Origin of the sequence: Haematomicrobium sanguinis DSM 21259, from assembly GCF_000688395.1 — a bacterium.
GTDB lineage: Bacteria > Actinomycetota > Actinomycetes > Actinomycetales > Micrococcaceae > Haematomicrobium > Haematomicrobium sanguinis.
On the sequence record NZ_JIAG01000002.1, the window covers coordinates 1 to 115343 of the forward strand.

94 protein-coding genes (1 of these 94 running past the window's edge) are annotated in these 115343 nt (G+C 62.3%); 34 read left to right on the plus strand and 60 right to left on the minus strand.

Going from position 1 to position 115343, the window contains the following annotated elements; translation table 11 throughout:
• Both O148_RS16855 and O148_RS14165 read right to left on the minus strand, forming a co-directional pair.
• Positions 1-2176, minus strand: a 2176-nt coding sequence (locus tag O148_RS16855; protein ID WP_169737489.1) for an HNH endonuclease signature motif containing protein, incomplete at its 3' end; no start/stop codon positions are given.
• A 329-nt stretch (positions 2177-2505) separates the two neighbouring features.
• On the minus strand, positions 2506-3366 hold the full coding sequence (locus O148_RS14165) for a VanW family protein (RefSeq protein WP_035744442.1): 861 nt from the start codon (positions 3364-3366) through the stop codon (positions 2506-2508).
• Between the two features lie 327 nt (positions 3367-3693).
• Between O148_RS14165 and O148_RS0101700 the strand changes: the two genes are divergently transcribed.
• Genes O148_RS0101700 through O148_RS0101715 form a run of 4 tightly spaced genes read left to right on the plus strand, consistent with a single transcriptional unit; the run spans position 3694 to position 7577 of the window.
• Positions 3694-4989 carry a branched-chain amino acid ABC transporter permease gene (locus O148_RS0101700; RefSeq protein WP_026529543.1) on the plus strand — a complete coding sequence of 432 codons (1296 nt, stop codon included), beginning with the start codon at positions 3694-3696 and terminating at the stop codon, positions 4987-4989.
• Positions 4990-4991: 2 nt separating this feature from the next.
• A complete protein-coding gene (locus O148_RS0101705) occupies positions 4992-5972 on the plus strand; it encodes a branched-chain amino acid ABC transporter permease (RefSeq protein ID WP_026529544.1) in 981 nt (326 codons plus the stop codon).
• Positions 5969-6859: an ABC transporter ATP-binding protein gene (locus O148_RS14170; protein ID WP_084156954.1), complete on the plus strand. Its 891-nt coding sequence runs from the start codon at positions 5969-5971 to the stop codon at positions 6857-6859. The genes O148_RS0101705 and O148_RS14170 overlap by 4 nt, the downstream gene beginning before the upstream one ends.
• Positions 6852-7577, plus strand: coding sequence for an ABC transporter ATP-binding protein (locus tag O148_RS0101715; RefSeq protein ID WP_026529545.1), 726 nt, complete (start codon positions 6852-6854; stop codon positions 7575-7577). Before O148_RS14170 ends, O148_RS0101715 begins: the two co-directional genes overlap by 8 nt.
• A gap of 93 nt (positions 7578-7670) precedes the next feature.
• On the opposite strand, the gene O148_RS0101720 is transcribed toward O148_RS0101715, so the two are convergent.
• The 4 genes from O148_RS0101720 to O148_RS0101735 form a co-directional block, all read right to left on the minus strand.
• Positions 7671-9065, minus strand: coding sequence for an ABC transporter substrate-binding protein (locus O148_RS0101720; RefSeq protein WP_240470760.1), 1395 nt, complete (start codon positions 9063-9065; stop codon positions 7671-7673).
• Positions 9066-9209: 144 nt separating this feature from the next.
• The gene (gene cydC / locus O148_RS0101725; RefSeq protein ID WP_026529547.1) at positions 9210-12503 is read right to left on the minus strand and encodes a thiol reductant ABC exporter subunit CydC; all 3294 of its coding nucleotides are present in this window, start codon (positions 12501-12503) and stop codon (positions 9210-9212) included.
• A 10-nt stretch (positions 12504-12513) separates the two neighbouring features.
• The gene (gene cydB, locus O148_RS0101730; RefSeq protein WP_026529548.1) at positions 12514-13584 is read right to left on the minus strand and encodes a cytochrome d ubiquinol oxidase subunit II; all 1071 of its coding nucleotides are present in this window, start codon (positions 13582-13584) and stop codon (positions 12514-12516) included.
• Positions 13585-13613: 29 nt separating this feature from the next.
• Complete coding sequence (locus tag O148_RS0101735; protein ID WP_026529549.1) at positions 13614-15215, minus strand: cytochrome ubiquinol oxidase subunit I; 1602 nt, start codon at positions 15213-15215, stop codon at positions 13614-13616.
• Between the two features lie 244 nt (positions 15216-15459).
• Here O148_RS0101735 and O148_RS0101740 point away from each other — a divergent pair, with 244 nt between their 5' ends.
• Both O148_RS0101740 and O148_RS0101745 read left to right on the plus strand, forming a co-directional pair.
• On the plus strand, positions 15460-15822 hold the full coding sequence (locus O148_RS0101740) for a BlaI/MecI/CopY family transcriptional regulator (protein ID WP_026529550.1): 363 nt from the start codon (positions 15460-15462) through the stop codon (positions 15820-15822).
• A gap of 4 nt (positions 15823-15826) precedes the next feature.
• The gene (locus O148_RS0101745; protein ID WP_035744443.1) at positions 15827-16762 is read left to right on the plus strand and encodes a M56 family metallopeptidase; all 936 of its coding nucleotides are present in this window, start codon (positions 15827-15829) and stop codon (positions 16760-16762) included.
• 6 nt (positions 16763-16768) lie between these two features.
• On the opposite strand, the gene O148_RS0101750 is transcribed toward O148_RS0101745, so the two are convergent.
• Positions 16769-18868: a DNA gyrase/topoisomerase IV subunit B gene (locus O148_RS0101750; RefSeq protein ID WP_035744535.1), complete on the minus strand. Its 2100-nt coding sequence runs from the start codon at positions 18866-18868 to the stop codon at positions 16769-16771.
• A gap of 247 nt (positions 18869-19115) precedes the next feature.
• Here O148_RS0101750 and O148_RS0101755 point away from each other — a divergent pair, with 247 nt between their 5' ends.
• Complete coding sequence (locus tag O148_RS0101755; protein WP_026529553.1) at positions 19116-19340, plus strand: DUF7455 domain-containing protein; 225 nt, start codon at positions 19116-19118, stop codon at positions 19338-19340.
• Between the two features lie 222 nt (positions 19341-19562).
• On the opposite strand, the gene O148_RS0101760 is transcribed toward O148_RS0101755, so the two are convergent.
• The 4 genes from O148_RS0101760 to gcvT form a co-directional block, all read right to left on the minus strand.
• Positions 19563-21077: an RNA polymerase sigma factor gene (locus O148_RS0101760; RefSeq protein WP_026529554.1), complete on the minus strand. Its 1515-nt coding sequence runs from the start codon at positions 21075-21077 to the stop codon at positions 19563-19565.
• Positions 21078-21364: 287 nt separating this feature from the next.
• Positions 21365-22708 carry a DUF4192 family protein gene (locus O148_RS0101765; protein ID WP_026529555.1) on the minus strand — a complete coding sequence of 448 codons (1344 nt, stop codon included), beginning with the start codon at positions 22706-22708 and terminating at the stop codon, positions 21365-21367.
• A gap of 130 nt (positions 22709-22838) precedes the next feature.
• Positions 22839-23852: a proteasome assembly chaperone family protein gene (locus tag O148_RS14175; protein WP_051619702.1), complete on the minus strand. Its 1014-nt coding sequence runs from the start codon at positions 23850-23852 to the stop codon at positions 22839-22841.
• A 168-nt stretch (positions 23853-24020) separates the two neighbouring features.
• Positions 24021-25130, minus strand: coding sequence for a glycine cleavage system aminomethyltransferase GcvT (gene gcvT / locus O148_RS0101775; RefSeq protein ID WP_026529556.1), 1110 nt, complete (start codon positions 25128-25130; stop codon positions 24021-24023).
• A 110-nt stretch (positions 25131-25240) separates the two neighbouring features.
• Here gcvT and O148_RS0101780 point away from each other — a divergent pair, with 110 nt between their 5' ends.
• The 5 genes from O148_RS0101780 to O148_RS0101800 all read left to right on the plus strand — a co-directional run bounded on the left by O148_RS0101780 (position 25241) and on the right by O148_RS0101800 (position 31462).
• Complete coding sequence (locus O148_RS0101780; RefSeq protein WP_035744444.1) at positions 25241-26779, plus strand: leucyl aminopeptidase; 1539 nt, start codon at positions 25241-25243, stop codon at positions 26777-26779.
• A gap of 349 nt (positions 26780-27128) precedes the next feature.
• Positions 27129-28514: a dihydrolipoyl dehydrogenase gene (gene lpdA / locus O148_RS0101785; RefSeq protein WP_026529558.1), complete on the plus strand. Its 1386-nt coding sequence runs from the start codon at positions 27129-27131 to the stop codon at positions 28512-28514.
• A gap of 117 nt (positions 28515-28631) precedes the next feature.
• A complete protein-coding gene (sucB, locus tag O148_RS0101790) occupies positions 28632-30524 on the plus strand; it encodes a 2-oxoglutarate dehydrogenase, E2 component, dihydrolipoamide succinyltransferase (RefSeq protein WP_026529559.1) in 1893 nt (630 codons plus the stop codon).
• A gap of 102 nt (positions 30525-30626) precedes the next feature.
• Positions 30627-30980 carry a hypothetical protein gene (locus tag O148_RS0101795; RefSeq protein ID WP_026529560.1) on the plus strand — a complete coding sequence of 118 codons (354 nt, stop codon included), beginning with the start codon at positions 30627-30629 and terminating at the stop codon, positions 30978-30980.
• A gap of 53 nt (positions 30981-31033) precedes the next feature.
• Complete coding sequence (locus tag O148_RS0101800) at positions 31034-31462, plus strand: OsmC family protein (protein ID WP_026529561.1); 429 nt, start codon at positions 31034-31036, stop codon at positions 31460-31462.
• A 112-nt stretch (positions 31463-31574) separates the two neighbouring features.
• Here O148_RS0101800 and O148_RS0101805 read toward each other — a convergent pair whose 3' ends face one another.
• The gene (locus tag O148_RS0101805; protein WP_169737490.1) at positions 31575-33512 is read right to left on the minus strand and encodes a protein kinase domain-containing protein; all 1938 of its coding nucleotides are present in this window, start codon (positions 33510-33512) and stop codon (positions 31575-31577) included.
• Between the two features lie 112 nt (positions 33513-33624).
• Between O148_RS0101805 and lipB the strand changes: the two genes are divergently transcribed.
• The 4 genes from lipB (at position 33625) to glnA (O148_RS0101825) (ending at position 37906) form a co-directional block, all read left to right on the plus strand.
• Positions 33625-34320 carry a lipoyl(octanoyl) transferase LipB gene (gene lipB / locus O148_RS0101810; protein ID WP_026529563.1) on the plus strand — a complete coding sequence of 232 codons (696 nt, stop codon included), beginning with the start codon at positions 33625-33627 and terminating at the stop codon, positions 34318-34320.
• Positions 34317-35324 carry a lipoyl synthase gene (gene lipA, locus O148_RS0101815; protein ID WP_026529564.1) on the plus strand — a complete coding sequence of 336 codons (1008 nt, stop codon included), beginning with the start codon at positions 34317-34319 and terminating at the stop codon, positions 35322-35324. The genes lipB and lipA overlap by 4 nt, the downstream gene beginning before the upstream one ends.
• A gap of 83 nt (positions 35325-35407) precedes the next feature.
• Positions 35408-36160, plus strand: a complete 753-nt coding sequence (locus O148_RS0101820) for a DUF4191 domain-containing protein (RefSeq protein ID WP_026529565.1) — start codon at positions 35408-35410, stop codon at positions 36158-36160.
• A gap of 321 nt (positions 36161-36481) precedes the next feature.
• Positions 36482-37906, plus strand: a complete 1425-nt coding sequence (gene glnA / locus O148_RS0101825) for a type I glutamate--ammonia ligase (protein WP_026529566.1) — start codon at positions 36482-36484, stop codon at positions 37904-37906.
• Positions 37907-37995: 89 nt separating this feature from the next.
• Here glnA (O148_RS0101825) and O148_RS0101830 read toward each other — a convergent pair whose 3' ends face one another.
• Entirely contained in the window at positions 37996-41031 is a 3036-nt protein-coding gene (locus O148_RS0101830; protein ID WP_026529567.1) for a bifunctional [glutamine synthetase] adenylyltransferase/[glutamine synthetase]-adenylyl-L-tyrosine phosphorylase, read from the minus strand.
• A gap of 3 nt (positions 41032-41034) precedes the next feature.
• A complete protein-coding gene (glnA, locus tag O148_RS0101835) occupies positions 41035-42375 on the minus strand; it encodes a type I glutamate--ammonia ligase (protein ID WP_026529568.1) in 1341 nt (446 codons plus the stop codon).
• Between the two features lie 123 nt (positions 42376-42498).
• Here glnA (O148_RS0101835) and panB point away from each other — a divergent pair, with 123 nt between their 5' ends.
• Entirely contained in the window at positions 42499-43380 is an 882-nt protein-coding gene (gene panB / locus O148_RS0101840) for a 3-methyl-2-oxobutanoate hydroxymethyltransferase (protein ID WP_026529569.1), read from the plus strand.
• Positions 43381-43480: 100 nt separating this feature from the next.
• Here panB and O148_RS0101845 read toward each other — a convergent pair whose 3' ends face one another.
• The 3 genes from O148_RS0101845 to O148_RS0101855 are packed head-to-tail and all read right to left on the minus strand — an operon-like array spanning position 43481 to position 47305.
• Positions 43481-45022 (minus strand): APC family permease, encoded by a 1542-nt coding sequence (locus tag O148_RS0101845; protein WP_026529570.1) that lies wholly within the window; start codon positions 45020-45022, stop codon positions 43481-43483.
• 15 nt (positions 45023-45037) lie between these two features.
• Positions 45038-45928: a universal stress protein gene (locus O148_RS14180; protein ID WP_051619703.1), complete on the minus strand. Its 891-nt coding sequence runs from the start codon at positions 45926-45928 to the stop codon at positions 45038-45040.
• Between the two features lie 15 nt (positions 45929-45943).
• Positions 45944-47305, minus strand: coding sequence for a flavin monoamine oxidase family protein (locus O148_RS0101855; RefSeq protein WP_035744447.1), 1362 nt, complete (start codon positions 47303-47305; stop codon positions 45944-45946).
• Between the two features lie 133 nt (positions 47306-47438).
• Between O148_RS0101855 and O148_RS0101860 the strand changes: the two genes are divergently transcribed.
• The gene (locus tag O148_RS0101860; RefSeq protein WP_026529572.1) at positions 47439-48104 is read left to right on the plus strand and encodes a TetR/AcrR family transcriptional regulator; all 666 of its coding nucleotides are present in this window, start codon (positions 47439-47441) and stop codon (positions 48102-48104) included.
• Positions 48105-48107: 3 nt separating this feature from the next.
• On the opposite strand, the gene O148_RS17675 is transcribed toward O148_RS0101860, so the two are convergent.
• Positions 48108-48281, minus strand: a complete 174-nt coding sequence (locus O148_RS17675; protein ID WP_157374459.1) for an SPOR domain-containing protein — start codon at positions 48279-48281, stop codon at positions 48108-48110.
• A gap of 73 nt (positions 48282-48354) precedes the next feature.
• Between O148_RS17675 and map the strand changes: the two genes are divergently transcribed.
• Both map and ppgK read left to right on the plus strand, forming a co-directional pair.
• On the plus strand, positions 48355-49233 hold the full coding sequence (gene map / locus O148_RS0101870) for a type I methionyl aminopeptidase (protein ID WP_026529573.1): 879 nt from the start codon (positions 48355-48357) through the stop codon (positions 49231-49233).
• A 35-nt stretch (positions 49234-49268) separates the two neighbouring features.
• Positions 49269-50078: a polyphosphate--glucose phosphotransferase gene (gene ppgK / locus O148_RS0101875; protein ID WP_026529574.1), complete on the plus strand. Its 810-nt coding sequence runs from the start codon at positions 49269-49271 to the stop codon at positions 50076-50078.
• Positions 50079-50218: 140 nt separating this feature from the next.
• On the opposite strand, the gene nrdR is transcribed toward ppgK, so the two are convergent.
• Positions 50219-50716: a transcriptional regulator NrdR gene (gene nrdR / locus O148_RS0101880; RefSeq protein WP_026529575.1), complete on the minus strand. Its 498-nt coding sequence runs from the start codon at positions 50714-50716 to the stop codon at positions 50219-50221.
• Between the two features lie 235 nt (positions 50717-50951).
• Here nrdR and O148_RS0101885 point away from each other — a divergent pair, with 235 nt between their 5' ends.
• Positions 50952-52598 (plus strand): HNH endonuclease signature motif containing protein, encoded by a 1647-nt coding sequence (locus tag O148_RS0101885; RefSeq protein WP_026529576.1) that lies wholly within the window; start codon positions 50952-50954, stop codon positions 52596-52598.
• 97 nt (positions 52599-52695) lie between these two features.
• On the opposite strand, the gene hisD is transcribed toward O148_RS0101885, so the two are convergent.
• From hisD to O148_RS18160, 26 genes are all read right to left on the minus strand, one after another.
• Positions 52696-54048: a histidinol dehydrogenase gene (gene hisD, locus O148_RS0101890; RefSeq protein WP_026529577.1), complete on the minus strand. Its 1353-nt coding sequence runs from the start codon at positions 54046-54048 to the stop codon at positions 52696-52698.
• A 23-nt stretch (positions 54049-54071) separates the two neighbouring features.
• On the minus strand, positions 54072-57545 hold the full coding sequence (gene dnaE / locus O148_RS0101895) for a DNA polymerase III subunit alpha (protein WP_240470773.1): 3474 nt from the start codon (positions 57543-57545) through the stop codon (positions 54072-54074).
• Between the two features lie 106 nt (positions 57546-57651).
• The gene (locus tag O148_RS0101900; protein ID WP_026529579.1) at positions 57652-58182 is read right to left on the minus strand and encodes a hypothetical protein; all 531 of its coding nucleotides are present in this window, start codon (positions 58180-58182) and stop codon (positions 57652-57654) included.
• A 5-nt stretch (positions 58183-58187) separates the two neighbouring features.
• Positions 58188-59087: an RluA family pseudouridine synthase gene (locus O148_RS0101905; protein WP_026529580.1), complete on the minus strand. Its 900-nt coding sequence runs from the start codon at positions 59085-59087 to the stop codon at positions 58188-58190.
• A gap of 29 nt (positions 59088-59116) precedes the next feature.
• Positions 59117-59644: a signal peptidase II gene (gene lspA, locus O148_RS14185; RefSeq protein WP_051619705.1), complete on the minus strand. Its 528-nt coding sequence runs from the start codon at positions 59642-59644 to the stop codon at positions 59117-59119.
• A gap of 88 nt (positions 59645-59732) precedes the next feature.
• Positions 59733-60407, minus strand: a complete 675-nt coding sequence (locus O148_RS0101915; RefSeq protein ID WP_026529581.1) for a DivIVA domain-containing protein — start codon at positions 60405-60407, stop codon at positions 59733-59735.
• Positions 60408-60574: 167 nt separating this feature from the next.
• Positions 60575-60865 (minus strand): YggT family protein, encoded by a 291-nt coding sequence (locus tag O148_RS0101920; protein WP_026529582.1) that lies wholly within the window; start codon positions 60863-60865, stop codon positions 60575-60577.
• A gap of 98 nt (positions 60866-60963) precedes the next feature.
• Positions 60964-61455, minus strand: coding sequence for a cell division protein SepF (locus O148_RS0101925; protein WP_026529583.1), 492 nt, complete (start codon positions 61453-61455; stop codon positions 60964-60966).
• A 49-nt stretch (positions 61456-61504) separates the two neighbouring features.
• The gene (locus O148_RS0101930; RefSeq protein WP_026529584.1) at positions 61505-62269 is read right to left on the minus strand and encodes a YggS family pyridoxal phosphate-dependent enzyme; all 765 of its coding nucleotides are present in this window, start codon (positions 62267-62269) and stop codon (positions 61505-61507) included.
• A complete protein-coding gene (locus O148_RS0101935) occupies positions 62266-62967 on the minus strand; it encodes a purine nucleoside phosphorylase YfiH/LACC1 family protein (RefSeq protein ID WP_026529585.1) in 702 nt (233 codons plus the stop codon). Before O148_RS0101935 ends, O148_RS0101930 begins: the two co-directional genes overlap by 4 nt.
• Positions 62968-62973: 6 nt before the next feature.
• Positions 62974-64212 carry a cell division protein FtsZ gene (gene ftsZ, locus O148_RS0101940; protein ID WP_026529586.1) on the minus strand — a complete coding sequence of 413 codons (1239 nt, stop codon included), beginning with the start codon at positions 64210-64212 and terminating at the stop codon, positions 62974-62976.
• Between the two features lie 254 nt (positions 64213-64466).
• Entirely contained in the window at positions 64467-65216 is a 750-nt protein-coding gene (locus O148_RS14190) for a cell division protein FtsQ/DivIB (protein WP_051619706.1), read from the minus strand.
• Complete coding sequence (gene murC / locus O148_RS14195; RefSeq protein WP_051619707.1) at positions 65213-66658, minus strand: UDP-N-acetylmuramate--L-alanine ligase; 1446 nt, start codon at positions 66656-66658, stop codon at positions 65213-65215. Before murC ends, O148_RS14190 begins: the two co-directional genes overlap by 4 nt.
• A complete protein-coding gene (gene murG, locus O148_RS0101955) occupies positions 66642-67760 on the minus strand; it encodes an undecaprenyldiphospho-muramoylpentapeptide beta-N-acetylglucosaminyltransferase (protein ID WP_026529587.1) in 1119 nt (372 codons plus the stop codon). The genes murC and murG overlap by 17 nt, the downstream gene beginning before the upstream one ends.
• A complete protein-coding gene (gene ftsW, locus O148_RS14200) occupies positions 67757-69067 on the minus strand; it encodes a putative lipid II flippase FtsW (protein ID WP_169737491.1) in 1311 nt (436 codons plus the stop codon). Before ftsW ends, murG begins: the two co-directional genes overlap by 4 nt.
• Positions 69068-69077: 10 nt before the next feature.
• On the minus strand, positions 69078-70604 hold the full coding sequence (gene murD, locus O148_RS0101965; RefSeq protein ID WP_026529588.1) for a UDP-N-acetylmuramoyl-L-alanine--D-glutamate ligase: 1527 nt from the start codon (positions 70602-70604) through the stop codon (positions 69078-69080).
• Positions 70586-71692: a phospho-N-acetylmuramoyl-pentapeptide-transferase gene (mraY, locus tag O148_RS0101970; RefSeq protein WP_026529589.1), complete on the minus strand. Its 1107-nt coding sequence runs from the start codon at positions 71690-71692 to the stop codon at positions 70586-70588. The genes murD and mraY overlap by 19 nt, the downstream gene beginning before the upstream one ends.
• Entirely contained in the window at positions 71689-73143 is a 1455-nt protein-coding gene (locus tag O148_RS0101975; protein ID WP_026529590.1) for a UDP-N-acetylmuramoyl-tripeptide--D-alanyl-D-alanine ligase, read from the minus strand. Before O148_RS0101975 ends, mraY begins: the two co-directional genes overlap by 4 nt.
• 5 nt (positions 73144-73148) lie before the next feature.
• The gene (locus O148_RS0101980) at positions 73149-74729 is read right to left on the minus strand and encodes a UDP-N-acetylmuramoyl-L-alanyl-D-glutamate--2,6-diaminopimelate ligase (RefSeq protein WP_205618158.1); all 1581 of its coding nucleotides are present in this window, start codon (positions 74727-74729) and stop codon (positions 73149-73151) included.
• Between the two features lie 11 nt (positions 74730-74740).
• A complete protein-coding gene (locus O148_RS0101985; RefSeq protein ID WP_026529592.1) occupies positions 74741-76531 on the minus strand; it encodes a peptidoglycan D,D-transpeptidase FtsI family protein in 1791 nt (596 codons plus the stop codon).
• 38 nt (positions 76532-76569) lie between these two features.
• Positions 76570-77190, minus strand: coding sequence for a cell division protein FtsL (ftsL, locus tag O148_RS0101990; RefSeq protein WP_026529593.1), 621 nt, complete (start codon positions 77188-77190; stop codon positions 76570-76572).
• A complete protein-coding gene (rsmH, locus tag O148_RS0101995; RefSeq protein WP_026529594.1) occupies positions 77187-78197 on the minus strand; it encodes a 16S rRNA (cytosine(1402)-N(4))-methyltransferase RsmH in 1011 nt (336 codons plus the stop codon). Before rsmH ends, ftsL begins: the two co-directional genes overlap by 4 nt.
• 144 nt (positions 78198-78341) lie before the next feature.
• The gene (mraZ, locus tag O148_RS0102000) at positions 78342-78773 is read right to left on the minus strand and encodes a division/cell wall cluster transcriptional repressor MraZ (RefSeq protein ID WP_026529595.1); all 432 of its coding nucleotides are present in this window, start codon (positions 78771-78773) and stop codon (positions 78342-78344) included.
• A 335-nt stretch (positions 78774-79108) separates the two neighbouring features.
• On the minus strand, positions 79109-79483 hold the full coding sequence (locus O148_RS0102005; protein WP_026529596.1) for a DUF3040 domain-containing protein: 375 nt from the start codon (positions 79481-79483) through the stop codon (positions 79109-79111).
• A gap of 141 nt (positions 79484-79624) precedes the next feature.
• Positions 79625-80830 carry a DNA polymerase IV gene (dinB, locus tag O148_RS14205; protein ID WP_051619710.1) on the minus strand — a complete coding sequence of 402 codons (1206 nt, stop codon included), beginning with the start codon at positions 80828-80830 and terminating at the stop codon, positions 79625-79627.
• A gap of 57 nt (positions 80831-80887) precedes the next feature.
• Positions 80888-81013 (minus strand): hypothetical protein, encoded by a 126-nt coding sequence (locus O148_RS18160; RefSeq protein WP_276203062.1) that lies wholly within the window; start codon positions 81011-81013, stop codon positions 80888-80890.
• 70 nt (positions 81014-81083) lie between these two features.
• On the opposite strand from O148_RS18160, the gene O148_RS0102015 reads away from it, so the two are divergent.
• Together O148_RS0102015 and O148_RS0102020 are read left to right on the plus strand one after the other, a co-directional pair.
• On the plus strand, positions 81084-81614 hold the full coding sequence (locus tag O148_RS0102015) for a hypothetical protein (protein WP_026529597.1): 531 nt from the start codon (positions 81084-81086) through the stop codon (positions 81612-81614).
• Between the two features lie 129 nt (positions 81615-81743).
• Positions 81744-82727, plus strand: coding sequence for a polyprenyl synthetase family protein (locus O148_RS0102020; RefSeq protein ID WP_240470762.1), 984 nt, complete (start codon positions 81744-81746; stop codon positions 82725-82727).
• A 41-nt stretch (positions 82728-82768) separates the two neighbouring features.
• Here the strand turns inward: O148_RS0102020 and O148_RS0102025 are convergent, their stop codons facing one another.
• The gene (locus O148_RS0102025) at positions 82769-83122 is read right to left on the minus strand and encodes an Rv2175c family DNA-binding protein (protein WP_026529599.1); all 354 of its coding nucleotides are present in this window, start codon (positions 83120-83122) and stop codon (positions 82769-82771) included.
• Between the two features lie 214 nt (positions 83123-83336).
• Here O148_RS0102025 and O148_RS0102030 point away from each other — a divergent pair, with 214 nt between their 5' ends.
• Positions 83337-84485: a lytic transglycosylase gene (locus O148_RS0102030; protein WP_240470763.1), complete on the plus strand. Its 1149-nt coding sequence runs from the start codon at positions 83337-83339 to the stop codon at positions 84483-84485.
• A 72-nt stretch (positions 84486-84557) separates the two neighbouring features.
• The gene (locus tag O148_RS0102035) at positions 84558-86753 is read left to right on the plus strand and encodes a Stk1 family PASTA domain-containing Ser/Thr kinase (protein ID WP_026529601.1); all 2196 of its coding nucleotides are present in this window, start codon (positions 84558-84560) and stop codon (positions 86751-86753) included.
• Here O148_RS0102035 and O148_RS0102040 read toward each other — a convergent pair.
• A complete protein-coding gene (locus O148_RS0102040; RefSeq protein ID WP_420805739.1) occupies positions 86750-88150 on the minus strand; it encodes a class II 3-deoxy-7-phosphoheptulonate synthase in 1401 nt (466 codons plus the stop codon). The genes O148_RS0102035 and O148_RS0102040 overlap by 4 nt on opposite strands.
• Positions 88151-88213: 63 nt before the next feature.
• The gene (locus O148_RS14210; RefSeq protein ID WP_035744450.1) at positions 88214-88918 is read right to left on the minus strand and encodes a lysophospholipid acyltransferase family protein; all 705 of its coding nucleotides are present in this window, start codon (positions 88916-88918) and stop codon (positions 88214-88216) included.
• Between the two features lie 114 nt (positions 88919-89032).
• Between O148_RS14210 and O148_RS14215 the strand changes: the two genes are divergently transcribed.
• Complete coding sequence (locus O148_RS14215; protein WP_075204248.1) at positions 89033-89833, plus strand: alpha/beta hydrolase; 801 nt, start codon at positions 89033-89035, stop codon at positions 89831-89833.
• Positions 89817-90314 (plus strand): hypothetical protein, encoded by a 498-nt coding sequence (locus O148_RS0102055; protein ID WP_026529603.1) that lies wholly within the window; start codon positions 89817-89819, stop codon positions 90312-90314. The genes O148_RS14215 and O148_RS0102055 overlap by 17 nt, the downstream gene beginning before the upstream one ends.
• Before the next feature lie 4 nt (positions 90315-90318).
• On the opposite strand, the gene O148_RS14220 is transcribed toward O148_RS0102055, so the two are convergent.
• Positions 90319-91296, minus strand: a complete 978-nt coding sequence (locus O148_RS14220; protein ID WP_035744452.1) for an ROK family glucokinase — start codon at positions 91294-91296, stop codon at positions 90319-90321.
• Between the two features lie 161 nt (positions 91297-91457).
• On the opposite strand from O148_RS14220, the gene O148_RS0102065 reads away from it, so the two are divergent.
• Positions 91458-93287 (plus strand): AMP-dependent synthetase/ligase, encoded by a 1830-nt coding sequence (locus O148_RS0102065; protein WP_026529604.1) that lies wholly within the window; start codon positions 91458-91460, stop codon positions 93285-93287.
• An 89-nt stretch (positions 93288-93376) separates the two neighbouring features.
• On the opposite strand, the gene O148_RS14225 is transcribed toward O148_RS0102065, so the two are convergent.
• The 3 genes from O148_RS14225 to gcvP form a co-directional block, all read right to left on the minus strand.
• Positions 93377-94726 (minus strand): MinD/ParA family ATP-binding protein, encoded by a 1350-nt coding sequence (locus O148_RS14225; RefSeq protein ID WP_084156960.1) that lies wholly within the window; start codon positions 94724-94726, stop codon positions 93377-93379.
• A 103-nt stretch (positions 94727-94829) separates the two neighbouring features.
• Positions 94830-98306 carry a pyruvate carboxylase gene (locus tag O148_RS0102075; RefSeq protein ID WP_026529605.1) on the minus strand — a complete coding sequence of 1159 codons (3477 nt, stop codon included), beginning with the start codon at positions 98304-98306 and terminating at the stop codon, positions 94830-94832.
• A gap of 101 nt (positions 98307-98407) precedes the next feature.
• Positions 98408-101293 carry an aminomethyl-transferring glycine dehydrogenase gene (gene gcvP, locus O148_RS0102080; RefSeq protein ID WP_051619716.1) on the minus strand — a complete coding sequence of 962 codons (2886 nt, stop codon included), beginning with the start codon at positions 101291-101293 and terminating at the stop codon, positions 98408-98410.
• A gap of 79 nt (positions 101294-101372) precedes the next feature.
• Between gcvP and O148_RS14230 the strand changes: the two genes are divergently transcribed.
• Entirely contained in the window at positions 101373-102260 is an 888-nt protein-coding gene (locus O148_RS14230; RefSeq protein WP_051619717.1) for a ParA family protein, read from the plus strand.
• Positions 102261-102337: 77 nt separating this feature from the next.
• Here the strand turns inward: O148_RS14230 and O148_RS0102090 are convergent, their stop codons facing one another.
• The 5 genes from O148_RS0102090 to gcvH all read right to left on the minus strand — a co-directional run bounded on the left by O148_RS0102090 (position 102338) and on the right by gcvH (position 105306).
• Complete coding sequence (locus O148_RS0102090; protein WP_026529607.1) at positions 102338-102934, minus strand: MerR family transcriptional regulator; 597 nt, start codon at positions 102932-102934, stop codon at positions 102338-102340.
• A 197-nt stretch (positions 102935-103131) separates the two neighbouring features.
• Complete coding sequence (locus O148_RS0102095) at positions 103132-103623, minus strand: bifunctional nuclease family protein (protein WP_026529608.1); 492 nt, start codon at positions 103621-103623, stop codon at positions 103132-103134.
• A 20-nt stretch (positions 103624-103643) separates the two neighbouring features.
• Complete coding sequence (ftsR, locus tag O148_RS0102100) at positions 103644-104327, minus strand: transcriptional regulator FtsR (RefSeq protein ID WP_026529609.1); 684 nt, start codon at positions 104325-104327, stop codon at positions 103644-103646.
• A gap of 70 nt (positions 104328-104397) precedes the next feature.
• Complete coding sequence (locus tag O148_RS0102105; protein WP_026529610.1) at positions 104398-104883, minus strand: FHA domain-containing protein; 486 nt, start codon at positions 104881-104883, stop codon at positions 104398-104400.
• Positions 104884-104919: 36 nt separating this feature from the next.
• A complete protein-coding gene (gene gcvH / locus O148_RS0102110; protein WP_026529611.1) occupies positions 104920-105306 on the minus strand; it encodes a glycine cleavage system protein GcvH in 387 nt (128 codons plus the stop codon).
• Between the two features lie 107 nt (positions 105307-105413).
• Here gcvH and O148_RS0102115 point away from each other — a divergent pair, with 107 nt between their 5' ends.
• A complete protein-coding gene (locus O148_RS0102115; protein WP_026529612.1) occupies positions 105414-106331 on the plus strand; it encodes a hypothetical protein in 918 nt (305 codons plus the stop codon).
• Positions 106332-106337: 6 nt separating this feature from the next.
• Here O148_RS0102115 and rarD read toward each other — a convergent pair whose 3' ends face one another.
• A complete protein-coding gene (gene rarD / locus O148_RS14235; protein ID WP_035744456.1) occupies positions 106338-107258 on the minus strand; it encodes an EamA family transporter RarD in 921 nt (306 codons plus the stop codon).
• Between the two features lie 113 nt (positions 107259-107371).
• Here rarD and O148_RS0102125 point away from each other — a divergent pair, with 113 nt between their 5' ends.
• Entirely contained in the window at positions 107372-108652 is a 1281-nt protein-coding gene (locus O148_RS0102125; RefSeq protein ID WP_026529613.1) for a glutaminase, read from the plus strand.
• Positions 108653-108710: 58 nt separating this feature from the next.
• Here O148_RS0102125 and O148_RS14240 read toward each other — a convergent pair whose 3' ends face one another.
• Both O148_RS14240 and O148_RS0102135 read right to left on the minus strand, forming a co-directional pair.
• Positions 108711-110567 carry a BCCT family transporter gene (locus tag O148_RS14240; protein WP_051619719.1) on the minus strand — a complete coding sequence of 619 codons (1857 nt, stop codon included), beginning with the start codon at positions 110565-110567 and terminating at the stop codon, positions 108711-108713.
• 105 nt (positions 110568-110672) lie between these two features.
• Complete coding sequence (locus O148_RS0102135; protein ID WP_035744458.1) at positions 110673-112145, minus strand: aminotransferase-like domain-containing protein; 1473 nt, start codon at positions 112143-112145, stop codon at positions 110673-110675.
• Here O148_RS0102135 and O148_RS14245 point away from each other — a divergent pair.
• From O148_RS14245 to O148_RS0102150, 3 genes are all read left to right on the plus strand, one after another.
• Positions 112144-113145, plus strand: a complete 1002-nt coding sequence (locus tag O148_RS14245) for a DMT family transporter (RefSeq protein WP_051619720.1) — start codon at positions 112144-112146, stop codon at positions 113143-113145. The two genes, O148_RS0102135 and O148_RS14245, sit on opposite strands and share 2 nt — an antisense overlap.
• Before the next feature lie 182 nt (positions 113146-113327).
• The gene (locus tag O148_RS0102145; protein WP_026529615.1) at positions 113328-114965 is read left to right on the plus strand and encodes an MDR family MFS transporter; all 1638 of its coding nucleotides are present in this window, start codon (positions 113328-113330) and stop codon (positions 114963-114965) included.
• A protein-coding gene (locus O148_RS0102150; protein WP_026529616.1) for a MarR family winged helix-turn-helix transcriptional regulator crosses the window boundary here: on the plus strand, positions 114962-115343 show its 5' portion. The gene runs 77 nt beyond the window's last position; only the first 382 of its 459 coding nucleotides appear in the window; it begins with the start codon at positions 114962-114964; the stop codon falls past the right edge of the window. The genes O148_RS0102145 and O148_RS0102150 overlap by 4 nt, the downstream gene beginning before the upstream one ends.

The following is a 115343-nucleotide window of genomic DNA, read 5'->3' on the forward strand; positions in this document are numbered from 1 at the left end:
CGGTTCCTGTTCCGACGGGTTCGGTGAGGTAGGTGTTGCACAGTGGTGAGGTCCATTGGATCGTGTTGGTTTCTGGGTCCAGGACTTTGGCTTGCCAGCCGTGGTGGGTTTTGAGGTTGTGGTGTTTGCGACACAACAACTGCAGATTCTCCGGGTTGGTTTCGCCGCCGGTGTCCCATTCGGTGATGTGGTCGGCGTCGGTACGACGGGCATTCACCCCACAGCCGGGGAACTGGCAGGTATCCGAACGCAGTTGCAGGAATTCACGCAACTGGGTGTCTACCCGGTAACTTGAGCGACCCAACGCGAGCGGCCTACCCGTGTTCGGGTCGGTAAATATCCGGTACAGGGTGTGCGCGGTTCCGGCGAGTTCGCGGATCGCGTCGGCGGGGATGGGACCGTACCCGGAGAGCATCCCATCCTGCTCATCCAACCCCGCCAGAGTAGTGGCCGGGATCGTCACAAAAATTTTCGCTTCACCGCGCAACCCCGACCGCGACCCCGAGACGGTTTCCGGTTCCGGGCTGGCGTCCGAATGTGAACCATTTCCAGAATCGGGCACACGTGTCCCCTCGCCACTGGTTTCGGGCGCAGTGGTCCCCTCGAACCCGGTTGCGTTCCTGGCGTCGGGCGCAGTGGTCCCCTCGAACCCGGTTGCGTTCCTGGCGTCGGGCGCAGGTGTCCCCTCGAAACCGGTTGCGGTTCTGGCGTCGGGAGTGGTGTTTTGGTCGAACAAGTCATGGACCGCGTCGTAGGAGAGTCGCTCAGTCGGTGCTGAGCCGCCAGGACCAGTGTCCGCTGGGTCGTGGTCGCGTGGTGGCCAAGACCCAGGTTCGGCTACTGATCCAGAATCGGTTTCGGACGCGCTCGTGGCGCTGGCTCCACCGGTGGACGGGCCCGTCGCCGCGGAATCACCGGTTCCCGGTGACGTGGACGGCGCTGCGGGCGCACTCGTCCGCTCAGTCCCGCCAGTGGAGCCAGTGCTCTGGCTCGCGTCTGGGCCCGCGCCACTGGTCTCTGCCGGGTTGGGTGGGGTGTTCGGGTACGAGTGGTTGTAATTATGGGTGATCAGGTCGGTGAAAACATCTGCGATCAGTTGTTTCAATGTACGAGTGTCGTGCTCGGTCTTGGCGGTGATCGCGAAATCCGTGAGGGTGTTCATGAAACGGTGCGCCGCCGTCGCCGGGAGCAACCCCGAGATGGAGCACATGCCGTTCGACTCGTTGCTGATCGACACGTACCGGTGCTTCATCTCCCGCCGCTCCCGCACCGCCAGTGGTTCGGCGTGTAACCGGTTCCGGGTCACCTCGGCGAACTTCGCCACATCATTCGCGGAGCGCACGGGGTATTGGCCGGTCACATCATATTTCACGGGGAACATGAACTCATGCAGGCGAGCGTCATAACTGGCGGCTTGCTCATCGGTCAGCCCGACACAGTGTTTCACCGCGGTTTTCACCAACCGGCTGTTCAGTAACCCTGTAATGAATCGTGCCTCGAGTTTCGGCAGCCGGGACAGGGTCGCGGTGTCGATGAGCATCCCGGTGGTCACGAACTCGCTGCGACCCCACAAGAGCGCCAACTCCGACCCAAGCCCCCAGAGCGCTTCATCCATCGCTTTCACCGACACACCGCACCACACCCGCGGGAACGCCACCTCGGAGTCCTCAACATCCCGGGAATCAAACCCCGGGAAAAACGCCGAACCCCGCGGTGACGCTGACGCAGGATCGGCACTCGTACTCGACGACCCCGCGGCAGTGGAAGTGCTTGCGTTGGTAGGTGGAGTGACGGTGAACGCATCCTGATGTTTCCCTCGCCCCGAACCGCGACGTCCTTTGTTCCGTCCGATCCTCTCATCCAACGGTAAGTCAAGCAGTCGTTCTTGCTCCTCCGCCTCCACGCTCAACGCGACACCCGCAGCCAGATGCATCGCCGCCTCCACCTGCACCTGAGCACGCTCCAACACGCGCACCGCGCCCAGGGCGTCGCGCTTGAACGCATCCGGTTTGTGCGCGTCACTAGCCGCGGTCGAGGTGGATGGTGATGCCGGGACGGTGGGCTCCGCCCCGAGAGGATTCCGAAGATCCTGCTGAAACTCGTGCATGAGCTTTTCCAGACCACAGGCGAGCCGGGCGACCGCACTGGTGCGGACCCCGAGCTCTGTCTGTGCCATAGGAAACGTCATAACACCACGCTATAACCCGGCACCGACATTGAGCACCCCAAAAACCCCAAATGTGGATAACTTCGGAAAAATCTTTAAAAAAATTTCAACTGTGGATAACCTTGCTCGACCTCGGGAACTTTTCGACCAGCTTGCTAAGGAAATTCGGGGGGTCTTCGCCATTGCCGGCGTCATCGGTGGAAAAACGATTTCGCTTCACCGAATAAGTTGCTGCAGTATCTTGTCTTACGAACTCGCGAGCCCCACGAGCTGATGACCAGCCCACCACCGCGCTTGGTGAGGATTCTGCACCAAAGGCGAGCAACGCCGTCGTACCTTTAGGATGCCGTACCCGCTCCCGCGCGCTCGGGGCGAAAATCGAGAATTTCGGTGCCAATCAGCGATTCGTCGTAACATACCAGCGCATCGTTTTCACGAAGTAGCTCCTCTTCGAGGTACCTGCCGGACCGCTTATCCACCACACTTCTGACAATCGTGTTGTGCCGACGCACGGCACTACCATCGCGATAAAAATACGCGTCCTGCTCCCTGATGTGGTACTTAAAATCCACCGGACGTTCTGCACGCAATTCGCCAACCAAATGTTCGTCAGTCACGTGCACACGAATCTGGAAATCCTGGTCGGTGTCATTACGGAATCGATAGTCAATAAAGTTGTGCATAATCGACGTCCCGACCCCAAAAGGAACCTGGCGGTTATAGTCCGGAAAGAGGTCCCACTCATTGTGGTGGTGATGCTCGGTGACGGTCAGTGGAGAATGCAAAATCATCCAATGAATCAAATTCGTAAATTGGCACATTCCGCCGCCACGGCCCGAATCGGCCCTCCCGTGAACAATGATCACACCATCGCGGTATCCCTGCCGCGCCGAAAGCGCGCCAACTAACGACCAGAATGAGAATGTTTCACCGGGGCGGATCACGATTCCGTCCACTTTCGGGGCGGCGAGCGCCAGGTTCACCGCCTTGTTCTCCTGCAATTGCGGATTAGTATTCCCCAGCAGTCGGCGGATTAGCGACTTATGTCGATACACCACCGTCGGCAATGATTCCCCACTGCGGCGCGCTGCCAGCTTACTGCGATTGAGCGCATTGGAAAGGTGCCGGACAGCACGTTGTTTGGCCAAAGAAACCTCATAGGTGAGCGGTGACAGCTCGCTGAACAATTTGCGCGGCATGACTCTCTTCCTTCTCTCCGATCGATCCCCCGAGCTACCTATGAACGTTTCGCCGAAACGACCTCAGGTTACCTCGGAGCAACGCCGAAACCAGACTGTTACCTCGCGCGCACCGTGGGCCCCCAATCACTCATGTAGCATGGTGAAAAGTTCGTGATCTGGATCACACAGCTCACGTGCGCCGTCCGCTAGTCTTGTCGGGGTCAAAGGCGATCTCGGCACCTAACTTCATGAAAAGGTTCGCCCGTGCCAACAGCCGCGCAATGGGGACATCCGTGGAAACGATCCGTCCGCAGGGTCGTCACATTACTCGCCGTCGTCGCCTTTATGGCTCTGTCTTCCATTGGAATGGCGCAGTCCGCAAGCGCCGAAACCACACCGTCTGGGTCACCGACGTCAACGGATGCGGCCTCGGCACCGACTTCCAGCACCGAGCCTGCCTATGACAACACCATCTCCGGTAACTTGCGCAATGCGGGCGTCCCCATTGCCGGAGTCACCATCAAGGTCCAGTCAGAATCCGGCGGCTTTCAGGGCTCTGGCACCACTAATGACCGGGGAATTTGGCGGGTGGGGGTCCCCGATCGCGGCACCTACACCGTGGAGCTAGACGTCTCCACCCTCCCCGAGGGTGTGTCCCTGGCAGAAGGACAAGAAAACCCGCGAACTGTCACCTTTGGCGGCACCTCCAGCGTCTCCACGCTCTTTCTCTTAGGTGAAGGAATCGTCACCCAAACCACCAGTTTCTGGAACCAATTGGCGGACCGCGTGCTCGCCGGACTGAGCTTCGGCCTGCTCCTTGCCCTTGCCGCGGTGGGACTCTCGCTCATCTTCGGCACCACCGGACTCACCAATTTTGCCCACGGAGAAATGGTTACGCTCGGAGCCGTGTCCGCATACGGCTTTTCCGTGGCCGGACTACCCATCTTCTTAGCAATCGTCCTTGCCGTGATCGTGGGCGGAGTGTGGGGCTATGTCCAGGACGCCGGGCTATGGAAACCCTTGCGTAAACGCGGCATGGGCCTCATCCCGATGATGATTGTCAGCATCGGTCTCGCCCTGACCATGCGCTACGTCATCCAGCTACTCTTCGGCACCGACACCAAGCAACTTCCCGGCGCCAATAGCCCGACCCTCGTCTTCGGCCCATTTTCGATCACCCAAAACAACCTGAATTCACTCCTCGTATCGCTGGTGGTCATCGTCCTTCTTGGGTTCCTCCTGCTTCGCACCCGCATCGGCAAAGCCACCCGCGCTGTCTCGGATAATCCCGCACTCGCCGCCGCATCCGGCATCGACGTCGACCGCGTCATCCGCATCGCCTGGGTGATCGGTTCCGCCGTCGCCGCCCTCGCCGGCATCCTGTGGGCGTACTACCGGCCCGGTATTAACTTCAATATGGGCCAGCAGATCCTGCTGCTCATCTTCGCCGGGGTGGTGCTTGGCGGCCTCGGCACCGTGTTCGGTGCGCTCGTCGGCTCCGTGATCGTCGGGCTCTTCGTGGAGGTGTCCACCATCTGGCTCGTCGCCGACCTCAAATACGTCGGCGCGCTCCTCATCATGATCCTGGTGCTTCTCTTCCGACCCCAAGGAATACTCGGCCGTAAGGAAAGGGTGGGTTAGCCATGGACTTCGGAAACGTACTCGCCGGCGCCCTGAGCACGCTGATCGAACCGACCACCGCCGCCTACGGTCTCGCCGCACTGGGGCTTGCCGTCCACTTTGGCTTCGCCGGCCTCTTGAACTTCGGCCAGGCCGGGTTCATGGCCGTTGGCGCCTACGCCTATGCCATCTCCATCCTGACCTTCAACGCTCCTCTCCCCCTCGCCGTTCTGGCCGCCTTGATCGCCTCGGTCATCTTTGCGATCCTCCTTGGCATCCCCACGCTCCGGCTCCGGGCAGACTACCTCGCCATCGTCACCATCGCGGCCGCCGAAATCCTGCGCTACATCGTCACCACCAACCAGTTCAGCGACGTGACCGGCTCGGCCAACGGCCTGGCCCGATTCGAGGGCAGCTTCTACGCCTTGAATCCCTTCCCGCAAGGCACATACTCGCTCGGTCTTTTTAGCCTCAATGAGCGCGAGCTATGGATCCGGGTCGTCGGCTGGGCGCTGGTCATCATCGCCTGCATCCTGGTCTACCTCTTGATGCGCTCGCCCTGGGGCCGCGTCCTTAAGGGCATCCGCGAGGACGAAAACGCGGTCCGCTCCCTGGGTAAAAACGTGTATGCCTTCAAGATGCAGGCCCTCATTATTGGCGGCATCCTCGGATCGCTCGGCGGCATGATCTTTGTGCTGCAACGCGGTTCGGTGCAGCCCGGAAACTTCTCCACCGAACTCACCTTCTTCCTCTACACCTGCCTACTCCTAGGCGGTATGGCCACGGTCTTCGGCCCTATTCTTGGCGCGATGATCTTCTGGGTCGTGCTCTCGCTGACCCAGAGCCTGCTCTACGGCGCCATCGAAGCCGGGTGGATCACCTTCCTCACCACCACCCAGGCCGGACAAATCCGTTACATCTTCGTGGGCATAGCACTCATGCTTCTCATGATCTTCAGGCCACAAGGCATCCTCGGCAACAAGAAGGAGCTGGTCTTCTCATGAGCACCACCATAGATGACATCACCACCCAATCCGCCGGTCCCGGGTGCACCAAAATCGACCCCATCCTGACGGCAGACAACGTGACCCGCACCTTTGGCGGGCTTAACGCCGTCGACGTTCAGCACCTGGAAATCCCGCGCAACAAAATCACCGCGCTCATCGGCCCCAACGGGGCCGGAAAGACCACGCTGTTCAACTTGCTCACCGGTTTCGACACCCCGCAATCGGGTTCCTGGACCTTTGACGGCACCGACTTGGCACACGTACCTAGCTTCAAGGTGGCCCGCATGGGCATGGTTCGCACCTTCCAACTCACCAAAGTCATGGGCAAACTCACCGTCCTGGAAAACATGCGCTTGGGCGCCACCGACCAAGGCGGCGAAAAGCTCCGCAATGCCCTCTTCCGCAGTTCGTGGCGCTCCCGCGAGGCCGAGATCACCGCCCAAGCCGAGGAACTCCTCGCCAAATTCAAGCTCGACGCCAAACGCGATGACTACGCCGCCTCCCTCTCCGGCGGTCAGCGCAAACTCCTGGAAATGGCACGCGCCCTGATGACCAAACCGCGCCTGGTCATGTTGGACGAACCCATGGCCGGCGTCAACCCGGCGCTCACCCAGAGCCTCCTGGACCACATTTTGATGCTCAAGGACGAGGGCATGACCGTCCTCTTCGTCGAACACGATATGCATATGGTTCGCCACATCGCCGACTGGGTCGTCGTCATGGCGGAGGGCAAGGTCGTCGCCGAGGGTCCGCCGGACGAGGTCATGAAGGATCAGGCCGTGGTGGACGCGTACCTTGGCGCGCACCATGACATCGACCTGTCCAAGACCGCCAATTTCCAGAAGCTGGAAGAAGAGCTGGAAGAGGAATTGCCGCATGAGTGATCACGTCGTCGAAGTGAAGGACCTGGTTGCCGGCTACCTCCCCGGCGTCAACATCCTGAACGGCTGCTCCATCCATGCCGACAAGGGCGAACTCATCGGCATTATCGGCCCGAACGGCGCCGGCAAATCGACGCTGCTCAAAGCCATGTTCGGCCTTGTGACGGTCCGCTCCGGAAGCGTCACGGTCCGCGGCGAAGACCTGACCGGGCTACGCGCCAATAAGCTGGTCGCCCGCGGCCTCGGCTTCGTCCCGCAGACCAACAACGTTTTTCCCAGCCTCTCCATTGAGGAGAATTTGCAGATGGGCGCCTTTTTGCGTCCCAAGGATTTCAAAGAGAGGTTCGACGCCGTTGCCTCCATTTTCCCGGACCTCGCCACCCGCAGGGCTCAGCGGGCAGGTTCGCTTTCCGGCGGCGAAAGGCAAATGGTCGCCATGGGCAGAGCCCTCATGATGGATCCCGCAGTGTTGCTACTCGATGAGCCCTCGGCCGGACTCTCCCCCGTGCGTCAAGACGAGGTATTCCTGCGCGTCCACGAAATCAATCGCGCGGGCGTCAGCGTGATCATGGTGGAACAGAACGCGCGCCGCTGCCTGCAAATTTGCGACCGCGCCTACGTTCTCGACTCCGGGAAGGACGCCTACACCGGTACCGGCCGAGAACTCTTGGAAGACCCGAAGGTCATCCAGCTCTACCTCGGCACGCTTGCCGCCTCCTGACCTGCACTCATCTCAAAAGCACTGTGGCTGTGACCCAACCGTTCGGGTCACAGCCACAGTGCTTTTTCGAGTTGATCGCTGAGCTAGCGTCTCTTAGCCGAGCGAACCTTCTTCGGCGCGCGATGGCACGGGCTTATTGTCCGCGTCATAGGTGTAAATGCCGATGAGCGCTTCGGACGGGTCGCCGGCCTCATTGAACGCGATCGGACCGGAGTAACCGTCATAGTCAATGTCTTTGCCCTCGCGCAGCAGGGTGACACAGCCCGCGAAGTCGAAGCACTTCTCGCCGTCCTTGGATACCGCCGCCATTTGCTCGGCAATGGCCTTGCCGTCGGTGGAACCGGCGGCTTCCGAGGCGAGCGCCACCAGGGTGATCGCATCATAGGATTCACCGGCGTAGGTCCAGTTCTCCAACTTCGGGTCAACGCCCTTGAGCGCCTCGCGGAACGCTGCCGAGGTGAACGTGCCGGGAATGGTTCCCTGCGCTCCCTCCAGCGCGCCCTTGGCGATTGAGGACTCACCAGAGTAATCCAGCACGTTGCCGTCCACCAGGAAGATCTTGGTCGGGTCCACGCCCTTGGACAGCAACAGCGGGATAATCTGCTTCGCCTGATCGAAACTGAAGATCGCAATCGCGTCCGGGTTGGCGTTAGTGACCTCATCCACCTGGGACTGGAACTGCGAATCGCCCACATTGAACATGGACTCGGCAACAACCTGGCCGCCGGCCCCTTCAAACGCCTGCTTCACATTGGTCTGCAAACCGGTGCCGTAGGGGTCGTTCATGACGATCATACCGAGTGTCGTCGCACCGCACTGCGCAATGTAGTTGCCCAAAGTCCGGCCCTGCAACACATCGGATGGCGCGGTACGGAAGTACAGGTTGTTGTCATCCCAGGTCGTGAAATCCGGCGAAGTGTTAGACGCCGAAATTTCCAGGACACCGCCGCCGGTGATCTGGTTAATCACGTTCTTGGTCGACCCTGAGGCCGCCGCACCGAAGATCACGTTGACGCCTTGGCGCATCATGTCCGCAACCGATTGGCTGGCAATATCGGTGGAGGATTCGCCCTCGTCGCGGTTGATGACCTCGACCGGTTTGCCGAGCACGCCGCCGGCATCGTTAATCTCCTTGATCGCGACATTGACACCGGCAAGCTGTGGCGGCCCGAGCACCGCAAGGCTGCCGGTCGCTGGCACGAGCGTACCGATCTTGAGCGGATTCTCGGTGCTGCCTTTGGACTCCGGGACGCTGGCCGGATCGCCCTTGGGCCCCGGATCCTTGCCCTCGCCGCCGTCTCCGGTGGGACAGGACAGCGCCCCGGCCGGCGCCGCAGTGCTGGGGCTATCGCTTGATCCGCCCGAGGGCGACCCCTGCGAGCATGCGGCCATGGATAGGGTGAGGGCCAACGCGGCCACCGAAATCACGGATGTCCGCGCACGGCGCTTCATTGCGCTCGCGCGATCCCGTGTCGAAACGTCACTCATGGATTTTCTCCTCATATATGAATTGCGGGGCGGACGCACCCGCCAAGCACCGGAACCCAGAAACTCAAAGGGTCCAGGCGCAAGTGTTACTAAAAAAGTAACCTAAATCACACCGGGAGTTAAGGGCATCGCGAATACTGCTGGTTACGAGTGCGTAACGGTCCCCAAATCGAGCCGGGTATCCGCGGCGCGCACGTCGCTATCCTGGTGCGTCACCTGCACCACACCGTGCCCGGCCAGGTGCGTGCGCAACTGGTCCTGAAGTTCGCGCGCCGTGGGCTCATCCAGGTGCGCGCTCGGCTCGTCGAGGCACACAATGTCCGCTCCCGCCAACACCGCGCGCGCAATCGCGAGGCGTTGCCGCTCGCCGCCGGAGAGCCAGGACCCCGCAGGTCCCACCTTCGCATCCAGCCCGCCGGCGCGCGAGTCGACCATGTGCGCGAGCCCCGCGGTTTTCAGCGCCGCCCACATCTGCTCCTCACCGACCTCCCCGGCACGGGACAACGCCAGGTTGCCGCGAATGGTCGAATCGAAAATGTGCCCCTCTTGCGGGCACCAGGCGACCCGTGGCGCCAGTTCGCCCGGCGCCAGCATCCGCGGCGCATCGTTGACCGCAACACTGCCGCTCTCCGGGCGCAAAAACCCCAACATGATGGCCAGCAGCGTGGTCTTGCCGGAGCCGCTCGGGCCGGTGATGCTCAACCACTCCCCGCGCCGAACCCCGGCGGACACCGATTCCACCGCGAGCGGCAGGTCTTCACCCCATCGGGCGCTCACCTGGTGAAGTTCGACGGCGTTAATCGCCTCGGTTGCCGGGTGTCCCGGGTTCGCGTGCTCACCATGCGGAATGTCTTTGGCGAGCGCCAGGACCGGGAACCACCAGCCGGCGGCGGATTGGGCGTTCATGATGGGTTCGGTCAGGGCGATCTGCATCAGCACAATGGTGAGCAAGAGCGGCGCAGCGACGGCCGTGCTTGCCCCGATCGGGATCATGAGCGCGGCGGTGAGCGCTTGAACTGCGGTAATCAGGGCAGCAGCCAGTCCGGTACTGCCCGCGAGCGCGTTCTCTGCCGGGACGGCTTGGCGATCCAGTTCGCGCAGGTGCTCCAGTTTGTGACCGAGCGTGCGGTGCACCCGCAGGTAGTCGCGTTGGCTGAGTGTGTCGAGCGTGGCGCTCACCAAGTCGGCGCGGAGCCCTCGTTGCAGCCGCCGGGCGCGGGCCTCGGTGATAAGGGAGAAACCCACCCCGGCAAGCACGCTCACTGCCACGCCGAGCAGCTGAATCCATAGCAGAGACGGCGCGAAGATGGCGGTGACCGCCGCCGCGGCGACGAGCACGATGGGTAGCCCCGCGACCGGCACAACCGCGCGAATGAGCGCATCGCGCAACTCATCGACCTTGACCACGAGGGCATTCACGCTCGCGGCCGGGGTAAGCCGCTCCTTGAGGCTCAGCGCCCGCTCGCTCAGATACTTCCACACCGCGGCCCGCCACTTGCCCTGCAGGTCAAAGACCACGTCATGGGACACCAAGCGTTCCAGGTAACGCAAGAGTGCGCGCGCCAGTCCGAAGAACCGGACGCCCACAATGGCGACCAACAAAAACAAAATGGGCGGCTGCTCGCTTGCACGCACAATAAGCCAGCCGGAGAGTGCGCTTAACGCAATCGCCGCCATGGAGGCGAGCGCACCGGTCAGTACCGCCGCGAGGAGCCGCCACCGGGCACCGCGGGTGAGGTCGAGGACGGCAGCCCATCCGGTCCGAGTGAGCTCGGCATTGTCGGCGCTCGTCGCATCGCTGGCCGGGGCAGCCGCGCCAGGCGCCTCAATCACGGCAGCGTGCTTGGTTTTAGTCGGCTCGGGCAACGAGAACTGCAACGCCGGGTCCGCATTGGGCGGTTCGGCGATCGTACTCGGCGTTTCGCGCGGTGTCAGCGCGATCGTGGTGTCGGCAAGGTCTTTTACGTCGCGGTCGTGGCTTGCCACGAGGACCGGGGTGGTGCCGCGCAGTTCGTGCAGCCATTGAATCACGTCGGCGCGGCGGGCGCCGTCGAGGTGCGCGGTGGGCTCGTCCAACACCACGAGGGAGTCCCGCGTGCGTTGCACCTCGGCGCGCGCGAGTGCGAGCCGCCGCTGCTCCCCGGGAGAGAGCCAGGACGGGTGACGCTCAGCGAGGTCCTGCAGCCCGAAGCGCTCCAGCGCAGCGTTGATCGCGGCGTCGGGAGCCTGGCCAAGTTCCGCGCGCACCGTCGGCTCGGTAAACAAGGGGAGCTGTTGCACCCACAGGACATTCCGGTTCCGGTAGTTCGCCTCCAGCCAACGTCCCAACACGGTTGATTTTCCGGCGCCGCTCGGCCCGGTGAGCGCAAGGAATGGCGCACTGTCCGGGTCCTCCGTGAGTTCCTGTAGCCGTGCCGTGGCCGCGTCCCACTGGGGGTTCGCCGGTGCCGAGTCATCCGCGGCGTGCCCTGAGTCAGTGTCCCCGGTGGAGGTAACCGTATTGACGGCACGCGCACGTTGCGCGCGCGATTGCGCCAACGCCTCCAGCCCGTCCTGCGCCGCGTGATAGGAACTGCCCACCTCGCGCAAGGGATTGTAGATATCGGGGGCGAGGATCAGAACCAAGAGCCCGACTTCCAAACCGAGATCGCCCTTGACCATCCGTACCCCAATGACCACGGCCACGAGCGCCACCGAGAGCGTCGCAACCAGTTCCAGGGCCAGCGCGGAGAGGAAGGCAACGCGCAGGTTTTTCACGGTCGCCCGCCGGTACTCCCGAGAAATAGAGATGAGCGAATCGTGTCCGGCACGGGAGCGGCCGAGCCCCACCAATGCGGGCAGGCCGCGAGCGAGTTCGGCGAAGTGCTGACTCATGCGCAACAGCGCCTCGGTCGACTTCTTGGTGTTCTCCACCGTGTGCTGGCCAATGAGCACCATGAAAATAGGGATGAGCGGAAGGGTGAGAAGCACCAGCAACGCCGAAAGCCAGTCTTGGCTGAGCACCACGAGCCCCAACACCAACGGAATGACGGCAGTCTGCGCAAGAGCCGGGACAAACTGCAGGTAAAACCCCTCCACCTTGTCCAGTTGCCGGGTGGCCGTCAGAGCCATCCCGGCGTCCCGGGATGCTCCTAGCGGCGAACTCTCGCCGGTCAACGCTCCCACCAATTCGGCGCGTTCACGCTCGATCACCACCCGGGCCCGGTTACGCCCAAAGACGCCTTGCACCCAAGCGGTCAGGCCCAAGAGCAAGGCTCCGGCGCTCGCCATCAATCCCGAACTGGCGGGAAGGATCGTATTGGCGGCAACGGCGGCGACTCCTTGAGTCAGCCCCGCGGCAAAGAGCACCAGGGCGGCCGCCCTCACCAGTGCGATGAGGGCGAACCCCAGCAGCGAACGCCGATCGATCAGTTCGTGGAGCTTGACCCCTGGCACCATGACGCGGCGCCTAGGACGCGTTGGAGCGCGGCGCGTCCGGATCGATGAGGATCTTGGACTTGATTGCGGCCACAATCGGGTGCGCCTTCGGGATGCTCTTGGTGGAGATGCGGCGGCGGAACACCCAGTAGGTCCAGATCTGGTACACCAACACGATCGGGACACCGATCGCCGCGGCGACGGTGACGAAGGTGAGCGTATAGGTCGCGGCGGCCGCGTCATTCACGGTCAAACCGAACGCCGGGTCCAGCGTGGAAGGCAACGCCATCGGGAACATGGCGAGCCCGACGCCCACCATAATGGCCACCAAAAACACACCGTGGGCGGCGAACTGCCAGCCATCACGGCCCGCCCGGGCGGCAATCCACGCGCCGGCAAGAGCAAGAACGCCGACCGCCACCATGACCCAGGCAAGCACGTGCGAGGGCTGAGCGTTGACCACAATGAGCCAGCCGATCATCGGGATCCCGAAGAGCAGCGCGGTCTTCTTGAACAACCCGGCATACTTTGCCCGCACCTCGCCGCTGGTTTTCAGGGTCAAGAACGCGTTGGCTTGGCTCAGGCAGAAGAGCACGACGGCGATGCCTCCTAAGAGTCCCGGCCAGCTGACCCAGGCGAGGGCTCCGCCGACCCGGTCGTGGTTTTCATTGAGCGGCAGACCCCAGCTCATGGTCGCCAAGACCACGCCGATCCAGAACGCAGCGCATAGCGAGCCCAGCGAAATGGCCCAGGTCCATACGGTGCGCCAGCGTTCGGAGTCCACCTTGCCGCGGTATTCGATACCGGTGGCACGGAAGATGAGCCCGACCAGGATGAAGAGGAACGGAAGGTACATTGCCGAAAGCGCGGCCGCATACCAGTTGGGCATGGCGGCGAACATCGCGCCGATCGCGGTGATCAGCCACACTTCGTTGCCGTCCCAGACCGGGCCGATGGTGTTGAGCAGAACCCGCCGTTCCTTGTTGGTTCGGGCGGCAAAGGACATGTTCATGCCGACGCCGAGATCAAACCCGTCCAAGAACAGGTAGCCGCTCCACAGCACCATGATGAGAACAAACCAGAGAGTGGGAAGAAATTCCATGAGCTTTTCCTAATCCGTTTCGATCGTTCTCAGTAGGCAAAGGCGAGCACGTCGTCAGGTTCCTTTGCGGAACCCTGGTGAGTATCGCCGTCGTTCTTCTCATCATCCTCACCCGGCGGGTGAGCCAATTCCGGCATGGCCGAAGGCACCCCGGCGCGCACGTACTTGACGATGAGTGCGGTCTCCACCACGAGCAGGACAAGGTAAATGCTGCCGAGGATGACCAGCGAGGCGATCAGTTCGCCCGCGCTCACCCCGGGTGAGACGGCTGCCGCGGTGAACATGAAGACCCCATCGATGCCGGACGGGTCCGGGTTCGGTGCGACCACGAAGGGTTGGCGGCCCATTTCGGTGAACACCCAGCCGGCGATGTTCGCAAGGAACGGTGCTGCGATGCCGAGAACGGCGAGGCGCATCAACCACGGCGATTGCGGCACGGTGCCGCGGCGAGTCACGATGAGCGCCACGAGTGCGGCAAGCGAGGCGAGGGCGCCGAAACCGATCATCATGCGGAAGCCCCAGTAGGTGACGACCATGACCGGGACGTACTGGACTTCCTGTCCGGCGCGGTCGCCGTAGATGGGACCGTCGGGCAGGTTGGTGCCGTACTTTTCCTGGTATTCCGGGATAAGCGTGTTGACGCCCTTGACGTTGGTTTCGAAGTCGCCGTTGGCCAAGAAGGACAGGATGCCCGGGATCTCGATGACGGCGGTGACGTCATCGCAGTTGCGGGAGGCCACATCCCCGATGGAGAGCACCGAGAAGCTGGTGCCGTCGTTGCAGGCGGCTTCGGCGGCGGCCATTTTCATGGGCTGCTGTTCGAACATGAGCTTGCCCTGAATGTCGCCGGTGATCGCGGTGCCCGCGAAAGAGATCATGGCGACGACCGCGCCGATGCGCAGCGAGCGGATCCAGACGGTGTAGTCGGTCTTGTCGCGGCCCGGGATTGCCGGGTTCTCGCCGACGATGACCTTCTTGTCCGGTCCCACGGTGTCGATACCGTCTTTGCGGCGGCGCCACAGTTGATACCAGGCGACGCCCAAGAGGAATGCGCCGGCGACGCCGAGTGCGCCGAAGATGGTGTGCGGGAAGGCGACGAGGGCGGTGTTGTTCGTGAAGACGGCCCAAGCGTCGGTCATGACTGGCTTGCCATCGATGAGTTCCACACCCACCGGGTGCTGCATCCAGGAGTTTGCGACCAGGATGAAGTACGCGGAGATCACCGAAGCGATAACCGCCGCCCACAGGCAGAAGAGGTGGATGCTGGGTTTCAATCGCTTCCAGCCAAAGATCCAGAGGCCAAGGAATGTCGACTCGACGAAGAAGGCGAGGAGCGCTTCCAGGGCGAGCGGCGCACCGAAGACGTCGCCGACAAAGCGCGAGTATTCGCTCCAGGCCATGCCGAATTGGAACTCTTGGACCAGGCCGGTGGCCACGCCCATGATGAAGTTGATGAGGAAGAGCTTCCCCCAGAATTTGGTCATCCGCAGATATTGCGGTTTGGCGGTGCGCCACCACATGGTCTGCATTGTTGCCACTACGAGGCCGAGGCCGATCGTGAGCGGAACCATAATGAAGTGGTAGACAGTCGTGATGCCAAACTGCCACCGTGCGATCTCGAGGGCTTCCATGATTATCCCCTTGTCAGAGCCCGATGTTCCTGTTTTCTACAGCTCGTAGAAATTCTACAGCTTGTAGAAAACGGAGCGCTATTTAGCGTGGCCTTACTGAGTCCAAGGCTACTCGGCGAAAGGGAGATTGTCTGTGCACCCTCCTCTGGCCACCCTTCTACATCGTGTAGAAAAACCCCGCGCGCGCCCGGTAAGATTAAGCTCACACACGCAAGCGAGAACAAGAAAAGAGCAACGGACGTCAATGGCCACATTGGGGGAACTGGAACGCACGGTCATGGACGTGCTGTGGGAGACCGAAAAGTCGGTCAACGCGAACGAACTCCGCGAACTGTTGCTTGAGCGCTCCCGCCCCACCAAGGACCTTGCCGTCACCACGGTATTGACCGTACTTTCCCGCCTGGAAAAGAAAGGCCTCGTGATGCGTGAGCGCGAAATCCGCCCGTACGCCTACCGCGCCGTGACCTCGCGCGCGGAGCACTCGGCCGACCTCATGGTGGAGGCTCTGGGGCAGGCTCCGGATCGCGAAGCGGTGCTGGCCCGGTTCGTCGGAACTGTCACCGATGATGAAGCCGAGGTCTTGCGAAAACTCTTGGGCGGTCACTGACGCCGTGCTGGCGACCTCCTACATTCTGGCCGCGCTCGCCATTTTTCTCGCGTGGCCGGCGCCGCTGATTCTCTCGCGCGCCGCCTGGCCCGCACGCTCTCCATTTGTCGCGATGATTCTGTGGCAGGCGATCGCCCTGGCCGGCGGACTCTCCATGATCGGCTCCATGTTGCTCTGGGGCCTGTCCCCCTTGAGCAGCAATATTTACGTCGCCACAAACGAACTTTTCCACCTGATTACCAGCGAACGCACCGTAGCCGAGTTCAACATCATCCATGTTTTCGCCGTCAGCACCGCCGGACTGTTATTCGCCCACCTGAGTTTTTCACTGTTGCTCACCTTTGTGCGTATTTATCGCCAACGCATCAAGCACCGGAACCTGGTGGAGATCCTTTCCGCACCGAGCGCCACCCCCAACACCGTGGTCATCGAACACCCGGTGCCGGTGGCCTATTGCCTCCCCGGCGGCTCCCGCGGTGTGACGGTCATGTCCGACGGCCTCGTCGCTGCCCTCAGCCCGCAGGAACTGGACGCGGTCTTGACGCACGAGCGCGCCCACCTCGCTCAACGCCATCACCTCTTGCTGTGGGCATTCTCGGCCTGGCGCACCGCGCTCCCCTGGCTTCCCACCTCGCGATTGGCGCAACAGGCCGTCAACTCGCTGATCGAAATGCTCGCGGACGATTCCGCCCTGGCGACCACGGATCGAGGCACTCTGGTGCGTGCCATCGCCGTCGTCGCTACCGGGCAGCGCTCCCCCGGCACCGGTAGCGCGCCCGGCATCACCGATAACCCGGGAAGTACGACGACGGGACGTCGCCTTTCGCGCCTGCTCTCACCGCAAGCGCCCCTCACCGGATGGCAACGGGGTGCGGTGATGGCGATCAGCCTGGCGCTGCTGGGGGTCCCGACGCTTTTGGTGCTCGCGCCCTATTCCTGAGCCAGGTTAGGCGTCAATCCGTTCGCGGTCCAGCCGGTCCGCGCCCTCAATGATGAAGTCCTTGCGCGGGGCAACCTCGGAACCCATCAGGAGTTCGAAGACCTCCTCGGCCTGGGCGGCGCTTTCCACGCTGACCCGGCGCAGGGTGCGGCGGCGCGGATCCATCGTCGTCTCGGCGAGCTGATCGACGTCCATTTCGCCCAGACCCTTGTAGCGTTGCGGCGTTTTGTACCGCTTATTTTCCTTCTCCAGCTTGGCCGTAAGCCGGTACAGCTCCGCATCCGAGTAGGTGTAAATCATTTCGTTGGGTTTGCCGTTGTGAATCACTTCGACACCGTGAAGCGGCGGAACCGCTGCGTACACGCGACCGGCGTTAATCATCGGGCGCATGTAGCGGAAGAAGAGCGTGAGCAAAAGGGTGCGAATGTGGGCGCCGTCGACGTCGGCGTCCGTCATCAGAATGACCTTGCCGTAGCGGGCGGCATCCAGGTCAAAGGTGCGTCCGGACCCGGCGCCGATCACCTGGATAATGGCGGCGCACTCGGCATTAGAGAGCATGTCGGAGACTGAGGCTTTTTGCACGTTCAGGATCTTGCCGCGAATGGGAAGGAGCGCCTGGAAGTCCGAGGAGCGCGCCGGTTTTGCAGTGCCGAGGGCGCTATCGCCCTCCACGATAAAGAGTTCGGATCGGGTGACGTCGGTGGAACGGCAGTCCGCCAGTTTGGCCGGTAGCGAGGACGTTTCGAGCGCGTTCTTGCGGCGCTGGGTTTCCTTGTGCAGGCGCGCGGAGATGCGGGATTTCATCTCCGAGACAACTTTTTCCAGCACGAGCGCGGACTGTGCCTTGTCGCCTCTCGCCGTGGAGTTAAGCCGTGAGGTGAGCTCTTTCTCCACAATCTTGGAAACGATCGCCCGGACCGCAGGGGTGCCGAGAATTTCCTTGGTTTGCCCTTCGAACTGTGGTTCGGCGAGGCGTACGGTTACCACGGCCGTCAGCCCGGCAAGGATGTCGTCCTTGTCAACCTTGTCACTGCCGGCCTTGAGTTTGCGCGCGTTCTGATCGATGACCTTGCGGAAGGTTTTCACGAGCGCTTGTTCAAACCCGGCCAGATGGGTTCCGCCTTTGGGCGTGGCAATGATGTTCACAAAGGAGCGGATGGTGGTGTCGTAACCGATACCCCAGCGCAACGCGATGTCCACTTCGCAATCACGGCCCACTTCGGCAATGGTGGAATGCCCGTTCTCATCCAAGACCGGAATGGTTTCCTTAAAGGAATCGGTGCCGTGAATGCGCCATACGTCGGTGACGGGGCCGTCGGCGGCGAGAAAATCGACGTACTCGGTGATGCCGCCATCGTGTTGGAAGACTTCTTCCACCGGACCGTTTTCGCCGGGGGTTCCGGGCAGGCGGCGCTCGTCTCGCAGAGTGATTTTGAGCCCGGGAATCAGGAAGGAGGTTTGCCGGACGCGAGCCTCTAACTCGACGTAGTCCACGGCGGCATCGGGGGTGAAGATTTGCCGGTCCACCCAATAGCGGATCCGGGTTCCGGTCACGCCGCGCTTGGCCTTGCCGATCACGGCCAACTCCGATTTCTCGGTAAACGGAGTAAAGGTGGAGGTCGGAGACGCCTTGGTCCCGGTGTCGGCGAAGGTGCCCGGTTCGCCGCGGCGGAAAGACATGGCGTACGTCTTGGATCCGCGATCGACCTGTACGTCTAGACGGGTGGAAAGCGCGTTGACGACGCTTGCGCCCACGCCGTGCAGGCCACCGGAGGCGGAATAGGAGCCGCCGCCGAACTTTCCGCCGGCATGAAGCTTGGTGAAAACGACCTCGACGCCGCTCAGCCCGGTTTTGGGTTCGATGTCCACCGGGATGCCGCGGCCCTCGTCACGCACCTCGATGCTCTGGTCCTTGTGCAGCACGATCACGATGTGTTGACCGAACCCGGCAAGCGCCTCGTCAACCGCGTTGTCGATGATTTCCCATATGCAGTGCATGAGGCCGCGGGAATCGTTGGACCCGATGTACATGCCGGGGCGCTTGCGAACCGCCTCCAGCCCTTCGAGGACAGAGAGGTGGCGAGCGGAATAATCAGATGTGGGCACGGTATCTTTCACCTAGGTATCTTGCGAGGTTTCGCGGACGGAGCGCGCCGCCGCGATTCAGAATCCAGGGTATCGCCTCGCACCGACATTCCCGGGCTGCCACTCCGCGGGAGGGGCTCACGGCAACGCCAAGTTAACAGGGTTGTTACGCAACACGCAGTACGCGGACAGCGAAAGCGCATAAAGTGTGGCATAGATTGAACGCCATCAGTGGTTTCATAAGTAGTCACCGATTTAGGAGGTCAACATGTCCACAGCAACTGCAACCCGAGAGCTCACCGCCCTAGACCGCTGTGATCGCTGCGGAGCACAGGCCTATGTGCGTGCCGTCCTCGCTTCCACCGGTGGAGAACTTCTGTTTTGCGCTCACCACTCCCGTCAGGTCGAGGCTAAGCTTCGTCCGCTGACCTCCGAGTGGCAGGATGAAACCCAACGCCTACACGAGAAGCCCGAATTCGCCGACCGCGACTAGCACGGCTCTCAGACAAAGGGCCCCTCGCCATGGATGGCGAGGGGCCCTTTGTCGTTCGCCGCGACGGCGGTGCGGCACCTCCTTAAGGCAACCTCCCGCCGTCGCATCTCAGTAGGGAACCCGGCGCCTGCCGCGGCTTTTAAGCCCAGCCAACCGATCTGTGTAGCAGTTAATGCCCATGACCGGCACGGTCATGGGCATTAACTGCTACACAGTCGAGGGTTAGTCGAGGTAATCGCGCAACACCTGGGAGCGCGAAGGGTGGCGGAGCTTGGACATCGTCTTGGACTCTATCTGGCGGATGCGCTCACGCGTGACGCCGTAAACCTTGCCGATTTCGTCTAAAGTCTTGGGCTGGCCATCGGTCAACCCAAAGCGCATCGCGACCACGCCGGCCTCACGCTCGGACAGAGTGTCCAGCACCGAGTGCAGTTGCTCCTGCAACAGAGTGAAGGAGACGGCGTCTGCCGGGACCACGGCTTCCGAGTCCTCGATCAGGTCGCCGAATTCGGAGTCGCCGTCTTCGCCCAGCGGAGTATGCAGCGAGATGGGCTCGCGGCCGTACTTCTGGACTTCGACGACCTTTTCCGGGGTCATGTCCAGCTCAACGGCCAGCTCCTCCGGGGTGGGTTCGCGGCCCAGGTCCTGCAACATTTGGCGTTGGACGCGAGCAAGCTTATTAATGACCTCGACCATGTGCACCGGGATACGGATGGTGCGAGCCTGGTCTGCCATGGCGCGGGTGATCGCCTGGCGGATCCACCAGGTTGCGTAGGTGGAGAACTTGAAGCCCTTGGTGTAGTCAAACTTTTCCACCGCACGGATTAGACCGAGGTTTCCTTCCTGGATCAGGTCCAGGAAGAGCATGCCGCGTCCGGTGTAGCGCTTGGCGAGCGAGACGACGAGACGAAGGTTCGCTTCCAACAGGTGGTTCTTCGCGCGGCGGCCATCGTTAATGACCCAGCGCAGCTCGCGCACCAGTTTAGGATCGAGCTTGCCGTCATCGTGGGCGAGTTTTTCCTCGGCAAAGAGCCCGGCCTCGATGCGCAAAGCCAAGTCGACTTCTTGTTCCGCGTTCAGCAGCGCGACCTTGCCGATCTGCTTTAAGTAGTCCTTGACGGTGTCGGTGGTCGCGCCTGCGGACACTACTTGCTGGGCAGGAGCGTCGTCATCGTCGGCGTCGGAGTACACAAACCCGCCGGCGGTGCTGGTTTCCTCTTTAGCGGATTCCTTCTCGCTACCCTCCGACTCCTCGTTGTCCGAGTCGTGATCGTCTTGCTCGGCATCGGTATCGCCGTGCTCCGCGGCGTCAACCGCGGGAGTTTCGTCATCGGCGTCGGCGCTTTCGGCGGCTTGAGCGTCCTGGGCTTGCTTGTCCTTCGCCTTGGTTGTCGACTTTGCCGCGCCGGTTTTGGCTGCGCTGGTCTTGGTTGCACCAGTCTTGGCTGTTCCGGTCTTGGCCGCACCGGTTTTAGCGGTACCGGTCGTTGCTGTACTGGCCTTAGCCGGCGCCTTCTTGTCGGTCGCGGCCTTAGCGGTGCTTTTAGCTGCGGTCTTGGCGGTGCTCTTAGTTGCGCTCTTGGCCGGCGCCTTAGCACCGGAAGTCTTCGCGGCGCCCGACTTGATTGCCGGTGCCTCGGTGTCCTTCGCAGCCGCCTTGGATCGATTGGTGGAGGTGGCACGCTTCGCGGAAGCGGTGCTTGTGGAAGTGTCAGTCTTTGATGATGCGGGTGACACGGGGAACCTTTCTACCGTTGGCTGGACTGCCTAGTGGCTAACACCACTATGACCCTGTCAAGTCCACGAGGCGTTTTCGCGCTCAGGTTTCTTGCCAAGGCCAGCATTTAAGCTAACGAAGCAAGAGCCCCACGTTGTTCCCCAGTTCGCAAAAAATCTTGCAAATAACCGGCAAATCGCGAGCGACGCAACGGTGGACCCAACCGGGTCTGTCCTCCATTGTCGCACGCTCGAGGAACAAACCAACAATTAGCGGGGCGTCGCCCACCGATAGGCATAGCTCCCCATTAGCTCGCCCAATGATCCGCTTCCGCCGGCGGTTGGTAGCTGGTGCGATCGAAGTTGATCCCGTGCTCGATCATCTGCAATTGAATTCTTGCCAAGTTGTAGTCGGGATCCTGGCCTAGCGCCCTATCGAGGTAGCAACCGGCGACGCTCCCCCGGCCCCGACGCCAACTTTCCCACGCCAAAAGGGTCAAGATCGCCGGATCGCTCTCTGACTCGGGAAGCGAGTACAGGGTTTTGAGGATCAAGGTCAGCGCGGCGAGTCGAAGCTCGGCGAACTCATGGAACGGCTCGGTCTCCCCCAGCCCCTGGCCGGTAAAAATTTGACCGTACAAATCCATCGCATGGTGGTGCATGGCCTTGGCTTGAAGACGATCCTCGGCACACATTCCGTCGACGTCCTCAATGTCCTCGAGTACCGATACATCCCCGTCTTCGCCCCGATCCAAGATCTGAGCCACCAAGACAATATAGGGAGTGTTGATCACCCTGACCGTGAGGTCGGCACACTCGTGCCCGAAGAAGCATTGCACTAAAAGCGCGTCGCGGATCTGAATGGAGCGCAGACTCGCGTAGAGTCCGGCGAGAAGTTCGCCCTCGAGCCTGGACAGTGCGGACCTGGCTCCGGCAGGGTCGAAACTGTGCGGATCGAAAGCCGATTGTCCCCCAGCCACGACAGCGGCCAGCGCCCTCTCCCACCGCTCGAGTTCCATCGCCAGGTATGCGCGATCCCAGCGCTCGGGAATGGGTCGCGAGAGCGCAGTGGAGAGTTCGGCGGCAAGATTCGTCGCCGCGAGTTCTGGCACGTTGTCAAAAAGCTGATCGGTCAGGCTACCGAGGTTTGGCGCGTAGGTTTGCCCGCCGTAGACCATGCTGGCGTTGACCGCGGAGTGAGCATCCACGCCGGCGTGCAACCTCTTGGCATCAGAGCGCGAACCGTCCGCATAGAGAACTTGCCAGTATTCCACTCCGACGTGAAGCATCGTCAGGATGCGGCAATCGTCGCCATCATGATCGCAATTGAGTGAGAAGACCTCATGGAAGCTTTTCCGAAGCTCATCCAGGCGTTCCTCGGTTTCCAGGTACAACACCACGGCGTACTGGGCATCAGGAGAAATGGCGGTCGCGCCGTGGAAAACCTGGTGTACCTGTTCTGCGTACTTGCGAAGGGTTGCCGCGTCCGCGGCGAGCACCTCGGCGCGGATATCGAATCGGGCCATGAGTTCAACGGTGTCTGCCGTGAGCGCCATAATGACCACGGATTGTTCGGGGAGGAATCCCATCTTGTATGGGATATAGCTCAGCAGATCCCCGTCATTGCGTATTTTTGTGATTTCGTCATCCATGCACCCCAGCATGGGCCGCGGGAGCCGCGTCCCGCGGAGAAAATGAGCCCATTGTGGACAACTCCGAACAATGGGCTCATTTTTCCGTGCTGTGTAGGAACAGGCGCGCGGACGAAATCTAGCTCAAACGCTACTCGTCCTCGGGGTCTTGATCGGCCTCGCTTTGCGCCAAGAACGCCTCCACTTGCGCGCCGATTTCCTCGGCGTCGGCGAGCTTGCCATCCGGCTTGACCAAGAGCGAGCGCTGCGGAGCGTTCTTGGAGAACTCGTCATAGCGTTCCTCCAGATTCGCCACCACTTGCTGCACTTCTGCAGACTCCTGCATCTGCGTGGCGATTTGCGAATCCACATCGCGTCCGCTCTCGCGCAGATCCTCGGTCGGCAACATGAGTCCGGTTGCCGCTCCTAAATACTCCAGAGCCGTCACCGCGGCCGGCGGATATTGCGCATCGGAAACATAATGCGGCACATGGACTGCAAACCCGGCGACCTTCCGGCCAGATTCGATCAGCCGCAGTTCCATCAGGTGCGCCACACTGGAGGGCAACTCCGCCCGCGGGCGCCACATGGAACCCAGTTCGGTCAGATCGGACCGGTTGCCGTGTACGGTCACACCCAGCGGACGGGTGTGCGGCACCGGCATAGGAATGCCGTGAACCCAGGCCACAAAGTTGATCCCGGAGAGGTCCAGCAGTTGATCAATTGCGGCAATGAACCGCTCCCACTGGTAGTCCGGCTCTACGCCGGTCAAGAGCAGGAAGTCTTTGCCCATCAGATCGGTGACCTTGTACAACACGATTTCCGGGGACTGGAAATTTGTCAGGTGATCCTGGTCGAATTCAATATGCGGGCGGCGTCCTCGATAGTCGATCAACTGGTCCGCGTCGAAGGTTGCCAAACGCTCGTAGGTGAGGGATTCCAGCAGCTCATCGCGCACCTGGTCGGCAATATGCCCGGCCTCGCCGAAGCCGTTGAGCGCCACCACTAGCGTGGTCGGAGCACCGGAGCTTCTGCCCAGGTTGCTCGGTGACTCCAGTTCGCGGGCGCCCGCGCCAAAGGTCACCGCATTCCCATAGTGCGGGGCGGAAGGGTTGATCGCTATTCGGCTGCTCGTCAAGGTATAGAGGTCTTCAGGTTCCAACATGATATGCACTCCTCTCTTCGCCTCGCACCGATGCCCGTGGCACTGCGGTGCTGTGCGCACATCTCTACTCAGAGATCAATAACCGCGCGGACGCCCAAACCATTCCGCACCCGCGCCCCTGCGTGAGGGAAAACGCTCAGCCCGCAGCGAACGCGGTGCACACAGCACTTAGTCCCGCGTGTGATCGGCCGCAAACGGCGGCTTTTGCGCCGCGACGGCGAGTTTGCGTCCGCGCACGTCCAGGAACAACTCGGCATCTTCGTCCGTCGCGGCGTCAATCAACGCCAGCGCAATCCCGGTCTGCAGCGAGGGCGAGAAGGTTCCCGAGGTTGTCACACCGACCACGGTGCCATCGCCCAAAACCACATCCATCCCGGCCCGCGGCACACCCCGGTCAACGGCCTTGAGGCCCACCGATCGGCGCGGCGCTCCGGTCTCGCGCTGCGCCAGCAGCGCGTCCCGGCCCCAAAATTGCTCCTTCTTCCAGCCCACGGCCCAGCGCACCCCCGCTTCCAGCGGGGTGATGTCCTCGGTCAACTCGTGGCCGTGCAGGGCATATCCCATCTCCGTGCGCAAGGTGTCCCTGGCACCCAGGCCGGCGGCAGCACCGCCGTCGTTTTCCACCGCGGTCACCAAGCGCTCCCAGAGAGCCGGCGCGGAATCCCAGGTGGGCACGAGCTCATAGCCCGGCTCGCCGGTGTAGCCGGTGCGGCACACGGTCAGCGGCGCGCCGTCAAACTCGGTGTCGACAAAGGACATGTACTCGCTCGGCGCCTGGATCCCCAGCGACTCCAACACCGCCTTGGACCTCGGCCCCTGCAACGCGAAAACGGCGAAGTCCCGATGCTGATCGCGCACCTCAAACTCGCCGCCGGCCGCGTCCTGCAACGCCGACACGACCTTGGCGGTGTTCGCGGCATTGGGGATCAGGAACACCTCGTCGTCGCCGCGCAGGTAGGCGATCATGTCATCAATGACCCCGCCGTCCTCGGTCAACGCCATCGTGTACTGCGCCTGCCCGGGTGCAATGCGGTTCAGGTCATTGGCGAGCGTGCGATTCACAAAGTCCTTGGCCCCCGGCCCGCGAACCAACGCCTTGCCCAGGTGGGACACGTCGAAGAGACCCACGGTGTCCCGCACCGCGTTGTGCTCGGCCACCACACCGCTGGCGGCGTAGGAAAGCGGCATCTCCCAGCCGCCGAACTCGGCCATTTTCGCGTCCCGGCCGCGATGCCAGGAATCCAGGGGGGAGCGCAACAAGTCAGAGGTATCGATCATGACTCTCACAGTATCGCAGCGCCATCCGTATTACGATCGAGCGTAGGGTGTGCCACGCAATGCCGCGTCGCGCACCGACTGACGCGAAAACCCACAAAGGATCTGAGGATATGCCAAGCGCTGTGCCCACCATTTCTGCCATTGAAACCAATATTTCCGCCGCCAAGATTGACGCCCTGGTGCTCGCGGTGGCCAAGGGCGAGAACGGGCCGTGGCTTGCCAATGGGCCGCTGGGGCCCAAGGCGATTCAGGCCATCGGAGACTCGCTGGAATTGCTCGGGGTCAGCGGCGAGGCGGACAGTGTGGTGCGCATCCCCGGTGCTCCCGAGCTCGGCGCGCCGGTCATTATCCTGACCGGTTTGGGCGCTCTGGCCGAGGGCGAGAGCCCGGAGCTGGAGACGTTGCGCGCCGCTGCCGGGTCGGTGACCCGGCAGATCAACGGGGTCAAGTCCTTTGCCTTCGGGTTGCCGGCTCCGACCGTCGAGTCCGCCGCGGCGGTGGCCGAGGGCGCGCTACTCGGCGCCTTCCGGTACCAGGGCTACCGGACGCCGAAGAACGACGGCGATGCCTCCTCCCCGGAGGATTACAGCTTTAGTGCCGAACGGCTGGTCATTGTCACGCCCGCCGCCAATGATCGGGCGCTCGCTCCGGCGCTAGAGCGCGCGAGCGTGCTGGCCGAGGCGAGCTGCCTGGCCCGCACCCTGGTGGATCAGGTGCCCAATTTCTTGTACCCGGAGTCCTTCGCCGCGCAGGCGAAAGAGGCCGGAAAGGGTCTGCCGCTCAAGTACACGGTGTGGGATGACAAGAAGCTCGAGCGGGATGGCTTTGGCGGTCTGATCGGCGTGGGCAAGGGCTCGGCGCACGGGCCGCGCCTGGTCAAGATCGAGTACACCCCGGCGAAGGCGAAGGCTCGATTGGCGCTGGTGGGTAAGGGCATCACCTTTGACAGCGGCGGAATCTCGCTGAAGCCCAGCGACGGTATGTGGAATATGAAGTCGGACATGGCCGGGGCGGCGAGCGTTCTCGCGACACTGGTTGCGGTGGCGCGGTTGAAGCTGGATGTGGCCGTGACCGGGTGGTTGTGCTTGGCCGAGAACCTGCCCTCGGGGACCGCGCAAAAGCCGTCCGACGTGCTGAGTGTTTTTGGCGGGAAAACCGTGGAAGTCAAGAACACCGACGCCGAGGGGCGCCTGGTCATGGCGGACGCGCTGGTGGCCGCAAGCATGGAGTCCCCGGACGCGCTGGTCGATATTGCGACGCTGACCGGAGCGCAAATGATTGCGTTGGGCACGCGTACCGCTGGTGTCATGGGTAACAACCCGGAGCTGTGCAGCGAGATTGTGGCCGCTGCCGACCAGGCGGGCGAGCACATGTGGTACATGCCGATGCCGAAGCATTTGCGGGCGAGCCTGAATTCCAAGGTGGCCGACATTTCTAACCACGGTGTGCGTTTTGGCGGGATGATGACCGCCGCCACGTTCTTGAGCGAATTTGTGGGCTCGGTGGGCGCCAAGAGCATCCCTTGGGCGCACATTGACATTGCCGGGCCTTCCTATAACGAGGGTGAAGCGCACGGGTACACCCCGGCGGAGGGCACGGGTTTCGGGACGCGCACCCTGGTGACCTACGTGGAGAACGTTTCCGCGTAAGCGCGCCCAGACTGCGGCGGCTCCGTGTTCTGCGCCGACTGAACTGTGCCACCTGAACTGTGCCGCTCCAATAGTGCCGCCTCAACTATGTAGCGCGAAGTGCCCATGTTTTCGTAAACATGGGCACTTCGCGCTACATAGATGCGGGAACGGGCGTGAGCATGGCCACATCCGAGCCGCGCGCGGAGTAATTGAGTGGAGCTTGGGCGTTCACTAGTTATAAGGTGAAAACCGGAGCGTGCTTTGCGCACATCAGAGTGCTCACGCCGCCCCACACTATTTGTTCGAGACGCCTTGCTGGTCTTTCACGTTGACGGGGCGTCGATCTGATCCGCGAGGGAGCGCTACAGTGGCCGATTCGGCAGCTTCGCAAGAGTTCGATGTATTGATTCTCGGAGGCGGTAGCGGTGGTTACGCTGCTGCACTGCGTGCCGTGCAGGCCGGCCTGAGCGTCGGCCTGATTGAAAAGGATAAGCTCGGCGGCACCTGTCTGCACCGCGGCTGCATCCCCACCAAGGCGTACTTGCACTCGGCAGAAGTGGTGCACGAGATCCAGGACGCCGCAAAGTTCGGCGTCAAAGCCACCCTTGACGGCGTGGACATGCCTGCCGTCAAGGCGTACAAGGACGGCATCGTTTCCGGTAAATTCAAGGGCCTCCAAGGTCTTTTGAAGGCACGCGGCGTGACCGTCATCGACGGCCACGGCAAGCTCGTGGGCCAAGACACCATCGAAGTGGACGGCACCAAGTACAAGGGCAAGAACATTGTGCTGGCAACCGGTTCCTACTCGCGCACGCTCCCCGGTCTGGAAATCGGCGGCAAGGTCATCACCTCAGAAGAGGCTCTCAATATGGAGACCCTCCCGAAGAGCGCGATCATTCTGGGCGGCGGCGTCATCGGCGTGGAGTTCGCATCCGTCTGGTCCAACTTCGGTGTCGATGTGACCATCATCGAGGGTCTGCCCTCCCTGGTTCCCAATGAAGACCCGGCCGTCATTAAGGCGCTGGAGCGGGCCTTTAAGAAGCGCGGCATCAAGTTCAACACCGGAACCTTCTTTGAGTCCGTGGAACAAAACGAAAATGGCGTAACCGTCAAGCTCGCCGATGGCAAGACCTTCGAAGCCGACTTGCTACTGGTAGCCGTGGGCCGCGGCCCCGTGACCGACGGCTTGGGCTACGAGGACCAGGGCATCACCTTGGACCGCGGCTTTGTCATCACCAACGATCGTCTGCACACCGGCGTGGGCAACATTTACGCGGTCGGTGACATTGTTCCTGGTGTGCAGTTGGCGCACCGCGGCTACCAGCAGGGCATTTTCGTCGCCGAAGAAATCCTGGGCCTGAACCCGGTGGTCGTGGAAGACATCAACGTCCCGAAGGTCACCTACACCTCCCCGGAAATCGCTTCGGTGGGCTACAACGAACCAAAGGCCGCCGAAAAGTTTGGCGCCGACAACATCGAAACCTTCGAGTACAACCTCGCTGGAAACGGCAAGAGCTCGATCCTGGGCACCGGCGGGTTCGTCAAGGTCATTCGCGAGAAGGACGGACCCGTGGTCGGTATTCACATGATCGGCGATCGCATGAGCGAACAAATCGGCGAGGCACAACTCGTTGTCAACTGGGAAGCGTACCCGGAGGATGTTGCTCCGCTCCTGCACGCGCACCCCACTCAGAACGAGGCCATGGGCGAAGCATTCATGATGCTCGCCGGGAAGCCCCTCCACGCCATGTAAGTGTCTGGGTGCGTGCGCCACACGGTGCACGCACCCGGTTCACTTTCTTGCCGCACCGCTCGACAATAGAATTCACAACAACTTAAAGATTTTTCACGAAGGAGAAACGGGGACATCATGTCGGAAACCGTTAATTTGCCCGCCCTAGGCGAGAGCGTGACCGAGGGCACCGTGACTCGCTGGCTCAAGCAAGTGGGTGACCAGGTCGAGGTTGACGAGCCGCTGCTCGAAGTCTCGACCGACAAGGTTGACACCGAAATCCCCTCTCCCGTGAGCGGTGTTTTGGAAGAAATCTTGGTTCAAGAAGACGAAACTGCCGACGTGGGAGCCCCGCTCGCACGCATTGGCGACGGATCAGGATCGTCCGATTCCGGCTCCGCCGATGCCGACAATTCGGATGCCGCCGATGACTCGGCGTCTGGCGAGAGCACCGAAGAGAGCGCTCCTGCCGAGGAGCCCGCTCCTGCCGAAGAACCGGCACAGGCTGAGCAGCAAGAGTCGAGCGATTCGAGCGAACCTGCACAAGGCAATGCTGGCGGCAACACCACCGAAGTGACCCTCCCGGCGCTTGGCGAATCCGTCACCGAAGGCACCGTCACCCGCTGGCTCAAGGAAGTCGGCGACGACGTCGAGGTTGACGAACCGCTCCTGGAAGTGTCCACCGATAAGGTCGACACCGAAATCCCGTCTCCGGTGGCCGGAAAGCTTGTCGAAATCAAGGTGGGCGAAGACGAGACGGCCGAGGTTGGTGCCGTGCTCGCCCTGGTAGGCGACGGCAGCGGCTCTAGCGCGTCTGCACCGGCCGGCAACGACCAAGACTCGTCTCAGGACGAGTCCGCAAAGGAAGTTCCTTCCACGGAGGCTCCGGCCCCGGATGAGAAGGAATCCGAGCAGGCCGCTCCCCCGGCACCCGCTCCAGCACCGGAGGCCGAGAAGCCTGCCGCAAAGGAAGAGCCTGCTGCTCGGGAAGAATCAGAGCCGAAAGCCCAGACCCAAGAATCCGCGCAACCGAAGTCCGCATCGGCGGATGCGGGTTCGAACGCGACCGATTTCGGTTACGTGACCCCGATTGTGCGCAAGCTCGCTTCGCAAAAGGGCGTGGATCTGAACTCCCTCACCGGTACCGGAGTTGGCGGACGCATCCGCAAGCAAGATGTGCTCGATGCCGCGGACAAGGCACAGTCGGCCCAGTCGGCGTCGGCTCCTGCCGCACCGGCTTCTTCGGCACCGGCGAACACCGGGTCTGGATCTTCCGCGCCCGCTGCGGCCCCCAAGGTTGTGCCCTCCAAGCTTCGCGGAACGGTGGAGAAGGCTCCGCGCATCCGCCAAGTTATTGCCCGTCGCATGAAGGAGTCCTTGGCCGAGTCCGCGCAGCTGACCCAGGTGCAGGAAGTCGACATGACTCGCGTGGCAAACCTGCGCAAGGCGGCCAAGGGTAGCTTTGAGCAGCAAAACGGTGCGAAGCTCACCTTCTTGCCTTTCATTGCGAAAGCTGTGACCGAGGCGCTGAAGGCACACCCGAAGCTCAACGCGTCCTTTGACGAAGAGGCGAAAGAGATCACTTACCACGATGCCGAGCACCTGGCCATCGCGGTAGACACCGAAAAGGGCCTGCTGGTTCCGGTCATCAATGATGCCGGGATGCTCAACCTGGCCGGACTGGCGCAGAAGATCGCCGACGTCGCCTCCCGTACCCGCAACAACCAGTTGGGGCCGGATGAGTTGACCGGCGGCACCTTCACCATCACCAACATCGGTAGCGTGGGCGCGCTCTTCGACACCCCGATCATCAACCAGCCCCAAGTCGCGATCTTGGGCACCGGCGCGATCGTGAAGCGCCCGGTTGTGGTCACGGTCGATGGCGAAGACACCATTGCGATCCGCCAGATGATGTACCTCTCGCTCACCTACGATCACCGACTGGTGGACGGCGCGGATGCCGGTCGTTTCTTGCAGACCGTCAAGCAGCGCCTCGAGCAGGGAGCTTTCGACGCGGACCTCGGCCTCTAGAGCCGCGGAACGCTTAGACTCCTAAAAAATGGAGCGGACTCGCAGGTCGGGTTCGCTCCATTTTAGTTTCTTGGGCGCCGGGCATCGCACTAGAGTGGAACTATGCAAACCGTTGTAGGAATCCTCGTCTTTATTCATATTCTCTGCGCCGCCGTGATTGTGGGCTATTGGATCGCCAACATTAAGAAGCCCACCGTGGTGCCCGGTCAGTTTCACGCCTCGCTCGGCGCGATTGTGGCCGGCCTCGCGATCGTCGGTATCACCGAAATGGCAGATCTCGGTGAGGTCAACAACGCGAAGATCGCGGTAAAGCTGATTGTCGGCATCGCAGTAGCCGTGGCCGCATTCCTCGGCCAGCGTTCGGTCAAGAAGACGGGTTCCGTCTCTGCGGCTCTCGCGAATAGTGTCGGCATTTTGGCGATTCTCAATATCGCCGTTGCGACCATTTGGCGTTAAAGTCTCGTCTCACGCTCCCCGCGTGCGGACTCAACACTAGTTAGGGAGAAGAAATGGCAACTGTACGTAAAGCACACACCCAGTGGAACGGCGGATTGGCCGACGGCAACGGCGAAGTCAGCCTCGACAGTTCCGGTGTTGGCACTTTTGACGTGACCTGGAAGGCTCGCAGCGAATCTGCCGAAGGTAAAACCAGCCCCGAAGAGCTGATCGCCGCGGCGCACTCGGCCTGTTTCTCGATGGCGCTCAGCCATGCTCTTGGCGAGGCCGGAAAGACGCCGGAATCCATCGAAACCACCGCCGAGGTCGACTTCACCCCCGGCACCGGAATCACCACCTCCGCATTGACGACGAAAGTCCGCGTCCCGGATCTCAGCGATGAGGAGTTCCAGCGCATCGCCGAGGAAGCGAAAAAGGGCTGCCCGGTTTCGCAGGCGCTCGCCGGTATCAACATCACCCTGGATGCGACTCTGGAGAACTAGCGCGGGCTAGCTCACGGTTCTCACCTCGGGATCCGTCACGGTTGGACTCATCTGCACGAAATTCCACGCGAATTAGTTGCAGATGAGTCCAACGGCGTTTAACGCTCTCGCTTCATTCGGCGCCGGACACCGATTCGATGCGCCATTGCCCGCCCGCGGCGCTCAGAGTCACGGTGACGCTTTGGCTCGAGGCCGCCTTGGCAACCGTCCGCCCCGCACCGACAACCTGATACGGCGACGCCTTAAGGACCGTCGCTATGACCGCACGGTTTGCGCTCTGCTCGATCACTCGCGCCTCGGCGATGGAGAGTTCGAGTCCCTGATAGCGCAGGCCAGCGGTGGCAAGTTGCTCAATCGTGGCGCGGTCTTGATCCATGGCGGTGGAACCCATCACATTGATCGCGTCCAGGGCCGGTACGCTTCGCGCCGCCAAAGCGTCCTGGCGTTTCGCCACCAGGTCCCTGAGCACGGCAACCGGGTCGGGATCACTCCCCGGGCCGCCAACTGTAGGCCCGGAGCCGGGGTCACCCGAGGACTTGGGCTGCGGTGCCGCCGTGGTAGTCGGCGTAGGCTCGGCCGAGGCGAGGGTTGTGGTGGCCGCCGTCGCGGCCGAACTGGGCGCACCCATGACGCTACCCACTTTGGCCGCAATGGCGGGTCCAAGGACCAACCCCAAAATCGCGAGCACGGCGAGACTGAGCCCGGCGGCGGTGAATTTCATCCACCGTTGCCCGCTCGCCGGTTGTGCCTGCGCCTGGGCAATGCGCCGTTCCAGAGAGCCGCGCGTGCTTCCAGTTCCGGAATGCGCATCCGGCGAGTGCAACAGCTCCATGTCTGTGGCACGGGGATCCGCACGGTGCGCACGGACGGACGGTTTTGCGGTACCGGCCGTTGCCATCAGCCCCACTCGCGAATGCACCGAACGCACCGCGGACCGAAACGATGTGCCCAGCCGAGTACGCAGACACGAAAGCATCCCCTGCCGTTCCTCTCGAATAGGTTCGGCCCGCCGGGTGAGCAGGAGCGGCAGGTCGGAGGCGTGCGCGCTCAGCGTCACGTCCACCGGCATCGGTTGATGGGATCGGTACAGTTCTTGGGCAAAGTCCCGCGCGCTCGGGCGCAGCGCGGGATCTTCCGCTAGTGCCGCCTCCACCATTGACACCAAATCTGGATTGACCTCCGGAAGCATAACGGTGAGCGGCGTCCGCCCCGATTCGGGACCTGGCACCTCACCTGTGAGCATGAACCAGACGAGAGCCCCCAGCGAGTACACGTCGGAAGTCGAAGTTCCCACCTGTGCGCCCGATGCCATGAACGGGTCAGCGAAGCCGGGTGTGCCCCACACAGTCTTTCCGGCTTGAGCAAAAACGTGGGCGAAGCCGAAATCGGAGAGAAGCGGGCGCCCCTCGGCGTCAAAGAGGACGTTAGACGGGGAAATATCGCGGTGAGACACTCCCGCCTGGTGCAAAAAGTCCACTGCCCGCGCCACACCGACGGCAACCGTCACTGCTTGGCCCACCGGTAAGGGGCCGGTCGCCGAGATCATCTGCAACAGTGAACCGCCGGCCCCGTACTCCATTACATATCCTCGGCCGTGCGAGGTCTCGGCCGTGCCGAGATACTTCACTAGGTTCTCGTGGCGGAATCGGGAAAGAATATACTCTTCCTGAGCTCGCGCGGAGACCACTTCCGCCGGGGCCAAGTTCGGCGCACCACCCTCGAGTTCGGACAGATTTCGATCCCGATCACCCTGGGTCTCCTGTGCACGCCGCTCACGCCGGGTCAGTGGAGCCGGCACAACGCCTGACCCGGGTTCGGTTCCGGCCAGGTGCTTGGTCAAAGGCTCGTTGTGCGGTTCCCCGGACAAGGGTTCGTCACCCCCGCGCGGAATCTTGAGCGCTACGAGGCTCTCGGACCCTAACGGTTCAAAAAGCGCGTCCTCACGGCGAGCCAACCACACCACCGCGCTCGCGCCCTGGCCGATCTTCCGCTGAACCACAAAACCGGTGAGCTGTGGCACCCTGGCGGGCAACGCCGTCGTACTCTGCACATCCATGCCTTAACAGATACGCGCATTTCACCTTTCCCGCAGAAGTTATCCACAGGCTGTGGTGTGCGTCACGGAATGCGGAGATGCGGCGCGCGGCGAGTAGGCTTGCTTTATGGCGTTTCGGTACCTTGACGTTGGTTTCGATCCGGACTTTGTTCCGTATCTGGACGGCTTAGATTTGCAAGAGCGCACCCACGCTGCGGTGGTTGCGGACCAAAAGCCCAACACGATCCTGATGTTGGAGCATGAGAGCGTATACACCGCGGGGCGTCGCACCAAGGATGAGGATCGGCCCACCGATGGCGCGCCGGTTGTCGATATCGATCGCGGCGGCGAAATCACCTGGCACGGCCCTGGGCAACTGGTCGCGTACCCGATTGTGAAGCTGCGTAACAAGGCCGCGGTCAGCGACTTTGTGCAGGCGCTTGAGGACGCCATTATTCGAGTGCTCGCCGAATACGGCATCACCACGACCGTGATTGAGGGCCGCCCCGGTGTATGGGTACCCGGCGACGCATTGCAGGCGCCGCGCAAGATCGCCGCAATCGGGTTGCGCATCCATTTGGGCGTCGCGAAGCACGGCGTGGCCATCAACTGCAATAACTCTTTCGATGCCTTCGCCAAGATCGTGCCGTGCGGCATTTCCGATGCTGGCGTCACCAGCATTCAGGCCGAAACCGGTCAAGACGTGAGCCCCGCCGAGCTCGCCGTGCGGCTCAAGCAAGAATTTGACCGCCTGGAGCCGCGCATCGCGGCGATGGGCGCACCAGCAGCAACGAACCCCACGTTTGAAGGAGCACATCAGTGAGCACCCAGCCCGAAGGCCGCCGTCTGCTACGCATCGAGGCGCGTAACGCTGAAACACCGGTGGAACGCAAACCCGACTGGATGAAATCCAAGGTCAATATGGGCCAGGAGTTCATCGATCTGAAGAAGGTCGTGAACCGCGAGGGTCTGACCACGGTGTGCCAGGAGGCCGGTTGCCCCAACATCTTCGAGTGCTGGGAGGACAAGGAAGCGACGTTCCTGATCGGCGGTTCGCAATGTACTCGCCGGTGCGACTTCTGCCAGATCGACACCGGCAAACCCTCCCCGCTGGACCGTCTGGAGCCGCTCAAGGTTGCCGAATCCGTGCGCACCATGGGCTTGCGCTACGCGACCGTGACCGGCGTGGCCCGCGATGACCTCGAGGACGAGGGCGTCTGGCTCTACGCCGAAACGATCCGCAAAATCCACGAATTGAACCCGGGCACGGGTGTGGAAATCCTCATCCCGGACTTCTCCGGAAACCCGGACCTCATCAAGGCCATCACCGACGCCGAGCCCGAGGTGTTTGCGCACAACGTGGAAACCGTGCCCCGCATCTTCAAGCGCATCCGGCCCGCCTTCCGCTACGAGCGTTCGATGGATGTCATCACTCAGGGCCGCGACGCCGGCATGGTCACCAAGTCCAACCTGATTCTCGGCATGGGCGAAACCCGCGAAGAAATCTCCGAAGCCATGCGCGACCTCTTCGACGCCGGTTGCGACCTGTTGACCATCACCCAATACTTGCGGCCCTCCGAGCGGCACCACCCGGTGGAACGGTGGGTGCGTCCCGAAGAGTTTGTCGAGTTGCGCGATGAAGCCGAGGAAATCGGTTTCCTAGGTGTCATGAGCGGGCCGCTGGTGCGCTCGAGCTACCGCGCCGGCAAGCTGTGGGCCACCGCGATGCGCAAGAAGGGGCTGGAGCTTCCCGCGGAGCTGGCGCACCTGGGTGAGGGCGGTGCGGCGCGCCAGGAGGCCGATGCCGTGCTTGCCCGCGCGAATTAGCCAGTAGCGAGGCAAGCGCCTCGCAGCCATGAGCCGCGGCGCGGGAACGGGGCGCTGTGAAACTCCCGTAGAATGGGAGCATCATGGCTGACTCCACTGAAGAAAATACCCAAGAACGTCGCGGCCTTTTCCGCCGCAAGCCCAAGAACACCAATCCGAACAAGGAACCGGGCCGCCTAAAACAAATGGGCCAAGTGTTCCAGATGACGCGGAAGTACGATTCCACGCTCATTTGGTGGATGCTTCTCGCCTTCCTCGGCACCATCCTGGTGGGCCTCGTGATTGGGTTCCTGCTGGGCGGACTGACCTGGATCACGATGCTCCTGATCGCGATCCCGCTGGGTTTGCTGCTCGCCATGATCGTGCTCTCGCGCAAGGCCGAACGGGCCGCATTTGCCAATATTGAGGGCAAGCCCGGTGCCGCCGGTGCCGCGCTCGGTACGTTGCGCCGCGGTTGGATCGTCGAGGAACAACCGGTTGCGGTCAGCCCGCGCACCCAGGACGTCGTTTTTCGGGCGATTGGCCGCCCCGGCATTGTGCTGGTCACCGAGGGGCCGCGCGGCCGAGTCCGCCCGCTGGTGAACGCGGAAACGAAAAAGGTCAACCGTGTGGCGCCGAACGTGCCGGTGCACGTCATCGAGACAGGTCGCGGCGAAGGCCAGACCGAGTTGCGCAACGTCACGCGCGACATGAAAAAACTCCCCAAAACGCTGACCAAGGCAGAGGTGCATGTGGTCAACAAGCGCCTCGCCTCGCTCGCCGGCGGCATGGGCATTCCCAAGGGCGTCGACCCGTTCAAAGCCCGCCCGGACCGCAAGGCGATGCGCGGACGCTAAACGTTCCCTCTCGTTTCGCATCCCCGTACCGCATTTTGAGAGCCGCATACGGCTCAATTTTTGCGGTAGAGGGATGCGAAACGAGGTGCAAGGCGAGATGCGCGACGGCGAGCCAAGACGTGAAGTCTTGGCTCGCCGTCGTTCTTCTTCCGCACCTGGGCGAACCCGGACGCGTAACACGCCGGAAACAATAGCGACACAGCCGCGAAATTGCGCCTTCCTAGGATGGGAACAACGCTGGCACCGAAACTTGGCCGAAACGATTTTCGATAGAGTGAAAGAACCGGCGCAATCCCAAAGACTCGTAAGGAGCCCTAGCCGATGTTCAAAAATGCGGACGAAGTTCTCAAATTTATCAAGGACGAAGAGGTCGTCTTCGTCGACGTCCGGTTCACCGACCTGCCCGGCGTGCAACAGCACTTCAACGTTCCAGCCAAGACCGTGGACAAGGACTTTTTTGAGAACGGCCAGCTGTTTGACGGCTCCTCGATTCGCGGATTCCAAGGCATCCATGAATCCGATATGCAGCTCATCCCGGACCCCACCAGCGCTTTCCTGGACACGTTCCGCGTCGAGAAGACCCTCGCGATGAACTTCTCCATTGTGAACCCGCGCACCGGCGAGTCCTATGGTCGTGACCCGCGCTCGGTGGCAGAGCGCGCCGAACAGTACCTCGCCTCCGCCGGCATTGCCGATACCGCGTTCTTCGCACCCGAAGCCGAGTTCTACCTCTTCGACAACGTGCAGTACCAGTCCAGCCCGGAAAGCTCCTTTTACAAGGTGGACTCGATCGAAGCCCCGTGGAACACCGGCAAGAAGGAAGAGGGCGGTAACCTCGGGTACAAGACGCCGTTCAAGGGCGGCTACTTCCCCGTGGCGCCGCAAGACCACCAAGCCGATATCCGTGACGCGATCTGTGTTGCCTTGGATGAGGCCGGGCTCGAGGTCGAGCGCAGCCACCACGAGGTCGGCGCCGCGGGCCAGGCCGAGATCAACTATAAGTTTGACACCATGGTGCACGCTGCCGATGACTTGCAGAAGTTCAAGTACATCGTGAAGAACACCGCGTTCGCGTACGGTCTGTCCGCCACCTTCATGCCGAAACCAATTTTCGGCGACAACGGTTCGGGTATGCACTGCCACCAGAGCCTGTGGAACGGCGGCGAGCCGCTGTTCTATGACGAGAAGGGCTACGCCGGGCTCTCCGACATTGCCCGCTGGTACATTGGCGGTCTGCTCAAGCACGCCTCCGCGGTGCTGGCCTTCACCAATCCGACCGTCAACTCCTACCGCCGCCTGGTCAAGGGGTTCGAGGCACCGGTGAACATGGTCTACTCGCAGGGCAACCGCTCCGCCGGCATCCGCATCCCGATCACCGGTTCCAACCCGAAGGCCAAGCGCATCGAGTTCCGCGCACCGGACCCCTCGTCCAACCCGTACCTCGCCTTCGCCGCGCAGCTGATGGCGGGCCTCGACGGCATCAAGAACCGCATCGAGCCGCACGAGCCGGTCGATAAGGACCTCTACGAGTTGCCACCGGAGGAAGCGAAGGACATTCCCAAGGCGCCGGGTTCGCTCGAGGAAGCACTGGACGCGCTCGAGGCGGACAACGAGTTCCTGCAGGCCGGCGGCGTGTTCACCCAGGACCTGATCGACGCGTGGATCACCTACAAGCGCGAGAACGAGATCGCGCCGCTGGCCGCACGCCCGAACCCGTACGAGTTTGAGCTGTACTACGGGGTGTAGCCTGCAACTTCCGTGAGCGTTAACCTCCGTTGGCGCTCACAGAGAAACTTCCGTGAGCGTTAGCCCGAGTTAACGCTCACGGAAGTTTTTTAACCCGGATAAAAGTACTTCTCGAACGCGCCGCGCGCCTGCCGTGTGGCGCGCAAATAGTCTTCCTCGAGCTCGGCCGCACTCCCGGCCGGGTACCCGCACCACCGCGCGAGCGCCTCCAGATCACGGCGGCTGTCTGGCAAACTATCGTTCGCCTTCCCCGTCCACACCACGGTCCCGGAGCGCAGCCTGGAAGCCAATAACCAGGCATCGCGGAGTACGACGGCGTCCGGCTGGCTCACCAGCCCCAGCTCACCGAGTGCCGCGAGGGTGGCGAGCGTGGACGTCTGCTTCAACTCCGGGTGCCGATGGGCATGTTCCAGCTGCAAGAGCTGCACAAGCCACTCGACATCGCTCAACCCGCCGCGGCCCAGTTTGAGATGCCGCTTGGGGTCTTTTCCACGAGGCAGCCGCTCGGATTCCACCCGCGCCTTTATGCGCACGATCTCCAGGCGGTCCTTTTTGCTCAAGTCTTCGGGATAGCGCACCGGGTCAATGAGCTCGATAAATTTGCCGGCGAGTTCGTCCGAACCCGCGATCGGCCGGGCCCGCAGGAGTGCTTGCGCCTCCCAAATGTCGCTCCAGCGTTCGTAATACTCCCGGTAGGAGTCCAGCGTGCGCACCTTGGCACCGTTCTTGCCTTCGGGCCGCAAGTCCAAATCAAGGGACAGCGGTCGCTCGGCAACTATGGCAGGCTTACAGGGCTGTTGCAGCAGGGACGAAACCAGGGCGACGATCTTTTCCGCCTGCGCGGTGGCCCGTTCGTCATCGGCCCGTTCGCCATCGGCACCGGCGCGAGGCTGGTGCACATAGATGACGTCGGCGTCACTCCCGTAGCCGATCTCGCGGCCGCCTTGGCGGCCCATCGCCACGACGAGCACGTCCGTCACGAGCTCTTCGTCCGCGGCGATGCTGCGCTCGGCGACCATGAGCGCCCCGAGGATGGCGGCGCGGTCGGCGTCGGAGAGCGCCAGGCCGACCTCTTGCTGGCCGATCAGCCCGAGAGCGTCGGCGAGCGCGGTGCGCAGAATTTCGCGTTGGCGTATCTGCCGGATGAGCCGCATCGCGTTTTCGCCCTTGCGGTGCCGGGACATCTTGGACTGAATCTCTTTCCACTGCGATTCGAACGGCACCGGCACAAGCTCCTTGCCGTTGCCCAGCCACGCGACCGCTTCGGCGTTGGCCTCCAGCATGTCTGGAATCATCGAGCCGGTGGACAGGACGCGGCACAAATTTTCCGCCGCGCCGGGCGAATCCCGCAGCATACCCAAGTACCAGGGCGATTCGCGCAGTGTTTCACTCAAACGCCGGAACGCGAGGAGCCCGTGATCGGGGTCCACACCCTCGGCGAAGTAGCCGAGCATGGCCGGTAGCAACTGGCGCCGGATCGCCGCCGAGCGCGAGACCCCCTTGGTGAGCGCCTCGATGTGCCGTAAGGCGCCGGCCGGATCGACAAATCCGAGCGCGGCGAGCCGTGCCTTGGCCGCGTCCGGGCTGAGCTTGACCTCGTCCTCGCTCAGGTTCGCTGCGGCGGCCAAGAGCGGGCGGTAGAAAATGTTCTCATGCAGGGCACGCACCCTCCTGCGCACCTCCTGCCACTTGGCCACCAGCGCCTCCGCGTTCGCACCCTTGCCCAGCGTGGGCCCCAAGATGCCGCGAGAGAGAGCACGGCGTTGATATTCGTGCGCGGGCATCAGGTGGGTGCGGCGCATGTGCTCCAATTGGATGCGGTGCTCCAGCGTGCGCAAGAACGCGTAGGATTCGCGAAGCTGCGCGGCGTCCTCGCGACCGATATATCCGCCGTCGCTGAGCCTGCCGAGCGCGTCCATCGTGTTGCGCACGCGCAAGGATTCGTCCACCCGCCCGTGCACCAGTTGCAAGAGCTGCACCGTGAACTCAACATCGCGCAGCCCCCCGGAGCCGAGTTTGATTTGCCGATCGCGTTCGACCTCCGGAATGTTCTCGGACACCCGGGCACGCATTTTTTGCACCGATTCGACGAACCCATCGCGGCTCGACGAGCTCCAGATAAGAGGAGACATGGCGGCCTCATATCGCGCCCCGAGTTCCCTGTCCCCGGCGATCGCGCGGGCCTTCAAGAGCGCTTGGAATTCCCAGTCCTTGGCCCAGCGTTCGTAGTACGCCACGTGAGAATCCAGCGTGCGCACGAGCGGCCCGTCCTTACCCTCCGGACGCAAATTGGGGTCCACCTCCCACAGTCCCGGTTCGCTCGCGGGAGCCGAAATGACACGGGAAATGCCCCGCGCAAGCGCGGTTCCGATCTTGTGCGCGGTATCCGGATCGACCTCGCCCTCATCCAGAACATAGATGACGTCAACATCGGAAATATAGTTGAGCTCTTCGGCCCCGGTCTTACCCATCGCGATGACGGCGAGGGACACCCCGTCTACGTCCGCCGCCTCGAAATGCTCTTTCGCTTCCGCCGCGGACACCACCAGCGCCGCGTCCAGTGCCGCACCCGCCAGATCCGCCAGTTCACCGGACACGTCCGGGAATGTCGCGGTCGGCTCGGCGGCCGTGACGTCCCTGACGGCGATGCGCGTCAGTTCGCGCCGGTAGGCCACTCGCAGCGCACGGTACGCCTCGACCCCGGCCATCACCGACGGAGCAGAACCGGACTCCCCGCCCGTGACGGCACCGACCAAACTCTCCCGCAACTGCTCGGCGCTACGGCGGCCAAGCGGCTCGCTCGCCTCCACCGCGGTCAACGTGGAGGCGTCCCGCAGGGCATATTCGGCGAGCGCCTCGGAAGCGCCAAGCGCGCGAAAAAGTCTTGGCGCGCCGTCGTGCTTCTCGGTACCAACGATCTCGGCTGTGAGGCGACGGACCAGCGGAACCGCGTCCCACAAGTGCACCAGCGACACGAGCGCCATATCCGGGTTTGCGGCCACCGAAAGGGTGCCGACCAGCCGCTCGACGTCCAGGCCCTCGAGTTCGGGCGCAGCGAGGAAGCGTTGGCTCTTGTCCAGATCCGTGAAGCCGCTGGCGATCAACTGCCGGGTGAGGCTGGCCATGGGTTAAAGGATGGAGAGGTTGCGCTGCAGTTCGAAGAGGGTGACGTGTTGGCGGTATTCGCCCCATTCGTGGCGTTTGTTGCGCAGGAAGTTGTTGAAGACCTGTTCGCCCAAGATTTCGGCCATGAATTCGGATTCCTCCATCACGCCGATCGCGTCATACAGCGAGCTCGGGAGTGGCTTGAGACCCATGGCGCGGCGTTCGGCGCCGGTGAGCGACCAGACGTCATCCTCGGTGTCCGGCGGCAGATCGTAGCCCTCGCGGATGCCTTTGAGCCCGGCGCCCAGGAGCACGGCGTAGGCCAGGTACGGGTTCGCCGCGGAGTCGATGCCGCGGTATTCCACGCGCGCGGACTGGCCCTTGTTCGGTTTGTAGAGCGGGACGCGCACCAGTGCGGAGCGGTTGTTATGGCCCCAGGAGATGTAGCTCGGGGCCTCGCCGCCGCCCCACAGTCGCTTGTAGGAATTGACGAACTGGTTGGTGATGGCCGTGAACTCGGGGGCGTGCGTCAGGATCCCAGCGATGAACTGGCGGGCGGTTGCCGAGAGCTGGTATTCGGCTCCGGCCTCGAAGAACGCGTTGGAATCACCCTCGAAGAGCGAAAAGTGGGTGTGCATGCCCGAGCCCGGGAAGTCGGTGAAGGGCTTGGGCATGAACGTCGCGTAGGTGTCCTGCATGAGCGCGACCTCTTTAATGACCGTGCGGAAGGTCATGATGTTGTCCGCGGTTTGCAGGGCGTCCGCGTAGCGCAGGTCGATCTCGTTTTGGCCCGGTCCTGCCTCGTGGTGGCTGAATTCCACCGAAATACCGACCGACTCCAGCATGGCGACCGCCGTGCGGCGAAAGTCCTGCGCCACGCCGCCGGGGACATGGTCGAAATAGCCGGCGTGATCCACCGGGACTGGCTGCCCGGCGGCATCGACCTGATCCGATTTGAGCAGGTAAAACTCGATTTCCGGGTGCGTGTAGCAGGTGAATCCCATGTCTGCGGCTTGGGAGAGGACCCGCTTCAAGACATTGCGCGGGTCCGCGGCGGAGGGCTCTCCGTCCGGGGTGAGCACGTCGCAAAACATGCGCGAGGTCTGCTCGCGTTCGCCGCGCCAGGGCAGGATTTGGAAGGTGGACGGGTCCGGCTGCACGAGCATGTCGGATTCGTAGACGCGCGCGAGCCCCTCAATGGAGGAGCCGTCAAAGCCGAGACCCTCTTCAAAGGCGCCCTCAACCTCGGCCGGGGCGAGCGCCACCGATTTCAGCGAGCCGATGACATCGGTGAACCACAGTCGCACGAAGCGTACATCGCGCTCTTCAATGGTGCGCAACACAAATTCTTGCTGCCGGTCCATGGGCACCCCTCGCTCTCAATGGTGGGACGAAAACATGAGTCTGCTTTAGCCTACCGGCTCGGGGGCGCCGGGGGCGTTTGGCGCCTTGAGTGCGTCGCGGCGTTAAGGATTAGGGTTAAACGTATGAGCACCCCAGAGTCGAACTCCCCCGAATCCGCTGCGCCCTATGGCGGCGGCACCGCGCAACAGGTTCCGTTGGCGGACCGTCCGCGCGTACGGATATCCCACTTGCAGGCGGCCAAGGATGCCGGCGAGCACTTTGCCATGTTGACCTCGTATGACACCTTGACGGCACAAATTTTCGATGAGGCCGGCGTGGAGGTGCTCCTGGTTGGCGACTCGGCGGGCAATAACGTCCTCGGCTTCTCCACCACGCTCCCGGTCACGATGGAGGAGATGATTCTCTTCACCCGGGCCGTTACGAGCGGGGCCACAAAGGCGCTGGTCATTGCCGATCTGCCATTTGGCAGCTATGAGGAGTCCCCCGAGCAGGCGGTCCGCGCCGGGGTCCGGCTCATGAAAGAGGGCGGCGCGCACGCGGTCAAAATGGAGGGCGGCGCGCATTTTGTCCCGCACGTTGAGGCGATGGTTGCCGCCGGGGTCCCGGTCATGGCGCACATTGGGTTCACTCCGCAGTCCGAGCACGCGTTGGGCGGCTATAAGGTCCAGGGTCGCGGGGACGCGGCACAGAAAATCAAGGACGACGCCGATGCGCTGGCCCGGGCGGGCGCCTTCAGCGTGCTGATGGAAATGGTGCCGTCCCCGGTTGCGGCCGAGGTGGACCGTTTAGTTTCCGTGCCCACCGTGGGCATTGGCGCCGGCGCCTCCACGACCGGTCAAGTGCTCGTCTGGCAGGATATGGCCGGCATGCGCGCCGGGCGGATGCCGAAGTTCGTCAAGCAGTACGCCCAGTTGCGAGAGGATCTGCTCCGCGCGGCCGGCGATTATGCCCGGGACGTGCGTCAAGGCTCTTTCCCGGACGCCGACCACGAATTCCAGAATTAGTCCCGTGGGGTGAGGGACGACGGCGGTGCCTCGCCTCCTTAAGGCAACGCACCGCCGTCGTGCTTCAGTGGGAGAGCCCTGTCCAACGCGAGAAGCGTGGTCAGCGGGCGCGGGCGAGGGTCTTGCCCTGGAAGTACGCCGGGTGGCGCCAGCGGGTGTATAGCATGAACACGATGCCGAGCCCCAAGACCGCCATGCCGAGGATGAAGACCATACCCACTCCCCCGATCTCACTGCCCGAACCGTAGGACGGGTCCATCGAGTCGATCGCGGTTTTGATAAACATGACGATCAGAATGATCCCGCCGAGAAGCGGCGCCATGAATCGGAAGAAGAAATTGCGAGGCGAGGCCGTCCAGTCGCGGCGGAAGTACCAGACGCACGCCAGGGCAGTAACCCCGTAGTAGAAGCAGATCATCATTCCGAGCGCCGTGATGGTGTCCCAGAGCGCGTTTTCGGAGAGCAAGCGAGTGACCACGTAAAAGGCGGCGGCGGCGATTCCGGCAACAACCGTGGCACGGCTGGGTGAAAGGTAGCGCGGGCTGACGTTCCCGAGGCTTGGCGGCAGCGCCTTGTAGTGTCCCATCGCTAACAGGGTGCGGGCCGGCGACACAAAGGTGGATTGCAGTGACGCGGCGGAGCTGGAGAGCACCGCGAGGGACATCAGAATCGCGAACGGCCCCATGACCGGACCGGCGAGCACCGCGAAAATGCTTTCTTGATTCTCCGGGTTGCCCGCGCCGAGCCCCTCTTCGCCCACACCGGCGTAAGTGATGACGGCGAGCGACACCACGATGTAGACAGCCATGATCACGAGGACCGTGATGGTGGCGGCGCGGCCGGGAATCTTGTCAGGGTCTTTTGTTTCTTCGTTCATCGTCAGGGTCACGTCCCAGCCCCAGAAAATAAAGATTGAGAGCGAGACGCCGGCGGCAAAGGCGGCAAACGAGCCGACTGCAAAGGGATTGAACCATTCGGGGCTGATCGGGGTAAAGTCGAAAGCTGTACCTGCGGCCGCATGGGAGAACGCGGCCACTGCGAACCAGCCGAGGACCACCAGCTGAAACGCCACCAACACGTACTGCACGGCCTTGGTCGTTTGAATGCCGCGATAGGATATCCAACACGCGAGCGCAATAAACACCAGGGTGGTCGCGATATTGACCGGAAGGTTTGCGGCAAGGTCGGCCAGGGCCGGATTGCCGAACACTTGGGCGAGCATGATGTAGAAGAAATCGACGGCGACCGCGGCCAAATTGGACAGCACAATGATGGTCGCCGCCACCAAACCCCAGCCGCCCATCCACCCGATCCACGGCCCAAACGCCCGGGTCGCCCAGGTGAACGACGTACCAGAATCGGGCATGGCATTGTTGAGCTCTCGGTACCCCAGGGCCACGAGCAACATCGGGATGAACCCGACCAAGAAAATTGCCGGAAGCTGCGTGCCAACTTGCGCCACCGTGGGCCCGAGCGCCGCCGTGAGCGTATACGCCGGGGCGATACAGGAGATGCCGATAAAGACCGCTCCGAGCAGTCCTACCGCACCTGGTTTGAGGCCCTTCGCACTGAGTTCGCCTGTCTCTTGGGTGCCGGTGGACGGTTTTCGCGGCGTTTGGGTGGTGACGTCATTGTCGCTCATGGGGGTGATGAGATCCTATTCTGTACTGCGCGGGGGCGCGTCGGCATTTTCACCGGAACGCGTGCGGTAGGAACGTGGGACGGCAACCAGCGGTACGGGCAGTTCGCGCAGAATGCGGTGTGCGGTGGAGCCCATGAAGAGCTTCCCGCGGGTTGCCAGACGGCTCGAGCCGACGATCGCAATTTCAGTGGGTTGCCAGTCAAGACTCTCAACGGCGTCCTCGATGTCTTTGCCGGTGGCCGAAACGGTCTCGGTTTCCACATTCAACGGCTCCACCAAGGAATGCAGGAGTTCATCCGAGCGGCGGCGTGCCGCTTCAATATCGGCCGCGGTCTGTTTACGCGAGTCGACCGGTAGCAAGGAAATCAGGCGGAGCGGAATGCCCCGCCTTCCAGCCGTGGCCGCCGCGGTATCTACGACGGCGCGTGCCCCCTTGAGTGCCCCGACAAAGGCCGATACCCGGGTCATCTCGCCGTGACCGCTGAAGCCGTGCGGCGCCATCGCGACCGGAACTTGCGATGCGTGAAGCAGCGCATTCGCAGTCGAGCCAATCGTGAAGCGGTCCTTGAGCCCGCGGGCGTCTGCACCGACCACGATAACGGCAGAATCGGTATCAATACTGACTCGCAGGAGCCCCTGTGCTTCGCTTCGCGCACCGACGACTACCACTTGCGCGTCGGTATCTTCGGGCAACGACGCCAGCACCTCGCCAGCCCACTCGTTGATTTGTTGGCTGACCACATTCTGATAGTCCACTTCACCGGGTAGCGCAGACTGGAGAGCCGAGGGCTGCGGCGCGACCATGACAAGGTCCAGTTCGGTCTTGGTCCCTTGCGCTAAGAACTGGGCCAGCCGGACAACTTCGCGGCCGCGCTGATCTGCGGTGTAGCCTACGGTGAATTTCATGGTTCTCGCTCTCCCTCACAACAGTTGATGGTGTACGCGCTCCGCGACCGCGGCGCCCATCCGGATAGCCCCATCGACGTGCTGATAGCCCTCGCCAGCCAGATCCGAAGAGCACCAAAAGATGGGGCCCACCGGATCGTGCTGGTGTGCTCCATATCGGTGCAGTCCGCCCAGGTCATAGCTGGTGGCGTACGCGCCGCGAGTCCACTCTTCGCTGCCCCAATCCGATTCGTAGTACACATCGGGGGTGAGTGCTTGATCGCCAAGATAGTTCGCAATGCTCGCTAAAATGGCCGCTTGGCGTTCTGCGGCGTCAAGGGCGAACATCGCATCTGCTTTCTCATCGGAGACAAAGCCCACAAGAGTGCCGCGCTCGTCCCCGTGCAGGGTGTTGTCATAAACCTCTTGCACCAATTGCGACGGAGAGAACCCGGTTCCGGATAGTCCATTATTGCGCCAGAACGGGGTCGGGTAAACGGCGTGCACCTTGATCACGAGCCCCATGGACTGGTGTTGGTGCATTTGGTGTTGCAATCGGGGAAGCGCCGGAACATAGCTAATACGCGAATAGAGATTCGGCGGAACGGCGACGATCACTTTCTTGGCAACCACGGTGACATTGGCACCTACGGCCCGAACGCCGTCGTTCATCCATTCCAAGCGAAGCACCGGATTGGCGAGGTAAATGTTGCCCGCACCCACGTCCATGGCCAGGCGTTCGCTCACCGATTGCATGCCGCCGACCACGCGCCGGTCGAGAATGAAGTCCTCATCGACCAGGTGGGAGAAGCTGCCTGCGGACGCGGCCATCAGGACGGCCTGGAGCGCGGAGAAGGAGTGGTCCGGTTTGGTGAGCATGCCGCCGGCAATGAAGAGACCGATGTTGGTGCAGGCGGCCTCGCTGTCGGAGACGGTGCGCAGCCAGGAGTGGAAGGAGATTGTGTCCAGTGCGCGGGCGTCGGGGTGTTCCCACGGGCGCTGGGGATCCATCTGCGCGGCGAGGCGGTCGAGTTCGGCGATCAGCCGGTCCATCTCGCGCTGGGTGTGTTCATCGGTGGGGAAGGTGTCGCCGACGTATTCGGTGCGGGTGCCATCCTCGGCGATGAAGACCGATTTGCCGTCGCGGTAGCGGGGGTAGGTTTGAATGCCAAAGTCGTTCAGGAGCGCGAGGAGCGCGGATTGGTCTGGGGACACCCACTGACCGCCGATTTCTAGGGTGGCGCCGTCAATGTCCTTGGTCCAGGTCCGGCCGCCCACCCGGTCGCGGGACTCGAGCACCGCGACGCTGCGGCCCTTGAGCGTCAGTTCCCGGGCGGCCATGAGGCCAGCAGGCCCGGCGCCAATGACTACGACGTCGCGTTCGATGGTGTCCACCATGGTTCCTCTCGCGGATGCTCGGGACGTGACAATAAATGAATGTCATTCATATAATGAGAACAAGCGTAGCGTACCGATGCGATACTTGGGAAGTGCCAGCAATGAAGTCGAGGAAGAATGGGGGGGCCAGGCCGTGAGCAGTGCAACTACTGGCCGTAAGGCAGGGCGGCCGATCGGCACGGTGCTCACACAGGAATCGATTGCCCGCGCCGCCATAAAAAGGGTCTCATCCCAGGGGTACCAGACGCTCACCATGCCTGCGCTTGCCAAAGACCTTTCGGTCGCCGCATCCGCGCTCTATAACCACGTCTCTTCCAAGCAGGACGTGCTGCTTCTCATGCAGGACGCGATTATGAGCGAGGTGGACACTTCCGCACTCGGCACGGCACCGCTGGACGACGCGCTCACCGCGTGGGCGCGCTCCTACAAGGATGTTTTTGCCGCTCACACACCGCTGATTCCGCTCATCGCGGTGATGCCGATCCGCAACGCGCCGGCCACGCTAGACATGTATGAGAAAGTTGCCGCCGCATTTGCCCGAGACGGCTGGCCCGTCGAGTCAATTGCTCCGGCGATTGTGGCGTTGGAGTCGTTTATTTTCGGTTCGGCGTTTGACGCTACCGCCCCGGCAGACATTTTTGACCTGGGCGAGGAAAGCGAAACGGCCCCGGAATTTTCCGAGGCCGTCCGGGCGCTGAATCGCCATCGCGATCCGGCAGCCGAGGCATTTGAGCGCGGACTGCGCGCGCTCTTGAGCGGGTTGCGGGCGTCCCGCGCCGAGGAACGGCCCGCCTGCTAAGTATTAGCTGTCCGCTTCGTCTTCCTTATCCCAGCGCTCGGTGTTCTCCCGCACTTTCTCCGGCGCATGCTCCGCCTCTTCACGAGTTTCGTACGGCCCCAATAGTTGGCTCCAGTCCGATTGCGCGCCGACTTCCACCTTTTTGGTGATCATGTTGTACCAGAATTCCTCGGCCATGAGGTTCTCCTTATCGTCTCGCTGTGCGTTCAAGAATTGATACCAACGCCTGCTGGCTCTTAGGATCGATACTATGCCGATCCCGACCCAACATGCACCCTTGGGCACGCTCGTGCCCGGCGCGATAGCGCCACCGCTTTCTGTACCCGCGAATATCGCAAGGCCGGAGTATGTCGGCAAGGACGCGCCGTCGAAATTCACCGGCTCTGAAGTCAAGAGTGCGGAAACCATCGAAAAAATCCGGGTGGCAAGCAAAATCGCCGCACAGGCGATCCAAGAGGTGGGCCGCGCGATTGCACCGGGCGTGACCACCAATGAGCTCGACGTGATCGGCCACAACTTCCTGATCGATCACGAGGCTTATCCTTCGACGCTGGGTTACCGCGGGTTCCCGAAGTCGCTGTGCTCCTCGATCAACGAGGTCATTTGCCACGGCATCCCCGATAGCACCGTGTTGCAAGACGGCGACATTATCAACATCGACATCACCGCATACATTGATGGCGTGCACGGCGACACCAACTACACGTTCCTTGTGGGCGATGTCGACGAGGAGTCCCGGCTCCTGGTGGAGCGGACCAAGGAGTCGCTCAATCGCGGGATCAAGGTGGTCGCGCCGGGACGGCAATTCAACGTGATTGGCCGCGCGATCGAGTCCTACGCGAAACGCTTCGGCTATGGCGTGGTCCGTGATTTCACCGGGCACGGAGTCGGCGAGGCCTTCCACACCGGGCTGATTATTCCGCACTATGACGCGGCGCCCGCCTACTCGCGCGAAATCGAGGAAGGCATGGTGTTTACTATTGAACCGATGCTGACGCTGGGATCGATCGAGTGGGACATGTGGGAGGACGGCTGGACCGCGCTCACCCGGGACCGCAAACGCACCGCGCAGTTCGAGCACACGCTACTGGTGACCGCGAACGGCGCCGAAATTCTGACCCTTCCCTAAAAACCTACCGCTAGCACTCACGTGAGGACCCCCTGATGGCAAAAAAGCACGCGAAAGACCCCAAGAAGGGCCTGCCGCTAGTGATCGGAATCGACTTCGGCGGCACCGGCATTAAGGGCGGTATTGTCGATTTGCGCAAGGGCAAAATGGTCGGCGAACGTTTCCGCATCGACACGCCGAAGCCCGCGACCCCGGAGGCCGTGGCCGAGACCGTGGAGAAGATTGTCGCCGAGCTGGTTTCCCGGGACGCCGGAACCACTGACACCACACCGGTCGGCATGACCTTCCCGGGCATCGTCAAGCACGGCGTGGCGCACTCGGCGGCCAATATCGATAAGTCCTGGCTCGAGGTGGACATTGACAAGCTCATCACCGACCGCTTGGGACGCAGCGTCCATGTGATTAACGACGCCGATGCCGCCGGGCTCGCGGAAGCTCGCTATGGCGCGGGCAAGGGTATTCCCGGCTCTGTCATGGTGATCACCTTGGGCACCGGGATCGGCTCCGCGATGATCTTCAATTCGCAGTTGGTTCCGAATTTCGAGTTGGGTCACCTGGAAATCGACGGGTTTGACGCCGAATCCAAAGCTTCCGCCGTCGCGCGCGAGCGAGAAGAGCTGACCTGGGATGAGTACGCGGTCCGGCTACAGCGCTATTTTTCCACGGTCGAGTTCTTGTTCTCCCCGGACCTGTTCATTGTCGGCGGCGGTATCTCCAAGCGCAGCGAGGACTTCCTGCCGAAGCTCGAGCTCAAGACCAAGATCATCCCGGCCGAGTTGCGCAACAACGCCGGCATTGTGGGCGCGGCGCTGGAGGTCGCGATTTCGGAAGGCCTCACCGAATAGCCTTCTCGTCTATGTAGCGCGACACGCCGAGGAAACTCCAGTTTCGTCGGCGTGTCGCGCTACATAGATTTGACGTTGGTGCCGGTGGTGGTTTCGGCTTCCCCTCCGCAACCACCACCGGAGTCTTTGTGTGCCGCTAGCTAGCGGACGTCGAGCGGCAACTGGATGCCCGATGGCATCGTGGAGCGGCGACCGGCCTCGGCGCGCAGCGTTTCAATCGCATTCTCGAAGTCTTCGAGCGACTCGAAGTCCTGGTAAACACTCGCAAAACGCAAGTACGCAATTTGGTCGAGGCGCTGGAGCGGCTTCAAGATTTCCAGGCCCACGGCGTGCGCATCGATTTCGGCAATACCGCTCGCGCGGATCGATTCTTCGACGTCCTGGGCGAGAATCGCGAGGTCATCCTCGGAAACCGGGCGACCCTGGCACGCCTTACGCACCCCATTAATGATTTTGGAGCGGCTAAACGGCTCACTCACACCGGAGCGCTTATTGACGGTCAGGCTCGTAGTTTCTATGGTGCTGAATCGGCGGTCACACTCGGGGCACAGCCTACGCCGACGAATGGCACTTCCATCATCGACCAGGCGCGAATCGACAACCCGGGAATCGGGATTCCGGCAAAACGGACAATACATGCCAATCCCTTTCTGTGACGGAACACTCAACTCCCATATTAGAACTACATGTGGGGAAACTACAAGCCTGTCATTACTACATGTTGTGGTTTGAGGGGCGCGAATCGAGTTCCCGAGAGTATTTCGTCAGAGGCGTGAAACCGCACCGCCTGAAGGCATGCAAAATAGTACTAATGTCTTATGTTTAACTTTTCAAAAAGTTTGCATTAGTACATTTTTACGGTATAGTTAACACATGGACGACGATCTGCACCAGCACACACCCCGGGAGCAAGACTCCCCCGGTGCTCGCGTGCCGCGCGCTGACTCGCAATCTGTCCATATCCCCACGGTAGAACCCGGCTCTGACAATGAGTTTTTTGAGCCAACAGCCCCGGAAAAGCTTGAGCGTTCGGCACTCGGGGCCGAATTTGAGCTCCTCGAAGCGCGGCAACGCCTGCTTGAGTTGAGCAAGCGCCTCACCACCCAGAGCGCCGGAATGTCGCGCCGCGAATTGACCTCGTTGATGATGGAAGCTGAGGCGCTCTCCCGGGCAACCCAGTCGCTGCAAATTGTGCTCGCTGGCGCGGCCGAACGGGAGCGCGTCGCCGCCAATCCCCTGGGAAATAGCTTCGGCTGGGACTCCGAGCCCAAGAACCCGCAGTACCGCAATCAGGCCGAGTTCATGGTGGACACACTTCGCATCCCTCGTAAAGAAGCCAACATGCGCATGAAGGTGGCTCGCTGCATCTTCACCAAACCCGGCATGTCCACCGAAGGATCGGCGATACCGCAACCGCTGTTGGCCAAAGCAATCTTGAGCGGCGAGGTCAACCTCGAATCGGCCAGCCTCATCGCCCGCACCGTGAAAAGCATCGACGCACTACCAGCGCCATCTCCTTTTGAGCAGACTCAAGACGCCACTCCGGATTCACCCCAGAACGCCTACACGCCACAAGAATGGGCCCGTGAATCCGAGCGCCACCTCTGCGAGAATGCCACCCAATTTGGCCCGGACCTCTTGCGAAAGCTGGCCAAAAAACTCGAAATTCTGGCCGACCCCGACGGCAGCGAACCCACCGAACGGTTTCTCGCCCAGAAACAGGGTGCCTTCTACCTCGGATTCGAGCAGAACCTCCATTCGGTCCTCTTGCGCATGACGCAAAAGCAGTTCGAGATATACCGCACCAAGACCGAAGCAGCGATCGCTCCCCCGCCACGCTCGGCAAACACGAGGGACAATCGGGGCGAGCACAACCCGTATGCGACGCCCGGCACCTCGGACGCCGCTCGCTCGTCGATGGGCATTGAGCCCACCTATCCGCAAAAAGTCCTGCAAGCGTTCATCGGGCTCCTAGACACCGCGGAACTGGAATTCAGTGCCCAGGGCCAGCGCTCCACGATTCTCGCGACAATCGACTACGAGAGCCTCTTCGCTAGGGCCGCGCAAGATAGCCCCGGTCTCTTCCAGCATTCGGGTGCCGTGTCCGCTTCGCTCCTGCGAGAAATGGCCTGTGAAGCCGACATTATGCCGATTGTTTTGAATGGCGCATCCGAACCGCTCGACATAGGCCGCGCCAAACGCCTCTTCACCCGTTCACAGCGCATGGCACTCGCGGCACGCGACCAAGGCTGTATTTTCCCCGGCTGCACCGCGCCGCTCGGCATCTGCGAATCACACCACGTCAAACATTGGAAAGCGCACGGCGGCAAAACCAACGTGAACAACGGGGCACTGCTCTGCCCCTACCATCACCACGTCATCCACAAAGGCGTTTGGGTGCTCCGCGTCATCGACAATCTACCGTGGGTGATCCCGCCGCCCTGGATCGATCTCGACCAGCGCCCCACTCGCAACACCTACTTCACCCTCGGCGACGCGCACGCGCGCGAGGCGGGATAGCAAAAGAAGGTAACCCGCAGGTGTGAGTGGATGCGGGAGCGGGCCACCGAACTGCTTGCCCGGCCGAGAAAACCTGGCAGAAACTGCGCGGCGAGAATTAGTTGCCGTTCTGATCAAACCGAATGGCCACCGCACGCGCGTGCGCCGGCAAATACTCGGCCTCCGCGAGATGTTCGACGGCGCCCATCACCTCAAGGAGCGCATCCTGGGAATACTGGATGGTTTGGATGGCCTTGAGGAATGTCGTGGTGTTCAGGCCCGAGGCAAAGGCCGCGGTTCCCGAGGTTGGAAGCACGTGGTTCGATCCGGCCGCGTAATCGCCCAAACTCACCGGCGCATAGTTACCAATGAAGACCGCACCGGCGCTGGTGATCCGGCTAGCGACGCCCTCAGCATCCTCCGTCTGGATTTCCAGGTGCTCGGCACCATAGGCGTTCGCCACGTCGATGCCCTGCTCGATCGAATCCACCATAATGACCGCAGACTGGGTCCCGGAGAGTGCCTGGGTAATGCGCTCCTGGTTTTTCTGAGCCGGGATCTGCCTGGCAAGTTCCGCCCGAACGGCCTCGGCAAGCGGAGTCGAGGGGGTGATGAGGACCGCGCCGGCATTGGGGTCGTGCTCGGCCTGCGATATCAGGTCGGCGGCAACGTACGCGGGGTTTGCCGCGTCATCGGCCAGAATGGCGATCTCGGTGGCACCGGCCTCGGCGTCGATCCCAACCGCGCCCTGGACCAGTCGCTTCGCCGTCGCCACAAAAACATTGCCGGGCCCGGTGATGACGTCGACCTTGGCTACCGAGCGTGACGGATCGTTGTCCTGGACACCGTAGGCAAATGCGGCGATGGCCTGCGCGCCGCCCATCGCGTACACCTCGTCGATGCCGAGCAGTGCGGCCGTTGCCAAGATGAGCGGGTGCGGCAGCCCGCCGAACTCCCGCTGCGGCGGCGAGGCGAGCGCGATGGAGCCCACACCGGCCGCTTGAGCCGGAACCACATTCATCATGACGGACGACGGGTACACCGCGAGTCCGCCCGGCACATACAGTCCCACGCGGCGCACCGGTACCCACCTCTGTTCGAGCACTGCCCCTGGTGCGACCTCCATCGATGTGTCCGCGGGTGCCTGCGCTTCGGAAAACGCCCGCAACCGCCGGATCGACTCCTCCAGGGCGGCCCTGGTCTCAGCGGGCAGTTCCGCGAGCGCCCTGGTGAGCGCCTCTTGCGGAACCCGCAAGGATTGTTGGGCAACGCCGTCGAACTTCTCCGCATACTCAGCCAGCGCCGCAAAGCCGCGCCCGCGCACCTCGGCGATAATCGACTCGACCGCTTCGGTGACCGTGCCCGCGTTCTGGGCGGCACGCGGCATGGCATGAATCAACTGGTCGTGATCAAGGTTCTGGCCGCGAAGGTCCAGTGTGGCAAGGTCGGGGTACGGGTTCGGTTGACTCACCCGGCTATTTTACGCGGGGCGAGCTAGCGTTCGACACTTTCGGGTCCCAACAAGACTTTGAGGTCGCCGTGCAGCTCCGGGCCGGCGTTGACCCGGAATTGCGGTGGGAGGGACATGGTCCACTCTTTACGCTGACCGGTGACCTTCATCCGCACTTCGACATTGCCCTTGTGATTGCGCAGGATCTCTTCGATGCGCTCCAGAAGTTCCTCGGTGGCCCGGTGTTCGGACAGCCGAATGGTGACCGGCTGGTTTTTGCTTTCGGTCAGTTCCGGCACCGTGAGTTCTTGGGCGCTCAGTGTGATGGAGCCGTCGTCGCGGCGCTGCACCCGCCCGCGCACCGAGACTATGAGGTCATCGGCGAGCACGTCGGCGATCGGACCGTAGGCGGCGCCGAAGAACATGACCTCCATCGAGGCGCCCATGTCCTCGATTTCCAGGCGCGCATACGGGTTTCCGCTATTTTTCGCGATACGGCGCTGCAGACCGGTGATCATGCCGGCAATGGTGACGATCGCGCCGTCTTGCGGACCCTCGGGCGAGATCACGTCGGTGATGGAGTTCGTCGCGAATTCGCTCAGCGCGGTTTCTAGGCCGGAGAGCGGGTGGTCGGAGACGTACAGGCCGAGCATGTCCCGCTCATAGGCGAGTTTCGTTTTTTTGTCCCATTCGGGAAGGTCCGGGACCGTGACGGCGAATCCGGGCGCCTCGCTCAGGCCCACACCCGAAAACAAGTCAAACTGGTTGGCAGCCTCGTTGCGTTTGAGCCCGATCACCGAGTCGACGGCCTCTTCATGGATCATCGCGAGCGGTCGGCGCGCCTGGCCGAGTGAGTCGAAGGCACCGGACTTGATGAGGGACTCCACCGTGCGCTTATTGCACACCGTGGCCGGGACCTTGCGCAAGAAGTCATCAAAGGAGGTGAACGCTCCCTTTTCTTCACGCGTTTCCACAATCGCGTTCACCACGTTAGTGCCGACGTTGCGGATCGCGGCCATGCCGAAGCGGATATCCTCGCCGACCGGGGTGAAGTTCAGGTTGGAATCGTTCACATCCGGCGGCAGCACCGTGATCCCGAGCCGCCGGCACTCGTTGAGGTACACAGCGCTACGGTCTTTGTTGTCCCCCACAGACGTGAGTAGCGCAGCCATGTACTCGGCCGGGAAATGCGCCTTGAGATAGGCGGTCCAGTAGCTCACCAATCCATACGCGGCGGCGTGGGATTTATTGAACCCGTAACTGGAGAACGGAAGGAACGTGTCCCACAGCGCTTGGGCCGCAGCCTCAGAATGGCCGCGTTCTTTCATGCCCGCAAAGAAGAACTCCTGCTGTTTGTCCAGCTCTTCTTTCTTTTTCTTGCCCATGGCGCGTCGCAAAATGTCCGCTTGACCCAAGGAATACCCAGCGAGCTTCTGCGCAATTGCCATGACCTGCTCTTGATACACCAAGAGCCCATAGGTTTCCCCGAGTAATTCATCGAGTTCCTCGGACAGGTCGGGGTGAATGTGCGTGACCGGTTGCTGCCCCTTCTTGCGCAACGCGTAATTCGTGTGGGTATTCGTTCCCATGGGTCCGGGACGGAACAGCGCACCTAGCGCGGTGATGTCGGAGAACTCATCGGGTTGCAGGAGCTTACAAAGTTGTTGGTAACCGCCAGAGTCAAACTGAAACACGCCAAGCGTGTCGCCGCGCGACAAGAGTTCGTAGGAAGCCCTGTCATCGGTCGGCAGGTGCTCCAAGTCCAGGTCAACGTCTTTGTTGAGCTTCACGTTCTCGACGGCGTCGGAAATGATGGTGAGGTTCCGCAGCCCCAAAAAGTCCATCTTGATCAGTCCCAAACCTTCACAGGTGGGGTAATCAAACTGAGTGATGATCTGGCCGTCTTGTTCGCGCTTCATGAGCGGAATAATGTCGATGAGCGGGTCAGAGGACATGATCACACCGGCAGCGTGCACGCCCCACTGTCGCTTGAGTCCTTCGAGACCTTTCGCCGTTTCAAAAACTTTTTCGGCTTCCGGGTCGCTGCCTAAAAGCTCGCGCATCTCGTTGGCTTCGGAGTAGCGCTTGGCTTCCTTGTTAAAGATGTCCTGGAGACTGACCCCTTTGCCTTGCTCTTCCGGGGGCATCGCCTTGGTCAACCGCTCCCCCATGGAGAACGGGTAGCCCATCACGCGCGAGGCGTCCTTGAGTGCCTGCTTGGACTTAATGGTGCCGTAGGTGACGATCATCGCGACGCGCTCATCGCCATACTTCTCGGTCACATACTTAATCACTTCGCCGCGGCGCCGATCGTCAAAGTCGACGTCGAAGTCGGGCATGGAGACGCGCTCGGGGTTCAAGAAACGCTCGAAGATGAGCCCGTGCTGCAGAGGGTCGAGGTCGGTGATGCGCATGGCGTAGGCAACCATCGATCCGGCGCCGGAGCCGCGCCCGGGGCCTACCCGGATTCCGTTCTCTTTGGCCCAGTTGATGAAGTCGGCAACCACCAAGAAGTAACCGGGGAAGCCCATCTGGGTGATCACCCCGACCTCGAATTCCGCCTGTTTGCGCACCTCGTCCGGGATGCCGCCCGGGAAGCGATAGTGCAGCCCCTTTTCCACTTCCTTGACGAACCAGGACTGCTCGTCTTCGCCCTCGGGCACGGGGAAGCGCGGCATGTAGCTGGCCGAGGTATTGAACTCCACATCACACCGCTCGGCGATGAGCAGGGTGTTATCGCAGGCCTCCGGGAAGTCGGAGAAGAGCGCGCGCATCTCGGCAGGGGACTTCAGGTAGAACTCGTCGGCGTCGAACTTGAAACGTTTCGGGTCATTCAAATTGGACCCGGATTGCACGCACAGGAGCGCCGCGTGCGCCTCGGCGTCCTCGGGGTGCGTGTAGTGCAGGTCATTGGTGACCACCATCGGCATGTTCAACTCGCGCGCCAGCTTCACCAAATCTTCCTGCACGCCGCGCTCAATATCGAGCCCGTGATCCATCAGCTCGCAGTAAAAATTGTCCCGGCCGAAAATGTCCTGAAACTCGCTGGCGGCTTGGCGCGCCGCATCGTATTGCCCCAACCGCAGTTTGGTTTGCACTTCCCCGGAGGCACACCCGGTGGTCGCAATAATGCCCTTGCCGTAGGTTTGCAGCAGCTCGCGGTCCATGCGCGGCTTGTACAAGAATCCCTCGATCGAGGCGAGCGAGGACATCCGAAACAAATTGTGCATCCCGGCGGTGTTCTCGGCCCACATGGTCATGTGCGTGTAGGCACCGGCGCCGGACACGTCATTGCGTCCGCCGTCCCCCCACTTCACACGGGTCTTATCCGAGCGCGCGGTCCCCGGCGTCAAATACGCTTCCACGCCCACGATCGGCTTGATCCCGGCCGAGCGCGCCTTGGACCAAAAGTCGAACGCGCCGAAAATGAAGCCGTGGTCGGTCGTGGCGAGGGCGTTCATCCCCAACTGCTCGGTACGTTCAAACAGCTCCGTCAGTCGCGCCGCACCGTCCAGCATGGAGTATTCGGTGTGGTTGTGAAGATGAACGAAGGAATCAGAACTGGAAGCCACCCCACCAGTCTAAGACCGCGCTCCCCCATCGAGACGTCAAAACACCGTCGGCTTAATCACCCGGGCGCGCCTCGGGCGCATCCACCTCGAAAAACTCGATCTTCGCGGGCTGCTTGGCCAGCGTGTTGCGCAGCATGAGCGCAAACTGCCGGTAGTCGCCCAGCTTCTCGCTCGCCTCCCCGCCCCGTGTGCGCCCCAAATCGAATCGCTCAATGCGGCCCAACCGATTTTGCAGCACGAGCCGGTAGCGCGTGACGTCCACGGCCTCGGGGCTCGTCAACTCCACGACGGCGAGATCCTCATAGCCAAAAAACTGCTCGCCCAACCACAGCCCGTCCTCGCCGATGGCCACCCGAAACGCGGTGTTCGCACTCGCGCTCGCCTTGGTCAGCACCACGAACCCCACCCCGAGCGCCGCCGCGCCCAGCAACGGCACCGCCACGTGCAGCCACGAGTCCGGATCCGTTGCGGCGAAAGCCATCATGTACACCGTCACCGCCGCCAAAATAAGTACGACGGCGATGCTCACCCCAAGCAGCATCGCTCGCCCATGCTTGGGGTGATTGAGCTCAAAGGTATACATCGGGTTTAGTGATCGCCTTCCAGCGCCTCGAGCGCGTAACGCAGATCCTCGGGGTACGGTGCACTAAAGCGCACCTGTTCGCCGCCCCCCGGGTGGGCGAAGCCCAATTCGTAGGCGTGCAGCCATTGGCGGGTCAGGCCGAGTTCGGCGGCGAGCCGCGGGTTGGCGCCATAGGTGAGGTCCCCGGCGAGCGGATGACCGAGCGCGGAAAAGTGCACCCGAATTTGGTGGGTGCGCCCGGTCTCCAGCTTGACGTCAACGAGGCTCGCGCGCCCAAACGCCTCCAGCACCTCATAGTGTGTCACCGCATGGCGGCCGTCCTGCAACACCGCGAACTTCCAGTCGTGGCCGGGGTGGCGTCCGATCGGCGCATCAATGGTGCCCTGGAGCGGATCCGGCAACCCTTGCACCAGTGCGCGGTATTTCTTGTCCACCTCGCGCTCTTTGAACTGCCGTTTCATTTCGGTGTACGCCCGCTCCGATTTCGCCACCACCATCACTCCGGAGGTGCCCACATCCAGCCGGTGCACAATGCCTTGGCGTTCCGGTGCGCCCGAGGTCGAGATCCGAACTCCGGCCCCGGCGAGGGCCCCGACCACCGTCGGTCCCACCCAACCCGGCGAGGGGTGCGCGGCCACGCCGACGGGTTTCGCGATGACGACAATGTCATCGTCTTCAAAGAGAATGTCCAGGCCCTCAAGCCGCACCGGCTTCACTTCTAGAGGGTCTTCGTCCTCCGGTTCACGCACCTGGAGCACCTGGTTCGCTGTGAGCTTTTCCGATTTGCCCAAGGCTACCGCGCCCGAGGTGACCAGCCCGCGAGAGGCCCAAGAGGCCGCCTGGGACCGGGAAATCCCCAAGGCCGAGGCGAGAAAGGCATCCAGGCGAGTACCGCCGTCGTTCATCCCGACCCGTACGGTGCGCGGCTCTTCGCTCACGAACTCGCCTCGGTGGGGGTCTCGGTTTCTTCGCTCTTGCGCTGGCGTTTGCCGTCATAGCCGATACCGAGGAGCGTCAACAGGATGACGAGGCACACGCCGCTCGTCACGCCGACGTCGGCGAAATTGAAGATCGCGAAATTGGGCACCGACACGTAATCCACCACGTAACCCCAACCGCCGCCGGGGGGTTGGAAGAGCCGGTCGGTGAGGTTGCCGAGCGCACCACCCAAGATGAGCCCGAGCGCGATCGCCCAACCGATCGAGCGGACCTTGCGAATAAAGAAGAGGATCGCGGCCGAGGCGATGATCATGATGATCGTGAAGACGATGGTGTAGTCCTCGCCGATGGAGAACGCTGCGCCGGGGTTGCGGATGAAGTACCACTTGAGAAATGGCGGCCAGACGTCGAAGGATTCGCCCTCGGTCATATTGGCCACGACCCACAGTTTCATGAGCTGGTCTGCGGCATAGATGATCACGGCGAACAGGGCGAGCCAGCCAAAAGCGTGGCGTGTTTTCATGCGGGTCCTTGGGCGTAAAAAATGGTGGGCCGAACCGTTTCGGGTTCAGCCCACCATTCTAGCTGTGCTTGGTCAAACGAGCCGGGTCTTAAGAGCTCGAGGACGAGGTGTCCGAGGCGACGGACTTGCGCTCATCCAGGTCACGCAACTGACCCTCGATGTAGGCCTTGAGGCGGCTGCGGTAGTCGCGCTCGAAGCCGCGCAGTTCCTCGACCTTGCGCTCGAGTTCGCCCTTTTGCTGCTCGAGGGCGCCAAGGGTCTTGCGGCTCTTGTCCTGGGCGTCGCGGACGAGGCTGGAGGCCTCAATCTGCGCTTCGGCAATGATCTTGTCGCGTTGCTGAACACCGGCGTTGACGTAATCGTCATGCAGTTGCTGCGCCATGGCCAAGACGTTGGCCGCGGACTCTGCGGACGGGTTCGTACCGCTGCTCGCGGCAGGAGCCGGCGCCGGGGTCGACACTGCGGGCGCCGGAGCGGTAGCGGCAGCCTTGGGCGCCTCTTCCTTCTTGGCTTCGGCAGGAGCGTCCGACTTGCCGGAAGCGGCAACCGGGGCGGGAACGTTCGCGCCGCCGCCTTCCACCTTGGCAAGCTGCGCCTTGGCTTCGGCTAGTTGGGCGCGCAGGTCGTCATTCTCTTTGTAAAGACGGCGCAGTTCGACGACGATCTCATCAAGAAAATCGTCGACTTCGTCCTGATCGTAGCCCTCGCGGAACTTCGTAGGCTGAAAACGCTTATTGACAACGTCTTCTGGCGTTAAGGCCATTAGGTCACCTCATATTGCTTCCATCGGCATTGCCCAGCTTTTGCCAGACCTGTGAATAATGAAGAATCGTACAGCTAAACCATACAACCACGTCACCCTCGAGTATAACTATCTCGGTTGCGTGTTGGTGAAATTAGTGGGAGTGTCTGCGCGAGAATTTTGGCTTGTCACGCCGCAATTGAGCCCAGAATGTTGATCAATATGGTGACGCCGAAGAACAAAATCAAAAATGCCAAATCCAGCGCGGCCCCGCCGATGCGGATCGGTGGGATCACCCGGCGCAACAGTCGCAGCGGAGGGTCGGTCACGGCATAGACAAAGCTCGCGGCCACCAGCGACACGCCCTTGGGTTTCCACCCGCGGGCAAACATTTGCACCAGGTCATAGACGATCCGGACGGTGAGTACCAGCCGGAATACTGCCAGCAGGAATATCAGTATTCCCAAGATCAGTTCCACGTTCTTCGATGCGCCTTCCTGGGGGCAGTCCCCCGTGTGACGTGGGCGTAAAACAAAGGTGGGCCGGCACTCGTGCCGACCCACCTAGGATATAGGGCTTAGCTCTGGTTGAAGAATGCGGCTTTCTTCTCATCCTCTTTGCTGTCCTCGCCGAGCACCTCGACGTAGGCCGGTGAGAGCAAAAACACCTTGTTGGTCACGCGTTCAATGTTGCCATGCAGACCGAATACCAGCCCGGCGGAGAAATCGACGAGGCGCTTCGCGTCGGCTTCACCCATATCGGTCACGTTCATGATCACCGGGATGCCGTCGCGGAAGCTCTCCCCGATTGCCTTGGCGTCATTGTAGGACCGCGGGTGGATGGTGTTGATCTGTCGCAGTTCCATAGCCTGCTCCTTGGCTGACGGGGCACGCTTGATCGGAGTCACGGGGGCACGGTAGTCCTCGTCACGGCGTTCGGCGATCTCGGTGGTGTTCTGCCGCTTTTCCGTCTCGGCCTCGGGGGCTTCGCGGTGGTCTTCGTCGCGGTATTGGTCTTCACCGTCGGCCAAGCCGAGATAGACCATTGTCTTGTGGATAGCGCCGGCCATTGTCGACTCCTTAGCATGTGTGCTGGCGGGTATTGCGTTAGTACTGACGCTAGCGCACCGGCGGGCGGCTCCCGAGGATATCGGAGCCGATTCTTAGGTGTGTCGCGCCATTTTCTATCGCGGCCTGCATGTCTTGGCTCATCCCCGCTGAAACGAAGCTCGCACCCGGGTGCTCGCGCTGCAGCTCGGCCGAATAGCGGTGCAGCCGTTCGAAAGCGCGGTTCGGGTCTTCGCCCAGCGGGGCGACCGCCATCAACCCGACAAGATCGAGTCCCTCCTGACCGGCGATCGCATCAGCGAGGGTCAACATGTCCTCAGGTTTGGCGCCTCCGCGCCCGGGCTCATCGGCTTGGGCGCCCTCGCGCAAATCAAGTTGGATGTATGCCTGGAGCGGCTCGCGCCGCGGCTGCCCGCCGGCCTCGCGCTGCTCGTTCTCGGTCAGGACGGCTTTGGCAAGGGCCTCGGCGAGGGACACGCGGTCAACCGAGTGAACGCTGTGAGCGAACCGGGCGACGGACTTCGCCTTATTGCGTTGCAGCTGGCCGATGAAATGCCAGCGCAGTGCCGTCAAATCCACCACCTCGGCGTGTTTTACTCGAGCCTCTTGTTCCTTGTTCTCACCGATGTCTTGGACACCGAGGCCGTGGAGGGCTCGGACGTCGGAGGCCGGAAAGAACTTCGTGACCACTATCAGCTTTGGCTGAGCTTGCCCTGCCGGTGTGACGTCTTTGATGTGTTTGCGCACCCGAAGCAGATTGGCGCGTAGCTCCTCCACCCGGTGCGGTGCCGCACCGTTGTCGCTGCTGTTCGTCACGGGACCCACACCACCGAAGCCATGCGCCCACCGGTCTTGTTCCGGCGGTAGGAGTAATAGCGTTCATCCTCCAGCGTGCACACATGAGCGTCCATATGTACCGCGACGCCCAGGCGTTCTAACTGCCGCGCGGCCGCGCCGGGTAGATCCAGGCTGGTTGTTCCCCAGCGGGTCGTCGCGGCGATGGACGGGAGTATCCTCTCGGACTCTTGCTGCATGGCCTCGGGCACTTCGTAGCAAGCTGCGCAGATCGCAGGCCCGATCCAGGCGTGAACCTGGGTGGCGTCCGTGTCCGGGCGCGTTGCGCGCAATTCCGCCACGGTGTTGACCAGCACTCCGTCAAGGAGCCCGCGCCGTCCGGCGTGGGCGACAGCGGTACGCGCCGGTTGTCCGTTCGATGCGGGAAGGACGAAGGCGACCGGCAGACAATCGGCGGTGAGAATTCCGAGCGCGGTTCCGTCCTTGTCGGCGAGGATCGCATCCGCCTCGATGCCCTCGTTCGCCTCAGCGGCCGTGACGACTCGTGCCGAATGCACTTGGGACACAAAGGCGATGTCGGCCGTTCCGAGTTCGGCGGCAAGCGATGCGCGACGGCGACGGACGGCATGCGGGTCATCGCCGGTGTGTAAGGCAAGATTGCCGTGGGCGGTGCCGGTAAACGCTACCTTGGCACCGCCCACGGCGTTGATGAGGATCATGAAGAATTACTTGAGGAAATCGGGGACGTCCAACTCTTCGCGGGTCCTGGTGTTCTCTTCGTCGACGTTCTTCGGACGATCCGCCTCCGTGTCCACGGCCGAGGGAACCGGAGTCTGCGGAATCAGCCCGGTCTGCTCGGACGGTTGCGACCAGGCGCTCATACCAGCTGCCGGGGCCGCTGCCGGAGCAGAGACCGGCGCGGCGCTGGGGGCCGGAGCAGCGGTTTCGGTACTCGGTGCGGGCGCCGCACTCGCCGCGGCGGCAGTGTTTGCCTGCGGCGCCTTGGCGCTGGTCATGTCGTTTTGATCGAAACCGGCGGCAATGACCGTGACGCGAGCCTCGTCGCCGAGGGCATCGTCGATGACAGCTCCGAAGATGATGTTCGCTTCGGGGTGGGCGACCTCTTGGACCAGTCGGGCTGCTTCATTGATTTCAAAGAGACCCAAGTCGGAGCCGCCCTGGATGGAGAGCAGGACGCCGTGCGCGCCGTCAATGGACGCTTCCAGGAGCGGAGACGCAATGGCAAGCTCTGCCGCCTTGACCGCACGGTCCTCGCCACTGGCCTTGCCGATACCCATGAGCGCTGAACCTGCACCTTGCATCACGGACTTCACGTCGGCGAAGTCGAGGTTGATCAAGCCCGGCGTTGTGATGAGGTCGGTAATGCCCTGCACACCGGAGAGCAATACCTGATCGGCGGAGTGAAACGCTTCCAGCATGGAGATGTTCGGGTCGCTGATCTGCAAGAGGCGATCGTTCGGGATGACGATGAGCGTATCCACTTCTTCGCGCAAGCGGTCAATGCCGGATTCTGCTTGGGCGGAGCGACGACGGCCCTCGAAGGTGAACGGACGGGTGACGACGCCGATGGTCAGGGCCCCCAGGGAGCGGGCAATGCGGGCTACTACCGGCGCGCCGCCGGTGCCGGTTCCGCCGCCTTCGCCCGCGGTGACAAACACCATGTCTGCTCCGCGAAGAGCCTCTTCGATCTCTTCTTTGTGATCCTCGGCGGCCTTGGAGCCAACCTCGGGGTCTGCGCCCGCGCCCAGGCCGCGGGTGAGCTCGCGGCCAACGTCGAGTTTGACGTCGGCATCGCTCATCAGCAGAGCCTGCGCATCGGTATTGACGGCGATGAACTCTACGCCCTTAAGCCCGACTTCAATCATGCGATTGACGGCATTGACTCCGCCTCCGCCAATACCGACAACCTTGATCACTGCCAAGTAGTTTTGCGGTGTTGCCACTGGTGTGTCCCTTGTTCGTTTCTCATTGTTCGCTTGAGCCGGGGCCCAACAGAGCCCGTTCTCCCACGAACCGTGCGGTTCGCCGACATCCAAACCCTAAAGTTCAACTAGAACGTTAGAGTTATGTCAAGTAACTCTTGATCATTGACGCTATGGTGCGCATCGGTTCTCGGCAATGATCTTGGTGCGCGTGTCGCCATATTCCTTGCCCAAGTATCGACTTGCGGTTCAACCATGCGATGCGCTGTGGCCGGCTAACGGGTCACCGGTGACTGCGGCACCGAGACATCGATCTGGGTCACCGGTGGATCTTGTGCTGGCTGCTTGAGCAGCACTCCCACGATGGCGGCCTTGAGCGCATTGTCTTCCGAGCTCCCCCACCGAATGACGATGCCATTATTGAGCGTCAGTTCCACCGAGGAACTGCTCTTGGCACTGGCTTTCGCCAATTGGTTGAGAAGCTCATCGGGGAGGGACTGAAGCACGGAGGTGATGGTGGAAAACACCTCGGACTGAGCCGCGGATTTACCCCCGTCGATCAGCGGCAATTTCGCCTCTTCTTGGCTCGCAACATTCTTCAACGGCACCCCGTTGCGGTCAATCAAGGTGAACGTATTGTCCACTTGCAGCACTGCCACCGGGCGGCGCTCGGTCACATCCACCACGAGTGTGGACGGCGGTTCGGCCGCGATGCGGATGTTTTGTACCGAGGAGACTTCCCCTAGCAGGCCGGATACGTCGGATTCGGTGATCTGGGTCAGCGGCGTCCCTTTGAGCCCCGCCAGCTTTTCCTGTAGTACGGGTTCGGCGGCAAGTTGTGCGCCCTGCACGCGAATGTCCTTAACGGCCAGCCAACCAGAGAATTGCGCCAGCGCGACGACACCGACCATGAGCGCGACAACCGTGGTAGCTACCCCGGCGATCACCAATCGCTTCTTCTTCCGCCCTGGAGCGCTGGCGTGCTCGGGAAAGGACAGCACCGTGGAATCGGAGGGCTCACTCATGACTCGGCACCCCGGCTCTCATCGCGGACCGCGTTCCCGGTAGCGTGACGGAGACCGTCCACCACGAGCGGACCAAGCTGGGTCACATCTCCGGCGCCCATCGTCAAAATAATGTCGCCGTCTTGCGCGGTTTGCAGCACCGCCGCGATCGCCTCCTCGCGTTCAGCGGCAACGAGAGCGTCCCCGGCAGACCGTTCGGTGATGAGCGCATTGCTCACCCCGGGAACCGGGTCTTCGCGGGCACCGTAAATGGGCAGCACCCAGACCCGGTCGGCTAATTGCAGCGCGTCGGCGAACTCGGCGGCAAACTCGCGCGTCCGGCTATACAAGTGCGGTTGGAAGAGCACCAGCACACGGCCGGAACCGGCAACAGCGCGGGCGGCCTGCAGGGCCACACGCACCTCGGTGGGGTGATGCGAATAATCGTCAAAGACCCGCACTCCCCCTGCTTCCCCTTTGAGCTCAAATCGGCGAGCCGCGCCGCTAAAGGTGCCCAACGCCGTCGTAATTTTTCCTGCCGAAACTCCGATGCTGCGCCCCACGCAGTAGGCGGCCAGGGCATTACGCATATTGTGCTCGCCGGGCACCTGAAGGTTGAGACGGTAATCCCCGCCCCACGCGCGATCCCGGATGCGAGAAGCGCTCCCCGCTCCGTGGGCCGTATACTCCATGAGCTGCACGTCGGCACCGGGGTCGGTTCCATAAGTGATGACCCGAACCTCGGGATGCGTCGCGATCAGGGACATGGCGCCGGGATCGTCGGCGCATACAATCAGCGTGCCGCCGGGCTGCAACTTGTCGATGAAGCGGTGGAAGGCCGCAAAGACGGCCTCGGCGCTGCCATAGTGGTCCAGGTGGTCGGCCTCGGCGTTGGTGATGACCTCGATGGCCGGGTCGAAATTCACGAAGGAACCGTCGGACTCATCGGCCTCGAAAACGAAGTCCTCGCCCTGCCCGTATTCCGCGTTGACGCCTAGGCTCGCGACGTTCCCGCCCACCGCGAACGAGGGCTCGGCGCCCGCATGCTGAAGCATAACGGTGACCATGGCAGTGGTCGTGGTCTTGCCATGGGTGCCGGCAATTGCGATTGGCCGTTTGCCTGTCATGGTGGCCGCAAGCGCCTCGGAACGGTGCAGCACGCGCGCGCCGGCAGCTCGGGCCGCGGCCAGCTCCGGATTGCTCTCTCGAATGGCGGTGGACACCACCAGCGTGGTGGCGCCGGTGACGTTCGCGGCATCGTGGCCAATGAAGATCCGTGCCCCCGCCTCGCGTAGCGCGCCGGTGGTTGCGGACTCCTGCGCGTCGGAACCGGACACCGTGACGCCCCGGGCCAGCAAGATGCGCGCAATGGCGGACATCCCGGCGCCGCCGATGCCGATCAGGTGCACATGCCCCAAGATGTCCGCGAGCGTCGGCGCGCCCGGCTCAGTGGTGGGTGTCATGGTGTTCCTTTGCTGTGTCCACAATGATCTTGGCCATTGCCGCCGCAGCGCCGCGGTGCGGCAGCGTCAGGGCGGCGCTTTCCATCCGGGTCAGGGCGGCGCCGTCTGTGACCAAGGGGAGGATGCGGGAGCGAATGGTGCTTGCCGTCAATTCCGCATCGGGGATGAGGATGGCCAGTCCGGAGTCAACCACGTCCTGCGCGTTCAGCGCTTGTTCGCCATTGCCGATGGGCAGCGGCACAAACACCGAGGGCACACCGACGGTTGCGACCTCGGCGACCGTATTGGCGCCGCTGCGAGCCAGGAGAAGATCGGCGGCGGCATAGGCGTCTGCCATACCATCCACGTATTCCACTTGCCTATAGCCCGGTGCCGTAAGGAGCGCGCCCGACTGGTTCCGCACCGCTTTGCCGGCCCCGGTGATATGCAGAATCTGGATTCCGGCCGCGGCCGCAACGGGTGCAACCTGCGCGATGGCCTGGTTGATGCTCTGCGCCCCGGAGGACCCGCCGGTGACCACCAGGGTCGGCAGGTCGGGGGCCAGACCGAGCCGCTCTCTGGCGGCGCGCCGCTCCGCGCGCCGGTCAATTTCGATGACCTCAGCGCGAACCGGCATGCCGATCAGTTTACCGCGGGCGATGCGTGTGGCCGCGAAGGTGGTGGCTACCCGGGCAGCCCACCGTGCGGCCACGCGGTTGGTGAACCCGGCCCGTGAATTGGCTTCATGAATGATGACCGGGATTCCGGCTCGGCGTGCCGCCAGGTACCCCGGACCGCTGACGTAGCCGCCCACTCCGACCACGACGTCCGCGTCCACATCGGCCAACACGGCCTCCGCTTCGGCCACCGCCTTCCACAATTGCCCTGGGACCTTCGCGAGTTGCGGGGTGGGGCGGCGCGGGATCGTCGCTTTGCGAATGGTGCGTAACGGGTAGCCGGCTTGCGGTACCAACCGCGCCTCTAGACCCTGGTCGGTACCGATCATGGTGATGCGCGCGTCGGGGTAGATGGCGCGCGCGGCGTCTGCCATGGCTAAGAGCGGAGAGACATGTCCAGCCGTACCGCCACCGACAAAAACTATGGACAGTGGAGGTGTGCTCATGCCGTGCTCGACTTCCCTGCTTTCTGGGTTCGGCCCGTGGCCGGGCGCGCGCCCTCGTGTGCGCCGATAATCTTTTGCTGGTCTCGGGTTTGCCGGGTGATGGCCAGTAGCACCCCGACCGCGAGAAGCGAGGACAAGAGCGCCGAGCCGCCATAAGAGACAAAGGGCAGCGGCACGCCAATGACCGGGAGCACACCGATGACCATGGCGACGTTGACCAGCGCTTGGAACACCAGCCAGGCCAAAATGCCGCCGACCACGGTGCGCTCAAACACACCGTGCTGGCGCACCAGCACGCGCACACCGGCAAAAAACAGCACCACGAAGAGCGCCACCACCACCAGCGCCCCGATCAGACCGAGTTCCTCCCCGATGATCGCGAAAATAAAGTCGTTGTGCGCTTCGGGAATACGGTTCCACTTTTGCCGGCTCTGTCCGATGCCCACTCCCCACAGTCCGCCGGTGCCTAAACCTTGCAGGGCGTTGGTGGACTGCATGCACTGATCGAATTCGCAATTGGTGCCAAGCCAGGCACCGATGCGGCTGGTGCGGTTGCCGCTCATGAGCGCCGAGGCACCGAGTATCACAGCACCGCCAATCATCAAGGTCGCAATGACCTTGAGCCGCACACCGGCAAAAAACATGCTGGCCAAGAGCACGGCGGCCACAATGGTGGTGGTGCCGAGGTCCTTGCCCAAGAGCACCAGAAGAATCGTCAGGATGCCCAGGACACCGACCGGCACCATCGCCACCGCGCTACGGTGCAGCTTCTTTGCTTGCTTGGCGTACACGGTACCGGCAAACACCACCAGGATGAGCTTGGCGAACTCCGAGGGCTGTAGCGACAGCCCGCCCGGAACTTCGATCCAGTTCTTGTTTCCGGCCACGCTCTTGCCCACTACTTGCACGGCTGCCAAGGCGATGAGGATCGCGATCATGGCCGCCGGTGCCACGCGTTTGATCAAGGTGAGGGGCAGCCGGGACACCACGAACATGGCGGCGACGCCAAGGATGGCGAAAAGGCCCTGCTTCATGAACACCGAGAGCGGGCCCGCGCCGGAGGAAATTTGTTCCACGCTGGAGGCCGAGAGCACCATCATGAGTCCAATACCGGTCAACGCCAGTGCGGAGCCCATGATCAGGTAGTAGCTGGTATCCGAGGACGTGCCTTCGACCCAGGACCAAAAACGCCGCCACTGCGAGGCGAACGTCACCGGGCGTCCAGTCTTCGGTGCTGACGCCTTCTTGGCCTTGGCGCCGTTTTTACGGGGGGAACGTGTTTGGGGTGGTCTTGTCTTGATCGCCACACGCTCTCCCTCACGTATTCGACCCAAGCAGCCTTTCCACTTGGGCGCGGAACTCGTCCCCTCGCTCGGCGTAGGACCGGAATTGGTCCTGCGACGCTGCGGCCGGTGCGAACAACACCGTGTCCCCGTCATGGGCTACGGTCTTGGCCGCTTCAACGGCATCAGACATCACGCGCTCGCCGAGCGAGGTCGAGTCTTCTTGTCCAGTGTGCCCCGGATCTATGCGGATCACGGGGACATCGGGCGCGTGTCGCCCGAGTGCGCCGGCTAGCTCTTCGCTGTCGGCGCCAATAAGTACGACGGCGGTCAGCCGCTTGGCATGTTCGCTCACCAGTTCGTTGTAGTCCACGCCCTTGGAGAGTCCTCCGGCAATCCAGACGACCGGGTCGAAGGCGGCCAGCGAGGCGGACGCGGCATGCGGGTTGGTGGCTTTGGAGTCGTTGACCCACACCACACCGTCTTTTTCGGCCACGGTTTCGATCCGATGCGCACCGGTTCTAAAGTTTTGGATGCCCAATTGCACCGCTGCCGGGCTGACCCCGATGGCGCGCACCAGGGCCGCTGCGGCCAAGGCGTTGGCGACCAGGTGCCGTGGGGCGCGCGGGCCGAAGTCGGCGAAGGTGGCGATCTCCGCCGCGGACGTCTGACGCTCGGGGATGTATGCCCGGTCCACCAGGACATCCTCGACTACGCCCAGCATCGATATGGACGGCATGCCGGTGGTGAAGCCGATCGCGCGGGCGCCTTCGATCACATCGGCCTCCATCACCATCTGCTCGGTGACCGGGTCCTCGACGTTGTACACGCACGCGATCTGGGTGTTGTGGTAGATCTTGGCCTTGTCCTCCACATAGGCATCAAAGTCCCCTGCGTACCAGTCGAGGTGGTCCTCGGCGACGTTCAGCACGGCGGCCGCAACCGGCGACATGGAACTCGTGTAGTGCAGTTGGAAGCTGGAGAGTTCCAGCACAAAATACTCGTACTCGGTGGGGTTGCGGATGGCGTCCAGAATGGGGGTGCCGATGTTCCCTACCGCTACTGCCGCGGCACCGGCGGCGAGGAGCATCGATTCGGCGAGCTGCGTCGTCGTGGTTTTTCCATTGGTTCCGGTCAGGGCCAGCCAGCTCGCAGTTTTTTTGCCGCGCCGCTGGCGCACCCGCCAAGCAAGTTCCACTTCGCCCCAGATCGGGATGCCTGCCGCGCTTGCGGCGCTCAACAGCGGCGCGTGCGGGGGCCAGCCGGGCGAGGTGACGACCAGTTCCGGGGATTGGCCGTCAATGAGGGGCAGTTCCTCGGTGTGTTCGGCGCCCAAGAGGATGTCCGCCGCCCCCACGATGCGCAGGGTGTCGGCGCGCTCTCGGGTTTCTTCGGTGTCCTTCCCATCGACGACGACCACCCTTGCGCCGAGCTCGATGAGCGTGTCCGCCACCGAGAAACCGGTGACCGAGATGCCGGTGACAAGCACGCGGAGGCCGGACCAGTCCGCGTCCCAGGAGGTGAGCTCGTCCAGTGGTGCGCTCACTGGCCGACCACCCATTCGGCGTAGAAGATGCCGAGCGCGATCGCGACGAAGAGGCCGCAGAGGATCCAGAAACGGACCACCACGGTCACTTGCGCCCAGCCCTTGAGTTCAAAGTGATGTTGTAGGGGCGCCATCTTGAAGAAGCGTTTACCGCCGGTGAGTTTGAAATAGCCCACCTGGATGATCACCGAAAGGCTGATCAGCACGAAGAGTCCGGCCAGGATGATGAGCAGCAGTTCGGTCTTGGACAGAATGGCGAACCCGGCGATGGCCCCGCCGATGGCGAGCGATCCGGTGTCGCCCATAAAGATTTGCGCGGGCGAGGTGTTCCACCAGAGGAATCCGATGAGCGCCCCGCAGAACACCGCGCCGATGAGGGCGAGGTCGAGCGGGTCGCGTACCTCATAGCAGACGCTGCCGAGGTTTCGGCCGGACCCGCAGGCCTGGCTTGTCTGCCAAATGCCCATGAGCATATAGGCGCCGAAAACCATGATGGAGGCTCCGGCGGCGAGACCGTCGAGACCGTCGGCCAGGTTCACGCCGTTGGATGCTCCGGTAATGATGAAGTTTGCCCAAATGACAAACAGGATGGTCCCGAGGACCGTCCCGGCGAAGGCGAGGTCTATTCCGGTATCGCGCAGGAAGGATATTTGGGTCGAGGCCGGGGTGACCCCTTGCGTGTTAGGGAACTGCAAGACCAGCACCGCAAAAATAATGCCGATCGCGGATTGCAAGGCAATTTTCCACCCGGCATTCAGGCCGAGACTGCGTTGGCGAGAACCCTTGATGAAGTCGTCGAGGAAACCGACGAATCCCATGCCGACCATCAGGAATAGCAAGAGCAGACCGGAGGCTGTGGGTCCGTTGCGCTCGGGGTTCATCAGCCAGGAGATGAGGTGCGCCAGAAAGTAGCCGCAGAGCACCGCGACAATGATGACGACCCCGCCCATGGTGGGCGTGCCGCGTTTGGTGTGGTGCGTGGTGGGACCGTCATCGCGCACAAACTGGCCGTAGCCGCGGCTGCGCTGGAAGCGGATGAAGAGCGGTGTTCCGGCCAAGGAGATCAGGAGACCAAGGGCACCGCCGGTGAGCAAAGTGATCATGGTGTGGATTCCCCCGACTGCGTTTCTTGGTGGCTAGCTTGTAATGCTATCCGATCTCCCAGGTGGCGTACCCCGGAAGAGTTGGAAGATTTAAAGAGGACCAGGTCTCCGGGCTGAAGGTGGTCGTTCAAGAACCGTTCGGCGTCCTCGAGTGTATCGACGTAGTTCGCTTCTTGGTCCCAGGACCCTTCCATCCAGGCTCCGGTGTGGATCGGTTTGGCGCCCGGGCCAATGGCGAGCACCTTGCTGATGTTCAGGCGCACCGCGGTGCGGCCAATCTCGTCATGGGCGCGGATGGAGTCCTCCCCCAGCTCCAGCATTTCGCCCAAGACGGCCCAGGTGCGGCGCTCGCGCCCCAGCTCGGCGAGCGTTTTGAGCGCGGCCCGCATGGATTCGGGGTTGGCGTTGTAGGCGTCATTAATGATGGTGACGCCGTCCGCGCGTTCGGTTCGCTCCATGCGCCAGCGGCTTTGCGGGCCCTGTCCATCTAGCGCCCCCGCAATGTCCGCTGTCGGCACTCCGGCGGCAAAGGCGGCAGCCGCGGCGGCGGCAATATTGCCCAGGTGGTGTTCGCCCAGAAGCCCGGCGGTGATCCGATAGTCCTCGCCGTTCGGGAAGGTGAGCGTGAAACGTGGAAAGCCGGCGTCGGTGAACTCGACCGCGGTGACTGTGACCTCGCCCGGGACCGGCTCTGTCGCCTGCGCGTCAAAGAACAACACCGGCGCGGCGGCGACCTCGGCCATGGCGCGTACGCGCTGGTCGGCCCGGTTGAGCACCACGTGCCCGTCGGTGCCAATGGCTTGCGCGAGCTCGCTCTTGGCTACCGCAATATTCTCGACGCCGCCGAATTCGCCGGCGTGCGCGGTTCCGACAAAGAGCACCACACCGATGTCGGGCCGCACCATGTCCGTCAAATAGGTGATGTTGCCGATCTTGGTGGCACCCATTTCAATGACCAGGTAGCGGGTGTCCAGGCTCGCATTAAAGACGGTGAGCGGGACCCCGACTTCCCCGTTATAGGAGCCGATCGGCGCGACCGTGGGCCCTTGGACGCTCAGAATCCCGGCGAGCAAATCCTTGGTGGTGGTCTTTCCGGCAGAACCGGTAATGCCAATCACGGTGAGTTCACCCTGTTCGCGGATCCGGGCAACCAGCGCCGCGGCTAGTTTCCCCATGGCAAGGACCACATCGGGTACGACGACGGCCGGTACCGTCTTCTCGCCTACCCTCAGTTCGCGTTGGGCTAGGACGAGCGAAGCGCCGCCCTGCAGTGCGGCCGGAACAAAATCGTGTCCGTCGGCGTGTTCGCCCGGTTTGGCGATGAACAGCGAGCCTTCGCGGACCTCGCGGGAGTCGGTGGTCGCCGAGGTGGCGGTTGCCTGGGGGTCGGTACCGGCAGCGAGCACACCGCCCGTCATGTCGGCAATTTCCTGTGCGGTCAGTTCAATCATGTCGGTTAGGACTCTATCGCGGGGTCAATGAGCTCAGAGAATCCAACTTTTTGCAAGGCGGCGCGCATCTGGACGCGGTCATCAAGTTCAATGTCTACCCCGCCAACGTCCTGGATGGTCTCGTGTCCGCGACCGGCAACCAGAATGGCGTCCTCGGCGTTGGCGAGAGCTGCGGCACGGAAGATGGCGTCCTGCCGAGGGGCGCTTTCGATCACGTCGACGAGCCCTTTTGCGACGCGCGGGTGCGCGTTTACCCCGTCCAGGACGTCGCGGCGGATTGCCGCCGGATCCTCGCCGTGCGGGTCGTCATCGGTGACAATGACCACATCGGCGTAGGTCGCGGCCACTTGTCCCATGATTTCGCGCTTGGTGGTGTCCCGCTCCCCCGTAGCGCCGAAAACAAGGATGGTTTTACCGGTCGTGCGGCTCGTGATGGACTCCAGGGCCTGCCGCATCGCATCGGGGTTGTGCGCGAAGTCGACCACGGCGGCCGGGTGTTCGGCGATAATTTCCATCCGCCCGGGGACCGCGCTGCGAAAAGGGTCCGAGGTATCCACGGCGCGTTGCAACTCGTCCGCGCTGACGCCCTGGGCGCGGACCATCGCTAGTGCAAGCGCCGCGTTGGCGACGTTGAAATGGCCGGGCAGGTGCACCGTTGCGCGAATACGATCGCCGGTGGAGGGTTGAGCGAGCTCGAACGTGTTGCCCAGGCCATGCGGGACAATGTTCTGGACCTGGAAGTCGGCGTCAATTCCCGGCAGCGTCGCGAGGGTCAGGGTCTCAAGTCCGGACTCTTGGGCGTGCTCAGCCATTTTGACTCCCCAGGGGTCATCCACGGTGATCACGGCACTGCGTGAGTGGGCGGGAGTGAAGAGCCGCGCCTTGACCGCGAAGTACTCGTCCATGCTGCCGTGGAGATCCAGGTGGTCCTGGGTCAGGTTGGTGAACCCCGCGACGCTGAAGACCAGGCCGTTGACCCGACCGAATTCCAGGGCATGCGAGGACACCTCCATGACCATGGCCGAGGCCTCGTTTTCGTTCATGCGTGCCAGCAAGGAATGCACTTGGGATGCTTCCGGAGTGGTGAGCAAGCTCGGGACGGGGGCAACGCCGTCGTGCATCTCAATGGTGCCAATGAGCCCGGCGCGCCGATGCAGGGAGGCGAGCAGGGCGCGCAGGAAAAAGGTGGTGGTGGTTTTGCCATTGGTGCCGGTGACCGCGAAGGTGTCCAGCGGCGTCTCGGCCGTGCGGTACATGCGCGCGGCAACCGTGCCGAGCAGCTCGCGCGGGTTGTCGGCGACCAACACCGGCACGGTATGTGTGTCCAGGATTCGCTGGCCGCCAGCGTCGGTAACGATCGCTACGGCCCCGTGCGCGACGGCCTGGGTGGCGAACTGCGCGCCGTGGGTTTTGGCCCCGGGTAACGCGAAGTACAGGTCGCCAGGTTGAACCGAACGCGAATCGACGGTGACACCGTGAGCGAGAAGAGACTGGGCATCGGCGGGCACCTGGAGTAGGTCGCTGACGGCGCTCAGCTCGATCGCGGGCTGAGCGGCGGGTCTCAGGGAAGAATCACGGTTCGTCACAGATATCTATGTTATTCGGCAGTCTTGGGGTAAATCGTCGGTTCGCCCGTGGACGGGGCGACCTTGTTCTGGATGAGCACTTGCTTCATGATGTCCTTGAACGCGGGGCCGGTGCTGGACTGGTTCATGGGCACCTTGGGGCGCTGGGTGGTCACCACTACGATGTATTGCGGGTCGTCCATGGGGGCGATGCCCGCGTAGGTGATCGTGGTGCCTTCGTAACCGCCATTGGGCGAGGGCGCCTCCGCGGTACCGGTTTTTGAGCCGACGCGCCACTGATCCAGGGCCCCTGCGCGGCCGTAGCCGTCCTTGGTGCCGGTTTCTAGCAAGCCGTCCATTTTTTTGACGGTGTCTTCGGAGAGGATGCGGGTTCCGGGGTCGCGCTCTGCCTTGGTTTCGGTGCCGTCCGGGGCGATATAGGAATCCACGAGCTGCGGGGTCTTGATCACACCGTCATTGGCGATCGCCTGGTACTGCATCGCGGTGTGCAGCACCGTTTGCGAAATGCCTTGACCAAAGAGGACGGTGTATTGCTGGCGGTCATCCCATTCTTCTGGTTTTGCGAGGTAACCGGGCGTGCTGCCTTGGAGTCCGATGTCCAGCATCTTGTTGGCGCCGAATTTGGTGAGCCAATCGTAGCGTTGCTTTTTGGTGAGCAGGTCGCCGATCTGAACGGTTCCGGTGTTCAACGAATCGGCGAAGATGCCCGCGACGGTGCTGTTGATCGTCGGGTGCTCTGCGTAGTCCTTGAATTCCTGGCCGCCGATGGTGAAGCGGTTGGGTGTGTTGAAGGTGCTGAGCGGCCCGATTTTGCCTTCTTCCATGGCCGCGGCAATGGTGATGAGCTTGGTGGTGGACCCGGGCTCGATGGCGGCGGTGGTGCACATGGACTGGCGGAAGTCGGTTTCGGTTTTGGCCGGGTCATTCGGGTCCATGAAGGTGGAGTCGGCGAGGGCGACGATCTCGCCGTTCTTTTTCATGACGACGGCGCAGGTCCAGTCGCCGGAAAGGGCCGTATTCGCGGAGGCGACGTACTGCTGGGCGGCGAACTGTATGTCTTTATCCAGGGTGAGTTTGACCGTGCTGCCGTTGACCGCAGGGGTGTCTTCCTTGGACGAGAACGGAATCAGGATCCCGTCGCCGCCGATCTCATAGGTGCGTTTGCCGGGAGTGCCGGTGAGTTTTTCGTCTTGGCTGCCCTCGAGTCCGGCCTTGCCGTCGGAGAAGACGTATCCGAGCACCTGCCCGGCGACCGGACCATTGGGATAGGTGCGCACATCGACCTGGTTGGCGACCAAACCCGGAAGGCGAAGTGCGAGGGCCTTGTTCTTGATGTCAGGGGTGACCGTCTTCGCGATCATCGAGTACTGCTTGGTGCCAATGACCGCTTTGCGAACGTCCTCTTCTTTGAAACCGAGCACCCCGGCAAGTTCTTTGATTCCTTGGTCGACGCTGATGTCGATTTCCTTGCCGGTATTGGGGTCTTCGCGGCGGAAGGTTTTGTCATCCCCGGTGACCTGGGCGAAGGCTTCTTGGCTGATCACCAGGTCATAGCGCTCCACGCTTTGCGCCAAGACTTCGCCATCCTGATCCACGATGGACCCGCGCAACGGCTGAATGGTCTCTTCACGCAGCCGCAGATTCTGGGCCGCTTGCGCCATGTTTGCGCCTTCCAAGATCTGAATTTGGAAGAGGCGGGCGGTCACAATCAAGAGCAGGACCAAAATGATCGCGGTGGAAAATCTGACGCGTCGGCGGGCGGAACGCAATTGATCGCTAGTGTTGGACGGTGAGGTGGCCACGGGTGATCATCCTAGGGTTGGCGGCTGCGGTCCTGGTGTTAGCGTTGCTTGGGAGCAGGGATGCTACCGCCGTTGAGGTCGGCCGGTTTCGGCTCGGCAGCTGCGGGAGCATCGTCCTTTTTCTCCTTGTCGGCGCCTTCAGCAGGCTTCTCTTCCACGGAGGAGGCACTTTGGGGTTTAGTGCCATCCAAAATCACGGCTGGTGCGCCCATGAGGTTGCGCAGCGGATCGGCCTTGACCGCGGGCTCCGGGTTTCCGGTGACGCTACCCTTTTCCACATCGATGGACCCCACAGAGGTACCAACCGTCATTCCTAATTGTGAGGCTTGTTGGTACAAATTCGAGGGAGCCGCGTAATTGTCGGCCTGTTGCGTCAGCGACTGATTGGATTCCACGAGTTTGTCGCGCTGAGATTTGAGTTCCACGAGCTGGTATTGGCTGGAGGACACCGCAATATTGACGGTCAATACAGTTGCCATGGCGGCGACCAGGATCAGCATGATCCAGACGGCGAGCGGCGGGCGGCGGCGCTTAGCCGGTGCGGGCACCACCGCGAGCGGGGAACGGGGGCGCGTGGACTGGGTGCGGGTACTGCTCGGCGCCAGGGCGGTGTTGCCGCGCACTGACGTGGTGGTCCCTACAGCTGGCATCGCACTCATGATGCCCTCCTTTCCGTGATGCGCTCGACCGCGCGAAGTTTGGCCGAAGCGGCCCGGGGGTTATCGCTGATTTCTTCCTCGCTGGGCTTGCCGGTGCCCTTCACGAGGCTTTTGAGGTATGGCTTGTGTTCGTCCAGCTCGACCGGGAATCCGGCTGGCGCGCTGGAGACGAGTCCTTCTGCGAAGGCGTGCTTGACGATCTTGTCTTCTAAGGAGTGGTAGGACAGCACCACAATGCGGCCGCCCACGCCGATCGCGTTGATCGCTGCAGGCATGGCGCGGGTGAGCACGTCGAGTTCCTCGTTGACTGCGATGCGCAATGCTTGGAACGTGCGCTTGGCGGGATGGCCGCCGGACTTGCCTGCCGCGGGCGGAACCGCCGCCCTGATGACCTCCACGAGTTGAGCAGTGGTTGCAAACGGTGTCTTCTCCCGGCCCTGGACAATGGCGTGCGCAATCCGGTGCGCGAACTTTTCTTCGCCCCAGGTGCGAATGATGCGCCGGAGTTCCTCCAGGCTGGCGGTATTGACCAGTTCTGCGGCGGTGATCCCGGTGGTGGTGTCCATGCGCATGTCCAGCGGCGCGTCGAAGGAGTACGCGAAACCGCGGTCGACTTCATCCAATTGAAGCGAGGACACGCCGAGGTCGAAGAGGACGCCGTCAACGCTTTCCATGCCCAGACCGTCCAGCGCTTCCCGGATGCCGTCATATTCGGTGTGAACCAGGTGCACGCGATCGCCGAAGGGTGCCAGTCTGGCGCCGGCGAGCTCGAGTGCTTGCGTGTCCCGATCCAGGCCGACCACCGTGAGCTCGGGAAAACGGGAGAGCAGCGCTTCGGTGTGGCCGCCCATACCGAGCGTCGCGTCCACGATGACGGGGGTCCGGCCAGCCGCGGCGGCCGCGCTGATTGCCGGTTCGAGAAGTTGGATACTGCGGGAAAGGAGGACGGGGACGTGGCGCTCGGCGGTGGGCTTGGTGTTCTGCCCGGCGCGGCGGTGTGCGTCCATGTGTCCTCCTTCCAGACTGTTGTGTATCCGGTGATGGGTGCTGATTTCAGATCCCCCTCCACTTGTGGCTCTTGGCACCGGGGAAGGTGTGCCAAGCTCCCAACAGGTGGCTGGAGATCTCAAACCAGCACATGGACTTCTCGGTTAGAAGAAGCCCGGTATGTCTAGCTCGTCGGTTTCGGAGAACTGGGTCTCCTTTTCATTCAGGTAGGTAACCCAAGCGCCCTGATCCCAAATTTCCGCCCTGGTTCCCGCGCCAATGACGGCGAGTTCCTTGTTCAGACCGGCGTACTGGCGTAGCGCCGAGGGGATCGTGATGCGCCCTTGCTTATCCGGCATCTCGTCCGATGCCCCGGAGAGGAACACGCGAATGTAGTCACGAGATGTTCGCGAAGAGATGGGGGCGTTTCGCAACTGCTCATGCATCCGCTCGAACTCCTTGTGGCTAAAGACGTAAATGCACCGCTCTTGACCACGAGTGAGTACAAGCCCATTGGAAAGCTCGTCTCGAAACTTGGCCGGAAGGATGAGGCGGCCCTTCTCGTCCAGGCGCGGCGAATGCGTACCTAAGAACATGTGCCACCCCCTTCGATCGAGTCACCACATTCCTCTACCTTGCTCCACTTTACTCCACAATCCTCCCCCGTCAATCGGTTTTCGGGTGGGCGACACGTTTTTCTTGAGACGAATCCGCGCGGGCACGGGGATGCGGCGTGGTGGTGTGAAGTGGAGGGTTTTCCGCGCACCCCCTCGTTTCGCATCCCCGTACCGCACTTTCATCCCCGCATACGGCTCGTGAAATGCGCTCAGGGGATGCGAAACGAGGGGGTGGGGAGGAAAGTGGAGGGCACAAAAAAGGCCCACCCTTCCGTGGGGGTGAGCCTATTGGTGAGTGAGAGGGCTATGCCGCGTTACTGATCACGGCGGCGTTCGTCCCATTTGTTTTCGAGATCGCTCATGAACTTGCTCTTAGGTGTGGTGGCCGGCTGCCGCTTGGGCCCATCGGCCTTGGGAGCGGACGCTTTTGACGTGCGGCTTGTCGCGAACCAGACTCCGAGGCCCATCACGACAAATCCCAGTACACCGACCACGATGAGTTGGATTGAGATGCCAAAGATCAGCGTGGCAATACCGGCGAGCGTGATCAGCGCGCCGATCAAAATGCGCCGAGTGGAGAAACCTCCCGGGCGCGCGGACCCAAAGGTATTCGCTAGCTTCGGGTCATCCGCCTTGAGCTGCAGTTCAAGTTCGTCCAGCAAACGCTGTTCGTGCTCCGAGAGTGCCACTGCGGGCCTCCTTGCCAATGGATCTTGGTCAACGATCACTCACCGCTCCAAAGAGTTGTGGTCCCTTTATTCTAAGCCGAATCCGCGCCGCGCGAAACACCATTAGTCTGCGGGTGAACGCCGCCAGCGCACACGCGCGATTCAGCCGTCCGCTTTGCCGTTCTCCGCATGTGCTCCCGACCCCGATTTCGGCGACTTGAGCAATCGCGCAGGCACCACCCCGATGCCGCCAAATTTGTCGGCAATATCATCGCTCACCTGGTCCACGTGCTTCCAGGCTTCATCGTGCGGATCGATGCTCAACTGCTCGAAACTCCCCGCACGCTCGCGCAGAGCCTCCAACCGCACCCCAATCAGCCGGATTGGAGCCGGGAAGGGCTCGAGGCGGCGCAAGAGGCTCCGGGACCTCTCAAAAATGTCCTGGGTTCGATCGCTCGCCTCGGTCAAGGTGGTGTTGCGGGTGATGGTGCTGAAGTCGGAGTACCGCACCTTGATCGACACGCGCGAACCTTGAAACCCCGCGGCTCGCGCCCGAGATCCGACTTTCACACTCAAACGCAAGAGTTCGCGCTCCAACTCCCCCACGTCATCGATATCGGTTGCGAAGGTTTCCTCAGCTCCGATGCTCTTATCGACGCGTGCGGAGGTGACCGGTCGCGGATCGCGCGCCCACGCGAGATGGTGTAAATGTTCGCCGGTGGCCCCCAGCGACTTGACCAATTGCGATACCGGAATGTGCGCGAGGTCTGCGACGCTGAGAATCCCAAACCGTTCCAGCCGTTCGGCCGTCTTCGCTCCCACGCCCCAGAGCGCCCTCACCGGCAGACTTTGCACATAGGCCACCTGTTCGCTGCGCGGGATCACCAAGAGGCCCTCCGGTTTAATGCCGGTGGAGGCAATTTTGGCCACAAATTTACTGGGCGCCACCCCAATACTGGCGCTCAGTCCGGTGCTTTCAAAGATCGCGGCGCGCAGCTCCATGGCTATCGCGAGCGGCGAGCCCAGCCGCCGAACAGCGCTGCTTACGTCGATAAATGCCTCATCGATACTGACCTTCTCCACAATCGGTGTCACCTCCGCCAGTACCGCGCCGAACAGCGCGGAATAGTGGCGGTATTTCTCAAAATGAGGTTCGACGGCGATGGCATGCGGGCATTTCCGAAGAGCCTGAGCAACGGGCATGGCAGAGCGCACCCCGAAGGCGCGGGCCGGGTAGTTTGCCGAGGTCACCACCGAGCGCGGACCGCGGCCGGCGACAAACATCGGCACGTCCTTGAGCTCGGGGCGGTCCAAGATTTCCACCGAGGCAAAGAACGCGTCCATATCGATGTGAAAGATGGTTCCCATCCCGAGCTTTTCGAGCAGTGGGACTTCCGGGACATCGGCAACGACGCGACTGGGCTTTCACGCAGCTAAGCCGTGGAAGCTTGGCTCGGGAACGTGGACGGTGTGAAGATCGTTACCCGCGACAAAGCTGAATCGGTCCAGGTTCACTTGACTTCCTGGGTCGGAGGGCGCCGAAGAATTCACGGCTTAATTCTATGGTTGCTTAGACTGGAAGAGCCGATAGTTGACGGCATCCCAACCCCCTGGAGTTCTCATGCGCATCCGCACACCATTAGTTCTGGCCGCCGCGCTGGCCGTTGTCCTCACCGGGTGCACCCCTGGCGGGTCCGAGCCGTCCGCGTCCAACTCCCCCTCCGGGAGTGCAGCGACAAGTTCCAGCGATCCTTCGGACGTGGTGGCGACTGGCGAGGCATCAACGCAAACTTCGGCACCGACCGCCCCGGCGCAACTCCCCTCGGGATTCCCCCAAGGTCTTTTCCCGGTGATGGACGGAGCGACGCTCGTGGACGCCACGGTGTCCCCCGCCGACTCTGCCGCAGGCACCGTCACGGTATCCATGGTTCTGACCTCCGGCGCAAACCCACCGGACACCCTCGCTTACTATGACAAGGTCATCACCGATCAAGGTTTCACCGTCACTACCCAAAACAACGGCGCCAATACCTTCAGCCGCGACTACCTCCGCGCCGACGGCAAGGAAAGCGTGAACCTGAGCATTAATTGGCCCTCCGACATTGTGACCGTCACACTGGGCGCCAATCTGCTACCGGGCTCGGTCAAATAAATGGGGGGATCCCGCACGGAGCACGAGGCGCTGTCACGCGAATTTGTGGCCGAACTCAATCGCTCGATCACTGAGCACTGGGCATCGCAGCGACGCGCGCTAGCGCATCTCGGCGACGAAATTTCTCCCATGTTCGACGCTCTTGAACGCCTGAGCAACGGCGGGAAACGGATGCGGGCGCTCTTGGCATACTGGGGATGGCGCTCCGCCGCCTACGCAACCGGGCGAGTACCGGATTCGGGTGCAGATCCGGTTACGCTCGGCATGTCGCTGGAACTCTTCCATGCCGCAGCGCTCATTCATGACGATATTATTGACCGCTCTGACACGCGCAGGGGCGCACCCAGCGTCCACAAGGGCTTTGAACGCCTACACCAGCGCGAGGGCTGGCACCTGGATGCGGGTCGTTTTGGCATGGCCGCCGGAATCCTCACCGGAGACCTTTGCCTGGCCAGCAGCGAAGAACTCTTCGGTTCGCTCTCCGAATTCAGCCCGCACTTTGCGGCCGCACGTACCCGGTTCAATCTGATGCGCAGTGAAGTCATGGCCGGGCAGTATCTCGATGTTCAGGAGGAAGCCGTCGGACCCGGGTATGAACCAGAACATGCGGTCAACCGCGCCATGAATGTGTTGACCTATAAGTCCGCTCAGTACTCGGTGGTTCACCCGCTTATTCTCGGCGCCCTTCTTGGCGGAGCCGATTCCGCATTGACGGCCGGTTTGGAAGAGTTCGCCCTACCGGTGGGCAAGGCATTTCAGTTGCGGGATGACGTTCTCGGCGTGTTTGGCGACCCCAAGGTGACCGGGAAACCGGCGGGCGACGATGTGCGCGAAGGAAAACGCACCGTCTTAATAGCGCACACCCTCGCCGCCGCGACGCCACAGGAACGCGAGTGGCTCGGGCGGGAATTGGGGCGCGCCGACTTGAGCGCGCAAGATATCGACGCGGTGCGCCGCTTAATGGAAGACACCGGCGCCCTGGCAGCGACCGAGTCCCTGATCGACCAGCTTCGCGTGCAGGCCGAGCAAGCGCTGAGATCCTTGAACGTGGACGAACTGACGCGGGCGGCCCTGTCCGATGTTGCCGTCGGCGCCATGTCGCGTGCCGCGTAGCGGCTCAGCCGGGCGCTCGAAGCACCTCAGTCACAGGCAAGCTACCAAGCTAAGGCTTGGGCGCGCCGTCGTACCTCTGTTTTTTTGCCGCTTCTCAGCGCATCCATGGGTGTGCCGGGAAGCGAATCATCCGGGGTGTGTAGCCAGATCACGAGTTCCTCGTCGCTGAAACCGGAATCGCGCAGCAAGGTGATGGTGCCGTGAAGTGCGTCAAGGGGCGCGTCACCGTCCAGGAAATCGGCCGGAATCTTGCGCACCGGAGGCTCGCCGACGCGCAACGCCACGAGCCGTCCCTCATTGATGAGCGCATGAACTCGGGTGATTTTGAGGTCGAGGCGCTCGGCCACGGTGCGTAAATCGAGCCACTCGCCGACTATTTCTTCAACTTTTTGCACCGTTTAAGCGTGCCATAGGTCCCCGGCGCCGGGCGAATGGCAGGGATCCTGCCCGGCGCGACACGCCGAGGGGTCAGAATAATTGTCATTTTCGTCTTTTGCGCTACGCCGCAATCGTGTACATTCGCTTAAGTCACATTTGCATCACAAGTAACACCAGCAACTGGAGTCTCGCGCGCCCCGCGCTGAATCCGGATTGAAGAGAGGTTCCCCCGTGTCGAATGCCCCCCGTGAGACCCGTGTGTCTGGCGCCGCCGCCCGCCGCCTTCGACAGAGCGCGCCGTTTGTTGCGGCCGCCACCGTGCCTGCCGTGATGTTGACCGGTGTGGGCACTGCGCAAGCGGCCGAGCCCGCTCCGCAGATGAGCGCCGGTGTGCAAAAACTTATTGCCGCGCATCAAGCGAAATTTGGCGGGGCCGCCACCGGAGTGCCGGCCAACCAGCTTGCCGCTCTAGTTAAGAGCGATGTAGGGAGCGTCGCTGCGCCCGCCGAATACACGGTGCGCGAAGGCGACACCGTCACCTCCATCGCCTTGGCGTTTGGGCTGGATTTTCAAGAGATTCTGCGTCAAAACAATTTAGGTGCGTCCACGTTGATCTTCCCCGGTGACGTGCTAGTCCTGGGTTCAGGAGGCGAGGCGCCTAGCGGTGGTGCGGGCGATGCCGGCGGCGCGGGCGCTCAGGGTGGCTCGGGCGGCGAGTATGTGGTTCAGGAAGGGGACACGGTCAGCGCCATCGCGGTGAAAACCGGTGTTGATCAGCAGACGATCCTGAACGCTAATGGCTTGCAGATCAACAGCCTGATCCATCCCGGGCAAAAGCTCTCGCTGGGCGCGGGAATCTCGGTGCAGGGCGGCGAATCCGCTCCCGCCGAGGACCTGGTGCCGGATTCCTTTGGCGGAGTGACCTACCCGGATCATGTGGTCGAGGACGCGAATACCAATAAAGCGGCGCTGCTGAACTCAGTGCAGCCCAGCCAAGACGAGATGCGCTCGATTGTGGTGCAGACCGCCTACGATCTGGGCGTGGACCCGGTCTTGGCGCAAGCCATCTCCTTCCAAGAGTCCGGATTCCAGCAAACCGCGGTATCCCCCGCGAACGCCATTGGCGCCATGCAGGTCATCCCCAGCACCGGCGAATGGGCGTCCGAACTGGTGGGCCGAGACTTAAATTTGCTCGACGCCGGGGATAATGCCGCCGCCGGTGTCGCGGTCTTGCGCGCTCTTGTCGCCTCGAGCTCCAGCCTCGAAGAGGCCATTGGTTCCTACTACCAAGGCCAGGGCTCCATTCGCGAACGCGGCATGTATGAGGACACCAAGCAATACGTGGAAAACATCAAGAGCCACATGGAGAGCTTCCGCTAGTCCGCGTTGCTGTTTGGGCCCGATACGGTGTTGATGCACAGGAGCACGGCAGAGAAACCGTAGTATCGAAGAGTGCAAGAAAACGCCACCGATCACCTCACCGGGACGATCCTTGACGGTCGCTACCGGGTCAACGCCAAACTCGCGCGCGGCGGAATGTCAACGGTTTACGTTGCGACCGCCGTGCGTCTTGAGCGCGACGTTGCGCTGAAAGTGTTGCTCCCGCACCTGGCCATGGACCCGCAAGCCGTGGACCGTTTTGAGCGGGAAGCGAAGAGCGCTGCACGATTGTCTCACCCCCATGTCGTCGGGGTCATCGATCAGGGCATCGATGGGGATGTTGCCTATTTGGTGATGGAATACGTGCCCGGTTCCACCCTGCGCGAATTGCTTCAGGACAAGGGTGCTCTGACGCCGCGGCAGGCCCTGGCGCTGATCGATCCGGTCGTGGAGGGGTTGGCCGCCGCCCATGAGGCCGGGCTGATCCACCGCGACATCAAACCCGAAAACGTGCTGCTGGGTCACAACGGCAGTATCAAATTGGCCGACTTTGGACTCTCCCGGGCGGTCACCGCCGCGACCCAAACCGCGACCTTGGTGGGCACCGTGGGATACCTCTCCCCCGAGTTGGTGCAAAAGTCAGAGGCCGATACCCGCAGCGACGTGTATGCCGTGGGCGTCATGCTTTATGAGCTGTTGACCGGAAGCCGCCCCTTCACCGGGGATATGGCGGTGCAGGTGGCGTTTGAGCATGTCAATTCACCGCTTCCGGATCCGCTGGAACTGGCGCCGGGACTCCCCGAGGAACTCGTGGAGCTATTGCAACAAGCGACCGAGAAAAATCCGGACGACCGGCCCGTCGACGCCTCCGCCCTCCTCGAGGAGTTGCGGCACTTGCGCTCCTCGTTGACGCCGGAAGAATTGGATGCCGTCCCTCCGGCCGCCCGGAAAATGGCGGGAATGTCCCCGACCGGTGGTGCGGCCACCAACTCTGCGGCCGCCAACTCTGCGGCAGACGCCCCTCCGGCTGACCACTCTGCGGCAACCGAAGTTCTCGGTTCTCCGACCGGCGCCGCGGGGGCCCTGTCCGATGACACCGTAGTGCTCCACCCCGAAAGCGGGGCTACCGGTGCGGGCGGGGAGAACCCGACCACCATCATGAACGCGGGCTTTGCTCCCACCACCGCCCTGGACTTGCAGCCTAAGCTCAGTCTGAACGATGAGAGCGGCCCCGTACTCGGCAATGTTGTGCAGACAGATCCGAACGCACCGGACGCCGCGCCCCGCCCACTGTCAAAGCGTGAAGCAAAGGCGGCCCGAAAACTGGCCGCAAAACAGGCCGCCACCCCCACGCATGAACTGGAAAACGGTCAGCCGCGCCGGCGCGCCGCGCTGTGGATCATTGTCATCGCGCTCTTGGCCGTTCTCGGCGGTATCGCCGCTTGGTTCTTCGGAGCCGGCCCCGGGGTCTCAGTCACCATCCCGGAAGTGCGCGGCGCCAACGCCCAAGAAGCCACCGCCACGCTGGAAGATCTCGGGCTCCCGATCCGAACGCAAGAAGTCTTTGATGAGGAGGTCGCCTCGGGAAAAGCGGCGGGCACCGAACCGGGTGCCCAATCCAGCATTCGACGGTTTGAGGGGATCACGTTACTCATTTCCAAGGGTCCACAGCTCTTCGCGGTTCCTGACCTCGCCGGAAAATCCCAAAATGACGCCAGCAATATGCTTGCGGACGCCGGGCTGAGCACCGGGGCGGTCACTCAGGAGTATTCCGATACCGTTCCCGAGGGGCAGGTCATCTCCCAGGACCCTAAAGCACAGGCGCAGGTTCGCGGGAAAACCCCGGTAGCCCTGGTGATTTCTCGCGGCGTACAACCGGTCCCGGTACCCGATCTGAGCGGCAAGACCGTCGACGAGGCGACAACCGCCCTCGCCGACGTTGGACTGAAAATCCAAGTGACACCGGAACGCGTCTTTGACAAGAACGTCCCCGACGGAAAGATCGTCTCCCAGGATCCGGCTACCGGAGCGCAAGCGCCGAAAGGTTCAGCAATTACGGTGGTGGTGTCCAAGGGGCCGCGAATGATCGACATCCCGCAAAACTTGGTGGGCAAGCAAGAGGCCGAGGTCAAGCGGGCGCTGGAACAGTTGGGCTTCACGGTCGAGGTTCAACGCTACCTCGGCGGCATCTTCGGCACCGTACGCAGCATTGAGCCCTCGGGGCCAAGTGCTCCCGAGGGCTCAACGATCACGCTTTTGGTTGTCTAACCGGCGTATTTCTTGGTCAGCGATTCGGCCACCAGAAATGCCAATTCCAAGGACTGCATATGGTTCAGGCGCGGATCGCACACGGTCTCGTAACGGTCTTCAAAGGCCGCCTCATCGATCGGATCTGAGCCGCCCAGGCATTCTGCGACGTCATCACCGGTCATTTCCACCAGCATGCCGCCCGGGAACGTACCCAAGGATTCGTGCACCTCGAAGAAACCGCGCACCTCATCCATGACGTCATCAAAGCGGCGCGTCTTGTAACCATTAGCGCTCGTGACGGTGTTGCCGTGCATCGGATCGGTGATCCACAAAACCTGGGCGCCGGAGTCCTTGACGGCCTGCACCAATGCCGGGAGCTTCTCCCGAATATTCTGCGCGCCCATCCGAACAACAAAGGTCAACCGGCCCGGCTCGCGCTCCGGATCGAGTTTCTCGATGTACCCCAATACCTCTTCTGGGGTGGTGGTGGGCCCCAGTTTGATGCCGATGGGGTTGCGGATGCGGGACATGTAGTCCACGTGCGCGCCGTCGAGGTCGCGCGTGCGCTCCCCAATCCACACAAAGTGCGCCGACGTGTTGTACGGAGTGTGCGTTCTCGAGTCAATGCGGGTGAGGGCGCGCTCGTAGTCAAGCAATAGCGCCTCATGGCTGGAGTAGAAATCCACCTTTTTCAGGGCGTCAAAATCGGCGCCGCACGCCTCCATGAACTTCAGCGCCCGATCGATATCGCGGGCCGTCGTTTCGTAGCGCGAGTGCGCAGGGTTACGCATGAATCCGCGATTCCACTGGTGCACCGAGCGCAAGTCCGCGAAACCGCCTTGGGTGAAGGCGCGAATCAGATTCAGCGTCGAGGCGCTGGTGTGGTATGCCTGCACCATGCGGCGCGGGTCATGGGCGCGGGATTCTTCGGTGAACTCGAAGCCGTTCACGATATCGCCGCGGAAGGCGGGCAACGTCACGCCGTCACGAGTCTCGGTGTCCGAAGAGCGCGGCTTGGCGAACTGCCCGGCCATGCGGCCCATTTTGATGACCGGCAGCGAGGCGCCGTATGTCAAGACGACTGCCATCTGCAACAGGGTGCGGACGCGGGCGCTAATTTTGTCGGCGGTCGCGTCGCTGAAGGTTTCCGCGCAGTCACCGCCAATGAGCGCAAAGGCCTTGCCCTGAACGGCGGCCGCCAATTGCTCGCGCAGGTCATCTACCTCGCCCGCAAATACCAGCGGCGGCAAGGTATTGAGTTCACGCACGGTGGACTCAAACTCTGGGTGATCTTGCCAGCTCGGTTGTTGCTTGATGGGCAGCGCGCGCCACGAATCCAAGCCAGGATAGTCAGCGGCAACCGGGCTGTTGGCGCTCACACTGGTCAGGGTTCTGGGTTCGCTTTGCACGTCAATCACCCCTATAGGGTAGCCGTAATCGCGCACATCGCCTATTGTGCGCGTCACACAGCGGCAACCTTAGCGCTGGGGCTTCTCCGTCTTCGCCGCGTTGAGCCGATCTTTTACGGTGGACGCATACACGTCAACGTACTCTTGGCCGGAGAGCCGCATGAGCTCATACATGACTTCATCGGTGACCGATCGTTGGATGAAACGGTCATCCTCCATACCCTTGTACCGGCTGAAATCCATGGGCTCGCCCACAATGATTCCGATCCGGCGAATGTGCGGCACGCGCTTACCGATCGGCTGTACCTTATCGGTGCCGATCATGGCGACCGGAATCACCGGCACACCGGTCGCGAGCACCAGTTTGGCCACGCCCACCTTGCCTCGGTGCAGGCGCCCGTCCGGGCTGCGCGTGCCCTCGGGGTAGATGCCCAGCAATTCGCCCTTCTCAAGCACCGCCATCCCGGCACGCAAACCTGCCTCGCTGGCCGCTCCCCCGGACCTGTCCATCGGGAGCTGGTTGGTGACCTTAAAGAACAGCGCGGTCAGCCACCCTTTCAACCCCTTGCCGGTGAAGTACTCGGATTTCGCCAGAAACACCACCGGCCGCGGCACCGCGAGGGGCAGAAAAATGGAGTCGGAAAAGGAGAGGTGGTTGCTGACCAAAATGGCGGGGCCCTCGGCGGGCACGTTGTTCATGCCCTTCACCCAGGGCCGGAACAGCACATTGAGGATGGGGCCGATGATGATCCGTTTGAGGACCCAGTAGATCACGCGACACTGCCTTTCACGCTACGCCTTGGGGAACACAGCTGCAGCACATTGAGAACCATATCCGATAACAAAGATACCGCCGATTGACAGAAGAACTTGTGCCACCATGGTTACATGATCGAAAGCGGCCTGGAACTCTTGAGCGAGGAACCGTACATCTATCCCGGACACGGCACGCATGGCGACATCGGCGTCGTCGTATGCCATGGTTTTACCGGAGCCCCCTACTCCATGCTTCCGTGGGCGCGCGCTCTCGCCCGGGCCGGTTATGCGGTGAGCGTGCCTCGCCTCGAGGGTCACGGCACGCAGTGGCAAGACTTGAAAACCACCCGCTGGCAGGACTGGTATGCCAGCGCGGAACGGGCGTATGCGGATCTCGCGGAGCGCTGCACCCAGGTCTTTGTGTTTGGCATGTCCATGGGCGGCACCCTCTCGCTGCGGTTGGCAAGCCAGTACCCGGTTGCCGGACTAGCGTTGGTCAACCCCGGGTTGGTGATCCCGCCGCGCGCGGCCGAATACGCGCACTTGCTGAAGTTCATCGTGGCCTCCACCCCGGCCATCGGCGGCAATATCAAGAAGCCCGGGGTGGATGAAAACGCCTATCCGCGCACTGCCGTGGCTGCCGTGGATCAACTACGTCGACTCATGGCGAACACCCGCGAACGACTGCATCAGATCGATGCCCCCTTGCTTTTGTTGCGCTCCCGCGTAGACACGGTCATTGATGACATCAGTGTGGAAACGCTCCTCACCGGGATCTCGCGCCAGCAACGCGCCCAGACCCGTATCGTGTGGCTGGAGGACAGCTATCACGTCGCCACCTTGGATAACGACGCTCCTCTCATCGAATCCGAATCTCTGCGCTTTCTCGCCGCCCACACCCTTCGTGAGGACTCCCGTGAGCACGCCAAATAACCCTGAGGATCCTCGGGTCGATGACGAAACGTGGCAAGAGATCGTTGCCCGCCTTGAGGCGACTTCAGGCCCGCTGGAGGATCCCGCCGAGCGCCAATCCCAAGAGAAGAACGACGGCGATGCCTCCGCCCGTACGAACCGCACCTACCAGCCACATCCCCCCGGTGATGACGAGCCCATGCTCACCCCGGGTGCTATGCCGGGGCGCGGCCCTCGAGACTATGAGGTGTCAGAGCCGGACGAAGACGAAAAATATAACCCGGAGGTGTCCATGGACCTCCAAAGCGCGCACCCGGTGAGCGTGCTTGCCTGGGTTGGATTGGTCGCCTCCGTCATTGCCGTCATCGTCATTTTGCTGTTGCGGCCCAATAGCTCGTGGTGGTTTATCGGAACGGTCATTGTTTTCTTGGGCTCTGCAGGCCTGCTCTTGTGGCGGTTGCCCACCGAGCGCGGCCAGGGCGATAACGGCGCACAGCTTTAAGCAGTTATTTCTCCAGTGATCGGCGTGCCAGATCTGCGGCGCCGATAAGTCCGGCATGGGCACCCAGGGTCGCGATCTCGATGCGCGCGCTCTGCCGGAAACCGCGTCCGGTCAGGTTTCGCGAAAAGGTGCGGCGGGCCGGTTCCAGAAGCAAGGAACCGGCGGCGCTCAAACCGCCGCCAATCACAAATGTGCCGGGGTCCAGCGCTGCCGCAAGGTTTGCCATCCCGAGCCCGAGCCACTGTCCCACGTCTTGAATCATTTCAATGCAGGTCGCGTCCCCGGCCAGTGCGCGCCGAGTGACCAGCGCGCCGGTGATGCGCGCAATGTCGCCATCTGCGTCGTCAAGAATGCCGGCGGCCATGGGCGAACCCGCGGCGGCAAGGGCACGCGCTTCGCGTCCCAGGGCGTTACCGGATGCGTACTGCTCCCAGCAACCGCGGTTGCCGCACTCGCACACATGCCCGTCCGGCACCAAGACCTGGTGGCCGAATTCGCCGGCGAGGCCATACCGTCCGCGCACCAGCGAACCGGAAAACACCATCGACCCGCCAATTCCGGTACCCAAGGTCAGCATCACCAGGTGCGATTCGTGCGCGCCGGCACCAAAGGTGTATTCGGCCCATCCGGCGGCATCGGCGTCGTTAATAACCAAAACGTTTCGCGAGAGTGTGGCTTCCAGCGACTCGCGTAAGGGCTCATTGCGCCAGGCCAAGTGCGGCGAGAACACGACAGTGCTTCCGCTGCGATCCATCCAACCGGCCGCACCGACACCGACCGCACAGACATCGGCTGGCGCAAACCCGGAAAGCGTCGAAACCGCGTCGCTAATGGCCGCCTCTACCGCGCGCGGATCAGCACCCGGAGTATCGCGCACCATGTGGTGGGACATGTTGCCCGCTTCGTCCACGAGTGCCGCGGCAATTTTAGTGCCGCCCACGTCGATACCTATGGCCGGGTTATGGAGCTCGTGCGAAGTCATCCCAGTCATTGTAAGTCGAGGTCCAGCAGAGGCGGGGACGCGTCTGCACCACGGATGTTACCCATGAGTAACAAAATGTGATCTTCACGATAGACTGTCAGCATTCACGTTTCTTGAGGCGACGTGTTGTCCCGTCAGTGCACAAAGTCGAAGGAGCCACAGTGCAAGATACGTCCGCGGCCACACCGGGCAAAGAATTTATTGCCCCCGCCCTGATTGAAGTTCCCACCTCCACGAATGCGACTCAGGCCGTCGTGGATCATGCCGCTAACGGTTTGCCGGCGCTTTTCTCGGTGCGCGATGACAACGGCGAGTATCGGGACGTGAGCGCTCTGGAGTTTCTTGAACGGGTGCGTAGCCTCGCCAAGGGCCTCGCGGCTGCGGGAATCGAACCCGGAGATCGGGTGGGCATCATGGCTCGCACCCGTTACGAATGGACGCTCGTGGACTATGCGATTTGGTTTGCCGGCGCCATTTCCGTACCTATTTATGAGACATCTTCGCCGTCTCAAGTTGCGTGGATCGTCTCGGATTCGGGTACAAAGGCGGTGTTCGCGGAATCGGAGGGCCAAGCGAATGTGGTCAAGGACGCCATCACGAGCGAGAACCTGGACTCGGTACAGAATTTGTGGACCATGGATGCCGCCGGCCTCGAGGAGCTTGCCGCCCTCGGTACCGGTGTCCACGATTCCGAAATCGAGAGCCGCCGCAACTTGGCGAATCTCGATGACGTCGCCACCATCATTTACACCTCCGGCACCACCGGCAAACCCAAGGGTTGCGAGCTGACCCACAAGAACTTTGTCGCGCTCTCGCGCAACGCCGGCAAGGAGCTCGCCGAAGTCATCGGCGGCCGCACCATCATGTTCCTCCCGCTCGCGCACGTGTTTGCGCGGTTTATCGCCGTCATGTGTGTAGAAGAGGGAGTGACCGTCGCGCACACCCCGGATGTGAAGAACCTGCTCCCGGACCTGCAAAGCTTCCAGCCCACGTTCATCCTGTGCGTGCCGCGAGTATTTGAAAAGGTCTACAACTCTTCTCAGCTCAAGGCCGAAGAGTCCGGCAAGGGTAAGATCTTCGCCGCCGGGGCCCAGACCGCCGTCGATTATTCGCGGGCCCAGCAAGAGGGCAAGGTGCCGTTTGGCTTGCGCATTAAGCATGCAGTCTTTGACAAGCTGCTCTTTTCCAAGATCCGCGCCGCGATGGGCGGGAAAGTGGAGTTCGCCGTCTCCGGGGGCGCCCCGCTGGGTGAGCGCTTGGGTCATTTCTTCCACGGCATCGGCCTGCTGGTCTTGGAAGGCTACGGCCTGACTGAAACCACGGCACCGGTGACCGTCAACACCCCGAAAAAGGTCAAGATCGGCACCGTGGGTCGCCCCATCCCTGGCAATGCCGTGCGTATCGCCGAGGACGGCGAAATCCTGGCTGGCGGTAACTGTGTCTTCGCCGGGTATTACAACCGTGAAGACCTCACCGACGAAGTCTTCGAGGACGGCTGGTTCCGCACCGGCGACCTCGGTTCGCTGGATGAAGACGGATTCCTGACCATTACCGGGCGCAAGAAAGAAATCATCGTGACCGCCGGCGGCAAGAACGTGGCGCCGGCGCAGCTCGAAGACCGCATCCGTTCTGCAGCGATTGTGTCGCAAACGGTCGTGCTCGGGGATGGGAAACCGTTCATCTCTGCGCTGGTCACCCTGGATGAGGAAGCCCTGCCCGGCTGGTTGGAGCGTCACGGGATGAGCGGCGCAAGCGTAGAGGAGGCGGCCGCATCGGAGGCAATGCGCGAGGAAATCCAGAAACTCGTGGACAAAGCGAATGAGAGTGTGTCCCACGCCGAGGCGATCAAAGAGTTCCGCATCGTTCCCGAGGACTTCACCGAGGCCAGCGGCCACTTGACCCCGTCGATGAAAATCAAGCGTGCGAAGGTCTTGACCGACTATCAAGACGTCATCGAAGAGATCTACTCCCGCCCCGCCCCCACCTCCTAAGCAAATTTAAGCGCCTTTTTCAGGATTCAGCGCCATACAAGACGCTGAAAACCTTGGGAGGCGCTTAAATTTGCTGTGGGCGGGAGGGGTTAGTCGTGGAGTTCGTCGACGACTAACGCGGCGAGATCCATTGCGGCGACCCGGGTCTGCGGAGCGAGTTTATCGACGTCGATTTGCGCACCTTCGGCGAGATGCTTGTCATACGGAATCTGCACGACGTTCTTCACTCGCGACTTGAAGTGCCGTTCGATCTCGGAAATGTTGACGAGCGTCCCGTGCCCGGCGCCCATGTTGATGACCACGGTGGCCTTTTCTACCAGGTCCCGACGTCCGTGCGCCTCCAACCAGGACAGTGTTTCCGAGGCCAGACGCGCCTCATCCACACTGCCACCGGAGACCAGAACAACCGCATTGGCCTTGTTGAGCGTGCCGTTCATCACCGAGTGCACCATGCCGGTCCCCGAGTCGGTGAGCACGATCGAATAATACCGGCCGAGTATGTCTGTCACGGCGCGGTAGTCGGCCTCGTCAAAGGCTTGGGCGACGGCCGGATCGGTATCCGAAGCCAAGACGTGCAGACGCGAGTTCTCGCGCGCGACATACCGGGAGAGCTCGGCAAAGGAGTCCACCACAAAACGGTTATTCACCAGTTGCCGTGCGGTGAACTGCGCACGTCCGGGCGAACGGTCGGACAGGGTTCCGCGATCGGGGTTGGCGTCCATGGCAATGATGCGGTCCTGACGCACGTTGGCGAGCACCATGCCCAGCAGCGTCGTCATGGTCGTCTTGCCGACACCGCCCTTACGGGAGAGCACCGCAACATAGCGTGCCCGGTCGCCGATTTCGGTGGAAATGCGATGCTCGCGGGCGCGTTGCTCGCGCACCTTTTGTGAATCGCCGACGTTAATCTGGCCAAAGCTCACGTTGTAAAGCCACCGGCGCCAACCGCTTTGCGGGGCGCGGGCGCTTCCTTCCAACAGCCGGTCCGCGGTCAGCGAGGAGGCGGGCTCCGGACTCGTTTCCACCTCGATCGAGGTCGGTTCATCCTCCTCGAAATCGGCCGCAGTTGAACTCGTTGACGCCGATGCGGGTGCGCGCTCGGGCTTCTCGGAGGCGATCGGGCCATTGGGCACCAGGCGTTGCTCCCCCTCGGAGGTCTGCGCCGAGGTTGACGGCAGTTTCGGCGACGCGCTGCTTCCGGCTACCCCAGTGGTGCCGCCGGACTTTTCGGCGCTCGTATTATCGCTATCGCTGTCCTCCCCCGATTCCGCCTGCTCGCGGGCGCTCTCCACACCCGAACCTTCGGCGACCGGCGTCGATGCGGAGGCATCGCCGTCGTGCATTTCATTCTGCGCCGGGTTCTCGGTGGCCTCGGGTGTGGCGTCTGGTACGGACGAGTTCCCCTTTGCCGGGGAAACACCATTGACGCTCTCTGACATGAATCCTCACAAACTCTTCGGTGCACATTGGTGCGAATAATGTGCACTGCCTCAAGGTTCAAGGTTATCTCACCTGGCGTCGCGCCGGGCAAGTTAGTTCTGGCTAGGCTGGATCGATCTCCACGATCAAATCGCCGCCTTGCACCTGTTCGATCGCGCCGATGGCGACGCGCTTGATCGAACCGGAGACCGGAGCCGTAATGGAGGCTTCCATTTTCATGGCCTCAATCGTGGCAACCGCGTCGCCCGCATTCACCGAGTCCCCCTCGGCCACGGTGACGGTCACCGCACCCGCGAACGGTGCCGGAACGTGACCGGGCTTGCTGGTGTCCGCACGCTCGGCATTGACAGCCGTCGTTTCGATGCTGCGATCGCGCACCGAGACGGGGCGCAACTGGCCGTTGAGCGTGCACATGACGGTGCGCATACCCTTTTCGTCCGGATCCCCCACCGCTTCCACGGTGGTGATCAGGCGGACACCCTTATCCAGTTCGATGACGTACTCTTCGCCGGTTTTCATGCCGTATAGGTAGTCGCGCGAGTCCAGCACCGAGACGTCGCCAAAGGTTTCACGCACAGACTCGAAGTCCTTGGTGGGACCGGGGAACAACAGTCGGTTGAGCGTGGCGCGGCGGGTTGCCGAGTCAGCGTCGAGAGCCGCTTTGTCTTCTGCGCTCAAGTCCTGTGCGGCGCTCTTAATGGTGCGCCCCTCGAGCGCCTTGGTGCGCAGCGGCTCTGGCCAGCCGCCCGGCGGGTCGCCGAGTTCGCCGGCGAGGAAGGAAATGACCGAATCCGGGATGTCGTACTTCTGCGGATTCGCCGCGAAATCCTTGGGGTCCACGTTTTGTCCCACCAGTTGCAGGGCAAGATCGCCCACCACCTTGGAACTCGGGGTGACCTTGACGAGGTGCCCCAGCATCCGGTCTGCCGCTGTGTACATGTCCTCGATCGCCTCGAAACGATCGCCCAGTCCTAGCGCAATGGCTTGCTGGCGCAAGTTAGAGAGCTGTCCGCCGGGAATTTCGTGACGGTACACACGCCCGGTGGGACCGGGCAAACCGGACTCGAACGGCGCATAAACCTTACGCACCGCCTCCCAGTAGGGTTCCAGCGAACTGATGGCCTCCAAATCAATCCCGGTATCGCGTTCGGTATGCGCCAGTGCGGCGACGAGCGCCGAGGCGCTCGGCTGCGAGGTGGTACCGGCCATGGATGCGGTCGCAACATCCACCGCGTCCACCCCGGCATCGCTGGCAGCGATCAGGGTCGCCAGTTGTCCGCCCGCCGTGTCATGAGTGTGCAAATGCACCGGCAGGTCGAAGCGTTCGCGAAGCGCCGTGACGAGTTTGGCGGCCGCCGCCGGGCGCAGCAAACCGGCCATGTCCTTGATGGCCAAAATATGCGCCCCCGCATCAACGATGCGCTGCGCCAGATCCAGGTAATACTCCAGCGTGTAGAGCGTTTCGGCCGGATCTAGCATGTCGCCTGTGTAGCACAGGGCGACTTCTGCGACGGCCGTCCCGGTCTCGCGAACGGCCTTGATCGCCGGTTCCATTTGCGAGACGTCATTCAACGCGTCAAAAATGCGGAAGATATCGACGCCGGAGGCCGCGGCCTCGCGCACAAAGGCGTCGGTGACCTCGGTCGGGTACGGCGTGTAGCCCACGGTGTTGCGTCCGCGCAAGAGCATCTGGATGCACGTGTGGGGAAGGGCCTCGCGCAGTTTCGTCAACCGCGCCCAGGGGTCTTCGCCCAGGAAGCGCAACGCGACGTCAAAGGTGGCTCCGCCCCAGGCTTCAACGGAGAGCAGCTCGGGGACCTGGCGTTCCAGTTCGGCCGCGACCCCGAGCAGGTCCCGGGTACGGACCCGGGTGGCGAGCAAGGACTGGTGAGCGTCGCGAAAGGTCGTGTCGGTGACCGCGAGCGGCACTTGCTCGCGCAGGGCGCGCGCAAACCCTTCTGGTCCGAGCTCCTGCAAGCGCTGCCGGGAACCGGCAGTACCTTCGCTCACAGCGGCACCACCCGAGGTTGCCCCGCTCATGGAGGAATCGCCGGATGAGGAGGCATCGCCGTCGTTCTTCTGCGCCAGGGCGGCCGGAAGCTTGGTGAGCGGGTCGATCAACCCGGGATTCTCCCCGTAGGGCCGGTTGACGGTCACGTCTGCGAGCCACTGCAGGAGGCGGGTGCCGCGGTCGGCCGAGACCTTGGCCTTGAGAAGCTCGGGGTGATTGTCAATGAAGCTCGTGGCAATGTCCCCGGCGACAAACTCTGGGTCCTCCAACACCGCCATCAGGAACGGAATGTTGGTGGAGACTCCGCGGATGCGGAACTCGGCCAGGGCACGGCGGGCGCGGGTCACGGCGGCACCGAAATCGCGGCCGCGGCAGGTGAGCTTGACCAGCATGGAATCGAAGTGCGGGCTGATCTCCGCCCCCGCGTACACGGTCCCGCCATCGAGGCGGACACCGGCGCCGCCTGCGGACCGGTATGCGGAAATTTTGCCCACGTCCGGCCGGAAACCGTTTGCCGGATCCTCGGTGGTGATGCGGCACTGCAGGGCGGCGCCGCGCACCTGAATGTTTTCCTGCTCCAGACCCAATTCGGCCAGAGTCTCTCCCGCTGCGATCCGCATTTGCGACTGCACGAGGTCCACATCGGTGATTTCCTCGGTGACCGTGTGTTCCACCTGGATGCGCGGGTTCATTTCAATGAAGACGTGCTGACCGGCGCGCTCCCCCTCGGTGTCCACCAGAAACTCCACGGTTCCCGCGTTCACGTAGCCGAGCTCGGTGGCAAAGGCCACCGCATCCCGCAACAGGGCCTGGCGGATCGAATCATCCAGGTTCGGCGCCGGAGCAATTTCAATAACCTTTTGGTGCCGACGCTGCAGCGAACAGTCCCGCTCAAACAGGTGGATGACGTTGCCCTCATTGTCGGCAAGGATCTGCACCTCGATGTGGCGCGGGCGCATGACGGCCTGCTCCAAGAACATGGTCGGGTCGCCGAACGCGGTTTCGGCCTCACGCATCGCCTCCTCGAGGGCCCCCTTCAAATCCTCGCGCCGCTCCACCCGGCGCATGCCGCGGCCGCCGCCACCGGCAACGGCCTTTGCGAAGATGGGGAAACCGATCTCCTCGGCAGCGGCCAGGAGTTCATCAAGATCGGCGCTCGGTTCGCTGGATTTCAGGGTGGGAATGCCGGCGCGCTTGGCGGCCTTGAGCGCTTCCACCTTGTTGCCGGCCAACCGCAGAATCTCGGCGCGCGGCCCGATAAAGGTGATGCCGGCATCCGCGGCGGCCTGGGCGAGTTCCGGGTTCTCGGAGAGGAACCCGTATCCGGGATAGATCGCATCGCACCCGGACTCCTTGGCAACCCGAATGACCTCATCCACGTCCAGGTACGCCCGCACCGGGTGTCCCTCTTCACCGATCTTGTAGGCCTCATCTGCCTTTTGACGGTGAATGGAGTTGCGGTCCTCATAGGGGAAAACGGCGACCGTCTTCGCCCCGAGTTCGTGCCCGGCCCGCAGCGCGCGAATCGCGATCTCGCCACGGTTGGCTACCAGAATCTTGCTGAACATTCTGCTCCTGAGAAGGTTGGTGGACTGGGGCCAGCCCGAGTGCGGATTCCTCACTGAGCACACTAGCGTCAGTGCAAGGAGCCTGGAAAATACGTTACGTTCTAGTCGGCTGCGGCCGCCAGTTCTTCAATGGACGGGCAGGAACACACCAAATTCCGGTCCCCGTAGGCCTGCTCGACGCGGCGCACCGGCGGCCAGTATTTGGCCAGCGGGTCCACCCCGCCGGGGTACACGGCCTCGGCGCGCGTGTAGGGGTGCTCCCACTCCTCTGTGAGCGAGCGGGCGGTGTGCGGAGCGTTGACCAGCGGGTTATCCAACGCGTCCCACTCCCCCGATTCCACCTTCGCGATTTCGGCGCGGATCGCGATCATCGCGTCGATAAAACGGTCCACTTCGGCCAGGTCCTCGGACTCGGTCGGCTCCACCATGAGCGTGCCCGCGACCGGGAAGGACATGGTCGGGGCATGGAAACCGTAGTCGATCAGGCGCTTTGCGACGTCATCCACGCTGACCCCGCTCGCGGCGGTGATGCCACGCAAGTCCAGAATGCACTCGTGGGCGACCAGATGGTTCGGCCCGGTGTAGAGGATCGGGTAATGCTCGCTTAGTCGGCGTGCAATGTAGTTCGCGGAGAGGATTGCGGTTTGGGTGGCGCGCTTGAGCCCCTCCGGCCCCATCATGCGGATGTACGCCCAGGAGATCGGCAGGATTGACGCGCTGCCATACGGCGCCGCAGACACGAGACCCACGGGACGCCCGGGTTCTTCGGCCTCGGCCAGCGAGCGGGCCGGAAGGAATGGGGCCAGGTGCTCGCGCACCGCCACCGGGCCGACGCCCGGTCCGCCGCCGCCGTGTGGGATGCAGAAGGTTTTGTGCAGGTTCAGGTGGGAGACGTCGCCGCCAAACTTGCCCGGTTTCGCAAGTCCTACCAGCGCATTGAGATTCGCGCCGTCCACATAGACCTGGCCACCCGCCTCATGCACCAGCGCGCAGACGTTGGCGATGTCGGATTCGAAAACACCGTGCGTGGACGGGTAGGTCAGCATGATCGCAGCGATCTTGCCCTCATGCTCGTGCAATCGGCGCTTGAGGTCATCGCCGTCGATATTGCCAAATCCATCGGTGGCGACCGGAACCACCTTCAGCCCGGCCATCACGGCGGAGGCCGCGTTGGTGCCGTGCGCGCTGGTGGGGATCAGGCAAATATCGCGTTCGGTATCCCCACGGGATTGGTGGTACGCGTGAATCGCCAGCAGCCCAGCCAACTCGCCTTGCGAACCGGCGTTCGGTTGAATGGACACCGAGTCATAACCGGTGATTTCGGCCAAATAGTTTTCCAGACCCGCGGCCAGCTCCCGGATCCCTGCGGTGTCCTCGGCGGGCGCAAACGGGTGCAACCCGGAGAATTCCTCCCAAGTTACCGCCGCCATCTCCGCCGCCGCGTTCAGCTTCATGGTGCATGAACCCAGCGGAATCATCCCGCGATCCAGCGCATAATCGTAGTCCGCGAGCCGCTTGAGGTAGCGCATCATTTGGGTTTCGGTGCGGTAGGCGTGGAAGACCGGGTTGGCCAGGTAGTCATCGCTGCGCTCGGGCAGATGTACGACGGCGTGTTCCCCGCTTTCCGGGGCCACTTGCCTTCCGCTGATCTCGCCAAAAATGGTGGCGAGGGCGGCAATATCGGCGTCGGTCACCGTTTCATCCACGGCGACCTGAACGGTATCGGCGTCAATGCGGCGAAGCAGGTACCCAGCTTTTTGGGCTTGGGCGAGGATCTCATCCGCCTGGCCGGGGGTGTTGAGGCGCACGGTGTCGAAGAACTGCTCGTTGGACTGGGTGAAACCGGCTTGTTCGGCGAGGGCTGCGACATGAGCGGCGTAGCCATGGACGCGGGCGGCTATGCGCTTGAGCCCCTGCGGGCCGTGGTAGACCGCGTACATTCCGGCCATGACCGCCAGCAGCACCTGTGCGGTACAAATATTGGAGGTCGCCTTTTCGCGGCGGATGTGTTGCTCCCGGGTTTGCAGCGCTAGACGGTACGCGATCTCCCCCGCGGCGTCCTTGGACACACCGACCAGACGCCCGGGCAGCGATCGCTCCAAGCCCTCTCGGACGGCCATGTATCCGGCGTGCGGTCCGCCGAATCCCATCGGCACGCCGAAGCGTTGGGAGGTACCGACCGCGACATCCGCGCCCTGGCTTCCCGGGGACGGGATCATGGTGAGCGCCAGCAGATCCGCGGCCACGGCGCTCATGATGCCCTGGGATGCGAGGTTTTCGATCAGGGGACCCAGCTCGCGGATACGGCCGGAATCGCCGGGATACTGGATCATTGCGCCGAAGAAGTCGCCGTCCGGGATGGGCTCGTCAAAGTTGTGTTCGACAATCGGGATGCCGACGGCGCGGGCCCGGTTGGCGATGACATCTTTGGTTTGCGGGAAAGCATCGGCGTCGACAAGGAAGGCGGCGTCCGGGCTGGCCTTGCGGTTCACGCGGCGCAGCAGGGCCATGGCTTCCGCCGCGGCTGTGCCTTCATCCAGCATGGACGCATTGGCAATGTTCATACCGGTGAGATCGGCAACCATGGTTTGAAAGTTGAGCAGCGCTTCCAGACGTCCCTGCGAAATTTCGGGCTGGTATGGGGTGTAGGCGGTGTACCAGGACGGGTTTTCGAGAATATTGCGCTTGATCACTTGCGGGGTGAACGTCCCGTAGTAGCCCTGGCCGATCAGCGAGCGGTGCACGGTGTTGCCCTTGGCGAGAGCGCGCAGTTCGGCGAGCATCTCTTCTTCGCTGAGCGAGCCCGGAAGGTCAAGTTCCGCTTGAACCTTAATGGAAGCTGGGAGTGCGGCCTCGCTCAGCGCGTCTAACGAGCCATACCCCAGGGTGCTCAACATATGATTTAGATCAGAGTCTCGTGTAACCCCGATATGACGATCTTGAAATAACCCCGTTGAGGGTTCCAGTGACTCAAAAGTGTTCAACATAACTCCAGTTGATCTGACCAACACAGCTAGTCTAGTTGGCAGAACAGTGTGGCGATGACAGTTAGGTGCGGTTGACTCGGTGCAGGTAGTGAGCATAAGCAGTCTTAAGGGTGGAGTCGGCAAAACGTCCGTGACACTGGGCTTGGCGTCAGCGGCCCTCAATGCGGGGCTCAATACGCTGGTGATCGACCTCGACCCGCACGCCGACGCCACCACCGGCCTCGATGTTCGCGCGCAGACCGGACGCGCGGGCTCGCGCATGGATATCGGCCGCATGCTGCGCTACCCGAAGCGCTATCTCTTAAGCGATAACGTGGCTCATTCTGGCTGGACCACCCGGGTGGATTCGAACGGGATGGACCGCCATACCCCGCTCTTGGATGTCGCCCAGGGGTCGGCCTTTTCCGGTATTTACGATCGCCCCGACATTAGCAAGCGGGACTTGAAGCGTCTTCCGCTTTTGCTGTCCAAGGTGCGCGGCTACGATCTGGTGCTGATTGACTGCCCGCCAAGCTTGAACGGGCTCACCCGGATGGCGTGGGTGGCGAGCAACCGCGTCCTTTTGGTGGCGGAACCGCAGCTGTTTTCCGTGGCCGGTACCGAGCGCACCATGCGCGCGATGCAGATGTTGCGCGAGGAAGTCCCGCATTTGAGCGTCACGACCAGCATTGTGGCAAACCGCGTGCGCCCCGAGTCGACCGAGCACACTTTCCGGCTGAGCGAGATTCGCGGCATGTTCGGCGATCAACTGTTGAGCCCGGTCTTGGACGAGGTGCCCAATTGGCAGCAAATTCAGGGCGCCGCGCACGCGGTACACCAGTGGCCCGAAGATAATGCGCGCGCTACCGCGAAGCGATTCGATGAGTTGCTGGCGCAAATTGTTTCTCTCCCCGCGCGGCCAGCGGAGAGCAAGGACGAAACGTCTACGGGCGCTACGACGCGCCGTCAAGCGCTACACCGTAACTAAAAGCGAGCGCGTGCGGGTACGTCCCCGCGCGCGACTTGAGGAGAGCGCCCTCACATTGGAAGCGCGATCTTTCGGTATTAGCTTGCGGCCGAGTCACGAGCCTTGCGGCGGCGCGCGGCAAGTTCGTCTTCGGGGTAATCGTGCTCTTCGTGAGATTCGGACGGAAGTTGCGAGAGGCTGCCCTGCACTTCCCGCCACACATGTCCAACGTCGATACCGAACACGCCTTGACCGCCACGCACCAGGTCAAATACCTCGTCTGGCGAGGTGCATTCATAGACGCTCGCGCCATCGCTCATGAGCGTGATGTTAGAAAGGTCTTCCACGCCGAAACTGCGCAAGTGCTCGACCGCGGTGCGAATTTGCTGAAGCGACACGCCCGTGTCCAACAGGCGTTTGACCACCTTAATCACCAAAATGTCGCGGAAGCCGTAGAGCCGTTGGGAGCCGGAACCGGATGCACCGCGGACGGCAGGTTCAACCAGCCCGGTGCGCGCCCAATAATCGAGTTGCCGGTAGGTGATCCCCACGGCCTTGCACACGGTCGGGCCGCGGTAGCCGGCATCCTCATCCAGGATGGGAAGGTCATCGGTGAAGAGCACTCCCTGAGAACCCACCGGGCCGTCAATGCCGTCAGGGGTCCCCGCCGTACTGGCGTGCTGTGTCGGACTCACTACTGCCTCCTCATTGGCGGTTCCACAGGGAAAGTGTGCGAGTTGCGTCAAGTACACGTCTCTTTAGTGTGCGCCTCACGCAGTGATGATGCAATGGGAACCTTCTACCTCTACAGTAAGGTTGGTCCCGCGCTCAGGCAACGATCTTGCACCCGTGAAAAATTCGTGTCGCAACCGTATTGTGACTTTTCCGGCGGCTAGCGCTCGAAGTCTTCGGGTTCCACGTCGTCTAAAAACTCCCGGAACTGCCGCAATTGCGCCTCTTGCGACGCGGATGCCTCATCCTCTTCGTCCTCGGCGTCCATGAGAACCCCGGAGTCTTCTAGCACCTCATCGACGCAGCGAATGGGGCAGTGCGCGCGCAGGGCGAGGGCAATTGCGTCCGAAGCGCGCGAGCTCACGGACGAACCATCGTCAAACTCGAGTCTGGCGTGGAAGGTCGTGTCTTCAACGGCGGTGATAGTCACGGCCTGTAGCTGATGGGAAAAATTGCCGATGACCGTGATGAGCAGGTCATGGGTCATCGGCCGCGGCGGCCGGATGCCCTGCTGTTCAAAGGCGATGGCGCTCGCTTCGGGGGCACCCATCCAAATGGGAAGATAACGCGGCCCGCTGGTCTCCTTGAGCAGAACCAATGGTTGATTGGAAGGCACTTCGATGCGAACTCCAATCACTTCCAGCTCTTTCACGCGCACGCCACCCCAAATACTTAGGTGTCGATGCGCGCGAGCTGTTCTGAGACCAGCGCCGAATGCAGGTTCAGGCACAGGGAGGCCAAATTCTTGGCGGTATCCGCGGCATGTGCCTTTGCCGAGGTGTCCTTGCGCGAGGACAACGGAATAGTAGCGCGCTCAATAAGCCCGGCTTCTCGTTCGGCTGCTGCCTTGAAGGGTCGGAGGTGCCGTGGCTCGATTCCGTGCGCAGCCAATCCCGCCGCGGCCTTGGCGATGAGCAACGCGCTTTCACCGAAAACATCGGAATTGGACGGAATGAGCCCAAAATTCATGAGTTCGCGCACCAAGGTTGCGCTTGCACCCGATTCCGCGACGAGTTCGTTAAAGCCTAGTTTGCGCGCCTTGGCGTGCAGCGCCGCCGCATCCTGGTTGGACAGCAAACGCGGTGAAATCTTGACCGACCCGGGTAGCGAATCCGGGTGTTCGCCACGATCGATGGCGTCCAGATAGTCCTTAATGACTTTCAACGGCAGGTATTGATCACGTTGCAACGCCAAGACGAACCGGAGCCGTTCGACATCGTGAGCATCGTATTTGCGGTAACCGGCACGCGTGCGTTGCGGTGAAATCAGCCCCTTGTCTTCCAAGAAGCGAATTTTCGAGGTCGTGACCTGGGGAAATTCCTCGCTCAGTTCGGTCAGGACCTCGCCGATGTTCATGGCACCGGGCTTCCGGCGGGCTGAAGACGAGTGTGTATGCGGAAGAGATGACACCACTGGACAAGTACCCCTAGCGATTTTCGGTCGCGTTGGTATCGGCAGCGGGCGAATAATAGGTCAGCACAAACTTGCCGATTTGCACTTCGGTGCCCGTGCTCAGGGCGACCTGATCAACCCGGTCATTGTTGACGTAGGTGCCATTCAAACTATTGGTGTCAACCAGCGTGTACCCTTCCGGGGTGCGGCGAAATTCGGCGTGCGAACGGCTCACCGTCACATCGTCAAGAAAGACGTCGGCTTCGGGGTGGCGGCCGGCGGTAATGACGTCTTGGTCAAGTAAGAACCGGGCACCCTCATTGGGCCCCGAGTGCGCAATCAACAGTGCGGAACCGGCCGGAAGCGCAGCGACAGCTTGCAACTGTTCCTCGGTAAGCCGAGGTTGAATCGCCATCGCTGCAGTTACGGGAGGAAGACTGACAGACGTTGATTCCGCTGCTGAGACGTCATCGCTTCCGGTGCGATGTGTAGCATCGTCAGACTCAGCATTAAATGCCATGAGTGACCTCCCCAAGTTGTGTTCCGTGCCGTTGAACTAGCCTACCTGCTGCTGGTAGTCCTCCGCACTGAGAAGTCCCTCAAAATCTGCAACGTCAGACAATTTCACTTCCAAGAGCCAACCGCCGGCGTACGGGGCCGAGTTCAACAGCGCCGGATCCGCGTCCAGGTCCTCGTTGCGTGCCACCACTTCGCCGGACAGCGGGGCATAAATATCGCTCACGCTCTTCGTGGATTCCACCTCGCCCACCACGTCGTTTCCGGTAATGGCGGTGCCAGCCTCGGGCATTTGGACGTAAACGATGTCGCCGAGCGCGTCTTGGGCGAAGTCGGTGATGCCCACTCGCACGACTCCCTCATCATTAGGGGCGGAAACCCACTCATGCTCGGCGGTGTACTTCAGGTCAGCGGGAATCTCAGACATGGGTGGGCCTTTCGAAGTTCGGATGCCACGAGGCAATCGAGGATGACTTTCACTTTTTAGCATAGTCGGGTGTGCGCACGCACACATTCCTTTGCAAAGATGGATTCATGGCCGATAACTCAAAAATCGATCGCATCTTGAAAGACATGGAAGCGCTGAACGCGGTGGACACCTCAAAGGTGGGCTCCCCGAGTGCCAGCACACTGGCGACCGCGGAAGCACCAGCAACTCGCGGGTCCGCGGGTGCAGCGAGCGTTCCCTCGCGTGCCGAACGGGCTGATCGGCGCCGCGGTGACGAGGCACTGGACGGTCGGCGCAAACGCTGGTGGGGTCAACTTCTCGCGGCCCTCGTGGTGGCTGTTCTCTGGGCAGTGCTCTTTCTTCTCGTTGCCCCGTTCTTGGTTCAGTGGTGGGTCGATCTGTTAGGCACATGGGTTAATGGCGACTATTACGCCGGCATCCTCTTCGGGCTGGCTTTCGGCGCCGTATCCGCGCTGGTGACGGCCCTCTTGCTGATTCCGGTGTTGAGTTCGCGCACCGGCTGGGTTATCAGTTTGATCTTTGCGATTCTGGCGAGCGCCGGGGCGTTTGGCTGGATTCTCTCGCTCAGCGCGCTCTTTGCTCCCGAGGCCAATTCGATGCGAGCGCGCGAAAGCCTCACCGTCGAGCGCGTCGGCGAGTTCCACCTGGCCGCCGGCATCTCCTCGATTGTGGTTCTGCTGCTCGTCCTGGCCGCTCTCGGCTTCGCTTTGAGCTACCGCCGGCGCGGACGCCAACTGCGCGAGCTTCGCGGGGGCGCTGTATCAGACCGCACAGCGCAAGACCGCACTGCACCCGTCAGCACAGTGCCAAACCGCACAGCGCCGGCAACCACAACCGCTGTGACGGCTCGTACCGCCCCCGCATCGACTCCGGCCCCGGCACCCCAGACACCCGAAACTACCTCCGCCGCGGAACCGACCAAGAAGTCGGACAAAAAAGACGACGGCCCGGACTACAGCGACTGGATGTCCAAGATCGAGTAAGCGCGGTTACACCCGTGCGCGCAGCCGGGCTATGCGCGCGGTGCGCAACATGTCCACGGTGAAAATCACGAGCGCCACCCACACGAGCGAAAAGCCAACCCAGCGCTCCGGCGGCATGGACTCGCCCAAGACCAGCACCGCGATCAAGAACTGCAGGGTCGGCGCCAGGTACTGGAGCAGTCCAATCGTGCTTAGCGGCAGCCGCCGGGCGGCGGCCCCAAAGAGAATCAGCGGCATTGCGGTGACCACACCGGAGGCGGCAAGAATCCAGAAATGACCGGCGCCTTCGCTGAACAGCGTGACCTGTCCTTGGGCGCCCAACACCAGCATCACCGCCGCGGCAACCGGGGTCAGAAACAGTGTCTCGACGCTCAGCGAAGTCACGGCCGTTGTGCGCGCACCCACCCGGTTCTTCACATACCCATACAACCCGAAGCTGAACGCGAGGATCAGCGCCACCCAGGGAACCGATCCATACGCGATGCCCAGCACCAAGATTGCGGCGGCTCCCAGCGCGACGGCGATCCACTGCAAGACACGCAACCGCTCGCGCAGCACGACCACCCCGATCAGCACCGAGACGAGCGGGTTCATGAAGTAGCCGAGCGCCGCCTCAATTGCGTGATGCGAGAGCACCGCCCAGGTGTAGGTAAACCAGTTGACCGCGATCAGTGCGGACGCCAAGAGCAACCACAGGGCGGTTCTGCGTGAGGCGAGGGCACCCCAAAACTCGCGCCACAACCGCATGACGCTCAAGAGAATCAGACAAAAGACGAGCGAAAACAGCACTCGCGCCGACACGATCTCAAACGGCCCGGCCGGGGCCAAGAGCACAAAATACAGCGGCAGTAGCCCCCAGAGCAGATAGGCCAGCAGGCCATACAGGGTTCCGGCGGCGTAGGGGGTTTTCGTGCGCACGAAGCTCATCAGATCACACCAACACCTACGCCACCAACCCGAGCCTTGCCGCGAGTACGACGGCGTATCCCCCACACGAGCGCGCACGGCTCCGGAGTGCCGCTCACCGATAGAGTGAGTTTATGAAGTCACCCGTTCCCGATTACCTGCAGGCAGTCATCGATTCCGTTCGCAGCCTGACCGGCGGTGCGGTCGCCGATTACATTCCCGAACTCGCCGGAGCGAACCCGGAGCGGCTTGCCATCGCGATAGCCACCGTCGAGGGTGCCGTCTATGTCGCCGGGGACTCCAAGGAACGGTTTTCGATCCAGTCGATGTCCAAACCGTTCACCTATGCGCTGGCCATCGCCGATCGCGGGCTTGCCGAGGTGGCCCAGCACATCGACGTGGAACCCTCCGGCGAGGCATTCAACGAAATTTCGTTGGAAACCGGCACTGGCCGGCCGCGGAACCCGATGATCAATGCCGGCGCCATTGCCGCGCACTCGCTCATCGCGGCGGACTCGGCCGCCCAACGCGATGCACGGGTCCACGATTTTTACTCGCGTTTTGCCGGTCGCGAACTGGCATTGGATGCCGAGCTAATGCAGTCGGAACAGTCCACCGGGGATCGGAACCTCGCGTTAGGGCACCTCTTGAAGTCCTTTGGGGTGATTGATCAGGATCCGGTGGCGGCCGTCAATGGTTACATCCGGCAGTGCTCGCTCACCGTGGATGTTGCGGATCTGGCACTGATGGCGGCAACGCTGGCCAACGGCGGGGTGCAACCGGTCACCGGCGAACGGCTGGTTGATCCGCTGATTGTCCGCCAAGTGCTCAGCGTCATGACAACGTGCGGCATGTATGACGCCGCCGGGGATTGGCTGACGACCGTCGGTATCCCGGCTAAGAGCGGCGTCTCCGGCGGGATTATCGGAGTGCTGCCGGGGCAGGTCGGCATCGCGGTGTTCTCGCCGCGACTGGATTCGCACGGCAATAGTGTGCGCGGGGTTGCCATGATGGAGCGGCTTTCCCGCGATATGAACCTGCACATTATGGACGCTGCCCGTCCGGCGCGTTCGGCCATGAGGTCTCGCCGACGTGTGCGGGCAGGCGGCGAGAACGCGACCGTCTTTGAACTTCAGGGAGACCTGGTCTTTGTCAGTACCGAGGCGCTCATCCGCAATGCCGTGGACAATCCGCCGGACACCGAACTCGTGGTATTCGACCTCAGCCGGGTGGACGAGATTACCGATGTGGCCCGCCGCATGTCCATTGCCGCCACCGAGAGGCTCAAAGCCGACGGCAAACGCGTGGTATTGGTTGACCCGCGGAAAATCATTGCGCCGCTCACGCTCCCCGACGGGACTTCTCCCGCGACCCTCGATTCGCTGGAGGAACTCGAGGCGGGTGGATCGCCCTAGTTGCCCGGCGCGCCGGTGAGGCGCGCTACGGGTGGTGAGCAACGCCGTCGTACTTAAACTACGGTTCTAATTGTTTACGCTCGGCGGGCGGCTGAATGGGCAGTGTGCCGGTGGTCGCTTCCTCATACCATTCGGTGAGCGCGGGGTCCTTGGTGTCCAGCCACGCCCCCGCGCCCTCCCCCGGTTTCACGGCACCGGCGGAGAAGACAAAGTCATCCCCGTGTTCCTCGATGCCGCGTTTGACGCCCTGGGCGATCGCCTCGCGCGCGAATTTGCGGCGCAGCGTGTAGGGGTCGGTGCGCAGATCGCGCCACCAGGCGATCATCAGCAGGATCAGCACGAGTGCGAAGGGCAGCGCGGAGACCGTGACCAGGGACTGCAAGGCGCTCAAGGTGTTTTGCCCGCCGGCCAGGAGCAGCACGGCACCGAGACCGCCGAGGGCGAGACCCCAGGACGCGGTCACCCAGCTCGCCGGTTCCGGGCGGCCGGATTGGCTCATCGAGCCCATGACGATGGAGGCCGAGTCGGCGCTGGTGACAAAGAAGATGACGATGGAAATCATCGCGAGCACCGAGGTCACCGCGCCGAAGGGCAGATTGTTCAGGAGCGCGAAGAGAATGTCTTGCGAGGTTTCCGCGTCGCTGAGCGCCGCGCCGGTGGATTCCATCCACATTGAGGTGCCGCCGAAAATGCCGAACCAGACGAGGCACACGGTGGTCGGCACGACGATCACGACGAGCACAAACTCGCGCAGCGTGCGGCCGCGGGAGATTTTTGCGATAAACATGCCGACAAACGGGGTCCAGGACACCCACCAGGCCCAGTAATAGGTGGTCCAGGTTTGCATGAACGCGCCCGCTTCGGGGCCGTCGGCCGGGGAGCGCATCAGCAGGGTGCCGAGGTCGGCGAAGAAGGCGACGCCCGCGGAGGGGATGAAGTTGAGCAGGAACAGGGTGGGACCGGCGATGAACACGAAGAGGGCGAGGATCGCGGCGAGGACCATGTTGATGTTGGAGAGCGCGCGGATGCCGCGTTTGATGCCGGAGACCGCGGAAATGATGAACGCCGCGGTGAGAACGGCCATGATCCCCAGGATGATCCCGTTGCCGACCTCGCCGACTCCGGCCACCACCTCGATGCCGCGGCCAATTTGCAGGGCGCCGATGCCGAGCGAGACGGCGGTGCCGAAGAGCGTCACCAGGATCGCGAACACGTCGATGACGTGGCCGAGCGGTCCGCGCGTGCGGGCGCCGAAGATCGGTTCAAAGATCGCCGAGATGAGCGGGGAGCGGCCGCGACGGTAGGCCGAGTAGGCGATGGCGCCGCCCACGAGCGCGTAATACGCCCAGGCCATGGGTCCCCAGTGAAAGAGCACTTGCGCCATCGAGGCGTGCATCGCTTCGCGGCTGCCGGCGGCCGCATCGGCGCCGGGTGGGACGTTCAGGAAGTATTCGAGCGGCTCATAGGGGCCGAAGAACAGCAGACCGATGCCCATTCCGGCCGAGAAGAGCATCGCGATCCAGCTGAGTGTGGAGTATTCGGGCTTTTCGCCGTCTTGGCCGAGGCGGATGCGGCCGTAGCTGGAGAAGCCGACCCACATCATGAAGGCAAAGACCACGAGGGTCAGCAGGGAGAAGAGCCAGCCGAAATTGGTGGACACCCAAGCGAGCGCGTCATTGGAGAAGGTGCGAAACCCCTCGCGGTCGCTCAACCCGAAAATCAGGACCAGGGCAACGAAGGCAAGCGCGGCAATGAAGACAAACCAGTTGGTGGAAAATTTGCGGCCGGTGGCTTCCACGCCGATGCCGGGGATCAGGGCCGGATGGACCAGACTCGGGTCGGTGGATTTTTTCAGGAAGCTCTTGGCGCGCTCCCCCGCTGTGGAATGGTGGGCCGCTTTGTTGTCGGTTGCCATGGGTTGCTTTCGGTGTCGTCATCGGTGCGCCGGTTTCTGGACGCGGTGTTGTCAAGCTCAGTCGGTAGTCATGGTCTTTCGACCTTTTAGTGTAGCGATGGCGCGTTACATCCGATTAAAGTATTCGCCCAACACACGCATCGCATCCGGATAGCTACCCGGGTTTGGTCCCGAGAAGTTGAGGCGCACGTACGGGGCGGTGGGCTCGGCGGGAAACCATTCGTCGCCACTGGCAATAATGACTGACCGCTGTTCTGCGTACTGGGCGAGTTCGTGTACCTGCGTACCCTCCGGGAACCGTACCCAAAGATTGAGGCCACCTTGCGGAACATGGTCAATGTGGGCGTCTGGGAGATGAGTAGCGATGGCGTCTCGGAGCAAGTCGCGCCTCGTCCTGAGAGTGTGACGCAGGCTCTTCACATGGGTACGCCATGCGGGCTGGGTCACCACATCCACAGCGACGCGTTGCAAGATGCCTGAAACATACATTGCCTCGGCCTGCACGTCGGCAAGTATCCGTTGCCGAACCGGACCACGTGCAATAACTGTGGCAACGCGAACCGCAGTCGAAATACTTTTAGTGAAGGAACGCAAATAAATGACGTGGCCGTCGTCATTACGCGCGGCCACCGGCATCGACTCTGATTCAATGCCGAAGTCGCGAGCCCAATCGTCTTCGATCAGGAACGCGTTGTGCGCCCGGATAAGATCCAGGACGCCGTCAACAGTATCCGGCGTCCACTGTGTCCCTGTGGGATTCGTGAAATTAGGTTGCGCATAGATGGCCTTGGCTCCCGTGCGCTTTAAAGCGTTCTCCAGCGCGACAAGGTCGATGCCTTGCGGGCCGCTGGGTACGGGCACCACCTCCACCCCCACTTGAGCGGCGGCAGAAATGGCGCCCCAATAGGTGGGCGACTCCATCAGAATGATCGGTTGCTGGCCCTCAGGTGACGCCTGGGGACGCTTGCCGGACAGGGAAGCGACTCCCGGTAGGGTTTCGCGGCCGTGAGTAAGTGCTCGAAAGAGCAATCCGAGTGCGCTTTGGCTGCCCGGGAACACAATCACGTCCGCGGGATTGGGGGCGCTGAGCGAGGTCGACATTTGAGCGGCAAGCTCGGCCGCACACCAGGCTTGTAGCTCCGGCAACCCGGCCGAGGGTGGTCGGGCGACCGCGGCATCGGATCGGGCTGCACGGATGAACGCTTGGTGCACCAGACGCTCGGCCAGTAGCGACCGGTCGGGGTAGCCAGAGTGCAGTTCCATCGACTCATACGGCACGGACTTTAGTGCCGTGGACATCGCTGGGACACGGCGTGCGGGGATGCCAAGCGTCGAAGTTTGCCAACCGTAGTCTGCTGCCTTGGCGGCGCGCTGACCGCGCACGAACGTTCCTACGCCGGGTTGGGTGTCGATGAGGCCCGATTGGGTGAGGCGGGAAAGCGCCTTCTGCACAGTCACCGGGCTCGCGCGAAACTGGGAGACCAGCTCCCGCGTTGGTGGTAATTGTGCGCCGGGCGCGGACGAGGAAATCCACGCTCGTAACTCCCGTACTATCCGGTCACTGCTACTATTGTTCATGAGACTCAAGAATAGCGCTACTCAGCCGATTGGCACACTGCTATCCCCGGCCACCCACTCCCCAAGATCAGGGCTCCACCACGGAATCTTCTGGGGTTTTGTTGGCGTACTAGGGTTTTCCCTGACCCTGCCGCTGACTCGGGTCGCCACGCTCGGCGGCGCCTTGGACCCGATTTTTATTGGGGCGTTTCGCGCGGTGATTGCCGGGGTGATCGCCGCTATTGCGCTTCTCGTGACGCGCCAAAAATTTCCCAACTTGCACCAATGGTTCCGTATCGGCGTCGTGGCACTGGGTGTGGTTTTTGGTTTCCCGCTCTTGACCACCTTTGCCATGACCACCACGAGCGCGTCACACGGCGCCGTGGTCATCGCGTTGCTGCCGGTCAGTACCGCGATTGTTGCGGCGCTGCGGACACGTGAGTATCCCCGGCCCGCATTTTGGATTTTCGCGGGGTTGGGGGCCGTGGCCACAGTCATCTTTGCGACGATTCAAGGGGGCAGTTTGGGCGGGGTCTCGATTGCGGATCTGCTCTTGATCGCTGCAGTAGCCTGCGCGGCGATTGGCTACACAGAGAGCGGGCTGCTCTCCCGCGAGTTGGGAGCCTGGCAGACCATTTCGTGGGCGCTGGTACTGTCCCTTCCAGTCATGGCGCTCTTGAGCATCGTGCCTGTGACGCGCGGGATCGGTGGGGCCACCGGAGCTCAGTGGCTTTCGGTTCTTTATATCGGCGTGGTGAGCATGTTTCTCGCGTTTGTGGCCTGGAATCGCGGCCTAGCAATAGGACCTCTAGCGCAAGTGAGTCAGATCCAGTTGGTACAGCCGGTGCTCGGCCTGGGATGGGCAACGGTACTTTTAGGAGAGTCATTGAGCTGGAGCGCCCTCTTGAGCGCCGTCGCCGTAATTGCCTGCGCTGCCGGGGCAGTGCTCGTTAAAGGACCGAGGCGCACTCCATCACGGAAAGCCATGGTGGTTCAACGTTCGCGTGGGACACACCAGTGATTGCCATCACAGCTTAATTTGTTGATTAAAGTCAACCATCGGGAATATAGTTGCCTTTAGCAACTGTTGACTTTTCGCAACCATTTTCTCGTTTTGAAGGGCACTCCCCCATGTCTCATCTCGCAACTCGCGGCGCCGCTACGCGCTCACGCGCCGGTGCGTCCAGCGACCCGGACGCACCGATGACCAAACGGCAGGTGCTTGAAGCGCTTTCCGGTCTCCTTCTGGGCATGTTCGTCTCCATGCTCGCCTCGACGGTGGTGTCCACCTCGCTGCCGGTCATTGTGCATGACCTCGAGGGCGATCAGACCGCCTTTACCTGGGTTGTCACCGCGACGCTGCTCACCACCGCGATTTCCACGCCGATTTGGGGCAAGCTCGCGGACCTGACCAACCGCAAGGTGCTGTTCCAGTTGGCGATTGTGATCTTCGTGGCCGCCACCGCGGCGGCAGGGTTCTCCCAGGATCCGGCGATGCTGATCACCTTCCGCGCCGTGCAGGGCCTGGGTGCCGGTGGCTTGGCGGCGCTCAGCCAGGTCATCATGGCGGACATTATTAGCCCGCGCGAACGCGGCCGGTATATGGGTCTCTTTGGTGCCGTCATGGCGGTGGCGACGGTGGGCGGACCGCTCCTCGGCGGTGTCATTACCGATGCCTGGGGCTGGCGCTGGAACTTCTTTGTGGCGCTGCCCTTTGCCGTGGCCGCGCTGGTGCTGGTGCAATTCACCCTGCATTTAAAGCCGCGCGAGGCCCGCAAGGTCAGGATCGACTACCTCGGCATCGTGTTGCTCTCCGCGGCAGTCTCGCTCTTGCTCATCTGGGTCACCTTGGCCGGTAAGGACTTTGACTGGTGGAGCGTGGAAACCGCGCTCATGGTTGGCGGCGCCGTGGTGGCGACCGTGTTGTTCATCGTGGTGGAGATTCGTTCTGCGGAGCCGCTGATTCGCCTCGGCCTCTTCCGCAACCGCACCTTCACCCTGGCGGTCATCGCCTCGATTGCGACCGGTTTGGCCATGTTCGGCGCCTCGGTGTTCCTCAGCCAATACATGCAGTTGGCGCGCGGTGCGACCCCGACGCAGGCCGGGCTGATGACCATTCCGATGATCGGCGGACTGCTCCTTGCCTCCATGGTGATCGGCCAGTTGGTGACGCGATTCGGGGTGTGGAAGCCCTACCTGATCGTGGGCGCACTGTTGTTGATTGCCGGGACGTACACGCTGTCCACCATCCACTACGACACCAATTTCGTGTTGGTGTCGGTGTACATGTTCATGTTGGGCGCGGGTGTAGGCATGACGATGCAAAACCTGGTGCTGGTGGTGCAAAACACCGCGAATCAGCGTGAGATCGGGGTGGCCAGCTCCGGGGTGACGTTCTTTCGGAGCCTGGGCGGAACGATCGGCGTCTCGGTCATGGGTGCCGCACTGGCGGCAAGTGTCACGAACCTGATGACCGAGCGCAAGAGCGAGCTCACGGCCGCCATTATGGGGCTTGGCAAGGACGGTGCCGCGGTGGGGCAACAGTTATCTTCGGGGACGCTGCCCGAGGTGTCCTCGCTGCCCGAATCGGTGCGTGTCATCCTGGAAGATGTGTACGCCACCGGAATTTCGCATTCCTTCCTGATCGCCGTTCCCTTTGCGGTGATCAGCCTTCTGGCCATTGTCTTCCTGCCCAACATTCCGCTCTCACGGATGACCTCGGCCGAACGGGCGCAGGCCAGTGAGGCCGACCTGGCCACCGTGTCGGTGGAGCAGGGCATGGACACATTGACCGGCAGCATTCCGGTCACGCCAGACTCCGAGAAAAGCGGACAGCGGTGACAGCGCGTTCTGGCACCCCCGGATCCGCGAAACGCGAAACGGCGGTACGCGGACTGGAGATCGCGTTCGCGTCGCTCGGGGCGGCGTATCGGCGCTTCTTTGCCGCGGCCGCCGAAACGGTATCGCCGGGCCTGGTTCCCGGAGCGCTCAAAGCTCTCATGGTGATTAACCGTGTGGGACCAACCCAGTTATCGACTCTGGTCCCGCTCCTGCACTCGGACAAGGGCATGGTCAGCCGTCAGGTCAGCGAACTGGAACGCCTGGGTCTCGTGGAGCGGCAGGGCGATCCCGACGATGCGCGTGTGCGCCTGATCCAGATCAGTGAGCTTGGCGCCGAACGTCTCGAGCAGGCGCGGCGCCCTCACCTCGATCGACTAC

Excerpts from the sequence above, each read along its gene's own strand:
- O148_RS0101855 (WP_035744447.1), bottom strand. The coding sequence starts at position 47,305 with ATGGTGGACACCATCGAACGCGACGTCGTAGTCATTGGCGCCGGGCCT.
- O148_RS0101705 (WP_026529544.1), top strand. The coding sequence starts at position 4,992 with ATGGACTTCGGAAACGTACTCGCCGGCGCCCTGAGCACGCTGATCGAA.
- O148_RS0101715 (WP_026529545.1), top strand. The coding sequence starts at position 6,852 with ATGAGTGATCACGTCGTCGAAGTGAAGGACCTGGTTGCCGGCTACCTC.
- mraZ (WP_026529595.1), bottom strand. The coding sequence starts at position 78,773 with ATGTTCTTAGGTACGCATTCGCCGCGCCTGGACGAGAAGGGCCGCCTC.
- O148_RS0101765 (WP_026529555.1), bottom strand. The coding sequence starts at position 22,708 with ATGGATGACGAAATCACAAAAATACGCAATGACGGGGATCTGCTGAGC.
- O148_RS0101700 (WP_026529543.1), top strand. The coding sequence starts at position 3,694 with ATGGCTCTGTCTTCCATTGGAATGGCGCAGTCCGCAAGCGCCGAAACC.
- O148_RS0101845 (WP_026529570.1), bottom strand. The coding sequence starts at position 45,022 with ATGAGCGACAATGACGTCACCACCCAAACGCCGCGAAAACCGTCCACC.
- O148_RS0102125 (WP_026529613.1), top strand. The coding sequence starts at position 107,372 with ATGAAGTCACCCGTTCCCGATTACCTGCAGGCAGTCATCGATTCCGTT.
- O148_RS14220 (WP_035744452.1), bottom strand. The coding sequence starts at position 91,296 with ATGACTTCGCACGAGCTCCATAACCCGGCCATAGGTATCGACGTGGGC.
- gcvH (WP_026529611.1), bottom strand. The coding sequence starts at position 105,306 with ATGTCTGAGATTCCCGCTGACCTGAAGTACACCGCCGAGCATGAGTGG.
- O148_RS0101975 (WP_026529590.1), bottom strand. The coding sequence starts at position 73,143 with ATGATTGAACTGACCGCACAGGAAATTGCCGACATGACGGGCGGTGTG.
- O148_RS0102075 (WP_026529605.1), bottom strand. The coding sequence starts at position 98,306 with ATGTTCAGCAAGATTCTGGTAGCCAACCGTGGCGAGATCGCGATTCGC.
- dinB (WP_051619710.1), bottom strand. The coding sequence starts at position 80,830 with ATGGGAACCATCTTTCACATCGATATGGACGCGTTCTTTGCCTCGGTG.
- O148_RS14170 (WP_084156954.1), top strand. The coding sequence starts at position 5,969 with ATGAGCACCACCATAGATGACATCACCACCCAATCCGCCGGTCCCGGG.
- O148_RS0102135 (WP_035744458.1), bottom strand. The coding sequence starts at position 112,145 with ATGAACAATAGTAGCAGTGACCGGATAGTACGGGAGTTACGAGCGTGG.
- lipB (WP_026529563.1), top strand. The coding sequence starts at position 33,625 with ATGGCGTTTCGGTACCTTGACGTTGGTTTCGATCCGGACTTTGTTCCG.
- O148_RS0101830 (WP_026529567.1), bottom strand. The coding sequence starts at position 41,031 with ATGGCCAGCCTCACCCGGCAGTTGATCGCCAGCGGCTTCACGGATCTG.
- murD (WP_026529588.1), bottom strand. The coding sequence starts at position 70,604 with ATGGGTGGTCGGCCAGTGAGCGCACCACTGGACGAGCTCACCTCCTGG.
- O148_RS14180 (WP_051619703.1), bottom strand. The coding sequence starts at position 45,928 with ATGAAATTCACCGTAGGCTACACCGCAGATCAGCGCGGCCGCGAAGTT.
- O148_RS0101780 (WP_035744444.1), top strand. The coding sequence starts at position 25,241 with ATGCCAAGCGCTGTGCCCACCATTTCTGCCATTGAAACCAATATTTCC.
- sucB (WP_026529559.1), top strand. The coding sequence starts at position 28,632 with ATGTCGGAAACCGTTAATTTGCCCGCCCTAGGCGAGAGCGTGACCGAG.
- rsmH (WP_026529594.1), bottom strand. The coding sequence starts at position 78,197 with ATGGACGCACACCGCCGCGCCGGGCAGAACACCAAGCCCACCGCCGAG.
- glnA (WP_026529566.1), top strand. The coding sequence starts at position 36,482 with ATGTTCAAAAATGCGGACGAAGTTCTCAAATTTATCAAGGACGAAGAG.
- O148_RS14190 (WP_051619706.1), bottom strand. The coding sequence starts at position 65,216 with ATGAGTGAGCCCTCCGATTCCACGGTGCTGTCCTTTCCCGAGCACGCC.
- O148_RS0101905 (WP_026529580.1), bottom strand. The coding sequence starts at position 59,087 with ATGAACGACGGCGGTACTCGCCTGGATGCCTTTCTCGCCTCGGCCTTG.
- dnaE (WP_240470773.1), bottom strand. The coding sequence starts at position 57,545 with ATGCTGGACGGTGCGGCGCGACTGACGGAGCTGTTTGAACGTACCGAG.
- lspA (WP_051619705.1), bottom strand. The coding sequence starts at position 59,644 with ATGAAAACACGCCACGCTTTTGGCTGGCTCGCCCTGTTCGCCGTGATC.
- O148_RS14175 (WP_051619702.1), bottom strand. The coding sequence starts at position 23,852 with ATGTTGGAACCTGAAGACCTCTATACCTTGACGAGCAGCCGAATAGCG.
- O148_RS14165 (WP_035744442.1), bottom strand. The coding sequence starts at position 3,366 with ATGCCGCGCAAATTGTTCAGCGAGCTGTCACCGCTCACCTATGAGGTT.
- mraY (WP_026529589.1), bottom strand. The coding sequence starts at position 71,692 with ATGATCACTTTGCTCACCGGCGGTGCCCTTGGTCTCCTGATCTCCTTG.
- O148_RS14225 (WP_084156960.1), bottom strand. The coding sequence starts at position 94,726 with ATGTCAGAGAGCGTCAATGGTGTTTCCCCGGCAAAGGGGAACTCGTCC.
- nrdR (WP_026529575.1), bottom strand. The coding sequence starts at position 50,716 with ATGTATTGTCCGTTTTGCCGGAATCCCGATTCCCGGGTTGTCGATTCG.
- murG (WP_026529587.1), bottom strand. The coding sequence starts at position 67,760 with ATGAGCACACCTCCACTGTCCATAGTTTTTGTCGGTGGCGGTACGGCT.
- cydC (WP_026529547.1), bottom strand. The coding sequence starts at position 12,503 with ATGGTGCCAGGGGTCAAGCTCCACGAACTGATCGATCGGCGTTCGCTG.
- rarD (WP_035744456.1), bottom strand. The coding sequence starts at position 107,258 with ATGAGCTTCGTGCGCACGAAAACCCCCTACGCCGCCGGAACCCTGTAT.
- O148_RS0101885 (WP_026529576.1), top strand. The coding sequence starts at position 50,952 with ATGGACGACGATCTGCACCAGCACACACCCCGGGAGCAAGACTCCCCC.
- ftsR (WP_026529609.1), bottom strand. The coding sequence starts at position 104,327 with ATGAACATCGGCGAGGTCCTGACCGAACTGAGCGAGGAATTTCCCCAG.
- cydB (WP_026529548.1), bottom strand. The coding sequence starts at position 13,584 with ATGGAATTTCTTCCCACTCTCTGGTTTGTTCTCATCATGGTGCTGTGG.
- O148_RS14215 (WP_075204248.1), top strand. The coding sequence starts at position 89,033 with ATGATCGAAAGCGGCCTGGAACTCTTGAGCGAGGAACCGTACATCTAT.
- ftsL (WP_026529593.1), bottom strand. The coding sequence starts at position 77,190 with ATGAGTGCGATGCCAGCTGTAGGGACCACCACGTCAGTGCGCGGCAAC.
- O148_RS0102015 (WP_026529597.1), top strand. The coding sequence starts at position 81,084 with ATGCGCATCCGCACACCATTAGTTCTGGCCGCCGCGCTGGCCGTTGTC.
- panB (WP_026529569.1), top strand. The coding sequence starts at position 42,499 with ATGAGCACCCCAGAGTCGAACTCCCCCGAATCCGCTGCGCCCTATGGC.
- O148_RS0102145 (WP_026529615.1), top strand. The coding sequence starts at position 113,328 with ATGACCAAACGGCAGGTGCTTGAAGCGCTTTCCGGTCTCCTTCTGGGC.
- O148_RS0101740 (WP_026529550.1), top strand. The coding sequence starts at position 15,460 with ATGGCCACATTGGGGGAACTGGAACGCACGGTCATGGACGTGCTGTGG.
- O148_RS0101820 (WP_026529565.1), top strand. The coding sequence starts at position 35,408 with ATGGCTGACTCCACTGAAGAAAATACCCAAGAACGTCGCGGCCTTTTC.
- O148_RS0101735 (WP_026529549.1), bottom strand. The coding sequence starts at position 15,215 with ATGGAAGCCCTCGAGATCGCACGGTGGCAGTTTGGCATCACGACTGTC.
- O148_RS0102020 (WP_240470762.1), top strand. The coding sequence starts at position 81,744 with ATGTTCGACGCTCTTGAACGCCTGAGCAACGGCGGGAAACGGATGCGG.
- murC (WP_051619707.1), bottom strand. The coding sequence starts at position 66,658 with ATGACACCCACCACTGAGCCGGGCGCGCCGACGCTCGCGGACATCTTG.
- O148_RS0102105 (WP_026529610.1), bottom strand. The coding sequence starts at position 104,883 with ATGGCATTTAATGCTGAGTCTGACGATGCTACACATCGCACCGGAAGC.
- O148_RS0101915 (WP_026529581.1), bottom strand. The coding sequence starts at position 60,407 with ATGGCCTTAACGCCAGAAGACGTTGTCAATAAGCGTTTTCAGCCTACG.
- O148_RS0101800 (WP_026529561.1), top strand. The coding sequence starts at position 31,034 with ATGGCAACTGTACGTAAAGCACACACCCAGTGGAACGGCGGATTGGCC.
- O148_RS17675 (WP_157374459.1), bottom strand. The coding sequence starts at position 48,281 with ATGGCCGAGGAATTCTGGTACAACATGATCACCAAAAAGGTGGAAGTC.
- O148_RS0101755 (WP_026529553.1), top strand. The coding sequence starts at position 19,116 with ATGTCCACAGCAACTGCAACCCGAGAGCTCACCGCCCTAGACCGCTGT.
- gcvT (WP_026529556.1), bottom strand. The coding sequence starts at position 25,130 with ATGATCGATACCTCTGACTTGTTGCGCTCCCCCCTGGATTCCTGGCAT.
- O148_RS0101925 (WP_026529583.1), bottom strand. The coding sequence starts at position 61,455 with ATGGCCGGCGCTATCCACAAGACAATGGTCTATCTCGGCTTGGCCGAC.
- map (WP_026529573.1), top strand. The coding sequence starts at position 48,355 with ATGCCGATCCCGACCCAACATGCACCCTTGGGCACGCTCGTGCCCGGC.
- ppgK (WP_026529574.1), top strand. The coding sequence starts at position 49,269 with ATGGCAAAAAAGCACGCGAAAGACCCCAAGAAGGGCCTGCCGCTAGTG.
- O148_RS0102115 (WP_026529612.1), top strand. The coding sequence starts at position 105,414 with ATGGCCGATAACTCAAAAATCGATCGCATCTTGAAAGACATGGAAGCG.
- O148_RS0101720 (WP_240470760.1), bottom strand. The coding sequence starts at position 9,065 with ATGAGTGACGTTTCGACACGGGATCGCGCGAGCGCAATGAAGCGCCGT.
- O148_RS0101935 (WP_026529585.1), bottom strand. The coding sequence starts at position 62,967 with ATGATCCTCATCAACGCCGTGGGCGGTGCCAAGGTAGCGTTTACCGGC.
- O148_RS14240 (WP_051619719.1), bottom strand. The coding sequence starts at position 110,567 with ATGGCAACCGACAACAAAGCGGCCCACCATTCCACAGCGGGGGAGCGC.
- O148_RS0101900 (WP_026529579.1), bottom strand. The coding sequence starts at position 58,182 with ATGTATACCTTTGAGCTCAATCACCCCAAGCATGGGCGAGCGATGCTG.
- O148_RS14245 (WP_051619720.1), top strand. The coding sequence starts at position 112,144 with ATGAGACTCAAGAATAGCGCTACTCAGCCGATTGGCACACTGCTATCC.
- O148_RS0101795 (WP_026529560.1), top strand. The coding sequence starts at position 30,627 with ATGCAAACCGTTGTAGGAATCCTCGTCTTTATTCATATTCTCTGCGCC.
- glnA (WP_026529568.1), bottom strand. The coding sequence starts at position 42,375 with ATGGACCGGCAGCAAGAATTTGTGTTGCGCACCATTGAAGAGCGCGAT.
- gcvP (WP_051619716.1), bottom strand. The coding sequence starts at position 101,293 with ATGTTGAACACTTTTGAGTCACTGGAACCCTCAACGGGGTTATTTCAA.